Genomic DNA, 115,343 nt, shown 5'->3' with positions numbered 1-115,343 from the left:
TTGGTGCAAGAACTGCATTAGCACAGTTACAAATAGCACAGCAGCCAACAACAACACAGCCAGATGCCACCCGTGCAGAAGCTGAGAAGTTAATGAAAGAAGGAATGCAATTATATCAGCAAGGAACCGCAGAATCACTGGTAGAAGCCAGAGAGAAATGGGAACAAGCACTGATTTTATGGCGGAAATTGGGGGATAAATCAGGGCAAGCTGCAACCCTGAATAATATCGGTTTAGTCTACTCTAGTTTAGGAGACAAACAGCAAGCACTCAAGTTTTATAACCAACTCCTGCCTTTAACGATCGAATTGGGGGATAAATCAGGGCAAGCTACAACCCTGAATAATATCGGTCGTGTCTACTCAGATTTAGGAGACAAACAGCAAGCGCTCAAGTTTTATAACCAATCCTTGCCTTTATCGATACAAGTGGGGGATAAATCACAGCAAGCTAGAACCCTGAATAATATCGGTTTAGTCTACTCAGATTTAGGAGACAAACAGCAAGCACTCAAGTTTTATAATCAATCCCTGCCTTTAAGGATAGAAGTGGGGGATAAATCTGGGGAAGCTAGAACCCTGAATAATATCGGTGGTGTCTACTCAGATTTAGGAGACAAACAGCAAGCACTCAAATTTTATAACCAATCCCTGCCTTTATCGATACAAGTGGGGGATAAATCTGGGCAAGCTTCAACCCTCAATAATATCGGTGGTGTCTACGATAGTTTAGGAGACAAACAGCAAGCCCTCAAGTTTTATAACCAATCTCTGCCTTTATCAATTGAAGTGGGGGATAAATCACAGCAAGCTGCAACCCTGAATAATATCGGTTTAGTCTACGATAGTTTAGGAGACAAACAGCAAGCACTCAAGTTTTATAACCAATCTCTGCCTTTATCGATTGAAGTGGGGTATAAAACTGGGCAAGCTAGAACCCTGCATAATATAGGTTTTGTCTACGATGATTTAGGAGACAAACAGCAAGCACTCAAGTTTTATAACCAATCCCTGCCTTTAAGGATAGAAGTGGGGGATAAATCTGGGCAAGCTGCAACCCTGAATAATATCGGTCTTGTCTACAATGATTTAGGAGACAAACAGCAAGCACTCAAGTTTTATAACCAATCCCTGCCTTTATCGATTGAAGTGGGGTATAAAACTGGGCAAGCTAGAACCCTGAATAATATCGGTTTAGTCTACGATAGTTTAGGAGACAAACAGCAAGCACTCAAGTTTTATAACCAATCCCTGCCTTTATCGATTGAAGTGGGGGATAAATCACAGCAAGCTACAACTGTGGCGAATTTAGCTGATTTAGAACGCAAACAAGGCAATTTGTCAGCATCCCGGAAACAGATCGAAAGCGCTATTAATATCATCGAAAAGTTACGGGGAACCTACACAGATAAAGACCTAAAAACTCAATACTTCGCCACAGTCCAAGGTTATTACAAATTCTACATCGACCTATTGATGGAACTGGACAAGAAAAATCCAGGCAAAAACTACGACGCATTAGCCTTAAACATCAGCGAAAAGTCTCGCGCTAGGGTGCTTTTAGAATTACTCACAGAAGCTAATGCCAAAATCCGTAAAGGTGCAAAACCGGAATTATTACAAAAAGAAAGCGATTTATTACAGCAACTTGATGCAAAGGAAGCACTATTACAAAAACAGAAATCGGGAAATCAAAAAGACGCAATTGTTGCCGAATCCATCAAAAAACTCGAAACCGAACTGGAAAATCTTCGCAACCAATACAAACAACTGCAAATCTCCATCCGTGAAAGCAGTCCCAAATACGCGAATTTAAAATATCCCCAACCCCTAAATCTCCAGCAAATTCAACAACAACTGGACAAAGATACAGTGTTGCTGCAATATTCCATCGGAGATGAACGCAGTTACCTCTGGGCAGTTACACCCAATTCTTTAAATACTTACCAACTTCCAGGACGCAAAGAAATAGAGATCGAAGCAGAAAATTTCCGTACAGCTTTGGGGAAAGCAACTACACAAGATTTTGCTGTGGAATCAGCCGAAAAACTCAGTAAAATGCTCCTTACACCCGTTGCCAACAAATTAGCTGGAAAGCGGTTGCTAATTGTGGCTGATGGTGCATTGCAAACTATTCCTTTTGCAGCATTGAATAATCCAAATAACCAGAAAGGTTCTTACCAACCGTTAATGGTAAATCATGAAATCGTCAACTTACCCTCTGCATCAACTATCGCAATTCAACGTCAGGAACTAGCAAAACGCACCCCAGCACCGAAAACCATAGCGATTCTTGCTGATCCTGTCTACAGTAATGATGACTGTCGCTTAACTAATCCAGATCCAAATTGCGAAGATAAACTCGCACCAGAACTTCAAGGTGTTAGACAAAATTCTGCATCAAGGGGAAAATCTCAACTAACTCCCGAACTGGAAATCGAACGTTCTACCTTGGAACGTTCTGCCAAAAACCTGAACCGCAATGGCTGGGCTAGACTTCGCAATACTGGAATTGAGGCAAAGACAATTTTAGATATCGTCAAATCCTTAAACAAGTCTCCAAGCAGCTTAGAAGCGCTCAACTTTGAGGCAAATTACACCTGGGCAACTAATCCTGCACTCAATCAATTCAAAATTCTCCACTTTGCTACCCACGGTTTTGCTAACGAGGAACAGCCAGAAAATTCGGGTATTGTCCTCTCCCTAGTTGATAAACAAGGTAAAGAAATACCTGGTTTACTGCGTTTAATAGACTTATTCAACCAAGATTATCCAGCCGAATTAATTGTTTTGAGTGCTTGTCAAACTGGACTTGGTAAAAATGTCAGTGGTGAAGGTTTAGTGGGATTGACAAGGGGATTAATGTATGCTGGTGCAGAGCGGGTTGCAGTCTCCCTGTGGAATGTTAACGATGAGGGGACATCAATATTGATGCAGGAGTTTTACAAACAGATGTTGCAGGAAAAGAAAACCCCGGCTGCGGCAATGCGTGCCGCCCAAATCAAGTTATCCCAAGATCCCAAATGGCAAAATCCCCATTATTGGGCAGCTTTCACCGTCTCTGGTGAATGGCGATAGTATCAACAACGTGACATACTCCAGAAACGCGATTTCTCCAGATTCAATATCACGATTTGCCACTGCGACTAATGAAACCGGGTTTCTCGACGCACCATCACTGTCATGAACAGGAGATCCCCGACTCCTTCAAGGAGTCGGGGATCTAATCTAAATCTATCTTATGGTTATAAAACTTCTACTTTGTAGAGACGTACATTGGATAGTAACTATGTATTTTCCATAGACTTTACTTACGTCTCTACAAATTGGTAATTTCTAATTAATTAAAGCAATAGTGTTTTCTCACCGCTTCTCTAATTTCCCAGGTGCAAGACATCCCCGCTGGGAAGGTGACTAAATCTCCTTTCCCCATCTGCACTGGTACCCCCTCATCTGGGGTGACAATTACATCCCCTTCTAAAAAGTAACAGGTTTCTTGTTCATCATAAGTCCAAGAGAACTTAGATATTTCTTTTTGCCAGATATCCCACTCTGACATGCCTAATTTTTCTAAATCTTCTGAACTTGGTTGATGCTGAATTTTAATTTCCATATTCAGTTTTTGAACATTTTAACAATAAGACTGGATGTCTTCACCACATTTATCGACTAAGAAGCACAAAGCGCGGAAACGCAAACCAACAAATTGATCGTACAGTGGATTCAATTTGCAAAGGGGTGGAATGTGAGCGATTTTGTGACCAAAAACTGTGATGTCACGCTCAAATGGACATTGTGCAGGAATATATTTAGCAATCAGTCTAGCAGTTTTAGGATTCTGAATTTCTAATGCGTCTAACCACTGACGTAATGGTTCTAAAAAAGCAAATCTAGGCTGGTGAATTAGGGGTTTACTAATTGGTTGATTTGTTTCCACTACTGGCTTAACAAATCCCGAAAAAACTATTTCTTTGCGGTTGGTTTTGATCATAGTAGCAAGCCTCTCCTGGTCTTGACTAACGCTGACGATTGTATGATTGAAACTGTTCCATTCAAGCTGTCTCAGTTTTCTAGTTGTGTGGTTCAGTTATTTTGATTTACACAACGCTGAGTCGCTTTTCCTGAAATCTGAACTGTGAATTCAAGATTAATTGTTATTTAAACCCACCGAATGAACTATAACTGTCCCGTCCAATACAAAATAGCAAAAAAACTTTACAATTGTCATCGCTTTAGTTTTGTAATTACTGATATATCGAATAGCGATCGCATATCTAAAAATCAAGATCGCTATATCTGGCAATTTCCTGGGAACAGAGTCATTATTTCCCTTCAAAACACAGGTTGTACACGGCTTTAGAAAGGTTTAATAATTCTGAATTTTGCCCTTTTTGGTCATTGATTTTCAGCAAAAATGTATCCTTAGCTACTAAATATTACACTTAAGTTTTACTAATACTTTGTGGGATAGAACACAAAATATTTGTTCATAGCCAACAAGTAAATAATATAGCTTTTAAAGTCAAATAATACTGTGTCCAGTTATTAAACTGGCATAAATACTTCAATTTATACTTACGAGTATAAAGCTCTATATTTAACAGGAGTTTATTTGCTGTTTAATAGTTATAACTTAATTTATATTTCTAAGTTCATCAGTAAAAATACCTGTTATACGATTAATTTTAGCTAATATGATTTAGATTTTGTTTTAGTGAAAACCGAATCATTTTGTGGTGATTTTTCAGGGAAGATGTGCGGTTAAAACAAGAGGTTCTACTGAAATGTTTTTACTGAGGGTCTACTGTGTCGGCAACCACACCTTGCATTTTAGCGAAGGCATCAATTAGGGTTTTGAGTTGTTGATCGGCTTTGAGGACGGCTAAACCCCTAACTATGACTTTACCAGGGCTGTAGACGAAGCGCGATCGCATGTTGTCAGTAAGGTTTGCTGCTAGGAGGTTCCATGCTGGTTCTTCCATTGGGGTTTCTAGGGCAACATGCTGTTTTGCTTCGGGTTTGATGCGGCTAAAGCCGATTTTTTTGGCGAGTTGCTTAAGTTCCATTACCCGCAGAAGTTGATTAGCTGGTGTGGGAATTTTACCGTATCTATCGTTCCATTCCAGACTAATTAGCATCAGTTCATCTACTGATTTTGCGGCGGCTACAGCGCGGTAGGCGCTCATTTTCTGATCGGCATCGGGGATGTAGTTGCTGGGGATAAATGCTGTCAGTTTCAGGTCAATTTGGGTGTCATCAACCTTGGGTATTTCCTGTCCACGAATCTCGCGGATGGCTTCCTCTAACATTTCCATGTATAAATCGAAACCTATGACATCCAGTTGTCCTGATTGTTCGGCACCTAGGAGATTACCAACACCGCGAATTTCGGCATCCCGCATCGCTAGTTGATATCCGGAACCCAGTTGAGTGAATTCCTGAATTGCGCGTAACCTTTGACGTGCGGCTTCCGAGAGGGTGCGTTGTTGGGGGTAAAATAACCAGGCATGTGCTTGGATTCCTGCACGTCCCACCCGTCCCCGCAGTTGGTAAAGTTGCGCCAAACCGAAGCGGTGAGCATCTTCAATTAAGATGGTGTTAACGCGGGGAATATCCAAACCTGATTCGATGATGGTGGTACAAACTAAGATATCAGCATCCCCATTACTGAAGGTGAGCATGGTGGATTCCAGTTGACTTTCGTCCATTTGCCCGTGCGCGATCGCTATTCTCGCTCCGCCTACGATTTCTCGTAGTTTGATGGCTGTCTCTTCGATGCCTTCCACCCGTGGAACTACATAGAAAACCTGACCACCTCTGTCTAATTCTTGGCGCAGTGCTGCCCGGATAGTTTCCGGGTTTCGGGGAGCAAGGTGGGTTTTGATGGGGCGACGGGATGGGGGTGGGGTGGTAATTAAACTCATCTCCCGAATTCCCGAAAGCGACATGTAGAGGGTGCGGGGGATGGGTGTGGCTGAAAGGGTGAGAACGTCAACTTGGGTTTTTAGGCTTTTGATTTTTTCCTTTTGGTTCACCCCAAAGCGTTGTTCCTCATCTACTACTAAAAGTCCCAATTCTTTGATGCTGATTTCTTTACTCAGTAATTGGTGAGTGCCGACAACTATATCTAAATCCCCACTTGCCAAGCGTTTCAAAATTTCTCGACGTTCGGCAGGACTGCGGAAGCGGTTGAGTAAACCGACGTTGACGGGGTAGGGGGAAAAGCGCTCTTTGATAGTGTGGTAATGCTGTTGGGTGAGGATGGTGGTGGGTGCTAATAGTGCCACCTGTTTCCCGGCTGTGACGGCTTTGAAAATTGCCCGAATTGCCACCTCAGTTTTACCAAAACCCACATCCCCACATACCAACCTATCCATTGGGCGATCGCTTTCCATATCCCGCTTCACATCTTGCGTGGCTTTAAGTTGATCTGGGGTGGCTTGGTAAGGGAATGAATCCTCTAATTCCTGTTGCCACGGCATATCTTCGGGGAAAGCAAAACCCTCTTGTTTGGCTCTGGCAGCATAGAGTTTCAACAAATCTACTGCCAGCTTTTTAATTGCTTTGCGGACGCGATTTTTGGTATTTTCCCACACCTTCCCGGTCATTTTGTTGAGTTCGGGGTTTTTATTGGCAGAGGTGCGGAACCGAGAAAGCGCCCCCACTTGATCTGCTGCTACCCGAAGTAACCCATCGGCATATTGAACTACCAAATAATCGCGGGTTTCATCACTGATAGTTAAGCTTTCTAATTTGACGAACTTTCCTAAACCATGGTTTCGGTGAACTACGTAATCTCCCGGACGTAACTTATTGAGATCAACTTGCTTGGAAGTGGCTTGGCGACGCTTGCGGATGTAGCTGGGACTGGCGAGGGAATGTTGTCCATAGAACTCCCGATCTGTAATCACAGCTATGCGGTAGGTAGGCATAACAAAGCCTTCCAACTCTGCTAAACCCGAGTATTTCAGGGCGACGGGAGTGTGATTAATTTGCAGTTTATCAATGGCGTTGTAATCATTAGGATTAGGTATAAATTGTGCCTGACAATCGTGTTCTTGCAGTAAGGAAACCGAACGACTGGGTTGAGCAGAAATCAGCCACACAGAGAAATTGCGATCGCGTTCTTGCCGCAGCGTCTCCGCTATCTTGGCAAACTGGTGCGGGGTAACGGGTAAAGGACGACTGACTAAATTTAGTCCCGATTCATTATTTCCCGATTCCGTAATGATGGTTTCGGCAATTTCCGCCAAATAAAGTAGCTTAAATTGGGAAGCAGCTAATAGACATTGATTAAATTCTCGGTGAATCAGTGGCAAGGTGACACCAGGATGTTCCTCATCCCCATCTTTGAGTAACTCCCACTGTTCCTGGGCATTTTCCACCCAGCGATCGCTATGGGCGTGACATTGCTCTGGTTCGTCAAAGGCGATAATTGTATTCTTGGGTAAATAATCTAATAATGAAGCGGGTTTTTCGTAAGCTAATCCCAAAAACCGCCGACTGCCGGGAAAAATTCCCGTGTCTTCCATATCCAAATCGGATTTGGTGGGTAATTTGCTGCTAAGGCTTTTAAATTCTCGATTATCTGCTAATGCCGCCCCAATAATCACCCCGTAGTTGGTGGGGGTCAAAACTAACTCAGCAACTTTGTCAAGGGCAGAACGTTGTGTAGCTGGATCAAACTCTCGAATTTGGTCAATATCATCACCAAACCACTCCAACCGTACTGGTAATTCCGAAGATACTGGAAACACATCCACAATATCCCCCCGGCGGCTCCATTGCCCCTCCGACTCCACCAAAGCCACTCTTTCATAGCCTAGTTTAGTTATGCGATCGCCAAATTCATCTAAGTCAAACTCCATCCCGTTTTTCATCGTCAAACAAAAGGGCTGTAACGCTTCCGGAGGTGGTAAATGGGTTTGTAGCGCTCCCACAGTTGCCACCACAGCAATTTGACGGCTGTCTGTTGATTCTTCAACCTTCACTAAATCAGCCAAAACCTGCATTTGTCCCCAAGTCATCTCTGTTTCGGGATCAAAAGCTTCATAGGGGGAAGATTCGGAAGTCGGGTAAAAACTCACACTCCTCCAACCCATCGCTTCCAATTGAGCAGTCCACCGTCCAGCCTCCTCCAAAGTGGCACAAATTACACATAAGTTATTTCCCTCAGCCTTCGCCAACGCCGAAGCTACCAAACCTTTCGGCAAACGGGGAAATCCATTTAAGGACAACTCACGTTGTCGATTTAACTTTGTAATCAATTCGGTAGTCAGTGGTGAGCGCCCTAAAGCACGCACAATCGAGGAAAAAGCCATATATTTTTGACGTGTGGAGGTAGCATCGCGGCAAAGGCTGACTTTTCATCATACCTTCCTCAATTATTTTAGAATCCTTATGGCAATTTGGAAGCTTTAGATCGTGACAATAGCTCAGGGAAAAACATTTGTCTCATTCTTGGTACCTTTCTGTCAAGGTTATTCAAGAGGAAAAGAGCCAGACTTCGAGAAAGCATTGTAGCGACTGTCTTAGTTGTCAAGTGCGATCGCTTAGATTATTAAATCGTTAAATCGATGCTGAGTACCATTTACTTTACTTTAGTTCCATCAGAACCCCTACCGGGAACGCAATAACTGCACAAAGGTATCACTGACGGTATGATCTTTAGTATCTGCGGCGTATTGGATCAATTTTTCCCGTAATTCCTTCGCATCATCCAAAGCTAATAAATTCGCCAATAAAAAATATACACCCCGAAACCGCGAATCACCCATGTAGTCAACTAAACGGGTTTCGATTTCGTCACCATCACCAATAAAATTTTGCACTAGGAAAAATTCCATGATTTTATCGTGACGAAAATACCACTCTTTCATATTCTTATTTAGTTCATGTCCGATTTTATCTTCATCATCCTGCATCCACTGCCGACTCACTACCATTTTGTATTTTTCATCCTCCATGCTTTCCAATTCTTTGAAAAATTCATCGGCAGGTAAGGCGCTTTCGTCGTTGAGCCGCATTTGGTACACTGCTTGGGAGAATTTTTTCAACGGAAACTCATATCCCCGTTCCCTCTTGTATTCAGCGGACATTAAATTATATTGCTGTTGTTGGAGCTTGAATAAATTTGGTTCTTCGTTTTGTGATAACATAAGCGAAACTAAAGATAAATCCATCGGATTAGAAAGAATCCGAATGGTGGCAATTATCTCTTCATTGGATTGCGAGTTTTTAGGTAAAGTGTTTGGTTGAGTATTAGGTTGATTATTAGTTTGATTACTGGCTTTTGGGTCATCTAAAACAGTTTTTAAAAACTTTTTACAAGCCTCCTCGTAGTCTTTTCCTTGAATTGGCGAGTCTTTCGGCAACCGGGAAACGCGGGAAAGCAGAAATTTTTCGATTTGGTTGGGTGTGAGCGGTTGAATGTAATAGGTTTTTGCCGTCGCTGGGGCTATCCATTCCAAGGGTTGGGTAGTCATGATGATATTACCCTGGAAATTGGTTTCAACGAACTGGCAAATTTTAGCGCGGGTTTCGGCGTTGACTTCATTGATACCATCGATGCAAATGTCAATTGCACCGCTATAAATCAAGCTGCGGAGGAAGTCGGTATCCTGTGCTTGTCCGTGAAGTTTAGCTTGGATGGCTTCGATGACACCTTTTTGGCACTTTTGCGCGGGTAGGTAAACGACGGTGCGCGTTGAGTTGTTGAGGAGGTGACGCAGAAACATGGTTTTACCCAAACCAGATGCACCTTCGATGACGATTTGTCCTTTGATTTGGGGAATGATTTGGGTGATTGGTTGTATGTCCACATTTTGACCTAACCCCCAACCCCTTCCCTGAGAGGGAAGGGGAGCAAGATTTAAAGCCTCTCTCCCTGTGGGGGAGAGGTTTGGAGAGGGGTCTGTATTTATGTTTGATTCGGGGAAATAACCATCAGGATTGAAATAATCCAACCCCGCATCCGCGAGGAGGGGAAATTTAAACGGTTCCAGTAACTTGCGGCGGAAATAGGGAACCCAGGTGAGGAGAAAACCCACATAACCCATCCCCAAGATGCGACGAACCCAGGGATTCCAGAAGAAGATAGCTTGGATGTGCGGAGATTTGGGGTAGAAAAGGATGAGGGTAAGCCAAAATGCAATGTGGAGGAGGATGAGATTCCGAGCGCTGTAGATTTTGCCCCAAATTTGCAAGTTATTAATTACCGATTCAATCGCTGAGGCTTTATTCCCGTAACCAGCTTGATTCAGGTTATTTCGCAGATTTTCCAGCAGGAATATATCCTGGGGTTGCCAAGTCACCTGTTTTTGGGAAACCACAATGGAAATTTGCTCGGCTAAATCTTCCCGTAATCCAGGTAAATCTTTGCTTGGTTCCCAGATTTTGAGGAAAGTATTCAAGGTTTTAATAGCTTTATCCCGCGTTAGTTCCTTGGGAATATATTTTCTCTCCGGTTTACCTAACCATGTCAGCAGGGTTTTGACTTCCTCTGTACCACCACCCAAGAAATAGGTGTGAAACCGCCATTGTTCGAGTTGGGATTGATTGCGATCGTAGATAGGATTGAGAATAATCGCAATTTCTTTTAACTCCAGTTGTCTGATTTTTCCCAACGCACTCGCTGCACTACTGCGAACGCTTGCATCAACCTTTTCATCCTTGAGAATGTTGGCAGCTTTCTGACCAATATCTTCTGGTTTCTTGAGTACAGCTTTTAAATCTTTCGCTTCATATTCAGCCAGCTTTGCAAACCCAAGTCTCTTTACCTCGTCGTAACCATCATCCAGCGCGGCAATAATTCCATTTATCTGCCAATCTTGCGGCTTTGGCTTGGGTGGTTCCTTCCCAGTTACCCAGGGCGAAGCGAGAAAAAACACCAATAATAGGGTTAGGGGAAACAGAAAGTATGGCGAGGGTTGGCGGCGAAGTTTGAGCATAATCGCGGAGATGGGGATGCAAGAATGATACTAAATCTCTGCATCTTAGATACATGAAGAGAATATAAAATTCCAGATAAATACTTAATTTTTGTTTTGTTTGGGGGGGAAGGAGTGCTTACATCGGAATTAATAAGCGATCGCGTTTCATCCTTGTGTAAGTTCTGAAGGAGTCTAAGGCAAATAGGACTATCCGTTACATAAATCCTACTCAAGTGTGCTTAATGCTTATCAAAGCTATGGAACCAAGCCTGAGTTTCGTTGATTTCCTACTTCATTCTGGCAGCGTCCGCGTTAAGCAGACCATAGGCTAAATTCTTGCTTAAATGTCACTTCTTCATTAGTATTAATGATGATGACTACTTCAGTTTCAAACTCTGCACACATTCTTTAATCGATAAGTATAAATGGAGCTAACCGGTCTCGAACCGGTGACCTCTACAATGCCATTGTAGCGCTCTACCAACTGAGCTATAACCCCTCAAATTCGCCCCTCATCATCTCTCAATAATGAGTTGCTTGTCAATATAAAATACAAAAAATTACAAAAATATGAATATTTTTAAAAGTCCTCTGAGCTTGAGGCTCAAGGGGCAAAAATTAGTAAACTTAGTAAACATGTAAAAGATAGCTCATACAATGACCCATCAAAAAATACACAACTAACATTGCTGCTGCTGCCAATGCCACAAGAGTTCCTGCTAACATTAGAGAGAATTCCTTATGCTCTACAGCCCTTTCCATCAGGTGTAGTGACCAAGCAACCAGTGCTACATCAAATACTAAAATAGGGATTAACATAGTTTTGTTATAATCATTTACTCTTCTTAATTTATCTTAACATTATTCTTGCTAGCTGTGTCTAACCACCATATAGTGGTTAGAATCAGCATTGAAAATCAAGAAGCCGAAAATTGAGAAGGTATCCGAACTTGGACACCGCGATCGCATAAATGGTTTTTGATTTGTGCCACACTGAGTTGTCCGTAGTGTAATAGTGATGCGAGTAATGCGGCTTCGGCTTTTCCTTCTGTCAGGGCTGCGTGGATGTGATCGCAAGTTCCGGCACCACCAGATGCAATTACCGGGATTTGCACAGAATCAGCAATAGTGCGGGTTAGTTCCAAGTCATATCCGGCTTGAGTACCGTCAGCGTCCATGCTTGTAATAAGTAACTCCCCTGCACCTCGTTCTTCAACTTCTTTCGCCCATTTAAGAGCATCTAAACCAGTATTTTCTCGACCACCTCTGACATAAACATCCCAACCTGGGTTATCGGGATCTTTGCGTCTACGGGCATCAATCGCAACTACAATGCATTGATTACCGAAGCGATCGCTTGCTCGGTTGAGCAAGTCCGGGTCGCGCACTGCTGCCGAGTTAATACTAACCTTATCTGCCCCTGCTCGTAACAGATTTTTAACATTTTCTAAGGATTGCACTCCACCACCCACAGTTAGGGGAATGAATACCTGCTCGGCAGTTCGGTAAACTACATCAAGAATAGTTCCCCGATCTTCATGAGTAGCCGTAATATCTAGAAACACTAACTCATCTGCCCCTGCCTCATTGTAAACTTTTGCCAATTCAACTGGATCGCCCGCATCTTTAAGGTCTACAAAGTTAATACCTTTGACAACCCTTCCCGCCTTGACATCCAGGCACGGTAAAATCCTTTTAGCTAGCATGAGAATTGTTACACTCCTTCGTAATTGCCTGGAATTTAAATTCTAAATGGGAGAGCGCGATCTCGGAAAAAAATTTTAGCTATTAGCTGTTACTCATTAGCTATAACACCTATAAGCAAATGCGAAGAGCCGTTTGAGAAGTTCATTTTCTATAAAAACAGTTGAAGAAGGCAGTAGGGGTGTTTTGAGATGGGGATACCCTATGGGTAGATACAGAGTGGCTTCTGCAAGTAGCAAGCTATTAGACCCCCTAATCTTGATAACCCAAAAAACAGGATGTCAAATTCAGCAGCTAACGAGGGATAATAGATCTAAGCGTAAGTATATTCCTAGTTGACTCCCAATCTGGGAATAACATTTTTTTTACTAGTGGTGGAAATATGGCGATAATCTCCTCAAAACGACAGTCCCCAGATCCCAATGAAGAGCCAAAGCGACAGCGAATATCTTCCAAAAAGCCCCCACAGGAAAATTTAGCCCCAGCGGATTCCAGTAATGGGGAAAACTTAGAGGAGTTGGCAGAATCTCCAAAAGATTCACCCCAGGAAAAGCTGCTGAAACCCCAAGCTGCAATTGATGAGCATGAAAAGCAAGAAGATAAGATTCGTCCCCATCGTTTTGCTGATTATATTGGTCAAAAGGATTTGAAAGATGTTTTGGAAATAGCAATTCAAGCTGCTAAATTACGGGGGGAAGTGTTAGACCATTTGTTATTGTATGGTCCTCCTGGGTTGGGTAAAACCACCATGGCGATGATTTTAGCGGCAGAAATGGGTGTAAGCTACAAGATTACTAGTGCGCCTGCCTTGGAACGTCCCCGTGATATTGCGGGGTTATTGGTGGGATTGAAACCCGGTGATGTTTTATTTATTGATGAAATCCATCGTTTATCTCGGATGGCTGAGGAAATTTTATACCCGGCGATGGAAGACTATCGTTTAGATCTAACTGTAGGGAAGGGGACGACAGCAAAAACACGGAGTTTATCCCTAGCAAAGTTTACATTGGTGGGAGCCACAACTAGAGTGGGAGCCTTAACATCTCCATTACGCGATCGCTTCGGCTTGGTACAGAAGTTACGGTTCTATGAAATCCACGAACTTAGTCAAATAGTACTACGTAGCGCTCAACTATTCAAAACACCCATTAACCAAGATGGTGCAACCGAGATTGCCAGACGTTCTAGGGGAACACCAAGAATTGCCAATCGCTTACTCAGACGTGTCCGCGACTATGCAGAGGTAAAGTTGACTGGAGAAATTAACCAAGAGATTGCTGCGGAAGCTTTAGAACTATTTCAAGTTGATCCCTGCGGTTTAGATTGGACTGACCGCAAAATGTTAAGCATGATTATTGAACAGTTTAATGGTGGTCCTGTTGGCTTAGAAACAATTGCAGCTGCTACAGGTGAAGATACGCAAACGATTGAGGAAGTCTACGAACCTTACTTAATGCAAATTGGTTATCTTAATCGTACACCCAGGGGTAGGGTGGCAACTAAAGCTGCATACCAACATTTGGGATTCAAACCGCCAAATCAACAGATGTCGCTACTTTAGTTTAATAAGGGGTAGGGGGAAAAGGGGAAAAGGGGAAAAGGGGAAAGGGGAAAGGGGAAAGGGGAAAGGGGCAGGGGGAAATGGGCAGGGAGCAGGGAGCAGGGAGCAGGGGGAAATGACTAGGTTGTTGACTTTGATGTAATTTTCAGGCTTTTGATTCATACAATTTTTGTGTCATCAACTGGTTCTCCAGGCTCTGCCTGGGAACCCTGACTTTGAGGCTCCGCCTCTTATTTTGACCTACGGTTGTAAGATGACTGAATATTTTTGGTTTTTAGTCCATTTCAATGGACTTGCGCTGTGAGACTGGGATTTTCAATCCGAGGCGGAGTGAAGGATTTACTTATTTTGACTGGAGGCGGAGCCTCCAGATATGCATTCCTTGCCGGAGACAAGGAACGAGTTAGGAGGTGGTACAGTTACTATCTTTTTTTAGATTGAATCTGATCAAATACTGCCCCATCATCAAAGAATTTTTTCTGCACTTCACTCCATCCCCCAAAGTCTTTAACTGTAGCCAGGGTTTTGACTGCGGGGTATTTGTCTTTGACTTCTTTGGTTTGGGCTACTGTTTCATTTGTAGGACGGAAGCCAACTTTGGCGAATTCCTGTTGTGCTTCGGGGGTAAATAGGAATTTGGTAAACGCTTCGGCAACTTCCCGATTACCATGTTTGTCTACGTTTTTATCTACCACTGCAATGGGGTTATCGATGGATATATTCACATCAGGTATGATGTATTCCAGCTTTTCGCCTTTTTGTTGTGCCAGGATCACCTCATTTTCGTAGTTAATGAGGGCATCTCCTTGTCCCTGTTTGAAGAAAGCATCACTCGCTTCACGGGCATCTTTGGTTAAAAGAGGAACGTTTTTGGTGTATACAGTTGTTATAAAGTCTAATGCCTTGGCTTCACCACCATTTTTGATGCCTGCATTCCATAATGCTAAGAAATTCCAGCGAGCAACACCTGATGTTTTCGGATCTGCGGTAATTACTTTAATGCCGTCTTTGCCCAAATCTTCCCAGGTTTTAATTCCTTTGGGATTACCTGGACGGGTAACTAATGCGGCGACAGATTTGGAAACTGTACCATTATTGGGTACTTCCTTTTCCCAACCGGGCTGAATTAATCCAGCTTTCTCAATTTTTTGGGTATCTAATGCTAAAGCCAAGTGGACAATATCAGCCTCTAATCCATCAATTACAGCCCTGGTTTGGGAACCTGAACCACCGTAACTGGTTTTGAAGGTGACATTTTGATTGTGTTCTTGCTTCCACTTCTGGACAAATTTGGGAATTATGGCTGCGTGTGCTGGTTTTGTCACGGCAAAGGAAACTAAAGTGACTTCCACATCTTTACTTTTGGCAGATACGTTACTGGCACCTGGGTTTGATGTGGAGGATTCATTGTTATTTCCTCCAGAACAAGCGGCAACAGCCAAGCTGAGAAATGTCCCCATCAAAAATAAAGATACAAAACCTCGCAAAGACTTAAATCTCAGGCTGAAAGTTAATTGTTTCCAGCTATTTTTCCAGCTAGATATTTGGCGTTGCCACAAGTTCATCTCACATTCTCCTTGAATCTACTGCTAATCGATTGGATTTTAGTAGTTTATCCTATGGTCATAGATTACACATAACTTGTGAAAAGTGCAATACAAAAATTTAGAATGGTAGATGTGAGGTAAGTTTGCTGTCTGTAGTATGGTCAAAGAGATCCTGCCGTGAAACGACGAGGCTCACTTTGACTTCGTGATGATTCCTGATATATGTTGACCGATGACTAGTGACATTGTGATTATTGGCGGTGGCGTGATGGGTTTAGCGATCGCTATCGAGTTGAAACTAAGGGGTGCTGATGTCTGTATAATCAGTCGGGATGTTGGTGCGGCGGCAACTCAAGCGGCTGCGGGGATGCTGGCACCGGATGCAGAGCAAATTCCTGTTGGAAGTATGCGGGAACTGTGTACGCGATCGCGTAATCTATATCCTGAATGGACTAGTAAGTTGGAACAGATGACTGGCATGAATTCCGGCTATTGGGCATCGGGAATTATCACGCCAGTATATCAACAAGGGAAACCAGTAGAGGGATACACCTGGTTAGATAAAGAAACCATTCACCAATACCAATCAGGATTGGGTGCAGAGGTGGTTGGTGGGTGGTGGTACCCGGAAGATGCTCAAGTTGATAATCGACTGCTTTTACAGGCTTTGTTGAGTGCCGCTGATATTCTCGGTGTAGATATCAAAGAGGGTGTGAAGGTGGAAGGAATCCAGCAACACCAAGGGCAGGTTTTGGGAGTTCAAACCAACGCGGGAATGATTCAGGGGGGACATTATGTCCTGGCATCTGGTGCTTGGGGGAATGAAATTTTCCCGATTCCTGTAAAACCCCGCAAAGGACAAATGTTGAGCGTGATTGTCCCGGAATCTTTACCAGCATTACCCTTGAACAGAGTTTTATTTGGCGAAGAAGTGTACATTGTACCGCGACGCGAACGCCGAATCATTATTGGTGCCACCAGTGAAGATGTTGGCTTCACTCCCCACAACACCCCGAAGGGAATCCAATCTTTGCTGCAACGTGCCATCAGGTTATATCCAGATTTAGAAAATTACCCCATCTCGGAATTTTGGTGGGGATTTCGTCCTACGACACCGGATGAATTACCCATCCTTGGTACCAGCCCCTGTGTAAATCTGAGTTTTGCTACTGGACATCATCGAAATGGGATTCTTTTGGCACCCATTACTTCAGTTTTAATTGCTGATTTAATTTGTCACAAAATTGATCCTCTCTTAGAAGCTTTCCATTATTCCCGCTTCCATAATCCATCTACCTCCACACCCATGTTTGCAAATTCTGTCAATTTCACTAATGGTAACGGCAAAGCTGCTTCCCCACAGCAAAATTTAACACCTAGTCAGCCCCAACCAACAGCTAAAAATCTCGATTCCAACTTAGTCATCGCCGGGAAAAGCTTCAAATCCCGCTTGATGACGGGAACCGGGAAGTATCGCAGCATCGAAGAAATGCAGGAAAGTGTCGCCGCTAGTGATTGCCAAATTGTGACTGTGGCAGTAAGAAGGGTGCAAACCAACGCACCTGGACATGAAGGTTTAGCTGAGGCTCTAGATTGGTCTAAAATTTGGATGTTACCCAATACCGCAGGCTGTCAAACGGCTGAGGAAGCGGTACGGGTTGCCAGATTAGGGCGGGAAATGGCGAAGTTATTGGGGCAGGAAGATAACAATTTTGTGAAGTTAGAAGTAATACCTGATGCTAGGTATTTACTCCCAGATCCCATTGGTACCCTCCAAGCTGCTGAACAACTAGTTAAAGAAGGCTTTGCTGTACTTCCCTACATCAACGCTGACCCCATATTGGCAAAGCATTTAGAAGATTGTGGCTGTGCAACTGTGATGCCCTTGGCGGCTCCCATTGGCTCCGGACAAGGCTTAAAAACCACAGCAAATATCCAAATTATTATTGAAAATGCCAAAATACCTGTAGTTGTTGATGCTGGTATTGGTGCGCCATCCGAAGCCGCTGAAGCGATGGAAATGGGTGCGGATGCCCTTTTGATCAATAGCGCGATCGCATTGTCTCAAAACCCCCCAGCCATGGCATATGCAATGCACCTGGCAGCCATCGCCGGACGTACTGCTTACCTAGCTGGGAGAATGCCTCGGAAGGATTATGCGATCGCGTCTTCACCTTTAACGGGAATCATCAAATGAGTAACAAGTCTGTTTTCTGACGGATATTTAGACCCCAACCCAAAACGGGCTGCCACCCCCAAACATGATTAAAAAGTGCAATAATACTTAATATATATAAGTAAGTAGCGAAAGCGCGTTGAATTTAGATGGCTACTCCCAGCTTAAACGAAATATCCACTCAACTAGAAAGTTCGAGTTTACGCGATCGCATGGTTGCTTTAGCTAACTTGCGCGATGTCCCAGCAGAAGACGCAGTTCCTTTAATTAAGAAGGTTCTAGATGATGAATCGCTCCAAATCCGAGCGATGGCAGTGTTCGCACTAGGCATCAAACAAACCTCGGAATCATACCCAATTTTGGTAAATATCCTCACGAATGATTCTGACTACAGTATTCGTGCGGATGCAGCGGGCGCTTTAGGATACCTCGGAGACATTCGAGCATTTGAGACTTTGGTGCGAGCATTTTATGAAGATACCAGTTGGTTAGTTAGGTTTAGCTCGGCTGTGGCATTAGGAAACCTCAAGGATCCTCGCGCCCATGAAGTATTAATTAGTGCTTTGGATGCGTCAGAAGTGGTTGTACAGCAGGCAGCGATCGCTGCTCTTGGTGAAATTAAAGATATCACAGCCGTAGACCAAATTTTACGCTTTGCCCAAGCAGAAGATTGGTTGGTACGTCAGCGACTCGCGGAAGCGTTAGGGAATTTACCCACACCAAAGAGTATATCAGCACTGAAGTATCTGGAAAAAGATGCTCATGAGCATGTTGCCGAATCTGCCAGACTTTCCCTCAAACAACTAGCCGACTCTGGCTATACAGGATGATAAATAATCGGTAATATTCAATAGGCGATCAGATTTAATGTTAGCAAACCCAAGGCTGTGGTCGATAACTATTAAGTGTTAACCAATTTAGGCATTATTTCTATCTCCTAGGGAAATTATCGAAAATATCGAAGATGAATATTGAAGAATTTTTTCAGATGAGTTCGGGTAAATGGTTTGCACATCGTACCAGTAATGACTTGCCAAATAACAAGTCTCAGGAGGCTAAATCAGAGATTATAATTGAGCAGCTATCAAAAGATAATCCAGAAGTTGTTAAATTAAATCACAATTTAGAAACCTCTACTAGTTCTGATTTGTTTGCCATCAAGGTCAACTGGAATGATACAACTAAACTGAATCAAAAGAATGTTGGTTCTAGTATTTTAGTGTTGGTTCCTAATCATGACAATCCCAATGAAGGTAAGCTGTTACGTCAACTGAGTAACGATGACAAAATATCCTTAGGAAATTATAAGTTAGGTGCTGATGAATCCCTAACTTTGGATATAGAAGCTGGAAATATAACTTCAGAAGAACGTATTTGGTTTGCAAGCGAAAATCTGAGAATGCGTGTTAGTACGGTTAAACAAGCAAATGGTTTAAGTACAACTGCTTTTACTACAGAAATTCGGATGGGTGTAGCAGCTAAAGCTAATTCTTAGGAATATTCAATTCAATGAACAATTTTGTTTCTCGGATGCAAGCTGTACAGTCACCAATAATTCCTGTAGTTGGAGAACTCATTCGTCAGCATCCAGGAACAATTTCTTTAGGGCAGGGTGTTGTTTCCTATCCACCACCCAAATCTGCAACTGAATTTTTATCTAACTTTTTGGCAGATTCTGGGAATAACTTATATCAAGCAGTGGAGGGAATTCCGACTTTAATCAAAGCTATTTCCCAAAAACTTGAAATATTTAATCACATCAAGATTAATGATCGTAATTGTGTAGTTGTGACAGCTGGTAGCAATATGGCATTTATGAATGCTGTATTGGCAATTACTTCGATTGGCGATGAAATTATTTTAAATACTCCTTACTATTTTAATCACGAAATGGCGATTGAAATGCTAGGTTGCCGCGCTGTCTTGGTGAATACAGATGAAAACTACCAACTGCGTATAGATGCAATTTTAGCGGCAATTACCCCCAAAACTCGCGCTATTGTCACAATTTCACCCAATAACCCCACTGGTGTAATTTATCCAGAAGCGGTTTTGCGAGAAGTTAATCAAATTTGTCGGGAAAGAGGTATTTACCATATTAGCGATGAAGCTTATGAATATTTTACCTACGACGGAGTTCAGCATGTTTCCCCAGGTTCCTTTCCTGATGCTGAAGAACATACAATTTCCCTCTATAGTCTTTCTAAAGCTTATGGCTTTGCAAGTTGGCGAATCGGGTATATGGTCATACCTCAACATTTACTCACAGCCGTGAAAAAAGTTCAAGATACTAACTTGATTTGTCCTCCAGTTATTTCTCAGTATGCAGCCTTTGGTGCCTTACAAGCTGAAACTACTGAACCTAAATATATAGTGAATCATGTTAACGCGATCGCACAAGTTCGCAAATCGGTAATTAACTTTTTAAATCAATTGCAAGAAGTATGTACAATTACACCTGCTAATGGTGCTTTTTACTTCTTCTTAAAAGTTCATACTCAGATGGATTCTTTGACATTAGTCGAAAGATTAATTCGTGATTACAGAATTGCCGTTATTCCTGGTACAACTTTCGGAATGAAAGATGGTTGTTACCTACGTGTTGCCTATGGTGCTTTGCAGCAAAATACTGTAGAACAGGGTATGCAAAGACTAGTTAAGGGTTTACAAGAAATAATGATTAATCATTAAGCAATATTACGAAAGGTTCAAAAATATTTAGAAAACGTCTAAATTCCCAACCTAGAATTAATGTAGGAGTAAGGAAATATTTGATGTATATCTTATGAATAATATTCAAAAATATCGATTCGTCTGTACCCTGACTTTTGGGGATATTTACGGTCAAATTATTGTATGGTTAATTACTGTTACTATTAGTTTAGCTGCTGCATTGGCGCTCATGGGTGCCCGTAGACCTGTTTATGCATTAGCTACCGTGGGACTTGTTGTTGTCCTTTCGCTGCCATTTTTACTATTTGCTTTTGTCACCACCCTAATTAATCATATTGAAGTGTCACCAATGGTTCCCGGTGGCAAAATGGAACCAATACCCGGTAATGTTTCTCAGCAGCAACCTGTTGTTCCATCAACAAATTAGTTTAAGCTCAAATCCTTGTAGAGAAGTAGTATTGCTACCTCTCTACTTATTTTCGTCAGATATAGGACTTATATTTGATGTATGAAACATACCTAGGGAAGCCAGCACTGTTGGTTCCCCTACATAAGGTGACTGGCGTTGTGTGATCACCAAGTGTAACGCAGCGTCTTCTAAATTTGGGTGCGTTAGACTAAAGCCATAACACACCCTACATATACTTAAATTTGTAAATGCAAAGCACAGGCTACGCCAACAATAATCAAATCGGATTCCTATAGTACAGCACGACGTAAATAAGCAAACCATTATTTAACCCTGAAAAGCCCAGTAATAAAAGGCTTTCCCCCACTGCCTACTGCCTACTCACTACTGCCTTCTTGTACTAATTAAACAATTTGGATTTCCTCAAGCTGATTAATCACCACATCCGCACCCCGAACATGATCAGGTTTTCCCACCCAGGTGATACCAATACACCCAGCAGCTTGGGCATTTTTTGCCATTTGCATATCCCCAATTGAATCACCCACCATTAAAGTTGAGTTGGGTGCAACTCCCAATTGTTCACAAGCTTGGATAAATAACTTGGGATTGGGTTTACCAATATTCCCATCAACTCCCATTTCCAAACTGATGTAATCCTGTAATTGATGGGTTTGGACAAAATGATTGACTTCTGATGTTGTTGCTGCTGAAAGAATGCCTAATTTTAAATCTGTTGATGAGAGGTTTTTTAATATTTCTAAAGCACCAGGAAACAAACTAGAAGCTGTAGTTTGAAAATATTTTTCTGCTTCATCTAACCCTTGACGGGCAATTTGCAACGATTCAAACCAACTTTTACCAGTTTCGGCTATGTATGCTGCTGCTGCAACTTCGGTTTCCTGACGACTGGCTACGGCAATTAATCCGGTAGGATCTAGGTAAGCACCATTAATGCCAAATGCCATCAATAGGGGTTCACCCACACCGGGAATTTGAGCATCGATAATTCGGGCACTTTTTTGAGCAAGCGATCGCAAAAAGATTTCTGAGTCTTCTAAAGTACCATTTTTATCAAATAAAATCCCTTGAATATTTGTAAAAGTCTTATTTCCGCATTTAATCGTCACCATATTGCAACTCAATCTTTAGTGATAACTGATAACTGATAACTGATTTAATCGGGAAGAAATTATTCTCAATAAACCATTAATTTCCATAAAAAAAGGGGTTTCCCCCTAATATATATTTATGTTATTAATTATCTATTCTTCTAATGCTGGGGGAACTTCTTCCTCAATTGCAGCAGGAATTTCTTCCTCAACTGCGGCAGGAATTTCTATATCTTCCTCAACTGCGGAAGGAATATCTTCATCAATTACTGCTGGCAATTCCTCTGTAGGGATTTCCATCGATGCTGGTGGTAAACCCTGTGCTTTGGCTAACAACTGCTCACGATACTTGGCTGCCATTTCTTCAGCTTTATCATAAACCAAATCTCGGTTTTTGATCATGTCACCGGGTTCTGGTTCAAGTTGCTTAGTGGAGAGGGAGATTCTACCACGTTCGGCATCCAAGTCAATAATCATGACTTTGACTTCATCATTGACATTAAACACACTATGTGGTGTGTCAATGTGTTCGTGGGAAATTTCCGAGATGTGTAGCAAACCACTCACACCACCGATATCAATAAAGGCACCGTATGGTTTGATCCCACGTACTGTACCAATAACGACTTCACCAACTTCCAGTCGGTTCATCTTCCGTTCAACCAACGCACGACGATGTGAAAGCACCAAGCGGTTACGTTCTTCGTCTACTTCTAGGAATTTGAGTGGTAAGTCTTCACCAACTAATTCTTCTTTAGGTTTACGGGTACTGATGTGAGAACCGGGGATAAATCCACGTAATCCTTCAATCCGCACTAGCGCACCACCACGGTTGGTTGCGAATACTCCAGAACGAACGGTAGCATCTTCTGCTTGCAATTGACGTACCCGTTCCCAAGCACGCATATATTCAATTCTCCGGATGGAAAGTGTTAGCTGTCCATCTTCGTTTTCATCGGTGAGGATGAAAAATTCTCGTGTTTCGTTTGATTGTAAGACTTCTTCCGGGGCATCAACCCGGTTGATAGACATTTCTTGAATAGGTATATATGCTGCTGTTTTAGCACCTATGTCAATCAGAGCGCCGCGTGGCTCAATACTGAAAACTGTTCCGGGTACAATGTCCCCAGGACTAAAATGGTAATCGTATTTGTCTAATAATGCGGCAAAATCTTCGTGAGTAAATCCAATTTCAGCTGTTGCGGTTGATTTCTGATTGACCATGCTAATTGTTTCCCGGTTTTCGTCTCCGTAATGTTAATACCTCCTAGCGATGTACATGCAAGTTCTGCCCATTTGGCTGTCTCCACCTGCATCTTTGTTCATCCTAGCCTGGAAAATATGATTCTAACTTGAATCAACTTCCAAATACTTAATCATATCAGATTTTTAGTTTTGGTAGTGAGATTAAATTTTAATACCAATGTGGTACCAAAAAACAACCGTTGCTCTGTTCTGTCAAGATTTAGAGCAACGGGTTGTTTGGAGTGTGATATCACTATTTCTATTGGGAAGTAGGGAGTGATCTATTTTTCTTCTTTCTTAGTTTGAATCCGGGGTGGTTCGCGGAATGCGATCGCAAAAAAGATTGTTCCCAGAGCCAGAGTGAAAACTAGAATATAAGCAATGCTTTCCATACTTAAAAGTTTCCTGCTGTTTTTGCTAATAAAACTACGAAAGAATGGTCTTGTGACCATTCTTTAAATAAATTCGTCACGAAAGGTGCTATACAGCTTCCTTCCGACGAGTGGATCTGTCTCCCACTTTTTGGAAGCGTCCCCATTCTACTTGTTCTTCCATATCGGCTTCTACACCAGCAAATACATCTCGGTAAATTGTCCGAGCGCCGTGCCAAATGTGACCAAAGAAGAATAAAAGTGCAAAGACTGCATGTCCGAAGGTAAACCAACCACGAGGACTGGTGCGGAATACACCGTCAGAATTCAAGGTTTCCCGGTCGAATTCAAAGATTTCGCCACCTTGAGCTTTACGAGCGTATTTCTTCACGTCTGCGGGGTCTGTGAAGGTTTTACCATTCAAGTTTCCACCGTAGAAACTAACACTGATACCAGCTTGTTCAAAGCTGCTTCTGGATTCCGCACGACGGAAAGGAATGTCAGCACGAACAACTCCATCAGCATCTGTTAATAATACTGGGAATGTTTCAAAGAAGTTAGGTAGACGACGTACTGTCAATTCTCTACCATCTGCATCCTTAAATACTCCGTGTCCTTGCCAAGATTGGGCAATACCATCACCTTTGACCATTGGACCAACGCGGAACAAACCACCTTTTGCAGGGCTGTTACCAACGTAGTCGTAGAAGGCTAGTTTCTCAGGTATTTGTGACCAAGCTTGTTCTGGGCTAGCACCATAGGCAATTCCAGCTTGAACACGGCGCTCGATTTCTTGCTTAAAGTATCCTTGATCCCACTGATAGCGGGTTGGTCCAAACAATTCAATCGGGGTAGTTGCGCTACCGTACCACATGGTACCAGCGACGATGAAAGCGGCAAAGAATACTGCGGCGATACTACTAGAGAGTACGGTTTCGATGTTACCCATCCGGAGGGCTTTGTAAAGCCGTTCGGGGGGTCGTACTGTCAAGTGGAATAAACCAGCGATAATCCCAACTACACCAGCAGCAATGTGGTGAGCAACCACACCACCGGGGTTAAATGGGTTAAATCCAGAAGGTCCCCATTCCGGTGCGACTCCCTGAATATGTCCTGTTATACCGTAAGCATCGGAGATCCACATCCCTGGTCCAAATAATCCGGTGAGGTGGAATGCACCAAAACCGAAGCAAAGTAAGCCAGAAAGGAACAGGTGAATGCCAAACATTTTTGGTAAATCTAGGGCTGCTTCTCCTGTACGTGGATCTTGGAAAAGTTCCAAATCCCAGTAAACCCAGTGCCAAACTGCTGCTAAAAATAGCAATCCAGAAAGGACAATTTGGGCAGCTGCAACGCCTTCAAATGACCAGAAGCCGGGGGTGTAGGTGGGGTCGCCAACTACATTCCAACCGCCCCATGAGCCAACAACGCCCAACCGTGCCATAAAGGGTAATACGAACATCCCTTGTCGCCACATGGGGTTTAAAACCACATCGCTAGGGTCAAAAATAGCCAGTTCGTATAAAGCCATCGAACCAGCCCAGCCAGAAACTAGGGCTGTATGCATTAAGTGTACGGAAATCAACCGTCCTGGGTCGTTCAGAACGACTGTGTGTACTCGGTACCAGGGTAGTCCCATTGACTACGCGCCTCCTAGATGAGCTTGTTTACAAAGAAATTTTCAGTTATTTGTTTATGACGAGAGCTACTGCTCTTCCACAGTGTTGTCTTAAAAATAGAGCGGACATTGTGGTTAACTGGCAGTGTTTACAACCTCTGAGGAGATGTACTCCCAAGAGATGAAATTTGCCAGTACAAAAATGAGAATGTTTTAAAAAGTGTAACTATTGCTGGCTCCGTTTGCAAGCATCTCTGGAGCCTGAAACCTGGTAATTTGGCAGTGGATGGTGGCTGAATCTGGCTTGGGATCTTACCCTACCAAATCCCTGAAATGCCCGTTTTTCATCGTTCTTACGAATATGCGATCGCCTAATTCATCCAGCCAATTACCAAGCACTCGGAATCTGATTTTTTGTGTTAAGAATTGTTACTGAATTACAGCTTGGAAGTTTTCCATAGCACAACTGGTTGCGCCATTTGCTAGTCTTTCTAAAACTTGTTCAGCACTAATTAGTCGCTTGAGAGTAACCTGCCCAATTGTTTGATTCGCTACGGGGGTACTGGGCTTGACTTCGATGGTGATAATGGCATCTTCGACACAATAAAGCCATAAAACTTCACTTTCTTCAATCAGGCATAAGTCCATGCGCTCAATTTTAGGTTCCCGCCGCCATGCCATCACCTGCCATAATCCATCAAATGACCAGACTCTACCAACAGTCCATCCTTCAGACAAAAAGAAATATTTCACAGCTTTGCTCTCACTATTGCTGTTCACAATAACGCTACAGGTGATGGTGAATCAGGTACAAACGGCGATTGAAGCTGTATTTTCATCGAAAGAAATAGGATACCAAGGAACATGTTCTGATGGAATGTCTCTACATACATTTGGGTTTTCGTAATATACATACATAATCTTTTAATTATTTATACTGCATATTTACCCTGATACTTTTATTATACACTTATCACTTTTCTTTCATAACCAACCGCTACGTTTATTAAAAAAAATCAATGATGTTAACGCTTTTATAGTATGATCTCTCACCATTGACTTTAAAATAGTAGATTCTATGTATTGGTTGCCATTTGCTGGAAAACCTTTTGCCCGAACTAAACAAATTATTAGTTTATTTTGTCTATGTTTATTACTCTTGGTTGCTTGTGCTAAAAGTCCACAACCTGGTGATTTATCTGGGACTAAAGACAATCGGATTATTATCGGGACGACGAATAAACCACGAACTTTAGATCCGGCTGATGCCTATGAAACTGGATCCCTCGGTTTGATTTACAATATGAGCGATAGACTTTATACTTACGAAGTTGGTAGCACCAATATCAAACCTCAACTAGCTACAGCTTTCCCTACAATCAGTGCTGATGGCTTAACTTACACCATTCCTTTACGTCAGGGTGTTGTTTTCCATGATGGGGAAGTGTTCAATGCCAAAGCGATGAAATTGAGTTTGGAAAGGTTTTCCCAAAATGGTGGCAAACCAGCGTTTTTACTGGGAGATATTGTTAAATCAGTAGAAGATACGGGCGATTACGAAATTACAATTCAATTAAAACAACAATTTGCTGCTTTTCCTTCATTATTAGCGTTTGCAGGAGTTTGTGCGGTATCACCCAAAAGTTATACAGTTGGTGAAGGTAAGTTTAATCCAAATATATTTGTTGGTACGGGACCCTATAAATTAACAAAGTTTGCCAGTGATAAAATTCAGCTAGACATTTTTGATAAATATTGGGGTGAGAAACCAATTAATCAAGGTGTAACAATTCAAGTTTTGAGTAGTGGTGTAAATTTATATAACGCTTTTCGCAAAAAATCCCTTGATGTGGCAGGTTCATCAATGGATGCAGATCAAATTCAGAGTTTGGAAAAAATCGCTCAACAAGGAGACTGGCAAGCTTTAAAAAATAAAGGTAGTGTAGTGTCCTTGATGGCTGTAAATCGGAATCAAAAGCCTTTAGATAACCCTTTGGTTCGGCAAGCATTAGCGGCAATGATCAACCGTCCCCTCACCTTGGAAAGGGTTTTATATGGTCAAGCACAGCCACTATATAGCATAATTCCTAACACATTTGATGTGTATAAACCAGTATTTAAAGAACAATATGGTGATGGCAATCCGGAAAAAGCCAAACAGCTATTAAAGCAAGCTGGTTTCTCTGAAAAAAATCCAGCAACCATTGAACTTGTATATCGTTCAAATGTCCCAAAAACAGCTTTGACAGCGCTAGTAATTAAAGCCATTGCCCAAAAAACAATGGATGGAATGTTAGTAATTGAAACCAATGGTGTGGACTCCACCACAGTTTATAAAAATATCTCCCAAGGAATTTATCCTGCTGCTTTAATTGAGTGGTATCCAGACTTTTTAGACGCTGATAATTATGTTCAGCCATTTTTGCAGTGTGAAAAGGGTACAGATGCAAAAGGATGTGAAAAAGGAGGCAGCGTTTCCCAAGGATCATTTTACTATAGCGATCGCATGAACAAACTAATCGAGGCACAGCGCAAAGAACAAGATTCCACCAAGCGCAAACAAATCTTTGCCGAAATCCAAGACATCCTTGCTAAAGATGTAGCATATATTCCCCTATGGCAGGGTCAAGATTTCCTCTTTGCCCAAAACGGCATCAAAGGTGTTGCCCAAGATGCTAGTCAACTTTTGATTTATAGTGACATTAAAAAAGGTTAAAAATTTCTACAAACCCTGTAGAGACGTGATATGTCACGTCTCTCTATATTTATCGCCAAATTAGCCCCAGCATAACTTATGTCTCGTTCCAAAGCTCTTACATACTACATAACCACTAGGTTATTTTTAGCACCACTGCAACTATTAACAATTGTCACTATGGTTTTCCTTCTACTGAGGGCAACACCAGGTGATCCTGTAGATGCAATTTTGGGTGGACGCGCACCAGAAGCTGCCAAAGAAACAATGAGAAAACAACTAGGATTAGACTTACCTATATGGTTGCAATATCTCAACTATTTAACTAATTTATTCCTCAAATTTGATATGGGAAAATCCATAACTAGTCGCGGAAAATCAGTTTGGGATATTATTGGAGAATACTTTCCAGCAACTGCCGAATTAGCTGTATTTAGTATCATTGTCGCTTTGGTTGTTGGTGTAACAGTGGGGACTATTTCTGCCTCTCGTCCCGGTACAGCTTTAGATGTCGGTGGGCGATTATTTGGGATTATTACCTATGCTTTGCCGATGTTTTGGGCAGGAATGATTTTACAATTAATCTTTGCTGTTGGCTTAGATTTACTACCTTTAGGAACTCGTTTTCCCGCAACTTTAGAGGCACCAGTTAGAATTACTGGTTTATATACAATTGATAGTTTGTTGGGTGGGAAATTCGCTGAGTTTTTTACAGCAGTTCAATATTTAATCTTACCAAGCTGTACTTTAGGTGTTCTGTTAAGTGGTATTTTTGAGCGAATTGTGCGGGTGAATTTAAAACAAACACTACAAGCTGACTACGTGGAAGCAGCTAGGGCTAGAGGTATCTCTGAAAACAAAATTCTTATTTCCCACGCTTTAAAAAATGCCCTCATTCCAGTAATTACAGTATTAGGATTAACTTTCGCATCACTACTGGGTGGTGCAATTTTAACAGAAGTCACATTCTCATGGCCCGGTTTAGCAAACCGATTATATGAAGCAATCAATGAGCGGGATTATCCTATGGTACAGGGAATTATGGTATTTTTTGGAGCGATTGTTGTGACAGCAAGTATTGCCATTGATATCCTCAATGCTTACATTGATCCAAGAATTAGGTATTAATTAGATCAGCTGATGTGCAGCTAAATTGTATAAATGGAAAACATAGAGTTATTGTAGTGCGGACAGCGTTCGATGGTTCCTGAGCCTGTCGGAACGAAGTGTACCGGAGGTAAGGACTGAGCGCTCACGTCGAAGTCTTGCCCGCGTCTAAATATACAAATTAAATGCGCCACAGCTTATTAACCATTTTTGGGGGTTTAATTACCCCATACTTTACTAGTACGTGAAGGCAGAATTAAGTAGACGCGGAGAGGAACCTAAGGAATAAAGCGAATAAAACAAGCTTTTTGTCTGTTTGTAATGGTTGGCTTATTTACGCCGAACTTTACAGGAGTATATCACCAACTGAATAATCGCCCTTACACAAAAAGAAAAACATACAATTTCGTTTTCATTGTATATTTTGTTTCAATTAAAGCTGATATGCTAATTATGTAAATTATTATAAGGATTGCTGAAATTATGCAGCCTATTTTAGTAGAAGAACTAGTTAGCATGGGAGCAGTAAAATCAAATCTAGATAACTTTGTTTTGAGAGGTATATCTTACTCTCGCAGCATCTCATTTTCTCAGCGTGTTCAAATTGCAGCTGAACGAATGTGTCAAGAATACCAAAAGCAAGGGATTAAATGTTTATTGGTGCAAGATGGGATTGTCCTGACGCTGTGGTTATCACAACCATTTAAGGCAGTTATGGATGCAATTCAAACAGCATCAACCCCCACTGAAGTACAATTTCAGCAACCGTCTGCTACATCTGAAAATGAAACTAGCTTTGAAGCAAACTCTGCTTCTAAAATAAAGTCCCCATCAGTCACTAGAGAAAAAATTATGACTTATCGAGGAAACATGTATAAGGTTAGTACGAATGAGAATAACTCACTCCACATAGCTTTAGAGAGAAAAACAGAAGGGTTGAAAAAACGTATTTATCGAGGTTTGAAATACTAGAAAAATCGCGGGATAACAAAGTTGTAAACTTAACTTTTCCCAGATGCACAAAATTAACTTGTTCAGTATAAGAATTTACCTATTCTCATTCCCTTTTAAAGAAGTCGGCTACCGTTTTGTTTCCTAATATCCATAGATTCAGCTAACGATTCATTACTACCCACAACCTGGTTTTGCATTGCTGGTAAAATTGTCACCATTTGCTTATTTTTCTTGATTAATCTTGGTTGTGGTGTAGGTTCCTTGACTTGAGGTGGTGGTACCATTAGAAGTGTATTCTTAGAAACACTGGTTTCTATATCCCGTTGACGACGCTGTGCCAAACGCGCTTGATAACGGTTTACATGTTTATGGGTGGTTTGAATATGAACAGGGCGATTTAGCCACCTCAAAATTACCACACAACCACTTGCACAACTTAATGCGATCGCACCCACCATCCAAAGGGGTATTGGGTTAGTATTTTCAGATGGTGCAACAATGGGATTAACAACTTCTGCTATTTCAGCTTCAGATGTCTGCTTTGGTTGTGTATCTTCTACAGTAATCAAACTATTTAACGATACAACACTGCCGCCAATAAACAATCCTAGCAGAATTACCACCAAAAGCCATGGACAATAAATAACTAAACGTTGCAGAAAATCCAACGTCCCATTTGGTTTGGATTTTACCGTTGCTATATCAGGTTCAGGAGCAGATGCTTCTGACGAATGCTCTTGTACTGTCTCGTTTTTTTCCATGATGATGTTGCGGATTTATGCCCCTCCGATAACTAATTGTACCGGAGGTGTTACATCTTAAATATCCGTAGTATTTTTGGGATATTAGTAGCATTATCCCAAGCATCATCACCTAAATCAATAGGTTTACTGAACAAATATAGAATACTTGGTTTTAAAAAACTTAAGTATTTTTATTGCCATCTATAGGAGTCAGCGCATGTCTTTCCAAAGCAAATTTAATTAATTGATCAACTAATTCTGGGAAAGGGACACCTGTGTTTGCCCAAAGTTGGGGATACATACTTGTGGCAGTAAAACCTGGTAAAGTATTGATTTCATTGATAAAAATTTCTCCAGTTGACTCCACATAGAAAAAGTCAACCCGCGATAAACCAGCCGCATCGATAGCAATAAATGCCTGAATTGCCATCTCCTGAATTTTCCGACTTACATCTTCAGGAAGTGGTGCAGGGATATGCAAATCAGCTTTCCCTTCAGTATACTTTGTTTCATAATCATAAAAATCACTACTGAAAGTAATTTCACCGATAACAGAAGCCTTAGGCTGATCATTTCCCAACACAGCGCATTCAACTTCCCTGGCAATTACTCCAGCTTCCACAATAATTCTTCTGTCATAACTAGCAGCACTATCCAAAGCTGCTTCCAATTCTTGACGATTACGTACCTTCGCAATACCCACCGAAGATCCTAGATTTGCAGGTTTGACAAAACAAGGATAGTCTAATTCTGCTTCAATCCGTTCGCACAACTTAGGAAACACACAGGGATTAGAATAAACTTCAGCCCTTGTGACAACTTGATACTTCACTTGGGATAAACCAGCTTGCGCGAAAACAGACTTCATCGCAATTTTATCCATTCCCGCAGCAGAACCCAACACCCCAGAACCCACGTAGGGAACCTGCATCAAAGTTAACAACCCTTGAATCGTTCCATCCTCCCCATTCGGACCATGGAGAATCGGAAACCAGACATCAATATTTGCACTTTCGGCTGGCAATTCCCACAAATTAGCAGATGCAGACAGATTTTGGATAGAAGTACCGGAAGTTAAAACCTGTAGCGCAGTATCTCCAGCTTGCCATTTACCATCTTTTTGGATGTAAAAAGGGATAACTTCATACTTTTGGGCATTTGCACCAGCACTTAAAGCCCCAGAAATCGCCTTTGCAGACTTGAGTGACACCTCATGTTCACCCGAACGACCACCAAATAGCAAACCTACCCGCAGCTTAGTCATTTTCCCTGCCTTTGCAACACTCAAATTCCGAATAGATTACCACAAGATGGTTTAACTTAGTAATTTATCCGTAAAATGCTGTTTGAGGAAGAGTGCGATCGCTTATTCGTCTAAATCACCTTTTTAGCATCACATATACAACTATTATCATTATCAAAATTCATAACTATAAAAATTAGGCTGTTGTTTTCTCCCAACTAGTTTCCATCTGTGAATTCCAAGATTGAGCATACAACCCATCCAAAGCCAGTAACTCCTCATGATTACCAGACTCAACGATTTTCCCACTACGCATAACATGAATAATATCAGCCCGCATCGCTAACGTGAAACGATGAGTAATCACAATCGCCGTTCTCCCATTAGCTAAAGCCCTAAATCTATCTAACCAATCATTTTCAGCCCAAGGATCCATCGCACTAGTTGGTTCATCTAGAATAATAACCTGAGCGCGACGAAAGAAAGCCCTAGCTAATGCTAAACGTTGCCATTGTCCACCACTTAAATCATGCCCATCTGGGAATAATTTACCCAGCATTGAATTATAACCAAGACTTAAACGAGTTATCTTATCGTGAATCCCCGAAGATTTTGCAGCTACTTCAATATCCTTTTGATTCGACACAGCATTAATATCACCCAAAGCAATATTTTCACCAGCCGTAGTGTAATAGGGAATATAAGATTGAAACAAAACAGTAATTAACTTCCGAAAAGCTTTCACTGAAAACTGACGGATATCAATTCCATCTAATTCAATACTTCCAGAATCCGGATCGTAGAAGCGACATAGTAACTTGATAAGTGTACTTTTTCCAGCCCCATTATCACCAACAATCGCCACTATTTTTCCAGATGGTAATGTTAAGCTAAAATCCTCTAACACAGATTCTTCATTACCAGGATAACGGAAAGTCACCTGACAAAACTTGATTCCTTGCTGAACTTTTGACGGTACAGCAAGAGGTTGAAGTGGATCTACAATTTTTGGTTCTATTTGTAAAAACTCAAATAAATTACCAATAAATAAACTGTTGCGATATATCTGTCCTAAACTACTCATTAGTTCTTTAACAATACCCTGCCCCTGATTGAATGCTTGGAAAAATAACGCCAAATCACCCAAAGTAAGAATACCTAATAATACTTGTCTTCCCATCCAACCTAGGGCTACACCAGTCATTGATAAAGCAAAGATTGCTGCGATAATGCGACCAATAGTTTGTAGCTTTAATAATTTAAATTGTTCTTTTCGTAATCGTTTGCGTAGATTATGATAAGAATTTTGAAAGTAATCAGCAAAATCAAATAATCGTAATTCTGCCGCTGTTGCACTATTGGTAAGTAGATAGTCATAATACATCAACCAGCGACGATCAGTGGTAGTTTTTTGAGACCACTTATATTGAACCTTGCTTAAATACAACAATACATAAAAAGCAGGGAAAGAACTAATGATTAAAATAGTCGGCAACCAAAGACCATAGGGAAGCAAAATAGCAGCCATCACTATTAATGTGACAGTATTTTGCACTAAATTTCCCATATTTTCCAACAAACCTAGCGACCGTCCAGTTGCCCCTTCCCTGGCTCGGTTCAGCTTATCATTATATTCTGAATGTTCGTAAAACCCATAATCCACAGCCAGAGATTTTTCATGAATCAACTTCGTAATTTTGTCGCTGACTAATTCCGATTGTGCCGTGCGAATCCATTCACCCGACGTGTTAAAAAATTCCCCCACCAGCATCACACCCGCCATCAATCCTATGGGTATAATCAGCTTTTGAACTGTATCGCTAGAAACACCATTTCCACTGACTGAAACTAAATTATCTACTACTTCTCGAATTAGTGTGATTGATATAGCTGGTAATATACCTTGCACTAACAGCATCACCATCCAGGCTATAGTCCAAAATCCAGATGCAGCAAAAACTAACTGAAAAGTTTTGACTAAATGAGAGATTATATTCTTGACACTATCAATTTTACTTTTCAAAATACCAAAACCTTATACACTCATAACTTAACAATTCAATAACTTTTAGGAAGATACATAATTATTAATTCCCACAACATCATTCTCAATCATCTTCACTAATTCAGGCAAATCTTCTAAACAAGGTTTGCGAGTAAAGCGACGAAAACTAACTTGCTGAATAAGCTCTGTAGAAAGTTTGAAATGTTCAGCTACAAATTTTTGATGCGTCACCAAACTAGTAGCGCGAGAATGGCGTAATATCTCAACAAAAGCCTCTTGAACTGCAACTGAACTAATTTTGTGTTCTTCACCCTTATCTAAAATATAAATTCGGTGTAAAGGAAGAGGAGTTTCTTGGAAACCATGAGAAAATTTATAAGATAATTTGGGCGCATTTTTAAAAATAGGTGAAAAGTTTTCTACATTATGTCCCAAAGAAGTTGCAGCCTCACGCCAAATTTTAAATTGTGGATAAGCTGGAAATACCAAAGGTTCTCCCAAACCAACTTTAATTGGCATCACATCATCAGTCAAAACATCATAACCATGAGTGTGAAATGCCGTCGCTAAAGTAGACTTACCCCAGCCTGGACCCCCTATAAATGCGATAGCTTTACCTCTTATATTCACAGCACTAGCATGAAGAACCAAAAATCCTCTTTGCCGTAACAATACACACAATACTGGTCCTAAAATCATTGCCCGAAGAAGACCTTCATCTACTCCTGGGAAAGGGTCGATAATAATTTCAGATCCGTTTTTAATACAAAAATCAGCTATTTCTGGCATTTTTCCGACAAAAAAATTGCCGCGATCGTCTTCCATAACAGATGCATTATCAACATGATCAAATCGCACAATTACATCAGGTTCGCCTTCACTTTCTATTAGTTCTGGCATCTGTAGTTCAGAAACGATCCGTAAATTATAGGCTTGATATATTTTCATATGCTATTTTTTTAGGCAATAAAGATGAATTTGATCCAAGTTGCATCTCATTTATAGTATTTTTTCATTGCGACGTAAGGTAGACGCGTAGCATAGCATGTCGTCTTACGACATAGTGGCTTGTCGCAGACTAGCAATATCCTCAACTTTTGGGAAGTTAGTAGTAAGCACTTAAGTGCTTACTACTGAACACAGCGTCAGAAGAAAGAAAAAACTTTCTGACTGTGGAGAGACACAAATTGTTGTATCCCTATTAGATTTTCTCAGACTTTAGACTGACTACATGATGTGTCTATCGCCTAGCTGATTTCTCCAAGACAAAATCAACCTGGAGATGTTGATAAATCTCCCTCGATATACACTTTTGATGGAAATACCAAAATTTGTGTACTAAATTGGTTGAGAACCATTCGGACATTGCTTGGTCGGCAATTGTCCTATACACCCGTCTATAGAGCCAGTATTAAATCCATTGGTGAATTCATTAGGAAGCTGATTCGCTTGGATTGAAGTACCTGCCGCAGGAAAGAAAAGAAAATCGTTCCTGGTTTTACTGTTACCAAACATTTGGGTAATCGCTTCAACACTGCCGTGAACTGTTAATACAGGTGCATTGTAATTCTTTTTCATGACTGAATCTCCTTATTTTGAGTCGATAATTGAGGTTTAGTTTGTTCTTTGGTAGTGCCCTTGGAAGTTGGACTTACGGTGTAGTTTGGTGTTGAGAAAAATTGCATCATCCAAATCCACAACCTGCCAAGATTTAAGATTAACTGCACTCAATAGTGATTGCTGAGTTGCCAGATCAAGGTGAATTCCTGTTAAAATTTAAAATCTTATGGTGTTACCCTTTTATATTCCATCCATGAAGTAAGGATAACTGCTTGCCAAACTGCAAAAATATCTTCATTACTGGCTTGCTTTTCTGATGACACTATCCGCTGATAAGCTGCTTGTAAAAAATTAACATTGACATACTTTTCTAAACATTGAATTTTATTAGACATCACATCATCTAAAATCTGCCTGTTACGATTGAGTAACCCATCATCAAAATTTGTACTCATATCAGTTTTACCTCCCCGCCACTGCACTTGTTCTGGTAATATTCCCTGTAAGGCTCGACGCATTACCATGCGTCCATATCCGTTGAATAATTTCTGTTCAGATGGTAAAGCAATGCAAAATTCAATCAATCGCTTATCCATAAATGGATGACGAGCTTCTAATGAAAACATAGCTGCATATTGATCCATTTGTTCTAAGGTGTAAGACATAATACCTTGGCTAAAACTATGCCAATGTTCTTCCCTAAGCGTCAATGGTTGTTCTTTAGGAATATCCATCATTTGGATACGTTCATGTAAATGAATTTTCTCAGCAAAGCTACGGCGAATAATAGATACTTCTGAACTACTATTTTGAATATTTTGATTCTGTTTAGGACGACCTTTTATAAGTTTTTTGATAAACTGTTTTAATTCTGATATAAGAGGTTTAAATCCGTAATAAATAATCAACTTCTTCCGTGAAGTACCAAAGTTTTCATGGATTTGTTGCACAGCTTTTAAAAACTTAAACCATTGAAAATGTAGTGCCTGTTTTCGGAAATTGAGTAACCCATAACCTCGAAATAAATCCTGTATTGGAATATCACAGTTGTGTGAAACAGCTTTGATTTCGTGGAAAAAAGTTTTCCATTTCCCTTGATGTGCAAGTTCGGTAAGTCTAGTCATCCCATGACTAACTGTTGTATCACCATCAAAGCCATCAAGGGAGATTCGCATTCCCAATTTTTGTGACTCGCAATTTACCAACCAAGGATAGAAATGACTTGGACCTAATAAACCTTCATCTTCATACTTAAAAATCATTTCTAAATTCGACAGCGGACCAAATTTGTCTCCATAGACATAATGAGGAGTTAGTCCACCTTGTTCAACTACAAGGTTAATGTATTCACGTTCATCACATTCTTTGATGTCATCATAAATAGTAGAGATAGTATGTAATGGAGTTTTGTTTTCTTGACTAAGTATATCCCGTGCGACGCAGGTTACTGCCGAAGAATCTAAGCCACCACTCAAATGAGTGATAATAGGAAAAGCGCTACGTAATCGACAGCGTACTGCTTCGGTAAAAATTTTCCTAAATTCTTCAGCATAAGCTTCATTAGAAGGTAATTTAATTTCTGGTTTAGGTTCAAGTAACCAGTAACACCGAGACTGCAATCCCGACTGGTTAATTATTATGGTATGTGCAGGTGGCAATCGCAGAATCTCTACATATGATGTGATAACCTGATCTTCCATCATTAATGATAGATAGTCACCCATCCTCACCTCATTGAGATGCCGAGGTATCTGCTTTAATTCAAACAGTGCCTTAATTTCGGAAGCAAATGCAAATATTTTGCCTGGTTTGTAATAGTAGTAGAAAGGTTTAACTCCAAAGTGATCTCTAGCACAAAACAAAGATTGTTTGCGTTTATCCCAAATTACAAAAGCAAAATCTCCTAAAAGATTCTCAGGACAAGACTCGCCCCACTTTTCATAAGCTGCTAATATCAGTTGACTATCTGAGATGTTTTCCGGTGGACAGTTATTCAACTGCAACTTACTAATGATCTCATCACGGTTATCTATGCGTGCATCGGCAGTAATTACCAAATCCCCTGTTTGGTTACTTCCTGGGAGCTTTTCACTCAATGATTCCGGTGTTGTCAACAACATCCTATGTGCCAAACCAACATTCCCATCAACCCAGATATCTGCACCATCTGGTCCCCGATGGACAAGGATATCCACCATCTTTTGTAAATGCTTTTGGTTTACAGGACGACTATCTAAATAGTGTATTCCCATAATGCCGCTCATATTTTTACTCCTTCCATTAGTGGCATAAAACGGGAAAACTCATTCTTGAGTACTCATCTTTTCTAAATCTTGTCACAACAAAAAATCACTTAATTTCACCTCCCATAAATACTTCAGGCAAAGATTTGATGTAGAACATCTCTCTATCGAGAAGCCGGGTAATATTTACTGATTGTCAAAAAAAATACTCTTGCAAGAGATAAGTAATATATTTAATAATTTTGCACGAAAATAAAAATCAACCACTGGATGAATGATTTTATTAGGTATACAGAGGAAAAACATGCTGTTACTTTACCCTGATATGAAGTGTTTTTCCAACTATTGACCTTAAATTTTCTTTTTACACTTAAAACAAAAGTGTAGTGCAAAATACTTAATTTACGTAGATGTTTGCGTACAACTTAATATAGCTATACAACACTTAGATTCTACACCGTAAGTAGATAAAGTTTATGAAAAAAATATAATTTGTCCGAGTATAGTTAATTTTTGGTAAAGTTATACTAAGTTGGGTTCTGTCGCAGTGGTTTCAGGATGATGAGTAGGGGCGTTTGCCTTTGTTATGGGCGCAGCCTTAGCTAGTCCTTGGGGCTTAGTCGGATTACTTATATTTAATAATTTTGCGTAACGACTTAGCGAGTAATTGTTGATTTGATCGGTTTGCGGAATCCCTGCGCTGAGTTGAGCAATTTTAATCGCAACTGGTGAGGGAAATTTTGAGAGGTAAAAAATAGGGAAAACTCATTCGTAAGTTCGAGGTTCTGGAAATTACTCTAAGTAGCCATCATAAACTGACGTACACCAGGACGGATGAAAATAAAAGGTGAATCTCTGACTGCCTGACAGAACTCTAAAAAAGCTAGTAAAATCAAGGATTTTAGTAAAAAAGGTCGAGAGACATGAGATGGTAAAGTTACTAGACTTCTACCAAAAAATACCATGTCAAACTCAACCCAACTTTATAGTCAGGTATTAGGATACTTACGTCAATACAGTACCTACCGTGATTTGCGTCATTTAAAAACTCTTGCTTGGATGATTAATGGGCTGATATGTAGTGTTTAATTTTGTCGAGTTACTTAGTACAGATCGGCGCAAATGAGGCTACCATTATAACTTGATAAAAATCCCTATTTATATCTTTTGGTAGATTTACAAAAGATCATGATTAATAAAATTATATTTTCTCTTTTTACTAAGTTAAGTGAAAAGACAAAACTATTGCAGTTATGTCTGCAAAACTATCTATAAAACGTTGATACTTATAATATAATGCTTCCTATAGAATAAGCCCTAAGTCTATCTATTTAAACATTTTAAGCAAAATTTTATATCCAAAAGTTTTAGATAAATACAGAGACATAAAATTCTTGGTTGTGTCTATAAATAGTAATTAAAAAGCTTGATTTTTGAGTTTTATTCATCAACAATGTAATCAAGAGTTAAACACAAAGGTTTAATTCCTACAAACAATTCCTGAAATCATTTCTGTTTAAGGAGAAAAACGATGGCTTCTATCAAAATTTCTGAACTTCGTCCCTCTGGTTCCGAACTGTTTCAAGATTCTGAAAGTTTCTTAAATGAGTTAAATACTCAAGAAATGGAAATTGTTGGAGGAAGAGCTTACTTTTTCTCTAAAGCTGGTGGCTTTGGTTCAATTGCCGTTAGCATCAGTGCATTATCTGCTAATGGTAATACCGTTAATGCCAATACTTTGGGTAATGCTAATACAGTAATATTGTAGTTCCCAAAAGTGATTGATACTTTTTTTTAAAATGAATGATAGTGAAGTGAGAAATATTAAATATTATTCACTTCACTTATCTATTCTATCTGTATTATTCACTTAATTATCAAATATTTACTATTTCGATTTTTAGCTTTATTCACCTACACTGAGTAAGCTAAATTTGTAGCGTAAATGTGGATTTAATCCATCCGAATAGACAAACTGAAAAGAGGAATCGAAATGTCTAATATCAAAATAGCTGAATTAGTACCTGTTGGTTCAGATTTATTTACAGATTCTGAAAGTTTTCTCAATGAGTTAACGAGTGATCAAATAATGGATACAAATGGAGGAGGTTATTTAGCCTCCCTTGTTAATAGCTTTATAAGTATCAATAGTCAGATTAACAGTCTTTTTAGTGCTAATAGCAACTCAATTAATGCCAACACGGTAGGTAATGTTAATACGAGAGTACGCTAGCACAATTTTCTTAGTACACCTTGAAAGTAGTTAAAGAGCTTATATGATCAGCTATATTATTTTTACCCTCTGTTATTCTACAGTTTCAGGGTAATAGCTTTTCAACTCATCTCTACTGGACTGGTGCTCTAGCAACGCATAAATATTTTATTTTTAGACATAACTCAAGGAATTATGTCTAAAAATCTATTTCCAGTTATTTGCTTATTGTGCGTATAATTAGAACGGAAGATCGGAAAATCAAAAAAGTTAGATTTAATTAGATTTGGTTAGATTTAAATGAATCAAGCTGATGCCGAAAAACATATTGATAAATACCATGTTTGTATTTACTCATATTGACATAGTTTTACCATGTTAAAAGGAGATAATAGTGGCAATGCTAAAACTTTACGATTTATTAGTTCCTGGTTTTGATCTACTACAGGATTCTGAAACATTTCTCACTGATCTTACAGATAATGAGCTAAATTCTATACAAGCAGGTTTTTTAGAAACCTTATTTTTCGATTGTGGGCAATTAGTAATTTTGGGCGATGAAAATTTAATAAATGCTAATATTAATGGTCAAACTGTCAACGCTTTGACGCAGAATAACGTTAATACATCTATCTAGTTGTGACATACATATCTATAAGCCATATAAACCTCGTTTATCTTGAGAACTGTAGTTTTTGATAAAGATCTTGAGTGGGTGTTGAAAGGGCTGCCCTTTAGACTTATGCTGGTAGTCTGCGTAGCTTTCCATAGGAGTGAAGCCACTACTTTTCTCCTGAGGGAGATGCTTCCCTAACATGTCTAGGCAATGACGCATTTGAATCGTAAAAAAAAACTGCGAGTTTCATCATGGACAAGGTTTAACATCATTTTGTAGCAATAAAGAGAAAGTTATAGCCTATGCTACTAAACGGTCTTGTTTTATCATCCTTGTGGGTAGGCTACAACTATAACAAAAGCTTGCACTGTTCATTACCTGAAGATTAGTTGTTATAAAACAATACCAGTCATTCTTTCGGTGTTGAAAATAAAAGATTAATTTTTGCAAAAAGATCAAAATTATCGTGACTTGATTAATTATTTTTCGCTTGCCTGAAATGTAAATCATATCAAATTTATTAAATATGGCATTTTCTTTGAGTTACCATAACATTTTTGATTATCTAGTTAAACAAGGTTTTTGTACGTCACAAGAGCGGGATAAGTGCAAAGTTGAATTAAAATATGCCAAGAATTTTAACTTATTAATTAGCTTTTCAAATAATCATCAACTCTTAGTCAAACAAGAGCCTCTTAATCAAGAAGGAAAAGCGGTAGGTGAATTTTCTAGAGAATGGCTAATTCAGAAGTTTGTCCAAAGATTTCCTGAATTAAATCAGATGCGTTATTGGATATCAGAGGGGGTTCACTATAATCCAGATGATTGCATTATTATTTTTAACTATCTGGACAATTACTGTGATGTGATGGCTTTTTATGGAAAGGAAAACATTTTTGCTCCAGAGATAGCCTCGACAATCGGTAAGATTTTAGGTAATATCCATAATTTGACTTTTAATCATTTAGATTATCAAAATTTTCTCACCCAGGATCAGGAGAGTGAATATTCTCAAAAACGACCCCGCTTAGTTGAAAGCCTGGGACGAGTTACCCCAGAAATCTTTGGTTCAGTTCCTGCTGAGGGTCTGAAGTTTTTTGCTCTGTATCAACGATATGATAGTTTAGGTCAAGCTATCGCTGAACTGGGAAATTCTTTAAAGTCCAGTTGTTTAACGCACAATGACTTGAAATTAAATAATGTTCTTTTGGCTGATGATTGGCAACAAGGCGTTGGCAATAGCACAATTAGATTTATTGATTGGGAAAGGTGTAGTTGGGGAGATCCGGCTTTTGATTTAGGTACACTCATCGGCAGCTATCTACATTTGTGGTTGAGTAGTATGATTACCAGTAAATCGATGAGTATCGATGAATCTTTACGGATGGCGACGACTCCTTTAGAAGTCATACAACCTTCAATTATTGCGTTAGCGATCGCATATCTCCATCAGTTCCCACAAATCCTACAATATCGTCCTGACTTTTTACCGCGAGTTGTCCAATTCGCTGGTTGGAATTTGATTATCGCTATTCAATCAAACCTGCAATATCAAAAATCTTTTGGTAATACAGGTATCTGTATGCTGCAAGTCGCTAAATCTTTGTTATGTCGTCCAGAAGCGTCAATTTCCACAATTTTTGGTATGCAAGCATCGGAACTTACATCAAGTTTATCTCCCTTTAGTTAAAGGCAAGAACTATGCAACTACTAGATTCGCTGCCAATACAGCTAGCAACTATTCCAGAACCTTTACATAATTCATTAACAGATATCGTTAATAAAATTCAGATAGAATCCAGATTTTGTATTAGCCATCCTGACTATAAACCTATAGAGGTAAAAGCAGAGACACTTCCGCGCTTTCAGCAGTTATCGTTGGATGTACAAAATAAGTATTTAAACGCGCAATTATCTCATTTTCTCTACGGGATTTATTACAACGGTTCCCTGCAAAGTGTTTTAGCACTTGATGGAGAGACAAAAGATTTGGCGGTTAACCAAAATTTAGAAAATAATACCTTTTTAGGTGTTGATTTGGCTTTTTACGATCGCTTACATCAAAGTAACCAAGGTAAGGGCTATTTTAGCCAGGATTGGCAGATAGTCAAAGAGGAATCTGATGGTACTTTGGCTGTATGCAAAGGTGGTCTGACGTTGCATATTGACCCTAAAATCCATTTACAAACGCAAGTATTACCAATAATTGCAGATTTGGTAGCAATTAAATTACCAAAAAACCTCGTGCAAAATGGCTTTTATATGGCTGTTGGTGATGCAGGTTCCTACCATGGGCAACAGATTGTCCGGGTATACTTTAACCTGACTCCAGATGGTGCTGTGGCAGTCATGGAAAGCTTGACAAGAGAACTTAATGCTGCCCTCATTGAATTCAATTTTAAAGCCCTTTACAATCCTTCAGACTACAATCGCTATGATTCGGCAGTGCTGTATTTTGGCAAGCACAACTATGAAATGGTTCACCAAATCCTCGAAAGGTTGTATAAAAAGCATCGAAATTATTTTCAGCATCAAGTGCCATTATTTACTAAGATGATTGCACCAGGACTTGCGATCGCAGAAGAGCCAGATCAGAAATTTGCCGAAAAGGAAAGCTTTGGAATGAATCGCTGTCAAATTGTTGCTGATGCTTTATTTGATGCTTGGCAGCAAGGAAATAATTCTCCAGATGCGCGAATGGTGTCTATTGTGCAAAAATTTGCTTCTTTAAAAATTGGGTTGCAGCACCCCTATCTGAATGCAAATTCTGAGGATATTTACGGAGTAATTAAGTTATGAAAATTACGAATATTGCCCCTATTCAACAGCCACCAATAATTACCCCAGCAGAAGAACTTGCCCTAGCAAATAGTCGATTTCCCAATTCAGATTTACCTTTTTACCGCAAACTCGGACGAACCAATTTAACAGTTAGTTGTTTGGGGTTAGGCGGTGGTGGTCACATTTCGAGCGATGATACTCTGTATGCTTTTGATCAAGGAATTAACTACTTTTTCTACTCCAGCGATTTACATCAATACCTCTACAGTTCAATGCGTCCAGCATTGCGTCAATTGTGTGGACGTGGTTCTTTATTACGTGAGCAGGTGGTGCTTGCAACTGTCACTTACATGATTAGAACTCCAGATACAGTTTTTACTTATTTATTTGACCAATTTATTGATTTGGGCATTGATTATATTGATGTTTTCTTTTGGGGCTGGATTGACGAGCATAATGCTAGTTCATTCGAGAAATGTATTGGTGCTTCTGATGATATTCGGGGAGCAAATAGCATTTGTCAGCGACAAATTGAAAGGATGTTTGGTGTGTCGGAAAAACTAAAAAAAATGGGTGCTGTACGTTATATTGGAGCATCTTTTCACGACCATGATTTAGCTCGACAATGGATGGACAGTCCTTTATTAGATGTGGTGATGGTGCGGCATAATGTAGCCCATCGTACGGCACAAAGGAAGGTTTTTCCGTACTTAGATGCTAACGATCCAAAGCGTCCTGGTATAGTCACCTTTAAATCTGCGGGGATGTCGAATGCACTGTGGGAACCTCCTCCAAGTTTACCATCTGGTTGCTGGCAACCTACAGTCCCAGATTTATATAGGTATTCATTAAGTCAAAATTCAGTAGATGTAGCCTTAGCAGGTTGGCAAAATAGTAAACATGTAGATGCGGCAATTCAAGCTGTGCAAAAGGGCAAACTTAGTCAGGAAGAAATTGATTATCTTAATCTTTATGGGGATTTGCATCGTAGTAAGGTGAATATTCATGAAGTTTCCCCAGAACGGTTTTTGGTGGGGAATTATTGAATAAATCAAATAAATAAAGACGTTCCACAAACAAATAAAGACGTTCCACCGGAACGTCTCTACGGTATCAATTAAATTAATCTAAATTATGACAGAACAATTAAAACAAACTCTTCCACAAACGGCTTTGTCTGAGGAAATTGTACAAATTTACCCCGCAACCGATGCAGAAATCTTGGCATATCTGCGCCATTCTGCTAAATTCGCTGAAATAGCTCATGCTGCGGAAAGGGAAGCATTAATCTTGGCAAGTTGCGATCGCATGGGGATTAAAGTGTCTGATGATGAATGGCAAGCTGCTGGAGATGCCTTTCGAATGGAACGCAAACTTTGGGGAAATCCGGAAACTATAGCTTGGTTGGATCAGCAGCGCATTGATGTGGAAGAATGGTCTGCGGGAGTTAAAATTGAGCTATTGGAAAATAAGCTCAAAGAACACCTTTTCGGTGCTCTTGTTGATGCTTCCTACATTAGCGATCGCAATAACTACCGAAGGGTAGCACTATCGCAAATTTTGGTTCCAGAACTGCCAACTGCTCAAAAAATTGTGCAAATGCTACGGGAAGAAAATGTATCTTTTGCGGCTTTGGCTTTGGAATACTCTAAGGGTAAGCAGTCTCAAAAAAATGCTGGCTTTGTGGGTATTCGTTATTTAGTGGAACTACTGCCGGAAGTTACTGAAGCTATCGAAAATATTAAAGAAGGCGAAATTATTGATCCAGTTCAAACTAAATTGGGGTATCACATTCTCAGAGTTGAAAAGTGGTTTCCTACAGAATTAAATCAAGCTGTAAGAGAGCAAATTATGGATTCTTTATTCGAGTCTTGGCTACAAAAACTGGAGAACGGGGAAGTATCTTGATAAGTAATAACTAATGAGTAATAAGTACGTTTTGTAACGGGGATTTTACCCCGATGGTTCCTGAGCGTACTTGTACTGAGCGCTATTCTACTTCGCTTAGAAGTTATAGCCGAAGTAGTTGAAGTAACAAGCTGTCTGTAGAGACAGGGGAATTAAACCCCCAGACTTTGTTAATCAAAGATCATTAATTGGTTATCTGATTTTACAAAATCAGAACATGCTGCAGGGGCGAACTGTTGTTCGCCCCGATTAATTTACTAAATAATTTAATTTGTTGTCACAACCTGAGGTGATTTCATCTGATTAGTTCCTTGATGGGAATTACCATTCAAATCTGCCTGCATTACAATTTCGAACTGCTCTATTTGTTGCTTTAACCAACTTGCAAATAAATCACCCAAAATCTGAATACGTAGTTGTTCATTTAACTCAGGTTTGATAATTTCCTCCACCCAAATTAAATGCGCTCCTTTTTGCGTGATTATTGGTTTGATAACTTGGGGTGGATTAGCAGCAAATACCGCAGCAGCTATTTCTGGTCGAAAATCTTCTCGGTGTTTAATCCCCTGATACCCTCCAGCACGACGAATTTCTGGATTTTGAATGTATTGACGAGCAATTTCTGAAAAAGTGATTTCCCCTTCTTGCAGAGAGTAAAATAATTCCAGTGCCAAATCTTCATCATCCAAAATAATTTCATAGGTGACAACTCCGGCATATTGGAGTTGATTTTGATAAAAAGTTGGCTCGACTTGATCAGCAAACAAGTGGTCTGCCAACTTCGTCGAGAGGAGATTTGTTTGAGCCAATTCTTCAAATTCATCAAGGGAAAGATGGTGTTTTTCCAACCATTGCCAAGTGTCTTCAGCTTTGAGGAGTTTGTTTGATAATCTTAAGGAATCTGCTGCTTCTTGAATCTCATTCGCTTCTAGTTTAATACCTGCTTTTACAGCCTCATTAAGGAGGATTTTTCTGGTTGCGATCGCATCTAAGACTCCTGGCATTTGGCAAGACAATTTGATGTAATACAAAATGTCTTTCTCTGATACGGTTAAAATATTTTCCATAATCTTGAACCTCAGATTATTTTGCTATTTTTTGTTGCTATATTTCTTCATGACTAATGAGTAAAATGCGACTATTATATATCGCTATCTGCGCTTTTCTCAGCACCAAAAAAGTGGCATTTCACCCTCCTAAATAATATTATAAAATCCTGATAAATAATGAAGTGTTATTAAAATTTCATGAATGAATTCAATAAAATATTCTTATTGATTTTCTTTTAAAAGATATAAAATTGTATGATTTAGATGATTGATTTCAAAAATCTGACGTATCATATTTTCGATTTAGATTAGTATGTAATACCAATTTAGTATGAAGACGCATAGAAAGAACCCCACCCTATAGACGCGTAGCGGCTTCTCTTTGAGTAACCTCCCCGAATTATGTGTAGCTTTACATTAGATTAGTATAAGTCCTCATCTATTACCATAAAAATTTCTATCTAACTAAATACCCCTGACCTGTTTCAATAAATCTGGGATATCCATTTTTAATTAATTAAATTTTAATTATTTGAATTTAAACTATTTGAATTTGTGATTACAAATCCAAACCACCTTTTTGCAACTTCTTAAAGGGGTCTAACATAAAATCAATAATTCGACGCTGACGAATGATTACTTCCGCTGTTGCTGTTTGACCTGCTGTTAGTTCTATGAGTTTATTTTCTGTTTTAATATAAGGGCGTTCTAAGGTAACTTCCAAATCATAAAACTCTGTTTTTACTTGATTATTTTCTTGAATTTTTGAGTCTGGAGAAATCCAATCTACATGTCCTTTCAATACTCCATAATCCTGAAAAGGATAGGCATCAAACTTAATTTTCACAGGCATTCCCTTCCTCAAAAAGCCACTTTGTTCGCTTGACATTTGGGCTTTGAGGATAAAAGCTGTATTTTTAGGGGCAATTTGTGCTATCGTCTCACCTGCTTCGACTACCGAACCGGGTTTTGTCACAGGCAATGTAAAAATTGTCCCATCAACAGGCGATCGCAATATTCTTTGTCCGAGTTGGATCTCCACAGATGTAACCTGACTACTGCTTTGGGCAATTTGCGATCGCATTGCTGTAATTTGGCTTTGTAAGTCTCGTAATTGTTCTTGACTTTTGAGTAATGTTAATTTCCCGGTTTTTTGTAAGCTTTGATAGCTACTTTGTTCTTCTTGAAGTCTAAGATTTGCTTGCTTGATATCCGACTCTAGCTGATTAATTGTTGTTTGATACCGACTAGTTTCTTGTACTAAATTTAATTCAGCTTGTTTGATATCAGATTGAGCTTTTTCGTAAAGCCTTTTACTCTCTTCCTCTTCTTTTTTGAGATTATCAACTTGAGTCGTTGAAACTGCACCACTATCAATAAGTTTACTAAACCTTTCTACTTGTTTAGTATCTATATTTAAGCGTTTTTGAACAGATTTTTCATCATTTTGAGCGCTAATAATTTGCTGTTGTGCTTGATTGACTAACGATTTTTTTTCTAATTTTTGTAAGTTATAAGTACTTTGTTTCGCATCCAAAACTTGCTTTGCTTGATTCAGTTGAGCCGTCTTTTCTCGCTGTTGAGATTGGTTTTGTTGTTCTTGCACCCGAATCGAAAGGAGTAATTGATTTTCCAGTAAATCCAATTGTGCTAATCGATTTTTTTCACCTTCTAATTTGGTTTGTACTTCCTTTAATTGGGTTTTAAGAACATCAGATTCTAATTCTAGTAAAATTTGACCTGCTCTGACGGTTTCACCTTCTTTTACCCTAACTGCTATGACGCTCCCACTGACGGAACTATCTAATTTTTGGGTTGCTCCTTTGGGTTCTATTCTTCCTCTAGCATTACCAGTTTCATCTACTTTTGAAAGCATTGACCAAGGTAATGCAGTCACTGTAAAACCGATTAATAGATATAGTAAAGAGCGTGTCCAGCGTCGAGGCAAAGCATCTAGTAATTCTTCGGTTCCATAAAACCAATCATTACTATGATTTATCATTTCTTGAGGATGAGGGTAACTAATTTTTTTTAATTCTTCTTGATTCTGCTCGGTGAATTCTCTAGAAGAATTCCAAGATGTATTTGGCATAGTTTTGGCTCATTTTAATTATGAAAGAGATATGATATATCACGTCCCTATATTGTTAATTTTGTGATTAATATTTTCAAAGGATAAAATTAAGAATCAACAGTTAATTGTTGCTGATTCAGATAAAAATAATGACCTTTTTTAGTGATTAATTGCTCGTGATTACCACTTTCCACTAAAATACCCTGGTCTAAGACTAAAATTACATCGGCATTCCGCACAGTGGAAAGACGGTGAGCAATAATCACACTGGTACGTCCTTTGAGGATTGTTTTCAGGTTCTTTTGAATGATGCGCTCAGATTCCGAGTCGAGGTGACTGGTAGCTTCATCTAAAAGCAATAGACGGGGATTACCTAACAAAGCGCGTGCGATCGCAAGTCTCTGTCTTTGTCCACCAGACAACAAACCTCCCCCTTCACCAATTTGGGTTTCATAACCCATTGGTAATCGTTTAATAAATTCATCTGCACCTGCTGAATCTGCTGCTTCTATGATTTCTGCTTGACTAGCTTCTGGATGGGCAATACTGATGTTTTCCCGAATCGTACCCCCAAACAAAAAGGAATCTTGGTCTACAACACCGATTTGGGAACGTAGCGATCGCAAGGAAAGACTAGTGATATCTTGACCGTCAATCAGTATCTTGCCATCTGTCGGCAGATATAAACCTAAAATCAATTTGGATAGGGTTGTTTTTCCCGAACCACTTCTCCCCACGATTGCCACTGTTTGCTCTGGTTGAATTTCAAAGCTGAGGTTTTCTAATACATTGATATCGCTTTCGGGATGGTAGCGAAATGTGACGTTATCAAAGCGAATATTTCCTTTCAAGGTTCCCAAATGCTGACGGGGTTGATTCTGTAAGTCTTCCTCTGGTTCCGCTTCCAATACATCATTAATCCGTTCTACAGAGACAATTACTTCTTGGAGTTGATTCCACAACACAATCAACCTCTGGAAAGGCATAATAATGTTACTCAACAGCATGTTAAAAGCGACTAATTGCCCGATGGTTAACTGGTTTTGAATCACTAACGATGCTCCATACCAAAGTAACCCTGTCGTCACCAAGGTTTCGATCACCGCACTAAAAATTTGCAGTTGATTGCTAATAACTTCAGCTTTAAACATTTTTTTGACTAAGTTATTCAGCAATTCTTCCCAATGCCAACGTACTGTCTGTTCGATTGCCATTGAACGAATGGAACTAACTCCAGTGAGACTTTGAATTAGATAGCTGTTTTCACTGGCAACTGCACTAAATACCTCCTTGGAAATGCGACGTAAAAAGGGTGTGGCAACCACTGCAAGTAAAAAATATGGTGGCACGATTGCTAAACTCAATAGTGCCATTTGCCAACTGTACCAAAACATCAAACCGACATAGATAAATACCGTCAGTAAATCCAAACCAATTGATAAAGCTTCCCCCGTGAGAAAACGTTGAATTTTTTGGTTCTCTTGAACACGGGATATAATATCTCCCACATAACGAGATTCAAAGAAAGATAAAGGTAAGCGCAGAGTATGTTTAATAAAACCTACCATCAAAGCAACTCCCACCCGGTTTGCTGTATGGTCGAGTAAGTATTGCCGTAACCCATTGATGACAACACGAAATAGACCAAAAATCAGCAAACCAAAACCCACAGCATTCAAAGTCAAAGTGCTACCCTGAACAATTACCCGATCCAAAAGTAACTGAGTAAATAAGGGTGTCACCAATCCAAATATTTGAATCAATACCGAAGCCGCAAAGACCTCTATTAATACGCCGAAATGGGGTTTAATTAATTCAAAAAACTGCCAAAATGGAGTACTTGTTTCTTCAGCTTCTTGAAGTTGACTTGTAGGTTGGAGTAATAATGCGTACCCATTCCAACCAGCTTTAAATTCAGAAATACTGAGATTACGCTGACCGATGGCAGGATCGCCCACAATTACTCGCTTTTTGCTAACCTCGTAAACAACGATATAATGCTTCCCTTCCCAATGCGCGATCGCAGGTAACGGTTGTTGTGCCAATTTATCCAGACTGGCTTTAACTGGACGAGTTGTAAAACCAATGGTTTCGGCAGCGAAAGTAACAGCACCGAGGGAAGCACCACTACGACTAACATTAGTTAACTCCCGCAGTCGATTCACACTCAAGCGTTTACCCCAATAACGACCAATCATCACCAAACAAGCTGCTCCACAATCGGAAGCACTTTGCTGTTCAATCAAGGGATAGCGCTTCACCAAGCGTCCCCACCAATGCCCTATTGTTAGGGTTGGACTAGGAAAATAAGCTTGTCTTTTCTTAGAGTTTGGTGTTGCTGAAGAAGGAAAGGGAATGATGTTTTTGTGATTCGCAATAGGCAGGAAATCCTTCTCAAAACCAGATTCTGGAAATGCTGAGGGATTAATCAACCCTCCTAGTTGCTGGGCATTTTTCAACAGGCGATCGCGGATTTTTGAATTATTCCTCATCAAACCCCGTAATACATCTGCCTCAATATAGCCAAGTTTTAAATTTGTCGATGCACGAACCGAGTAAAAAGTAAACCCCAGTTCGGGAAAAAGAGTTTGTTCGCCAAATGATGCTCCGGTTGTCAGGGTAGTAATTAAATTCCCCGTAGATTCGAGCAGTCGAACTTTACCGGAAAGCACAATATAAACACCACCATTAGCATCTGTAGTTTGCCAAAACTGCTTTGCTGGTGGTGGTTGGACAATTTCCAACACTGTTAAGCACTCTTTGAGTTCCCTATTACTAAGAGATTCACCAAAAATAGCAGCAATTTGTTGACTCAATTGTTCTTGTGAAATCACGATTTACCCCTAAGTAGAAAGAGGGAAAAGAAAGAGAAAAGGAACGAAAGAGGGAATTATACCCAATTCCCAATCCCCAAAACTAAATTAAATTCAACGACAAATGCATTCTATTCTCAGTATTTGATTGGAGGTCGCAAATCGTGATACCAGACTTTTGATTTTGATTAGTTATTTTCTCGCTTGCATTTTTGGACTTTGTAGAAAGTCCCATATTTTTAAGCAACCGATTGATATGGCGATCGCTGATTTCAATTCCAAATTCATTTGCCAAATGCTTACTCAACCATTGAGCAGTCCAATTTTGAAAGCTATAACCGTAGTCTCGCGGATTTTTGCTAACCAATTCCTTTAATCTCTGGATATATTGGTCATTAATGGTCTTTGGTCTCCCAAGCGATCGCTCTTGCCATTTGTGGGCTAAACCAGCTTCTGCTCGACTAATCCAGTACCGTGCCATCTCTTGCGAACAACCCAGAGTTTGGCAGATTTGAGTTTGAGATTTGCCTATATCTGCTAACAGCATTATTTCTAATCTGCGTCTATATTCTGGTTGCAAATTTGTTTGTAAATGCTTCAGTAAGGTTTTTCTTTGAAATGGTGTTAAAAACCTGCTAATAGAATGTTCAAGGCTTTGAAAAACTTGTTCAGAGGTTAAAAATTGTGACATAATTATTACCAGTTGCTGTGAATATTCATGCGGATATAACTCCGCAGTTGCTGCTGTTTTTCAGTGCCTGCTAGCTCAGATTCAACAGCAGCAAGATTTGATAGCTGTTTATACAGCTAATTAGTCAAAACATGTGCAACTAACCTTGGAAGTGTCCCCCTCAGAAAAGCAAGTCTAGGGGGTCTTTCCCAGGTTTGTCAAAGTTAGTGTTCTCTAGGATTCAGTCTTAATTAATTTGAATTGACTTGTGTCGAAATGGGATTACAAATTTGAAAAGGCAGCACTGAAAAATTGATGAAATCTGTGTTCTTGCTTCAAAATAACTGCACAGAGGTTCTTTCCACAAGCGATAATAAGTATTTTGGATCGGACATGGTGTTAAATGCATAACAGATGTACCCTGATAGTTATAACTTTTTTTGCGAAATTACATCGAACATGAAAAATAGCGATAAGCAGATCTCTATGTCTCCGGCATATAACTGTTTTTTCCAACTTCAAAAGTAACAGAAATTAATGACACTTTTAGACACAAGACACAGCTTTAATGTAAGATCGAAATTTTAATATCGACTAGAAAATCAGCAACTTTTGTTTGAAGACTTTGATTAGTTCAAAACTAGAGATAGACTTAATTGCCTACCAATTGCCCAAGCTTTCTAATCCTGACTGCTTGTAACATTTTTAACAAAATATCGCTGTTTTGATCCTGTTGTCGAATTAAGAATTTACAATTGGAATGTCAGCCATTGTTTACTAATCGATTAGCTATAGGACTACTATTTGATTTTCGCACCCCTGGAGGCACGGCAATTGATTCATACCGAAGGCTATACATAGCCTACAGTTCAAAAATAAAACCGGATTTCTATGTTTGCTAATCAAATAAGTAACTTAAGCCCAATGCTATTTTGGAGATACTATCAACTATGAAGCAATTAATCTTCACGATGTTGAACTATAGAAATGTCCTCCCACGATAATTTTCCTACTTTTTGTCAAATTTAGTTGGAATAAAATAGTACTTCATCTGAAATTTACAATAGCTTTACACAGTCTTGAAACTTAATTTGATCCCAAGTTGTACATGTGCATCACAAAAGCTTTGCAAATTCTTGCTCCAAATCTGCAACCTGTGTTATTCATTGTAAAACACAGCTTTTACTGGAATATATCAACAGAAATATTGATAGGTGCGGTTGACTAGATTTTTAGCATCTTAAAAATTTGCTAAAGAATAATATGGATTATGTAGCCTAACAACAAAAATACAGTAAAAACAACTGATAAGTATCCACCTTTAGATGCATTTACATTAAAATTACAACTATATTTAAGTGGATTTTGTGCAGGCGTGAAGCTTATTTAGTCAAAAGTGCTGCTCATGCGGGGTTGAGGCTACTAGAGCAATACAAATGATTTGAAATGATCTACTCGCAAAACAGATCACCCGGCAAAAAAATATGTAAATATACAGTATGCAATTTAGACGCGTTTTCCCTACTAACTCTCTGCCATGAATTCTCCCAACAATCAAGTTTATCCCGTAATTTGGCATAACAATGCCGTATCCCTGATTGACCAAACACGTTTACCAAACGAGTATACTTTTGTCGAAATTCACCGTAGTGAAGATATGGCAAGGGCAATCAAAACCATGATTGTTCGAGGTGCCCCTGCTATTGGTATAGCTGCTGCATACGGTATGTATCTTGGTGCAAGGGAAATCGAAACTGATAAACGTGACCAATTTTTACAACAATTAGAAACAGTTGCGACGATGCTACGGTCAACTCGTCCAACGGCTGTGAATTTGTTCTGGGCAATTTCACGAGCTACACAAGTAGCTTACGAAACTCTAGGAACTGTCGAAGATATCAGAAAGGCTCTTTTAGAAACTGCCCAAGCATTGCAATTGGAAGATTTACAAACTTGCCAAGCAATTGGAGATCATGGTTTAAAGGTATTACCAAATAAGCCGGAAAAGTTGACTTTGCTTACACATTGTAACGCAGGTGCTTTAGCAACTGGTGGCTATGGTACAGCTTTAGGTGTGGTGCGTTCAGCATGGCGGGAAGGAAGACTTAATAGACTGTTTGCAGATGAGACACGTCCCCGCTTACAGGGTGCTAAGTTAACTACCTGGGAATGTGTTCAAGAAGGGATTCCTGTAACGTTAATTACTGATAGTATGGCGGCGCACTGCATGAAGCAGGGTTTAATTGATGCTGTTGTTGTGGGTGCTGATAGAATTGCTGCAAACGGCGATGCGGCGAATAAGATTGGTACTTATAGTTTGGCGTTAGTCTCAAAAGCGCATGATGTACCATTTTATGTTGCGGCACCACTTTCGACCATTGACTTTGATTTAGCCGATGGTGGTGGAATACCGATTGAAGAACGAGAAGCTACAGAAATCTGCCATGTTGGGGATACAATTTTGACCCCTACTAGTGGATTGGATTTTTATAATCCAGCTTTTGATGTGACTCCTGCTGAATTGATTACAGCGATTATGACTGAGAATGGGGTGTTTGCACCTGCTGATTTGCTGAAGGCGCGCAAATCGGTGATCAGTTAACAGTTATGGGTAGACTCTTGTTTGCCCTAATTCCTATGCTTTCTTACTAATGAGGGCGAACATTTGTTCGCCCCTATGATATGTCGCATTCTTTTTTCCAATTGGTGTTACTTTTGAAATTGCAGTAACTCTTGAAGTGCTGCTAAAAGCTTAACTTTTACAGAGATAATCTGAGATTGAGAAATCACAAAATACCAAGATACGTTAACAGTAAATAGAGGTGTTTGTACTTTACCAGTTACTTGATAATGTGTTGATTCTATTGTTGATTCTTGTATAGTAACTGAATCAGGAAGTAACTTCATGCCCTTAGCTTCTTTTTGTAGGTAAAGTAAAATAGCATCTCTACCTAATAATACAGAGTCGAAGGGAGGATACATTTTACCTTCATTTGCAAACAAATTGGCGGTTTCCTGAAAATCTTCATCGTTTATGGTTGCGAAGTAATGATTAATTAGTGGGAAATAAACAATTTGATTTTGCAGATATTCCAAAGTTGAACTATTAACAACGCTAGTATTATTTTCCATGGGAAATAAAATTTAATTACACTCAAGTCCTACCTATTATTTTTGTGATGCGAATCATCCGTAGGGTGTAAATGTTGGGTAAAAATCACATTTAATTTCATCTTAGGTATTTTTATCACTTCCGGATGATAGAGTATTTATCTCTTTAGTCTGGTTCTTAGATACTTGATTCTTGTTAGGTTTGAATCACTACAAATCAGACGAATATCATGGCTAACATATCTTCTAACTTCAACACATCAGTTTTAAATTCTTTTCAACAATTAGATGTAGATCAACAATTAGCGCTATTTTGGTTTATTTATACAGAAATGGGAGAGTCTATCACTCCCGCAGCACCCAATGCTAGCACTGTTTCCCCTGCGATCGCTGAAGGCTTGTTTAATCAAGTTAAAGAAATGTCCTACGACGAACAACTGCAAGTTCAACGGGATTTAATTCAACGCAAGAATTCTTTAATTAGCCGTGAGTATGGCGCATTAAGTGACACTACAAAACTTCTTTTTTGGTACCTTTTAGCTCAAGGTATGGATAAAGCAGAAATTATCCCAATGCCTGAAGATTATAAGCTATCTTCCCAAGCTGACGAGGCATTCCAACAAATTAAAGGTCTGGAATTCAATGAACAAATTACTTTATTCCGAGATATTGTAGCACCTATGGGTGTTGACCCGGCTCAGGCTCCGAAAGATGAGTCAACTAGTTTATAGTTGATAGTTCAAAAATAATAGGTTTTTTTGTCACATATTCATCCAAAATTGGTATAGGCTACTATTTCCCGATTTATAACCTTTGCCAAATCATGCAAATTCGTCGTCGTCAACCTAGTCCCATCATTGCTGTATCAATGATCCGTTACCAAGCAGCATTGCCGGATGCAAAGCCAAACAATATCCTAGAGGAGATTGTTTGGCAAAAAGAAACCGAAGTTGAGCAAATGCGGGAAAAAGTTCCATTACAGAAATTGCAAAAGCAAGCACTGGAGGCACCTCCCACTCGTGATTTTTTGGCAGCTTTGCGTCAAGGGAGAACCACACCTGCCTTAATTGCGGAAGTTAAGAAAGCATCTCCCAGTAAAGGTGTAATTCGTGAGGATTTCGATCCTAGCGCGATCGCGTTACAGTACGAACGGGGTGGTGCTAGCTGCTTATCTGTATTAACAGATGAGAAATTTTTTCAAGGTAGCTTTGATAACCTCGCCAAGATACGTGATACTGTAGAGCTACCACTTTTATGTAAAGAATTTATTATACATCCGTATCAAATGTGTTTAGCGCGGGTTCGCGGCGCTGACGCTGTTTTATTGATTGCGGCAATTCTCACTGATCAAGATTTGCAGTACTTCCTAAGAATCGCCAAAAAACTTAGCATGACCGTACTGATTGAAGTTCATACTCTAGAAGAACTAGATCGGGTACTGACTTTAGATGGTGTTTCTTTAATAGGTATAAATAATCGCAATTTGGAAGATTTTACCGTTGATCTACAAACAACATCCCAAATACTAGCAGCAAGAGGTGAGGAATTACAGAAGCGTAATATCTTAGTTGTGAGTGAATCAGGATTATATACCCCTGAAGATTTGGATATAGTTGCCCAAGCTGGAGCATCTGCTGTATTAATAGGGGAATCACTAGTAAAACAACCTGATCCGGAATTAGCTGTCAAAAACCTCTTTGCTAAATCTCGATCTGAAATTAAGTAAGTAGATACTGAAACACTAAATTACCTAACAAAACGTAAATTTACTTAAAAAACTCTGTCTCCTACCTTTTCTCAACGATAAACAACGATAAATATTTATACCCACCCACTTACCACTGAAGTCTGAGCAAAAGCATAGTTAACCATCTGACAATTTTTCGATAGATAATAGAAGTTAGTTTTATTACTTGGAGCATAGCGAATCAACTTCATGGAGCAAATCCCTCTGCCTTCACCAATCCACTACGAACTGTTGCTGCAATTGCTAGAAAGGCAAACATTGCACGCAGCTAATAATAATCCGGAACTGCGGCAGCAGGTTAACCAGTTGATTATTACTCTTCGCAAGGCTGCATCACAACAAAAGCATCTTGAAGAAATTTGTCAGTTTGCCGCAGTTTCAGTAGATCATCGTTGGTCACTCAATCACCCTCCGGGAAAAGTGGGTAGTCCCGATTAGTTTTTAGAGGAGAGTTAGAAATTAACAGCAAAAAAGTCTTTGGATCTAACTTTCAGAACATGGTATCGTAGTTAATCTACTTGCAAGCTGCTGTATCAGGGACTTTCACATCAAGAATCATTATGGAAGATCAACTCAAACTGATGATACCTGGTCCAACACAGGTACCGCAAACAGCACTGCAAGCACTAGCTAGACAGCCTATTAGCCATCGTTCTTCTGAATTTAGCGCTGTGATGGCGGAGGTGACAGAAAATTTACAATGGTTGCATCAAACCCAAAATGATGTATTACTCCTAGCTGGTAGCGGCACGGCAGCGATGGAAGCGGGTATAATTAACTTTCTCAGTCCAGGCGATCGCGTCATCGTTGGAACCAATGGAAAATTTGGCGATCGGTGGGCTGAACTATGTAAAATATTTGGTTTGGAGGTGGAAACTATCGCGGCAGAATGGGGGAAACCGCTGATTGCCGCAGAGTTTGCAACCAAATTAGAAGCCGATACCCAGAAACAAATTAAAGCTGTAATTATTACCCACAGCGAAACCTCGACTGGTGTAATTAATGACTTAGAAACCATCAGTCATCACATCAAAAATCATGGAAAAGCCCTAAGTATTATCGATGCTGTCACCAGCCTCGGCTCTGTAAATGTCCCCGTTGATAGCTGGGGATTAGATGTGGTGGTATCAGGTTCCCAAAAAGGCTATATGGTGCCGCCAGGTTTGGGTATTGTTGCCGTCAGTGCGAAAGCTTGGGAAGCATATAAAACAGCTAAGTTTCCGAAATATTACTTAGATTTAGAAAAATATCGCCTTGCCACCATTAATAATACTTCTCCCTTCACACCACCAGTTAACCTAATTGTGGCTTTGCAAACCACCCTGAGAATGATGCAGCAAGAGGGATTAGAAGCCATATTTGCCCGTCATCTGCGAGTGATGAAAGCTACCAGGGCAGCGATACGTAGCTTAAATTTAAGCTTATTTGCCCAAGATGATTATGCCAGTCCTGCCGTAACAGCAGTAAGCACATCTGAGTTAGAAGCAGATAAAATCCGTGAAGTGGTTAAAAAACGCTTTGATATGGAAATTGCTGGAGGACAGGATCATCTCAAAAACAAAATCTTCCGTATCGGACATTTAGGTTTTATTTGCGATCGTGATATCCTCACCTGTATCTCAGCCCTTGAAGCGGCACTTTTAGAACTTGCTTATCAAGATTTTAGTCTAGGAGCAGGTATAGCAGCCGCAATCAAAGTTTTTCAGACTCAAATCTAAAATAAACCTATGGAAGCACCAATTGAGCGTGTCAAACTCTCACAAACGGCAAAAGAACAGCTAATTAAACTCAAACGCATCACCAAAATTGAGCAATGGAATATATTATGTCGTTGGGCTTTATGTCGTTCTTTATCTGAAAAAACTCCACCTTCCCCCACTCCCATTAGATTAGATAGTAATGTGGAAATGACGTGGCGAGTATTCGGAGGTGAAATTTCCGATATGTTATTAATTGTGCTGAAGCAACGTTGCTACAACGATGGTTTGGGTACTGAGAAAGAAACCCTTGCGGAGCAATTACACTTACATTTACATCGAGGAATTGGATACTTAGCAGGTGATTCAAACATCAAGAAAGTTGAAGATTTGATCGAACTGGTCACTAAAAGTTGAAAAATATTATTACATCATAGGTGAGTAGAAAATAAACGTACTGTTACAGCAGTTTTCACATATTTGAACCACATCAACCGTAAGGGTAAAGCGCATTGCTAAACCCCTACAGCGCGGTCTATTTAACTGAAAATGGGTGTAACAGTTAACAGTTATCTGTTAACTGGGGTTGTACAGCAGATGTCTGAAAGCTTTTTTGACATAGAACGTCATCGTGCAGCTATTTCCAGGATTGATTTATCTCGTCCTGTAAAGCTAGCAATAGAATGGGAAATTCTCACTACCAATCTGACATTTTTTGACTATGGTTGTGGTTATGGTGGTGATGTAGAAAGAACTAAAAAACTAGGTTATGAAAGCGCGGGTTGGGATCCTTATTATTTTCCCCAAGTAGAACGTATTCCCGCAGATGTAGTGAACTTGGGATACGTTTTGAATGTAATTGAGGATATTGAGCAGCGAAAAGAATCACTTTGTCAAGCGTGGAAATTAACAAAAAAAGTATTAATTGTGTCCGCGCAGGTATTAGTTAGCGCACCCAGTAAAAGTTTGATTCCCTATGGAGATGGAGTCGTCACCCGCTTAAACACATTTCAAAAATATTATCAGCAGGAAGAACTCAAAGAATATATAGATACAACCTTAAATGTCCAAGCAGTTCCCGTTGCTTTGGGAGTTTACTTTGTATTTCGCAACGAAGAAGAAAGGGAGAACTATCGAGCATTAAGATATTCTTCAGTGATATATACACCCAGCGTGGTGATTACAACCAAGAGATTTGCAGACTACGAAGAGATATTGCGATCGCTTATGGCATTCTACACCCATAGGGGGCGGTTGCCAGTGAAAGGAGAGCTACCAAACCAAGGTGAAATCCTCAAAGAATTTGGTAGTTTTCGCCGTGCATTTGGAGTAATATTACAAGTTACCAAGGAAGAAGAGTGGGATGCGATCGCGTATCGCCGCTCCTTAGATATTCAAGTATACTTAGCCTTATGTCACTCCGAAGGAGAACGCAGTTATTATCAACTATCTTCAGCAATGCGTCACGACATCAAAGCATTTTTCGGTGACTTTGAAGATGCTTGCCAAGTTGCAGATGCAAAATTACTGAGTTTGGGACAACCAGGAGTAGTCAAAACTGCCTGTGAGAAAAGTAAAATTGGCAAACATACCCGTGGTGCGCTATACGTTCACACCTCTGCATTACAGGAACTAGATCCACTTCTTCGCATCTATGAAGGTTGTGCAAGTCGCTTTTTAGGCAGTATAGAAGGAGCAACCCTAATTAAATTTTATACCAATGAGCCCCGCATTTCTTACCTTTCATACCCCAACTTTGATGACGAACCTCACCCAGTCTTAGAAGCAAGCATTAACATCAATCTCAAAACCCTTTGGGTAGTTCACACTAATTATAAAGAACGGGAAAACCCCCCAATTCTTCATCGCAAAGAGACATTTGTCACAGAAAAATATCCCCGTTATCAAGAATTTGCCCAACTCACCCAACAAGAACAAAAACTCGGATTATTGAAGCAAAAAAGTGAAATAGGAACCCGCAACGGTTGGTTAAAATGTTTAGCAACCCATGGTGTAGAAATTAGAAAACACCAAGTTCACCCTACTCAAAATTTATAAACACCTATTTTTCCCAACCAATCAATAGCAAAAAACTCTCTGCGTACCTCTGCGCTTACCTACCCTGCGGGAAGCCGCAAAAGCGTCTAATGCGTACCTTTGCGTTAAAAAACATTCCCTCTATTCTTCACTCTCTGCAAAATTTACCTTCTCATACAACTCGCTAAAATCAATTTTAAACTCTATTGTTTGCAGATCTAAAACAGCAGACTTACCTTCAATTTCCGTCAAAATCCATTTTCCTTCGGCAGTCTTCACATACTGCATCACTCGATATTCATACTGATCGATTAAAATATATTCCTTTAATTCAGGAATTGAACGATAATATAAAAACTTATCTCCTTGATCATAATTTTGAGTAGATTTAGATAAAACTTCCACAATTAAGCAAGGATTCATTACAGTTGTGCTACTAGTTCCCGTATACTCAGCTTCCCCCTGGATCACCATGACATCGGGATAAGTATACTGGCGATATTTAGATATCCACAAACGCACATCACCAATGTAAATATCATAATTACTACCTTTCAAAGCAAACTTTAAAAAGGCATAAAAATTTCCAGCTATTTTGTTATGATTTGTCGTTCCACCAGTCATCGGAATAATTTTTCCATTGCGATATTCGCTTTTAAAGTCAGCCTTTTCTTCTAGTTCTAAATATTCTTCTGGCGTGTAATTAGTGTAATTAGATTTTTTTGTTTGTACTTGCATAAATATCAAACCTATTTTAGTTAAGATCCGTTTTTCAGAGGTAACTATAATAATACTAACTTGGGACTAAATTGGATAAAGCCTAAACAAATCATATATCCCTGGGAAATGAAACGACCCATAGCCTGAATCCAGAGAGTGGAATCGGGAGAAAGTTATATTTTGGTAACTTTTCCAGGAAATTTGTGTATAGAATGTGAAATTTAAACAAATCTATGTCAACATAGCTGAGATTTACGACTAACACTTAGCCAAGAAATAGAATAGCTGACTTAGGTAGCAAACTATAAAAATGATAGCGTAAATTGAAAACTTAGAGGAAACTGATACAGTGAAAGAAATTCAAGCCTTACAAAGAGCATTTAAAAGTCGCAAAATGGGGGCTTTGCTACTACTAGGATTTGCATCTGGACTACCCCTATTTTTAACCTCCCGAACCTTACAAGCATGGTTGGAAGATGCTAAAATCGATATTGCTCAAATCACATTATTTAGTTTACTTGGCTTACCATACTCCCTCAAGTTTTTGTGGTCGCCATTATTAGATCGTTTTACACCCCCACTTTTAGGACTGCGAAGAGGTTGGTTGGTAATTACACAAATCGCTTTAGTAATTGCCATTACTTCACTAGGTTTCCAACAACCATCGCAAAATGATCAAGTTCTGCAAATTTTAGCAGTTAGCTGTTTAGCAATTACATTTTTTAGCGCTACACAAGATATTGTCGGTGACGCTTACCGTACTGATATTCTCGAACCTGAAGAAGCTAAACCCGGTGCATCTGTGTGGGTTTTGGGCTATCGTCTATCTTTATTCGCAGCACTGCCTTTAGCTTTATTCCTTACCGATAGAGGTGTTGAGTGGAACATAATTTATTTCCTGATGGCAGGATTAATGGCAGTAAGTGTATTCGTAACAATTTGGGCACCTAGGGAACCTCAACTGCCTCAACCATTGTCCAAACCAGCACCACTATCAAGCACAGATGTGATTTTTCTGATATCTATCACTGGATTAGTCACAGGTGCGCTGTGGAGTTTATTTGCTAAAAAAATTGAATTACCAGTTTTCAACCTGCTTTTAGCAGCGCTACTTATCGCTTGGATTGTCACATCATTGTTAATGCCAGCAGAAGGATTAGAAAACCTTGCTAACCGTCCCCCCCAAAACCTCAAAGAAGCCATATTCTTACCTTTTAAAGAATTTTTTCTGCGTGTCGGATTCCCATTGGGTTGCGCTATCCTGGCATTTATTTTTCTTTATCGACTGGGTGATTCGCTTGTGGGGATTACTAGCACTCCATTTTTACTTCAAACTGGGTTCACAAAGACTGATCTTGCGGGAATGTTTCTGGTGGGATTAGTACCTACTACTGTTGGTGTGCTGACTGGTGGGATATTAATGACACGAATTGGGGTGAATCGCTGTCTTTGGATATTTGGACTGCTGCAACTCATTAGCAACCTAGGGTATTATGCTGTGGCACAGGCAGGAAAAGACATTTCCGTTCTATTTATTGCCGTTAACGTTGAAAACTTCTGTGCTGGACTCGTAACGGTGGTAATGGTGGCGTTTTTGATGAGCTTGTGTAATCATCGCTTTACAACCACTCAGTTTGCTTTGTTTTCCAGCTTAATGGCAATTAGCCGTGATGTTCTTTCTGCACCTGCCGGAGTCTGGGCAAAACAAACAGGTTGGTCAGGTTTCTTTTTACTTACAGTTGCCGCAGCGATTCCAGGATTATTACTCTTACCAATTGTTGCCCCTTGGAAGCAACAGATTACAACAATTCCACGACCTGGACTTAATGAAGAGGAAGTATAACTATGGGTCAAAAATTAATTATCACAACTTCTACAACTATTCTTTTGTTCACAGGTGTTTTACTGGGCTATATACTTTCGCAGTTGGTTTTGGGCAACCTGCCGTTGAACCTGGTTACATTCTTGGGAACATTTAGTTTGATTGTGATTTTTGGCACAATTTACTATGTATTATTTTGGGAATTTCGCCGCCATCAACCAGCCCCACGGAAACGTCGAATTCCTCGGCGAGAATATCGTCCAGAGGAATTTGCGGCTGGAGTTGACTTAAAAAATCGGTTGGTTGCTATGCTGGATGGGGATACTGAAGCTGCGGAAAAACTTGTAGCTAAGATTCGCCAAGAAGAACCAGGTATGGATGATAATTGGTATTGGGAGAGAGCGATCGCTGATTTTGAACAGGGCAGAAGATGAAAATTACTGAAGAGTTAAAATTTTGTTCTATTTCTAGCGTTTAATAAGGTTAGAATAAGTCAAGTAACGTTAACAAAACTTCAAATTTAAACTCGCCCAAAGCATTAGTGATAGATATATGGCTATATTTCGTCAATACATTGCCCCTTTAATAGTAGTTCTGATATTTTTTGTCGCCCTTGTTGCAGTTAGTGCGCGGATTTTCTTACCTGCTGATATGGCTGCACCTGCACCAATTACAGAATCAGTTAATATTTATCAGTTGACAGTTATCAGTTGATAGTAAAAGTTTATACCAAGTTGCTGTCAGATGTAGTAGTGTCTATCTGCCATTGCAACCGAAGGGAAGTAATCTCACGATTTTGAAATTACCACGAAAGAAGGCAACTTGGTATTATTGGTATTATGTTACGTGAGGCTAATTACCTCCGCCATACCAAGCAAAAATTATTACAATATTCATAAATAAGCCTAAGTAATACTGCGGAGCCTAGTTAACGCATTACGGATGCGATCGCGTGGTTGAGTATTGAACCGAGCATTGGGAGCTTCCATGATTTGCAATACTTTGTTAAACTGAGCGATCGCTTGTTTGCGTTGTTTGGGGGAAAGATTTCCAGTTTGCCCAGCCACAGCCGTATCTAACGCAATTTGACCCAAAATTGTCGCCGCATAACCGGATGAATTTTTCTGCTTACCCACTAATATCACCCGCAGCTTGGGGACTAAATCTAAAGCCCTCACGCCAAGCTGTCCAATTTCAATAATGGCGTTATTGCGCTTATTTTCATCCCTGGAGTCTAATTGCGCTCCATAGTAAGGCAAAAGATAGGTTGCTCCCTGTGAACCGTAGCCTTTAATCTGGGATAATGCCTCCCTTTGAATTGATGAATTTGGGTGCTGCACCAATCGCCCAACAACAGGCAAACCTTGGTTTTGTCCCAACTTCAATAATGCCCATGCAGTAGACAGTTGCATCCAAGGATTATTATCTTTGAGGGCATTTGTTAGGGCAGAAATAGCCTTGCGATCGCCAACTTTCCCCAAAGCAATTGCAGCATTTATTCTTACCAATTTATCGGGGTTATCGGGGGCAGGGGGATATTGCCTTCTGCCTGGAGTATACGGTATTGCCAGAGGAGGGAGTGAGGATAAAAACAAACCGTTTCTGTTGGTGTTTGGTGGCACATAACGTCCAGAATCTCCCAGTAGTACCACCAGGTTCGGAACTGCCGACTGTGCTGTCACTCCCAGATTACCCAACAGTTTCGCAGCTTCCAAGCGCACAATTGGTTCTGGTGCTTTTAATCCTTGGATTAATCCTGGTATTGCCTTTGTTCCTAACAACTCTAATCCTTTACCAGCAACATCACGAACTGTAACATCTTCATCTTTAAGCGCTACAAGTAACGGGATAGCAGTATTGGCATCAGCCTCCGAGCCAAAGACTTTACGGAGGAGTGATCTGGAATCTTGAAAAATTTCGGCTGCACTATTACGCAGCTTCGGGTCTGAGCTTTGTAAAGCTTCTAACCAGTAAGCTAGTAGGGGTGTGGAGGCTCCAATTTCCGAAAGCGCCCATGTAGCATTTAGCTTCACCCAAGGATCTGGGTCTTGCAAGGCTTGGATCAGGGGAGGAGTAGCTGATATTCTAGCTGGTAAACCTATTTTGCCCAGAGACGCGATCGCTGTAATCCGCAAAAGGTTTTCAGGGTTTTCGGGAGGGGTAGATGGAATACGTCGCTCTTCAGTATTTCCGGAAGCGGGAAGGCTAGCAATAACTGGGTATCCATAAGGTGAAATTAGATAGGACGACGGCACGATGGCTCTTTGCCCACTCTTCATCATCTCAATCAACGCTGGGATAGCTGGTACTGCTGCATCCGTAAGATTTCCCAACACCTCTGCCACAGCACTTTTCACTAGAGGATCAGGGTCTTCCATTGCCTGAACTAAAGCTGGCACAATATTTTCTTGAGTACCGCTCAGTTGCTCAATAATTTTTCGACGTTCTTCAACGTCGGCAGTACGCAGTTTTTCTACTAACTGAGTAACGTTTATTACTTTAGTATTCACCTGATTATCTGCGATCGCTGGTATGCCTGGAGGCAAGTTAATTTTGACCTTCTCAGCTGCTACAGGTCTATTGTCAGGAACAAAAGTTATGACTGTTAGGAGGCTCACAATAAAGTAGATTCGGGAATTCATCGGATTCTATAACTTGAAGTTTTTGTGAAATTAACTTAGATTTCGTACAGTGTCTATAGATATACACCAGTATTTTACTGATTTACGCAAGGAGGTTTATACTGAACTTAAAATTTACCTTTGGGGAACAGAAACCGTTGATTAGACTCATTGGACTAACTATGCCCAACAATCGGTGCGTTAGACATGGATCTAAGCACCCTACAAATCAAGGTTTCAATAACGGTTGAAAAAATATTTTTCTTTTCTGCTTGCTGAATTCGGAATCTGTTTAGTGGATGTGTAGCTATAAATATCTACTTGATTCACCTATATTCTGAAGAGAAAATGTTAAATCTTAAAAAATCTATTATTAGCTTTCTATTATTACCAGTTGCTAGCGTTGCTTTCTTTTCCAGTGTCGCTAATGCAGAAACTTTAAAAACCAAAAACTTTAGCATTCAAATTACCAGAAACTGTGCAGAAGGAAATGTCACCTGTAATAAAGTTACGTATTTTGGCAAAGATTTAAGAACTGGCAAATCAATTCGCCTCACTGGTAAAACAATCCACGCAGTTGGTGCAGATGGTGTGACACCAAGCCGATTCCTCGGTTACGAATTTCGCAATAATAAATATCTGTATCGGGTGACATCAGATAATAAATTGCTGGTTTTTAATGGTAAAAAGCTCATCCTTCAAGAACAAGGCACTGTCTCATATTAAAAATAGCTTGCTTTGAGCTTCATGCTTGAAAAAGCCACTTTATCAAAAATAACCAAGATCATTACCACTTTTTAGGGTAACGGGTAATAGAAAACAGGGAATCAGTTATTTCCCCATATTTTCTATTTCTTGTTCCCTTTTTTTTAGTTAGAAACGTGGATTAAATAAAATACAATAATTTCATGCGACAGATACTTGAATCTGAACCTTTGCAAATTGGAGATTCTTTGTAACAATAAACGAAGTTAACAAAAGGATGTTCAAAATGCACGTTACTTACTTGGATAGTAATTCGTGGTTAATCGAAATGGGAGGACAGCGGATTCTGCTAGATCCTTGGTTGGTGGGAGATTTGGTTTTTGGAAATGCTGCTTGGTTGTTTCGGGGATATCGTTCCCAGTCCCGTTCTATCCCCGAAAATATTGACTTGATTTTATTATCTCAAGGTTTGGAAGACCACGCGCATCCTCCCACACTCAAAGAACTTAACCATGATATCCCTGTGGTTGCATCACCGAATGCAGCTAAGGTAGTAGATAAATTAGGTTATTCCCAAATTAATTCTATTTCCCACGGTGAATCCTGCACAATTGCCAACAAAATCAAAATTACCGCTTTTCCCGGTTCCCCAATTGGTCCAACATTGATAGAAAATGGTTATCTGATTCAAGATTTAAGCAACGGTATAAGCCTCTACTATGAACCTCATGGATACCATTCCCCAACTTTAAAAGAGGTTGCCCCTATTGATGTGATCATTACCCCTATTATTGACTTACAACTGCCCCTATTAGGCTCCATAATTAAAGGTCAAAGCACGGCATTACAAGCAGTTGAATGGTTAAAGCCCCAAATAATTATGCCAACGGCGGCTGGGGGAGATATTAGTTTTGAAGGGTTATTAGTATCTATTTTGAGTTCAAAAGGTGGAATAGAAGAATTCGGCACCTTACTCAAGGAAAATAATCTGAATACAAAGGTATTTGAACCAAAACCATGGGAACGTTGTGAACTAGATTTAGCTGTATCAACTGCACGGTGATTTAGCCGAACAAAATTACCTGTCTGAGTGAAAACCCTTAATTTCTATTTAGCTTGATGTGTAAATATTGCTAAATCTCTATGCATAAATAAAGACGTTCCACCGGAACGTCTCTACTGCTGTATTATCGACCTCAATAAGATCTATATCGGGGATTTTGATTTCTGACTAATGGCTATTGAAAAACTTGTTTACATTATTTTAGGTACCCGTCCGGAAGCGATAAAATTAGCTCCGGTAATCAAAGTATTTCAAGATGCACCTGGTTTTATTTTAAGGGTGATTTTAACAGGACAGCACCGAGAAATGGTTGAGCAGGTGATGCAGTTGTTTAACCTTAAAGCTGATAGTGACTTGGAGATTATGCAACCTCAGCAATCTTTGAGTGATATTACTAATCGGAGTTTGCAAGGTTTAGAAGCATTATTTGCGAAGGAAAAACCAGATTTAGTTATTGTCCAGGGAGATACAACAACTGCATTTGCGGCAGCTTTAGCAGCTTTTTATCATCAAATTCCCATTGGACATGTGGAAGCAGGTTTAAGAACAGATAATTTATTTAATCCCTTCCCGGAAGAAGCAAACCGACGTTTAGTTTCTCAAATCACCCAATTGCATTTTGCCCCAACTAAGTTAGCGGTGGAAAATCTGCGAAATTCTGGGGTTTTGGGTGAAATCCATTTGACTGGAAACACGGTAATTGATGCTTTATTAGATGTTGCCAGTAGTCAACCCAATTGTGATATTCCTGGTTTAGAGTGGGAAAAACATCGAGTTTTATTAGCAACAGTCCACCGTCGAGAAAATTGGGGTGAACCATTACAGGGAATTGCTGAAGGATTTTTAGAAATCTTAGAAAAATTTCCCGATACAGCATTATTATTACCATTACATCGGAACCCAACGGTGAGGGAACCCCTCCAAGCAAGTTTAGGTAAACACCCGCGAGTATTTTTAACCGAACCATTAGATTATAGTGAACTAGTTGGAGCCATCATGCGATCGCATCTTCTCCTCACCGACTCTGGTGGTTTACAAGAAGAAGCACCAAGCCTAGGGAAACCAGTTTTAGTTCTGCGAGAAACTACCGAACGTCCGGAAGCTGTCACTGCTGGAACTGCAAAGTTGATAGGTACCGATAGTCATCAAATAGTTGCTAATGCTTCTGAGTTACTTGCTAATTCTGCCGCTTATGATGCGATGGCAAATGCAATTAACCCTTTTGGTGATGGTAAAGCTGCTCAACGTATTTTAGAGATAGTTACCAATTACATCAAGGTTTAAATTAGATATTTTGGTGGTGAAATTGTACACCACCGAAAATTCCCCAAGGTAAGTCTAGTGATTCAAAAAAGTTAGAATTAACAGGATGAATTGACACAAAGCAAAAGCACTGAGGAGTTACAGTGACAACCTACAACAATTTACAAAGTGAAAAGTGTGATACCAACGTAGAATTAGCACCAGAAGAAGAACTATTTCAATGGAAAAAGCAGTGGTATCCAGTTGCTGTTGTGGATTTTTTAGACTCGTCTCGTCCCCATGGAATGCAATTATTAGGAAAAGATATTGTTTTGTGGCGAGATGGTTCAGGAAAATGGTGCTGTTTTGAAGATGCTTGTCCCCATCGATTAGTACCTCTTTCGGAAGGGAGAGTTGAAGCCGATGGTACGCTTTTATGTGCTTACCATGCTTGGCGTTTTGATAGTCAGGGAAATTGCGTCAACATTCCCCAAACTAAAGATAAACAAACTGAAGCCAAACATTGTTCAAATCCCAAATCTTGTGCTGTTGTTTATCCAACCCAAGAAAAACAGGGATTGTTGTGGGTGTGGGCAGAATCTGGTTCCCAAGCTTTAGTTGAGAGTCAATTAAAAGCACCTAGAATCTTACCGGAACTTGAAAATCAGTCAGATAAGGTTATAAAACTATTTTGGAATTTCCGTGATCTTCCCTATGGATGGGATTTTTTCATGGAAAATGTTGCTGATCCTGCACATGTACCCGTTTCCCATCATGGCATCGTAGGCAACCGATACAAAGATCCAAGATACTATGACATGATTGGGTTGCGGCAAATGTCAACTCAAGAAGGGTTTTCCTATGAAGTCACACCCACTGCTGCGAATATCAAACAATCAATTGCTGATTTTCAACCGCCTTGTCACATGCGGATTGTTTCAACTTTTGAAGATGGTGGTCAAATGATTCTGGCTTTATATGCTACACCAACTCGTCCCGGATGGTGTCGGCATATTGGATGTCAGGTATTAGTGAAAAATCACGAAAATAAAACACCTCCAGGTTTAGGATTTTTCGCATTACCAATGCCAATTTGGTTAGGTCATATCTTAGCTTCGATATTTTTGCATCAAGATATGGTATTTCTACACTACCAGGAAAAAGCACTAGCCCAAAAACAAAATGATAGATGGTTAGATGCAGTTTATACACCCAATCCCCAAGATAAAATGGTGATTGCGTTTCGTAACTGGTTAGAAAAACGAGCAGGAGGTAATATTGATTGGGCATCAGAATATAATGTACAACTCCCTGCACCAGAGACAGATAAGCAGAAGCTATTTGATGTTTGGGGAACACACACCCAACACTGTAGTGTTTGTCAAGATGCTTTAAAAAATATTAATCGTTTGACAATATTATCTTTTGTAGCAGCCGTAATTTGTGGCTTTTTAGGTGTAATTATTGATGCACGCGCTGTGGCAACCCAAGTTGCTGTTGCATCTTTGGAACAAACATCCGCATCAGCGCTAATTATCCCACCGCTTGCTTTTTGGTGCTTGCTAATAGGAGCAATTTTATTTACCGCCACAGGATACCTGTTGAAAAAATTGAGTCGGCTATTTTATGTATATGAATTTGAACACGCACGTAATGATTAAATAAGCTGACCTTTTTATGTACCTTTGGTTGTGAATGCGATCGCATTAAATAACTAATGGTTTGTACATCACGCCTGTTTCCTAACCTTAACTTCTTATAACTTTACCTTTGATCTTCATCTAATCACGGTACTATTACGGGTATAGCTAGCTATATTTCTTAGTCAAAACTTTAAATTACCGAGAAGTTTATGAAGTTTTCTTTAAGTGTATCCCAAATTAGTGGTGCAGTCTTTGCTCTGGGAACGGTAATCGGTGTTTTTGGAGCGGAAACAGCGGATGCGATTATTTTAGTAGAACCAATTGTGACTACAGCTAATCAAGATATTCTCAAAACTAGAAATCCTAGAACTTTAGTACCAGAAATAGAACCGGGGCAAGTAATTAGATATGGAGTTCCCGATTCTGCGAATAATTTGCTGAATGGAACCAAGCGAGATATCGGAAGTTTGGTATTCGATTTGGAGACTCTTGCTTACACTAATTCCGATTCAACCCCTCCATTCAATCAGGAAGAGGTTCAATGGGGAGATGTTAACGGAGATGGGAAAATTGGGTTTTCTACCATACCAGGTTTGGAAGATATTTTTGACGACATTTCCGTAACTGGAAATAGAATTATCTTTGCTGGTGGAAAAATACCCAAAGGGAAAATATTCTATAACAGATTTTTCAGCACACCAAATTTAGCACCTGGTGGTGGAATTATACCACCTGCACCACCTGCACCAGCAGATCAAGATGGACCTATCCGGGTTGCGAGTTTCTATACAAAAGCAATCCCGGAAGCGAACTCTATATTTGCTTTATTCGCAACTATGGCAGCGATGTTTGTCATCAAGGGGAAAAGCAAGAATATGAATAAATCTAAACTGCAAAAGTGAAAATCAGTTATCAATGAACAGTGAACAGTTATCAGTTAATGTTTTATCCCCTAGTTATTCATTAACTTTTGAGAAATATCCGCAACTTCAGTATCAACACCAGTGACATTTCGGTAATTTGAGCGGATACTTAGATTATTAGACACTTGGGCATAACAATGGTTCCAGGCTAATCATCTGGGCAATATGGGGGTAAGTTGCATCGTTAGCGCGATCGCATTTACCCCCTTTAACTGTTTCTGCCGTTCTAACGGTAATTGGTGAATTGTAGGGCAACTGGAAAGTCTTCTTGCTTCATTCTTTGAATGACGACTTGTAAGTCATCTTTATTTTTGGCTGATACTCTGACTGCATCACCTTGAATCGAAGCTTGAACTTTTTTAAACTCGTCACGAATCAATTTAGAAATTTGTTTGGCAATTTCTTGACTGATGCCTTTTTGCAATTTGATTTCTTGACGAACTCGATTACCGCTAGCGGATTCAACTTTGCCAAAATCAAAGATTTTTTGGGAAAGACTACGTTTAGCTGCTTTTTCCCGGAGAATAGTGTGTACTGATTCAAGGGTAAATTCGCTATCCGTGTTGACGGTAATTACTTCATCACCCAGTTCAACTGTTGTTTTTGTGTCTTTGAGATCATAGCGACTAATGACATCACGGCTGACTTGATCTATGGTATTAACCAATTCTTGGCGATCAAAATCGCTAACTATGTCGAAGGAATATGTTGAAGCCATAGGAAGTATGTTTTAGGTTGGGTGAGGAGTTAGGGGGTAATGGAAAGAGGGAATTACGCTCTTACTCTACCAATTTTCGGGAAAGAAGGATTTTCCCTGCTTCTTGTTCATATAGATTCTTCTATATTCCCTACGAATTTTATACACCTGAACTATTTACTTTAAGAATGCTCAAAACAAAAAGAGTTAAAGTTGCAAGTCCACCGCTGGCGAACATCAGCGATCGCATGATGGGAATATTTAGGATATAGAAAACCGAGTAAAATAGGCGGGCGATGACAAATGCGATCGCTGCATAAGTTGCGTAAAATGATTCTACACCCGTTACATATGCCATTAATGCTGCTGCGGCAAATAGCATAAAGGTTTCAAAGGAGTTTTGATGTGCCCATGTTGCCCGTTGAGCGTATGCTGGTAATCTATCAAACATTGCACGGGGGGCGGAAACATCGTAACCTAAGCTTGCACGAGCATACCCAACTACCAGAAATGGTACATAAATTAGTGCCGATGCAGCAATGATTGAGTATAAGAGAATAGGATTATTCGGCATTTAATTTGTATCTAAAATATTTATTCAGACAGTTAAGTAATTGCGATCAAAATATAGCTAATTAAAATAGCCCATACCAGATACAACAATATGACAGATGGGTTGGCGGGAGTAAAGCACAGTGCTAAATCTCTACCTACAGATTATCTGTTGCAATGATTTTTTGAATAGTATTAGGAGCATCGTCTCAAAAGCATTAGAAAATTTCATAGAAATGTTATCTGGTTTTGCGAGTACATCGCAAACACCAGAGAAACTATTTCTATATAGTTCGGTGAAGCAGATTCAAATTTATCTATTGACAAATGCAACTCTTTGTGAGTGAAAGAGGTAAATTAATTAAATAACTAACTATCCACTTTCACCCTTTTACTGCCTAACAAATGATTGCTTGGAAGTAAACGAATCGGTAAAACCAGCTTCTATTGTTCATTTAATCAAAATAAAATAGCGTCACCACCTTACGTTGTTCTTCAGCATCCCTACATGTTTCTAGTAGAGTGCGGCTATCATGAAATGCGAAGCAAATTAGTTGCTGACAACGGGAAACAATTTCCTGATTGCACAGGGAACTTGCCTCTGCTAACGACAAGTTATCGTTACTGGAATTTTCCACCAGATGCATTACTTGTTCGAGTTGCTGGCGTGATTCTAGTGGCTGACGTTCCAAGCTTTGCGGTAAGATTACCGTCAAGAAGTTGGGATCGGCGCGCATTGCCCCGCGAATAGCAGCTGAGTTGGTGCCTGTAGCACCGGAGGTAATGACTCGGTTGCCTGATAGTACCAGGGCATAAGTCATCATCTCAATCAAACTCTGATGCGTAATCGGGACATGGCGAGAACCCAGCAGCGCGATTCGCTTAGAACCAGTTTGCTGGATTGTCGCCAGTTCTTGCGCTAATGTATCGATGTTGTTGACAAGGTCTATTGACTGGCTCAAAGACGGACAAATTTCAGATTAAACAACCAAGCTATTTTAGCAGACATACAGTGTTTGTCGTTCGACTTCTTGCAGAACTTAAAGATTAGAATTATTAGGTTCATTTTCTATGTCTTGGAGTAATGCGATCGCTTCACAGCACCAAGCTAACCATTCTGTTTCGTAGCGGATACCATTTCGCAGTGTCAAATACTGATATTTGGCTGTTATATCTAGTTTATCGGGGTTAGTGAAACCTTTTTTTTGGATATCTTGGTACTCTTCTAGACGCTGTTGATGTATTTGCCGATGATTTTCGATTTCTGCCAATATTATTGCAGGTGAGGCTACATATCCTGCGAATATCTTCACGAGTAAATCATCTTTAAATGCCATTGGTTCACTGGGTTGGGCTATCCATTCCTGTAATTTTGCTTTACCTAGTTCAGTGATCTGATAATTTTTTTTGTCTGGGCGATTTTCTTGGTAAATTATTTCGGCATTAATCCATGCTTGTGCTTCTAGTTTGGATAATTCTCGGTAAATTTGCTGATAGCTGGCTGACCAGAAAAAGCCAACAGAACCGTTAAACCGTTTTGCTAAGTCATATCCGCTACAGGGACTATCGATTAATGCTGCTAAAAGTGCGTGCGCTAAAGCCATTGTTGTTAAGTTTCTTTAATTTATTATTCAACTATTTGAGTATTATATTAAATTAATAGTCATAAAGTTGAATAAATTTGATTCAGGATTTATCTGATGATTTTAGTTTCAGTAACACGTCTACATCTTAAATCTAATCGTTATTTGCCTAATTTTTTATGGCATACAGCCACCAGTGCTTGGCAAATTATCAATATTCATGGATTTGTGGGTGGTAGGTTAATTCAGGATGACTGTGGTGGATATTGGACGGTGACGATGTGGGAGAATCGGCAGGCAATGCAAGATTACCGCAATTCTGGGGCACATCGTCGGGCGATGCCACTGCTACAAAAATGGTGTGATGAAGCTGTATTAGTTCACTGGGAACAGCCAGATAGGAATTTGCCAAGTATGGAAGAAGCTTATCTGCACATCCTTGAAGATGGACATTTTACCCGTCTAACTAGTCCTTCGACATCTCATTTAGAGAAAAAAGTTAGTCAGCCCAGATTTGCTGCGATAACCGGACAACCACTACCACTGATACCAAGGAAAAAGTCTTTAGTTAATGTCCTAAAGCAAATATAGCTTGATTATTTAGCAGCAGTAGCTGGGGTTAACCCTAAAATTGAGATGAGACGATTAACATCAAAATGTTCGGTCATTAATTGGCTGATACAGTGAACTTTGATGGGTTCATGGAGACGAACTTGCCCAAAAGCTTTATCCACAATTTCCACAGTAGTTAACGTATCTAAATCAACTGACAAAATGGGAATCTCCAATTCTTCAGCACGATTGAGGATAAAATCTGGAGGTGGTAACTGTCCGGTGAGAATTAAACACTGAGTAGAAGTTTCTAAAGCAGCCTGTTGAATCTCAACGCGATCGCCTCCGGTTACAACTGCCATATTATGACGTTTACGGAAGTATTTGACGGCAGAGTTGACATTCATTGCCCCAATTGCCAAACTTTCCACCATTAAGTCTAAGCGATCGCTACGACAAAGAACTTCGGCATTGAGTTGTTTAACTAATTCACCAACTCTGACACTGCGGAGTAAATCGCTTTCGGGTAGCATTCCCAAAACTCGAATTCCTTGTGCTTCCAAGAAAGGACGTAGTGTGGTGTTGACGGCTGGTAGTTGAACTGGGGGAATGCCATTAACCACTACACCAATTAAGCGATCGCCGATACGGCGCTTTGCCGATATAATGGCTTCGGTGGAAAGTAGCGATTCATAGCGTACAACTAGTAACACTGATGCATCTACAGTATCAGCTATCTGTAGCAACGATAAATCAAATAGGGAGCCTTCTTCGAGATTAGCAGCCCCTTCCAGCAGTACCAAATCACCCCAAGTTTTTTGAAGATATTGTTTTGCTAAAGTATCTTGGTAATCAACTTGATCTTCACCAACTAAACGTTTTTGGATAGCTAACTCGCTGAGAACAAATAAAGTTGGAACTAGTCGAGAATTGGGTAAATTCAGGCTTTTGGTAATAAAGTGGACATCATCCTCCACTAAGTTACCTTCAGACTCGCTCAAAAAACTACCTAGAGGTTTCCCATAAGCGATATCTAGTCCCTGTTGCTGCAACTGGTAAGATAAGCCCAAAACCGTAGCAGATTTGCCACTGTAAGCTTCAGTCGATCCTATCAGCAAAAATTTAGCGGATTTTGACACACGCGCACTCCTAAATATTCAATAAACTTAATTCACTTCGAGCGTCCAGTGGTTAATAGTCAGCTTTTAGCCTTGGTGGTTAAAAGGTTAATTATGCTGATAACTTAATCGAATCTAGCTACGTGTTTAATAATTTTAGCTAAAACGGGCATTACTCCGACGCGATCCTCGACATCTTCAAGCTAGCAGTAATTAGAAGACAAAAAATAAATCAGGAATTAGTAGAGAAATTATCCCTCCAAATCCTGATTTTTGGTATTTTATGCCGATTAAGTTACTTATTCTTCTATTTTAAGCAACTTACGGTAGAATCCTTGGGAAAAATCGCTAGAACGATGGCGTTTGTAGTTATCCAAAAGTTCGATCAAATAATTGACAAATTCAAAACTTGCCGTCATCACCTCATAACTCAGTTCTGCATCATCGTCAAATTGGATGCGACAGCGGGTTAAATCTGAGGGTAAAGTGGCGATATTCCAACTAGCCACAAAAGGAACATTCTCGCTACTTTCGATTTTGCGCTGCCCTTCCAAGGCACCTTTTTGGTAAAGTGCGATCGCGTATGGCAGAAAATTACGCTTGCTTCCCTGAACATAGGGCAGGTAAACGCTAGCCTGTTGCTGGGTTGCAGGTTGAAGTTGCTCAAAAGCCATATTCCTAAATGTCCCTCAAGTTTTGTTAAAGATCAAAAATATAAGCACTTGTCTATATTGTTCCCAGAAACTTTTGGGGACTTTCAAAACCAGTATTTACGCCCAAAAACTACCCACTTTTTACTCGTTTATAGGAAACTATTAGTTATAAGATGGCAAAAATCATTTAATTACTTATGATAATGTTGCCTCTTTATCAGCTAAGTTAAAAGATGTCTGAAGGAACACAAAGACTATAAATTCAAAAATATGGCTCCACTGGTTGCAAACTACTATTTAACTTACCGTTGTAATGCCCGTTGTCATTTTTGTAACATTTGGACATTAGAACCAGGGAAAGAAGCTACATTTGAGACAATTAAGCATAATTTGAGCGATTTGCGCCGTTTGGGCGTGAAGTATGTAGATTTTACAGGTGGCGAACCCTTACTCCGTGAGGATGTGGGAGAGATTTATACAGAAGCAAAACGCCAAGGATTTTATACCAGTATCACAACCAACACGATTCTCTACCCCCGAAAAGCCAAAGAAATTCAAGGTTTAGTTGATTTCCTCAACTTCTCCTTAGATGGTGGAGATGCAGAAACCCACGATCAATCACGGGGTGTGAAAATTTTTGATACCTTGGTGGAATCTGTCAAACTTGCCAAATCCCTGGGAGAGTTTCCCGTACTCAATCACACTGTCACGGCACAAAATTTTCGCCGCATCGATGAAGTTGGCGAATTAGGCAAAGAATTGGGAGTCAGAGTCTGGCTGAATCCAGCTTTTACAGCTTATGACAACTACAACTCCAACAAAAATCCCACACCAGAAATGGTAGAGGCAATTGAAGCCGCTGCGAAGAAATACAAGAATGTCGGTTACAATAGGGCTGCATTGGCTTTTATTGAAGCTGGTGGTAATGATACGGAAAATCCCCGTTGCAAAGCGGTGGATGCTGTAATTGCAATTTCTCCTAATGATGAGTTGTTGCTGCCTTGCTACCATTTCGCCCAAACTGGGGTTCCCATTGATGGGCGATTATATGAGCTTTATCGTGAATCGGAGATAGTTGAAGAATATCGCCAATCTCAAGGTAAACTCAAGGTTTGTGAAGGTTGCACCGTTTGGTGTTATCTGATCCCCAGCTTCTTTATGGGTGTTGACAAATATTGGTGGTTAAATCAAGTAACCTATGCCAGCGAATTCCTGGCCCGAAAACGATTCTTACAACGAGTTTGAGCCGCTAGACTCGTTACTGTCGGAATTGGTGGCAGATGATGAGTTTTTGGAGGAGACATCTCCGTCTGTGTCTCTTCCCTCCCGATTTAAAAATCGCAGACCAAAAGCGGCTTTACTCTTGGCGATGGTGTGGATTTGTACTATTACACTACATCTGGTTTCCTGGGGTAGTTTGTTAGTGATAGCAATGGCATTGGTGATTGGCTTTCAGGCTATGAGTCTAGTTTTTGCTGAATCCAAACAAGTTCCGCAAATAAGTCAAGATTATTTTCCTTTAGTGTCGATTTTAGTAGCAGCAAAAAATGAAGAAATTGTAATCAGTAATTTAGTAAAAAATCTTTGTAATTTAGATTACCCAAGAGGACGTTATGAAGTTTGGATTGTTGATGATAACAGTACAGACAGAACGCCCGAAATATTGGCTGGATTAAGTAAAGAATATTGTCAATTGAGAGTGTTTCAACGATCGCCTGATGCAACGGGGGGTAAATCTGGCGCGTTAAATCAGGTATTATCCCTTTCTAAGGGTGAAATTATCGCCGTATTTGATGCCGATGCCCAAGTTCCCCACGATTTACTAACACAGGTAGTACCTTTGTTCGCTAAAGAACGAGTGGGAGCGGTACAGGTGCGGAAAGCGATCGCTAACACAGAAACAAACTTCTGGACAAAGGGTCAAGCAGCAGAAATGGCGTTAGATACCTATTTGCAATGTCAACGAGGTGCTATTGCCGGAACACCAGAACTGCGGGGAAATGGTCAATTTGTCCGCCGTAAAGCCCTTAGAAGCTGCGGTGGTTGGAATGAAGAAACCATTACCGACGATCTGGATTTATCCTTTCGCTTACATATTGACAAATGGGACATTGAATGCGTGTTCCAGCCAGCGGTAGAAGAAGAAGGAGTCACAAGTGCGATCGCACTATGGCACCAACGTAACCGCTGGGTTGAAGGAGGATATCAACGTTATATAGATTACTGGGATTTATTACTCAGGAATCGTATGGGTACCCGCAAAAGTTGGGACATGTTGATATTTTTGCTGATTCAATACTTGGTTCCTACCGCTGCACTACCAGACTTTTTGATGGCATTAATTCGCCATCGTCCACCTATTTTGGCACCATTAACCAGCGTCGCTATTAGTGTTTCCATGACAGGCATGTTCATCGGTTTGAAGCGAGCGCGGCAAGATAAAGATTCCACTTTATCCTCATATTTAGAAATCCTTCTCCAAACTCTGCGCGGCACAATCTACATGGCACATTGGTTAGTTGTGATTGCTAGCGTCACCATTAGGATGTCAGTACGTCCGAAACGTTTTCGCTGGATAAAGACTGTGCATAAAGGTTTGGAAGCAGGAAATTGATTAGTTAATTCAAATTTTTTGAGTCAGACTAATAATAAAAACCCTTGTAGAGACGTTCCACCGGAACGTCTCTCTTAATTAATTGGTATTCATTGGTATTCAATCAATCACCAACATCATTAAGTTAGAAATTAAACCCAACCCCTAACATCAATCCCACATCAGTTGAACCCAGGAACGCCGCATTTACTGCACCATTAATTGTAAACCGATTACCTAAAGGTACATCAACACCACCTGTTAGCAGTAAACCGATATCGGAATCATTGCTAGTTTCGATTGCCACACCTGCACCTATATAAGGGGATATAGAAAACACGCGATCGCCTGTAGGATTCGCAGCCTGTGGTACAAAGTCAAAAGTTAGGGGAACTAAGACAACAGTATCATCATTAATTACTACTGATGGTCTGGCTGAAAAATTATTTGTTAAGCCAATTTTACTAATTACAGCAAAGCTACCCTCAGCAAGTCCAGTATCACCACCTAAGCCAATATTACCCGCAACACCAAGATAACTTCTACCACCACGGGTTGCTCTACCAGGAGTCACAGCAGGGTCAGTTGGGCTTTGTCCATCTAAACTAACATCGGGTGGAATCAAAACTTGGTTAATTGCGTGAATTACACCATTATTAGCTTGAATATCTGCTTGGATGACTTGAGCGTTATTAACCGTAATTTGATTATTACTGACTTGAACATTTACTGCTTTTTTCTCTACTGTTTGCAGTTCTCCTGTTGTTAACTGACTAGCTGTTAACTGTCCTGGCACAACGTGGTACTGTAAAATTCGAGCTAAAGTTGCTTTATTTTCAGGTTGCTGTAACCGTTGTAAAGTTTCTGGAGGTAACGCAGCAAAAGCAGCATCAGTGGGAGCAAAGATAGTGTATTGTCCCTGTTGTAGGGTTGATTCTAAACCTGCTGCCTGGATTAAAGAAGTTAAAGTATTGAAGGAATTACTGGGTGTTGGAGTTGAACCAGTGTCTTGGGGAGGTGTTCCAGCCACAATATAGCTAGCTGCGGGAACATTGCTTGCAAGGGGTTGTACTTGCCCAAGTCTTACCAAAGCTTGATACAAATGTGCTGCCGCTTCTGCCCTTGTTAGAGGTGTTGTTGGATTCAGAACTTTCACATCCGGATAGTTAACAATTACATTGGCAGTGGTTGCTGCTGCTACTCTATCTGTTGCATAGCTAGGAATCCCACTAGCATCGGTAAAGTAAGTACTCAAAGAATTAATATCACCACCAGTTAAGCCTAAGCCGCTACCTAGTGAGACAATTGCATCAACTTTAATAATTCTTTGATTTGGCTGAAATCTATTTTGGGGATATCCAGACATGAATCCAGTTTCGTAAGCTTCCTGAATTGCAGCAGCTGCCCAGTAATTAGCAGGTACGTCGCTAAATCCACCTTGGGGTAGTTGTCTAACTGAATTTTGGTTGAAAGCTTTTTGAATCATTGCCGCAAATTCAGCCCTAGTTACAGCTTGCTCTGGTTTGAATGTGCGATCGCCAAAGCCTGCAATAATATTCCTTTGGGCTAATGCTTGAATGAATGGATTTGCCCAGTAATCTGCTGAAACATCAGTAAAGCTAGTTGCTGTTGGTGATGTAGTTGGTGATGGAGTTGTAACGGGAGGTGTTTCTTGAGCGGAAACAGAAACAGTAAGTGCTAAGGGACTGATTGCAGCAAATGTTAATCCCAAAGAAAATAGAGCAGCTTTTTTTGATAAGCGACGAAGGAAACTAAACATAAAGAATTCTCCTAAAAACAATTGTTTTGATATAACTTGGCTTCGTTAGCCAATTCTTAAGCATCGAAAAACTCCTATATTTATTTTTATTGAATTAAACACCATTAGGCACAAAAGTCAATCTTGATTTTTCGAGTTAAATTTGGAAAAAAAATTCAGTTACAGCTAATTTTTAGCGTTTTTTCGCAGCAAAAACCTCTATCTATACAAATATATTTCGTATACATGTCATCTCCATCTAAAGATATATTTACAAATAACTAGATGACTATTAGACGAATAGTATGGGAATACATAATTCATTGAATAAAGATTAATCTGAGCATCCCAGAGGATAATTGATTTCTTAGTTTTCTCTAAAACCCTGCAATTACGTTTAAGAAGTATAATTAAAAACTTATTATTAGAGTGTCTTCAAACCAAAGATATACCAGAGGTGAATAATGTTTATCGATTACATCACACTGATGTTGATTAATATGGTAGCTGGCTTACTGTTATTGGCATACTACGTATATGAAGGAATTGATAGTCCTCGTCAACAAAAGTGGATTCCAGGCTTTGGAGTTGTCGGTGCCATCGCATTAACGACCGGATTACATATGATTTTCACATGGCCCGTAATCGGTAGCTTTAATATAGCCTTCGGGGAAACTTCCGTTTTATTTGGAGTGCTGTTTGTTGGGAGTGCGATCGCATTAGCGCAGGGTTGGGAGTTGACAACATTAGCAATTTATGCATTCTTTGCAGGAATTGTTTCTGTCGTTATTGGTGTTCGTATTCTCAATTTAGGATTAACAAAACAACCTGTATTATCAGGAATTGGTTTTATTTTGACAGGATTAGCTGGTATTTGTGCCGCACCAACACTCTATTTGAAAGCAAATCGTGCTTGGCGTTTAATTGGTGTTGGTGTATTGGTAGTAGCAGCTTTAATTTGGGCAATTACTGGTTATCTAGCTTACTGGGGTCATTTAGAAAGTTTTGGAAAATGGGTTCCCCTACCAATGCGGTAAATTCAGTTATCAGTTACCAGATGTAGTTTAGGTTGCCTGCCACTAATACAGTACGGCGGAAATGAACCAACCATTCTAAAGTGACAAAAAGCTTATAAAATAAGCTTTTTTCCTTCTGTCTTCTTACTTCTGCCTTCACGTACTAATCATTATCCACTTCAAAATCATCTGTATATTCTGAAGATACAGAAGAGTCAATTGATTCTTCCATATTTTCAGAGTATTTAACAACTTCCCCATAGAAAAACTCAGCTAAACGTTTAGCAGCATCGATGACTCTATCGGCTTCTGGATGTTTTTCTGTTGGAGTGGAAGGAATTAATATTTCGGATGATTTAGCTACTACTGAAGGTTCAGATTTCGGGATATTTGTGGGTTTGCTAAAATCTGCTGGAGTTTGGGTTTTTCCATTGCCATTTGTGTACCCATTTCCATAGCCGTTACTACTGCTACTACTATTATTTGATGCTGGTGGAATTTGGCTAATACCATTTCCATTGCCATTTGTGTAACCATTCCCATTATTGCCATTGGTTGAGGCTGATGAAATTGAGTTTGTGCCATTGCCGTTACTTGGTGGTGAAGTTTGGCTAGTACCATTCCCATTCCCATTAATATACTCGTAGCCGTTGCTACCGTTGGCAGATGTTGGTGGGTTTTGAGTTGCCCCATTACCGTTGGTAGATGGTGGTGGGTTTTGAATTTCCCCATTATCGCTGGTAGATGGTGGTGGGTTTTGAGTTGTCCCATTACCGTTGGTAGATGCTGGTGGGTTTTGGCTTGGTGGGTTTGCTGGGCGAGTAGAAGCACTTTTGGGATTGTTTCTACTCGCCTTGGAAGGGTTTTGGGAACCTACAAGTTCTAACTCGATTGTAATTTCTCGATTAAATGCGGCTTTAAAAGCAGCGTTGAGAATTGGTAATTCCCCTTGAACTCGCTTCATCCAAGTTTGAATTACTCCTAAGCGTACAGATGTGTCGTTAATTTGGATGATGTGACACATCTGGCGCAATAATGAACGGCTGGGTATCTGTTCAACAAAGTTAAGTACCTGTTGCCAAGTTTGGTTTAAGTCTTGCTGTTCATCATCTGTGACTGGTTGGGATGCGACAGGGACATTACTGGGAGGAGACGCGACAGGGACATTACTGGGAGGAGATGCGACAGGGACATTACTGGGAGGGGATGCAGCAGGGATATTACTAGGAGGGGATGCGACAGGGATATTACTGGGAGGAGATGCAGCAGGGGCATTACTAGGAGGGGAAAACCCGGTAGGTGCTGATACTGTAGTTAATGGTTGTTGGGCTGATGGAAGTAAACCAAGTAAAGTGACTTCTAACCAGAGACGTGGTTGAGTTGTGTTTTTGAGTTGGACTTCAGCACTTCTCAGGATTTGTTGTCCTGCCAAAATTGTTGATATATGTAGACTTTTGGCAAAATATACTAAATCATCCCAGGTTTCTTGGGTACAAGCTACCAAATCGTGACGTTTGGGGGCAGTTTTGGCAATAAGTAAGTCGCGGTAGAAACCTGCGAGGTTTTGGAGAACTATTAAAGGTTCTCGTCCCCTGTCTAAAATTTTGCGGGTACAGTCGATTAAAGTCTCCGCGTTGTCGGATGCGATCGCATCCAGTAAAATAAATAGATCTCGTTCGCTAACTAAACCTACTAAATCCCATACACGTTCAGGTGTCACCATGGTAGGTAACAAACTTAATTGATCTAATAAACTCTCGGCATCCCTTAATCCACCTTGGGATAATTGTGCCACTAAAGTTAGGGCTTCATCGGTAATTTCGATACCTTCTTTATCCGAAATATCACCCAAATGGTCAATCATCGCATCTAAAGGAATCCGACGAAAATCAAACCTTTGACAACGGGAAATAATTGTTGGTAATACCCTTTGTGGATCAGTTGTCGCTAAAACGAAAACAACATGTTTCGGTGGTTCCTCCAGTGTTTTTAGTAACGCATTAAACGCCTGGGTACTTAACATGTGACAGTTATGAACTAAAAGCCCATTTGCCACAAAATTATGATTGTCTTCAACTTCTATATCATAAACTCGTTCAACCCCAGCGAGGTGGACAGATTCGACCTTCTCCAAATTTGTATTCCATTGAGGAAATAGAGAACTGTTTGAGTTCTGAGATCCATTTTCGGGTAGTATTAGCTCCCATGTGGATGTAGTAGTAAGTTTTGCCTTTTTGCTGCAAAAATTTTGGGATATTAAGCTTTTCTTCGCATCCGCAAGCACAAAGGGGACGAAGTTGTTCAGCTTGTTCCAGAATTTCTTCGAGGTTGTATGTTTTTTGTCCGTAGGTATTACGTTTGAACTGGTGTCCTCTGACAAATTTCCGGATGCGCCCATCGACACCATATTTGTAAATGAGGGTTCCGCAACCGCATTCGCAGGGGATAGTATCCTCATTCCTTCTTTTACGTCTTTTGCTTGTATCCACCCTGCATCAGTCCTAATTAAGTGGTTGCCAGTGCAGCGAATTTCCCCATTGGTTGTTTTAATCGCCAAAGTTTGCCGATGACCTTGATTAAACCAGCGAACAACTTTTTTATATTCCCAGTCTCCTGTGAAATCGTTGTAACTTAGGGCTTTTTTGCCGACAATTTTAGCATCGTCAATCCTCACAAATCCTTCACTTGTCAAAACTAGTGAGTCTCCAGTTAGGCATTCATCAATCACATACACCTTATAGCGGCATTGGATGGGGGCAAATTGCGCCCGATCAATGATTTCTCGAATATTATCGACACCCGTATTACTCGCTGCATCGATTTCGATGATGTCAACTGCATAACCTTTTGAAATACCTTGACAAACGTCACATACTCCGCATGGTGAAGCTGTAGGGATAGGACTTTTGAGGCAATTTAAGGATTTAGCCAGGATACGAGCGCTAGATGTCTTACCTGTACCTCTTGGTCCTGTAAACAGGTAAGCTGGGGCAATTTTGGCGGTGTTGATGGCATTTGTGAGAGTTGTTGCGATCGCTTCTTGCCCCACCAACTCGGCAAAACTTTTCGGGCGATACTTGTGGTGTAGGGGTTCGTAGGACATTGCGACAACAGTTGAATACTGAGTTTAAAGAAGTAAATAATATAAGTGTTAAATCGAAGCAGGGGTCATCAGAAAGAATTTGCCCTGTCAAGGGTAGGTTTCCTCTGACTTCGTGAATGTTGCCACTACAGGTAGATGCCAAATCATCTGAAGAAAATATTTTCCTACGAAAGATGCTTCAATATTTTATAGATCAATGTGCCTTTAGTTTTCACATTGTTGGGAAGTCAAGACGCAGCAAGAAATGATGATTTTTGGGTAGAATGCTGAAAATATCACTTCTGAAGCTTCTAAAACCCTGATTTCCAATGGATCTGCGGAAAGTCAAATATCCCTGGGATTTTTCAATTGGTTATAGATCCCCAACTTCTTTAAGAAGCCGGGGATGTGAAGACTGAATTTTATTTACTTAATTTTTTTGCTCGGATTTTAATACTAATGTACTAAATAATAAATTAAAAAGCCACTATTTGCACGAATAATCATCAAATCTTAATTTGACAATAGATTTTCCTGGGCTAATTAATCTCATAAGTACAGCACATAGCTACAATTTTATGGTAAACACCAACTTGTGAGGGTGCGGGTAGATGTTCAAGCGGATAGTTCAATGGGTTAAGGATTTTTTTCAAAGTTTGTTTGGGGGCAAATCTAAGTCAGTCAAACCCACAGCGAACATCGAACGGAAAGCACCTCCACCTTTAGATGATAGTGATTTGGAGTCTTTATTTATTGAGTTATTGGCAGGTGTTCATCAATCGCGGGGGCAAGCTTGGGCGTTAAAATGGTTACAAAATATTGAACACCGAGTTTCGACTGAGCGTTGGGTAAAATGGTTGAAGCAGTTTGGGAATAAGCTATTAGCTTCACCTGCACCTAATAATGAAATGTCTTCCCGCTTATTGGAGTTGGGAGAATTACAAATTGGTGAAGTGGGTGATCTTGCCCATGATATTGGGATGCAACTTTTAGCACGTAATCAACCTGATCCAATCATTGAGTATCAAGGACCAGATGTAGAGCCAAATAATGAAATTCCGGTGACTACAGAAGAAGTTGAAGCTTCTCCAGATGGTGAATTTCAAACTATTACCCTCGATCAATTGTTGACATTGATGCAGCAGGATGATAACTTACGGCAACTTGTTGCCCAGCAGGTGGGAATTGAAACTGATGATCCAGACGTAATTATTCAAGCTTTAATTGCTCAACATGAAGCTGCTAGCGAAGTGACTGATACTTCTATAGTGGAGGAATAGAAAAGTTGTTTGACAGTTGCTATGTCACCAGTTTTGAGTTGGGGCAGCAGTTTTGGGAGTCGGATGATCCCAAAAGCTGCCTTGTCTGTAGCTTGCTACTTGCAGAATTCACTCTTCTTCTTTTTTCCTTCTCCAATTGTACTGAATTGACTTGTAGTTTTTAGTGTTGTACGCAAGAATATAGCGCGAAGGACAATATGAGTGTTATGGTATCTTTTGCTTCTCAAAAATTATCCGGGTGTTGATTGACATACTGAAAATTTTAGAGTATCAAATGATTTGCTAATCAAGCAAAAATCTCTGGTTTGCTAATGCGATATTCGTAGTTCTGGCAGGCTCAACTACCAGCGGCACGCTGTGTGACCGCTACAATCAATGAGAAACGTTATCCGAGTGTGTTGCAAATGCTCAGTCGGCTAGTCAAGTGGCTTAAACATTGCTTTCAACGCCTATTTGGGAGCAAAAATGTTCGGTTTAATCAGTCAGCGGCAGCGAAAACGGCGATACCATCGCCCCCTGCGCTGACAAATGCTGATCTGGAATTTTTGTTTACCCAACTTTTGGAGGGTGTGCAGCAAGCACGAGGGCAACAGTGGGCACTTAGTTACCTGCAACGAATCGAACATCGGGTTAATAATCAGCGTTGGTTAGAATGGTTACAGTTTTTTGGCGATCGCTTATTGGGGTCACCTGTACCTAATGATGAGTTGGCGTTTCGGATGGTGCAGTTGGGTGAGTTAGAAATTGGCGTGGTTGGTGATTCGGCTTTAGAAATTGGTATGCGTTTGCTGACGCGGAATTCGGAAGCTGCCTATTGGCAGGATGTCACCACAACTGATGTAGATTCTAGTGCCGCTATGTTGCCATTTCCAGAGGATGATAGGGCAGAAGATGTCTACACGAATCACGACAGTGAATCTAATGATTCCTCAGTTGAGGAAATACCCGCAACGGTTGAAAATTCCCCTGGGCAAGAATTGTTAAGGGAGTATGGGGAAGCTTTATGGGGAAGCGAAGTCAGGGAAGCATCAGTAGATGATGGGTTCCAAAGTGGTGTTGATTATATTGAATTTGTTAATCCAGAAATCGCTGCAACTGATTTAGATTATGCTTTGGAGACTCCAGGACACAATTTAATTCGGGAATATGGAGAGGAATTGTGGGTAGCAGGGGATGTAATTGAAGATGATGAACTGCAAGAAGTTGGAGAATTCCAGCCTGCAATTACAGAAATATCAGCCGCACCAAAATTAGAAGAACTTGGCAGCGATGTTGAAGTAATCAATGATTTGGGTGAGTTGGCATGGCAAGACCAGGTAGAAATTGCTACACCACCTCCAACCCCGGCGGCGGTGAATTGGGATAAATTGCTACAAAGGTCAGGTGAAGCTGCCACTTTAGTCAGCTTAGATGAGTTGTGGATTAGGTTACAGCATAGTGGGAGTTTGGTAGAAAGACTCACATCAATTCCTGTTAATAATACTGCACAGGTTTTTATTGATGCACCTCCCCACCCCAGTGCCATTGGTAGGGCGCAAGCTTGGTTTTATCAGGCTTTGAAGCAGGCAAAATTTGGTGATTTAAATGGGGCGATCGCATCTTATGATACGGCAATTAGTATCACTCCTGATGCCTACGAATATTGGTTTAATCGTGGTTTGGCGTTGTTCCATCTAGGTTACATCAAAGAAGCGATCGCCTCTTACGAAAAATCCATTGTTGTCAAACCAGATTATTACAAAGCTTGGTTAAATCGCGCTGTGATTCTGGCTGAACAGGGACGCTATGATGATGCGATCGCTTCTTTTGATAAAGTGATTGAAATTCATCCAGAAGCAAATGAAGCTTGGTCGGGTCGCAGTTTAGCATTATTAAAGCTGGGTAAAATTCCCGAAGCGATTTATAGTTACGATCAAACCACCCGATTACAACCCTACGACCCAGAAAACTGGTACCATCGCGGTGTTGCCTTGGCAGAAAATCAACAATATGCCGAAGCAGTGACTTCCTTTGATGAAGCAATTGAAATTCAACCAGAGCAAAGTATAATTTGGCATCAACGGGGCTTATCACAGTTACATCTCCAGCGTTGGGAAGATGCGGTAATTTCCTTCCAAAAAGCCCTCAAATCCCAACCAGGTAATCATGAACTTTGGTATTTACGCGGAAATGCCCTCGAAAAATCAGGACAATACCAACAAGCGATCGCTTCCTATGATAATGCCTTGGAACTCAATCCTAGCCTCCATGCAGTTTGGATTGATAGAGGTGTAATTCAAGCACATCTCCAACAGTGGTACGAAGCAATCGTTTCTTGGAATAAAGCCTTAGAAATTGAACCAAATCTTTATTTAGCGTGGTTTAATCAGGCGATAGCTTGGGAAAAACTAGGAGAAACTCAAGAAGCGATCGCATCCTACGATTGCGCCCTCAATATCGAGCCTAATTTCCACACAGCTTGGTATAATCGAGGCGTATTACTCGCCTCACAGGGAGAACTGGAAGCTGCTATCCTCTCCTATGATTATGCGCTGCAAATTCAATCTGATTACTGGGAAGCTTGGCTGGCAAGGGCTAATACTGCCGCCAAATCAACCACTTTCGACTCCTACTTAGCTTCCTACAGTGCCATTGTTGCCGAAAATCCCTACCTCAATAGTCGTGGTTTAGATGGGAAACTGGCTACCTATGCCGAATCAGTTTATTACGTCAATTCCAATACATACCCTGAAGGAATTGGGCGTTTATACTTAGGATTAGGTGATAGTTATTACCAAAGAGGTCGCCGCTACTCATTTATTCACGATGATTGGTCAAAAGCGATAGAATCCTACAATAAAGCGCTGGAAACCCTAACTCCAGAAAGTTTTCCCGAACTGAATTTGGAAGTATTACAAAGCATAATTGTTGTACTTTTAGGCTTTGGTGATGTTAAACAAGCACAACAATTCCATATCTGTGCAAATAATCTTCTGCAAACATTAATTAATCAACCCCACCGCAGCGATAGGGAAAAAAGAGATTTACACCTGAGATTTATTGGTTTAGGACAACTGGCAGTTGATGTTGCTGCACAGTCTGGGGATTTGGTAGAAGCTTTAGAATTTGCTGAATACAGCCGGAATCAATGCTGGGAATTAATGCTGTGGGATAGCAATCAACCAATCTCCACACCTCAATACCATAGCATCCAAAAACTATTAAATCCCAAAACAGCGATCGCTTATTGGTTTATAACCCCCTGCGGACTTCGGAGTTTTGTAATCAAGTTCAGCCATCCAGAACCAATACTCGTGTTTACACCTGTATTTAATGTTGAAGGTGCTAACGAATATCCAGTTCCTGAAGTAGTTGAGCGATTAGTTTCATTGGAAGACTGGATTACAGAATGGGATTTTCACCACCAACAGCTTACTGATACCCCCAATTATCAAGAAAGCTTCAATCAGCATTCTTGGTATGCAGGAATGGAACAAAGATTAGTAAATCTGCGAGAAATTCTGAATATCTCCGCAATTGAGCATGAATTAGAAGGAATTGAGCAATTAATCTTGATTCCTCACCGGGATTTATGTCGTTTTCCTATTCATGCTTTATTTCAAATTCAATCTCCCCAGGAAACAGAAAACTCTGAATTTCAGGTAACTTGCCCAATTAGTTATTTACCTAATGTTGATATTGGTTTATCACTACTAAATCAATCCTCGTTAATTACCAATAAACAAAGTTTAGTTAGTATTGAACCTGCTGCAATACCTGCTAATTTAGAACTAGAAATCATCCCCAAAATATTTAATAATTGCCAAAGAATTCCAGGAAATCAAGCAGTAAAATACACCTGCAAATCCGCTTTAGCAAATAACCTGAATATCTACCATTTTACTGGAGAAACAATAAATTATTTAAACCACCCCCAAGCATCCCAACTGATTTTAGGTGAAGAGAATCTGAATCTAGCAGAAATTTGCCAAAATTCTCTGGCAAACTGTCAACTTTTTATTCTCTCAGGTAGTCAAAATCTAATTAATGAAAATAAATTTATCCCCACAGAATATATTGATGTTGCCAATGTCCTATTGACAATAGGAGTCAGCCATGTTCTTTGCTACCAATGGCATCCAGAACCCAACGCTACAGCCCTAATCATCATTGAATTTTATCGCCGACTCCAAGCTGGCAAAACCCCCAGCATTGCCCTAGATGAAGCCACAAAATGGTTAAAAGAACTTACCATCAGCGAATTAAAACAATGGTATCAACTCTTACTTGATCCAATATCTTCCAGAGAAACTAAAACTAAGTATTCCTATGCCCACGTTACCAGCCAACTAGATAAAAATCACAATCTTCCTCCAGATAGCAAACTCTACAGTCATCCCTACTATTGGGCTACATTCAAGATCTCTGGAAGTTGGAATTAGGATAAGGCAGTGGGCAGTAGGCAGTAGTAGTCTATCAAGATAAAAATGACGGTTGTAGAGACGTAGCATTGCTACGTCTCTACGGAATTATGGATCTGTACACAACCGTCAAAATAAAAATAAACTACTCACTAGCACCAAATGTCTTCAGGATTTCGATAATCTTTTGATGGTGATTAAACTCTGCTAACATCAAGGCTGTGTAACCTCCTTTATTTTTTGTGTTTGTGTTGGCTCCAGCTGTTAGTAATGTTTGTAAAGATTTACTATCATCCCGTGATGCTGCCCACATCAAAGGTGTTGCCCCCATGGCATCTTGGAAGTTAACATCAGCACCTTTAGCAACTAGCATTTCTATAATTTGGCTGAAACCACGTTCAGCGGCTTTAAGTAGGACGGTTTTACCATCTTGGGTTTGGCTATTGGGATTAGCGCCAAATTCCAGTAAAGATTTGATGGTATCTGAGTCTGGTTGATTAATGGCTAAGGTGAGGGGATTTTCTCCGGCATTGCTGATATTGACATTAGCACCATGAAGCAGTAAGGCTGTAACGATTTGGCTGTGTCCTTGGAGAGAAGCGACTAATAGGGGAGTATCACCAAGACGATTTTTGATTTCGACATTGGCACCTCGCTTGAGTAGGACTTCAACAACATCAACAAAACCTTCCACGGTAGCGATATGTAAAGCTGTTTCTCCGTCTTTATCTTGGTGATTAACGTCGGCACCAGAGGCAATAATTAAAGATGCGATCGCTTCACCTACCAAACCTGTGCCACTATGTTCAGAAGCTGCTGCTGCTAAAAGTGCTGTATCACCATGAATATTTTGTAGTGTTACATCTGCCCCTGCTGCCAATAAAATTTCGATGATTTCGACTTTACCTAAATCAGCAGCTAACATGAGAACTGTTTCTCCTGATTCATCTTGACTATTTATATCGGCACCAGCGTTGATAATTGCCTCAACTATGGGAATATATTCCTGTTTGATGGCAATTTTTAAGGCTGTGTCGTCATCATGATCTCGAATATCCACATCGGCACCCGCAGCCAGTAGGGTATTTACAAGATCAATATTACCCTTTGTGACAGCCGCCATCAGGGCTGTACTACCATCTTCATTTTTGATATTGACATTTGCACCTTTTTCAATTATCAATTTGACAACATCCAATTGTTTGGCTGCTGTTGCCAACATCAAAGCCGTTAAACCGAAACGTTGACGACGATAGTTAATATCAGCTTTGGCATCAATTAGCGATCGCACAATTTCTACATAGCCATAATTAGCAGCATACATCAGTGCTGATGTTCCAGTGCGATCGCATACGCTAGCATCGGCATCAATGGCTAAAAGCGATCGCACTTTTTTGATATCGCCACTTTGCGCCGCCAAAAGTAGCAATGTATCTTGATTTGAAGTCATTTAGGTTCGATGGGCTGTGCAATGTTCACTAAGTCAGATGAGGTATTTCTGACCCAACTAGGTAGGGTTTTCCAAAACTCTCGTATCCTTATTTTCACAGGATTTGGAACTAAATCATCTGCGAAAGTTGTAAAAAAAGTTATGCTAATTTTTATGAAGATTTAAGATTGAGGGGAAACACGATGAATTTGGAATTATCTCCATCGGTAAAATACGCACTAAATTTCTTTCACCCAGTGATGATGTGGGGTTTATTGCTGCTTTCGCTTTACGCAGCTTACTTGGGTTTACAAGTTCAACGTACTCGTAGTGCTACAGGTGATGAAAAAAAGGAATTAATTAAGGGTAAGTTCAATAACCGTCATTTCCAGATGGGTTCAATTCTCCTGGGTTTAATGGTGGCAGGTTCTATCGGAGGGATGGCTGTCACATACATTAATAACGGTAAATTGTTTTTTGGACCTCATCTCATAGTTGGATTAGCAATGACAAGCTTAATTGCCCTCTCGGCAGCGCTATCTCCCTACATGCAGAAAGGGGCAAATTGGGCAAGAACAACCCACATTTTAATTAATTTCACTTTGCTGGGATTTTTTACATGGCAAGCTTTTACTGGTGTGCAAATTGTGCAGCGCATCTTGAGTAAAGCTTAAATCAGTTATCAGTAATCAGTGAACAGTGATCAGTGAACAGTGAACAGTTATCAGTGATTTGATTGATGTGGGTAAATGTAGCCTGTGGTTATCCGCTACGCATCTATTACTGATAACTGATTTTTTTGCATACTACTTGACATTTTTACGTTTACATGAAAAAGGCACACCTATGGAACTGTGAAAATCTTCTTGGACTTTGCGAGTCAGACGACGGGAAACCTGACGCACGATTTGATTGAGTAAGCGATCGCCTGTAGACTGAATCAGAGATTTTGGTAAACGTTGAATAAACTTCGGAAAATGAATATGCACTGTTAAATCTAATTCCCATTCCACATGCGTTAGCATTTGAGAATTAAAATCATCAGCAGTAGTCTCCACCAAATGTAGGGAAGCACGATAATCAACATCGTAGCCGGGAGGAGTATAGTCGGGAGTGGGGATTGTACGAATGCGATAGACTCCAGCATCCGAAGGTAAGAGTTCTAAGCCGATTTGGGGTTCAACCTCATAGTTAAAAGCACCAAATCTGCCAATTACCAAAGCATAACCATTTTCCCCTAAAGGTTGCACCTTCATTGGTTCAGCACAACGGGAAAACCAAGTTTTATGACTATTGAGATAGTCAGCGACAACATTTGCAGGGGCTTCCATAGCCATGCGATCGCTATGATGAGTATAAAATTTGTTTATCGCTGCCGAATTAGTATCTAAAATCATTTCTTCAGCATCAATCAGACTAGAAGTCACAGATAAGACCCCTTCCCTTGTCATTTCTACTGCTTGATAATCTTGATCTTTTGAAATCATAAGCTGCGTTCCTATATTTTTATCTACTTAAATAAATAGTTCCCATTCCTGGATACAAGGTTTCATACTCAAATTCCATTTTTACCAAAACCTTAAGCGGATGTTCCTAAATTCATAGAATCTATACAATAGAGAATGGAAAAAAACATGTTTAGTTTCTTAGGATAGCGTTAATTATGAAAGCTTTTGTCGCCGGTGCAACAGGAGAAACAGGTCGTCGCATCGTCCAAGAACTGATGATACGGCAAATTCCCGTGCGCGCATTTGTTAGAGATATCACCAAAGCTAGAGAAATATTACCCGCTGGAGTGGAGTTAATAGAAGGTGACGTTTTATCACCCGAAACCTTAATATCTGCCCTTGGTGATAGTACCGTAGTTATCTGTGCCGCAGGTGCAAAACCCAGTTTAGACCCAACAGGACCCTACAAAGTCGATTTAGAAGGTACCAAAAATTTGGTTAATGCAGCCAAAGCTAAAGGAATTGAACACTTTATTTTAGTTTCCTCCCTGTGTGTTTCACAGCTATTTCACCCCCTGAATCTATTTTGGTTAATTCTGGTTTGGAAAAAACAAGCTGAGGAATATATCCAGAATAGCGGTTTAACATATACCATTGTCAGACCAGGAGGGCTAAAAAATGAAGACAACGACGATGTAATTATCATGGAAAATGCCGACACCCTATTTGATGGTAGTATACCTCGACAAAAGGTTGCTAAAGTTTGCGTCGAAGCGTTATTTGAAACTTCAGCACGGAACAAAGTCGTGGAAATAATCGCTAAACCAGAAGTTGCACCCCAAAATTTTGCAGAATTATTCGCTGGAGTCAAGGGTTAACCTGCGACGCATCTAATTTTGATATAAGACGCGGGCAAGATGCCCGCAACACTAAGATATTGACATGGGTATAAATTTACTCATTCTACGTCTTCCATGAGTCCTTCACGGGCTGCTTTTGTCAGCTATCGGAAACTAATGCAATAAAAATAGACTGTCAAAAAGCATTTATCAGCTTGATGATTGAATATTGATATTGATTCAATCCTGCTGAAAATAGCACTGGAAAGTAGAAGTTTGAATTTTGGAAACGTCACTATGTAGATAGTATTAAATTCACTTTAACCTTAAATATTCTTCACAAAGCACTGTCTTTGTCCGTGATTATATCCTTGTCAATTGTTCAAATATTAAGCAGAGTCGGCTTATTTGGTAGATATCCTCAGATAAATGCATAGAGGATAGTGGTGGCATCTCTAAGTCTTTACAATAGAGGTCTTCACTAATTCGTTATGAGTTAGCAAAGACCTTTGTTTTATAGATCGAAATGATACTAGAAATTAAATCTACGAAGAATTTTCCTTCTTAAACAGGTCTAAATACATGTACAATTACTGATATCTAGGTGAAACCTTATAAAGTTTTGATATTAAACAAACATAATTCAGTATATACTTGTAGGCTCAGGATACTTTACATAGACTTTAACAAGCTGTGAAGCATTTCAAAAATTATGTGAAGAAGCTATGTTTTTGTAGCAGTGATTTAAACTACATGTTATTTATTAACAGTACGAGTTAACAAAATCAGTATATACACGAGGGTTTTAATTTGTATACAATGTTGCACAATAATTCGTATCTAGCGATAACCGAATGATTAAACAACCTAAATACCGATTCTAATCTGCATGTACTGAGGATATAGTGATCCATTTGTTTAACATGAATGTATACTGCCACTGACAGAGTCATTTGTCTTAATAATTACGAAATATATTAAGCAAGTTACTGACAGCAAAATTCAAAACAAAATTAGTGAGAGTAGCTTCTCACATCAACGATTCATTAAAACTTTAATCAGGTATTTGGGGCTTCTACCGCACTGAATCACAGAGCGGAGGATAAAATGTTACTAGATCGTCATTTATTGGATAATTCCACAGTCGTAGCCAGTCAAAATCAAATTTCATCTGATTTAGTGGATGAAACAGTAATTCTCAACCTTAAGTCAGGTGTGTATCACGGGTTAAATCAAGTTGGAACAACCGTGTGGAAACTGATTCAGCAACCTCGAAATTTTGAAGAGATTCGGGATGCTGTGTTAACGGAATATGAGGTGTCGGTTGAAGAATGCGATCGCGATCTGCGTCAACTACTAGAAGATTTGGCAGCGCAGGACTTAGTTGAAGTCAAAACAACTGCAAGCGTTTAAAATTTTTCAGCCTCATCTCTCCGTTGATGTGGGAGATAGATTATAGATGCGCTTTAGATTCATCTCTAATTGAATCATGCGCTCAGATTTGCAGACTCTTAGCTAAACCCAAGTAATCGACTATGAGCGGAATTATCGGAATTTACTATCCCAATGGTCAAATTGTTGACCCTGAAAATATTCAGCAGATGGTTGATAAACTTGCCCATCGCGGACCTGATGGTGCAGATATTTGGTGTTCGGAGTCTGTAGGTTTGGGACACCGGATGCTGTGGACTACACCAGAGTCACTACTGGAGAAACTACCTATGGTCAGTGAGGATGGGAATTTGGTTATTACATCTGATTGTCGCATAGATAATCGTGAGGAACTGCTGTCAAGATTGCAGTTGAATAACTGTCCACCAGAGAAGGTTACTGATACTGATTTGATTTTGGCTGCATATCAGGAATGGGGTGAAGATTGCCCACAGCATCTACTTGGGGACTTTGCTTTTGCGATTTGGGATGCAAGGGAACAGAAGCTATTTTGTGTCCGCGATCACATGGGTGTGAAACCATTTTATTACTATGCATCAGATAACGTTTTTGTTTTTGGTAGCGAGATTAAAGCAATTTTGTGTTTGCCGGAAGTTCCCCGAAAACTCAACGAAACCAAAGTTGGTGATTATTTAGCTTCGTTACTGCAAGATAAAGTCAACACTTTTTATCAGGGTATTTTTCGGCTTCCACCTGCTAGTTATTTAACTGTCAGTGGTAAAGGCTTGAAAATTGGTTGTTACTGGAAACTCGATCCCAACTATGAACTACAACTAAATTCTGATGAGGAATATGCTGATAAGTTACGAGAAATATTTACCGAAGCAGTACGCTGTCGTCTCCGTAGTGCTTTCCCAATAGGTTCTCATCTGAGTGGTGGTTTAGATTCTTCTTCAGTTACTTGCGTAGCACGACAGTTACTTGTAGGAGAGAAGAAACCTTTATTGCATACATTCTCGAATATTTTCAATGCTGTTCCTGAATGTGACGAGCGCCCTTTTATTGAAGCTGTTCTTGAACAGGGAGATATAATTCCTCACTATGTGGATGGTGATCGTATAGGTCCTCTATCAGATATTGAGCAAATATTTCAATACAATGATGAAGCTGTTTCTGGTCCTACGCATTTTTTGGCATGGGAACTGAATGAAGCTACAAAACAGGAAGGAGTTCGGATTATACTGGATGGCTTTGATGGTGATAATACAATATCCCACGGTCATGGCTATTTCAGTGAATTAATGCTTCGGGAAGAATGGTCAACTCTTAGAGAAGAAATTACTGCGTTGCATCAACTTAGTGGTGCTTCGTTCAGAAATATTCTGCGATATTATGGTCTACCATACTTGGAAGACTTAGTGAGACGCTGGCGATGGATTAGGGCGATTGCGCTCATCCATCAAGTTTCCCTGATCTTTCAGATTTCAAGGCGATCGCTTTTCTTTCAGTACGGCATCAAACCTCTGCTACCTGAGTCCATACTCAAGGCTTGGCGAAAATTACGCGGACATAGTCAACCAAAAAGGGATGACAGTTCGATTGTTAACCGTCGCTTCGCCCAACTTATAGGTCTCAAAAAGCGTATTCAGAGTTCTATCACTCTATCTGGAAGTCAACTACTCAAAACAAGGGAAAGTCACTGGCAAGGTCTAAACGCAGGTATATTAACCCAAGGATTAGAAATTCTGGATCGATATGCAGCAGCATTCTCCCTTGAAGCTCGTCACCCATTTATGGATAAACGACTGATTGAGTTCTGTTTATCTCTTCCTCCAGAGCAGAAATTGCAGCAGGGATGGTCTCGCTATGTCATGCGGCGTGCCATGGAAAATATTCTTCCCCAGCCAGTGCAGTGGCGTTACGGAAAATCCAGTATGAGTGCTAGTTTTGTGCATGGATTACTAGAGCACGATCGCCAACTTCTAGAGGAAGTGATGGAAAATAAGTTAAATAGCATGGCTGAATATATTGATGTCAAAGTTCTCCATGAGGATTATAGAGAATTGCTAGCTTCTAACAAAACTCAGATCCTCGAAGGTGGGTTAGATGTATCTATTTGGCAGGTAGCTATGCTAACTCTTTGGCTGCGTCATTCTCTGAAAATAGTGTGAATCACCAAAAACTATATTGATCTACTATATGTCTTGATATTAAAAAAGGTGCATCTACCAAAAAACACCTTACAAAACAAAGGACTCCAACAATGAAAACAGCATACAGCTCACCAAGACTAATCAATCACGGTAATGTAAGTCAAGTTACCCAAGCCAACCTTGCCAACAAAACAAGTGACTTACTTTTTGGAACAGTACAAGGTACTGTTCCTGGTAATGGTGGCTCCCTAGATGCTTGCATCTTTCCTAAAAACGATTCAAGATGCAAAGGTGCAAATCTGAACTAGAGTTTCAGAATGCTGTAGGGACAGCTACCTACAGCATTGTGAGTAAACATTACTCAAGACACTCTCGACTGTAATGTTATAGAACTTTATGGAGGTAGGCTTTCGTAAGCCAATGGCTGTGAATATCCGCAGCCCCTTCCTTGAGTTTTTGAGATCTCGGTAATCTCATTCAGTAGTATTTCCACAGCTAAATCATAACTTACCGAAAGGTCAATATACAGTGTTTATTTATACTGCTTATAATCTTTGTGTTCACTCTCAGATACCTTTCCCTGAACTTATTTCTTCTGAAGCAATACCAGAGACGATTGAGAAACTAAAGTTACCAGATGTGGTGATTTCCCTCCGCCAAATCAGCGATTTGGAAGCTGAATCTGCCAACGGAGAAAACTGCTTTTTAGGAATAATCGAAGATGGTACGGCTCAAGTATGTAGGTTCTTGGTAGAGTTTGGGCAGCAGATTGTTGTTGAACCCACTCCAGGAATTGAAGAAGACATTCTGCACCCTCTTATTTTAGGACCAATTTTTGCAATCCTCCTTCGGCAGCGAGGGTTATTAGCTCTACATGCTAGTTGCGTTGTTATTGACAATGGGGCTGTTGCATTCTTGGGTTATTCAGGATGGGGTAAGTCAACCTTGGCGAATGCTTTCTACAACCAAGGATATAGTTTGCTCACCGATGATGTGATGGCAATTCAGGTTGGAGCCAAAGATGTAATTACCTTTCCAGGCTACCCCTATGTAAGACTTTTGCCTGATTCTGCGGCATCTTTGGGCTATGAGTTTGAAAAATTAGATTTTATTCATACCGGAGCACTGAAGCGAAATAATATCCTCACCCAAGGCTTTCCCGAAAAGCCTTTGCCACTGAAGCGAGTTTACGTGCTGGAGAATATTGGGCGATCGCATAATCAAATTGAGCCTATCCAACCTCAAGAGGCTTTTGTTGAAATGCTGCGTCATTCACGAGTTACAAATGTATTGACAAATGAGGATTTCGTTAGTTCTCATTTAAGACAATGTACCGAACTAATTAAAAAAGTGCCTATTTCTCGCTTAAAGAGACAACATTCACTCGCTGCACTTCCTGATTTGGTGAAACTCATAGAAGAAGATTTACTCCAAAACAAAAATATTGAAACAAATGCTTTAAAAGTTTAGGCTGTGAGGTGATAAAGCCTTGTTTGTTAAATTAAATCGTAATCTAAAAAGAATATCTTATTTATCCCGGACTTTAAATTTAGTTTGGAATGCATCGCGCAATTGGACTTTAGCCTGGATAACTTTACTACTCATCCAAGGTTTACTCCCTGCTGCCTCAGTCTATCTAACAGGTTGGCTGGTAAATAGTTTAGTTAAATCGGTTGGTACGGGAATCGCTTGGGATAACATCCAAGCTGTGATTATTCCAGCGGGACTGATGGCGCTTGTTTTACTAATAACCCAAATTCTCGGAAGTATGACAGAATGGGTGCGGACGGCTCAATCTGAGTTGGTACAAGACCATATTAGTAGTTTAGTTCATGCCCAATCGATGGCGATTGATTTGGGTTGCTACGAGTCTTCTGAATACCACGATAACTTGAATCGGGCGCGTAGTGGTGCTGGTGGACGTTCTCTGGCTTTGCTGGAAAATATGGGTAGTTTGGCGCAAAATAGCATCACGCTGCTGACGATGGCGGCTGTGTTGTTGACCTATGGGATTTGGCTGCCGTTGTTTTTATTGTTTAGTTCTTTACCAGCCTTATATGTAGTTTTACAGTTAAATCAGCGCTACCATCGCTGGTGGCGAAAAACCACGATTGACCGTAGATGGCTGGAATACTACGAAGTTTTGCTAACTGAAAGCAGCTTTGCGCCAGAAATGCGGCTATTTAAGTTAGGAGAAAATTTTCAGTCTGCGTATCAAAGTTTGCGACGACGGTTACGTGGTGAAAATATTAAGTTAGTGCGAGATCAAGCTTTTGGCAAGCTGTTAGCTGGGTTGGTGACACTGGCAATAACCGCTGTCGCGCTTGGTGTGATGGGGAGACAAGTGTTACTGGGTTTGGTGACACTGGGTGACTTGGCTCTATTTTACCAGGCATTTAACCAGGGACAAGGTTTGATGCAGGCTGTGTTGAGTAACTTGGGACAAATTTATAAAAATGCTCTATTTATTGAAGATTTATTCAAATTCTTGCAGATACAACCCCAAGTAATCGATCCGATTCAAGCGATTCCCGTACCTGCCAAATTTACTAAAGAGATTCGATTTAACGATATTACGTTCTTTTATCCCGGATGCGATCGCGCTATTCTCCAAGACTTTAATTTGACGATTCCCGCAGGGAAAATTATTGCCATCGTGGGGGATAATGGGGCTGGTAAAAGTACCCTAATTAAGTTGTTGTGTCGTTTTTACGATCCGGCTTCTGGTAGCATCGAAATTGATGGTGTTGATATTCGTAACTTTGCAATTGATGAACTTCGCCGTCAAATCACCGTTTTATTCCAATCTCCCGTACCATTTTTCGTGACTGCTGCCGAAAACATCGCTATGGGTAACTTGTCAGCAGTATCAGATATAGATGAAATTACATTAGCAGCAAAGAATGCCGGAGCGCATGATTCAATCACCCGATTACCCCAAGGTTATGATTCGATGCTGGGGAAATGGTTTCCTGGTGGGAATGATTTAAGTGGTGGTGAATGGCAAAGATTAGCACTTGCCCGCTCATTTTTCCGTCGCGCTCAAATGATTATACTTGATGAACCAACCAGCGCTATGGATCCTTGGGCTGAACATGATTGGTTAGAAAGATTCCGCGCTTTAGCTAAAAACCGCACCGCAATCGTGATTACTCACCGTTTTACTTTAGCCATGCGGGCAGATATTATTCATGTTATGCGCTCAGGTCAAATTGTAGAATCAGGTACTCACAATCAACTTTTAGCTAAAGATGGGTTGTATGCTCAATCTTGGCAATCACAAATGCAAGCTGATAGTAGCGTTGTTGTTTGACTTTCATCATTCATCGGGATTAATACCCATCTCCCTCAATTTTTGAGCTAAAATTTCTGCTTTTTGCTCTGCTAACTGCCGTTGTTTGCGTTCTTCCTGAAGCAAAGTTTCTGTTGTATCCGCTCGTTCTTTTTCTTGTTCGGCTCGTGCTTCACCTGTTAATAGTAAATTACCTTCACTATCCCACCAACGCAACCAGGGTAAGGTAAGATTTTGATATTGACCTTGCCAAATCCCCAATTCTATACCAAGGGGAGGTATGGGAAAATGTCCCCTTTGGTTTGGTGGAAGTAATTCGTAACGGTTTTCGATGAGATGATAAACTTCCACTTGGCTTTTACTCACCTCATAAATGCCATAGAAAGCTGGTCGGATGACTTGCTCATAAACCCAAAATTTACCCGTCCAAGGGGTTTTATCTCGCTCTTGAGAACCATCTCCTGAAACAAACTCTAAAACAATGAGCGGGGGAATAATTTCTTGCCACAAAACATAGGATCGGCGAATTTCATTGTTGATTAGTGGTGCAACATTAGGCACATAAAACCAATCTGGTGCTTCTGCACCTTTTTCTGGTGGATCGGTCATTCTCCAGTAAATACCACAATCTTGACCAATGGCGTAGTCACCGTTTGGGTGTAATCTTTGGAGTGTGGGAGTAATGGAATCTGTAAGTAAGATGCTTTGGGGATGTTCTTGAAAGTTTTTCACGAAAGTTCCATCTGACTCTGGTAGTTGCGTATGGTCAGGAAAAGTTGTAGGTATTATGGGAGAGAATGTTTCTGGAGTAGAAGTCATAGGGGTTTTGGTTGACTTAGCTTGAGATTATTATCGCGTTTAAAAGTCGTCTTCAGTCTCAGCTTGGGTAATTTTGGCTTTTAAATCTACCCAGTCAACTTGGTTTGCTGGCTGATTAGATATCAACCGACCATTAGCTAAATATAATAAGCAATCGCATGACTGCTGAAATAGTTCAAATTGGTGAGTTGCTGTAATGATGGTTGTTTGTGTTTGTTGACTTAATATTTCTATTATTTGTTTTGAGGTGCCAACATCTAAGGCTGAAGTTGGCTCATCTAGAAGTAAAATTAGTGGTTGGGTGATAATTGCCCGTGCGATCGCTACTAGCTGTTTCTGCCCTAAAGATAGTTGGACTTCGTTTCTTTCTAACCAACCATCAGGTATTTGCAGTTGTTCAACCCAGAAAGCAATTCGCTGTTGAATCTCTGCTTTTGCTAAACCCCGAAGTTTTAACGGGTAAGCTAATGCATCTTTTACAGTCATTCCCAATAATCTAACTTCCTGATTCACCATCACAATCTGTTGACGTAGTTGAATCACAGGAATTTGGGTATAATCCTGGTTTTGGAAAAAAATCTTACCACTAGTGGGTTCGCTGAGGCGATTGAGTAAACGTAGCAAAAAAGTTTTTCCTGCACCAGTGGCACCTGTAACGATTATGCGATCGCCTGCTGCAACTTCAAAGGAAATATCTTCTAAAATCCGATAACCAGGTAGGCTAATTCCCCGTTTTTGAGTTTTTTGCTGTAATTGCGTCGATAAACTGACATTTTCTAGCTTTAGTAGAGCCACGGAAGCTGTATTATTCAACTTTCACTACTGTATTTTAATTAATGATTTAGCAATTTAGATTCCTAATTCTGCCCGAATGCCACTGCAATAGTCCAGACATCGACTAACAATAGCAAAAATGTGAAAAATAGTAAAATTCCATACATCCAAGGCTGTGATAATGGATAAACATCACTAGTATTGATGCCAGTTTTTTCCTGTACCAACTTCACCAAACGGGAAAAGCCAGCTACCCGCATCGGTAACAAATAAGCTTTACCATCATTGCTCAAGAAATAATAAACTAAACCACCTTGACCTGTACTACGTGGCTTCAATTCTTTCACATTTGCCCAAGGTAATAACCAACCCTTGCGAAAAAATTGGGGAATCCACTTTGGATATGTAACTTGAATTCCTTCCTCATCAACCAATACACGTTCGCATAACACAGCATATAGTGCTACCAAACCAATCACAATACCTACCCAAAGTAAAGCGGGGGGTGTTGGTGCATTGGTGAAATCTGCTAAAAAAGGTAATGGCAAAGTTAGGGCAACATACAAAGACAACAGAGTGATTCGGATCAAAGGTGAAAGCCGAAAAACCGATGGAGAGTTAATAACTAAGTTGTCTGTCATAGCTAATTAGGTTTGATTATCTTCATTTACCATTTTAACGGGTTCACTGCTTTCAACAGAGGTTGTGAATCTCCTTCTCATAAGCTTCTTAGGGTACTTAGAGAACTCCACAAAAAAGATGATCCAATATTGTGGAATAGGCAGCGTTCGATGGTTCCTGAGTCTGTCGGAACGAAGTGTACCGGAGGTAAGGACTGACTTGTACTGAGCCTAGTCGGAACGAAGTGTACCGCAGGTAAAGGAGCGCTCACGCCGAAGTCTTGTCTGTTCTTGTATTAGTAGCAGGCAAGATGCCTGCACCACAATAAATTTTGGGATATTTTTTTATTTGGAAGTCTCTTACAGCTTTCAAAATAAGTAAGGCTTAGTACTATTTTTGCATGAATGCAGCACAAAAACAGTAAATATACATAACATCTAAATATGCATACTGATTGATATATTTATTGAAAACTTTATAATCGCCAATTCTAAAAACTTGATTTTTAGTTGTTCTGATTAAGCCTGACAATTAATAATTAAATTTATGCAGACTATTTGGAACATGCAATATTACGTAAAATAGTTATATGCGTTCAGAGCAAAATCTAAGTATTACAGGATGTTCTACTTATCAATCATCTAAATTAATCCTAGTTTCCACATAAATAGTGATTCCATAAAAATCAGAGTTATTGCTCAGGCTAATCATGGAGATGCAAATTTATATTTGAGAAGACCAAACAGTTAAAAATTTACATGTTGTTCCGATTCATCCTGATGTCTTTGAGTTGTGTGGCTATTGCAAGTTGCAGTGCCAATGCACAACTCAAGTCACCGCAAGTATTAGATAACCAACAATCAGCAAAAAGTACCGAAAAATCTCCTGATAAAATCGCATCTTCTACTACAGATAATTTGAGTAATAACAATACTAATTTGTCTGTAAATCAAGAAGATAAAAATGATTTTACTTCACCTGTGGGCAATTTATCAGATGTCTCAAATTCTGTAGAAGCTGAAAAATCTACCAAGGGTAATTCAAAATCCCAAAAGTATTCAGCCACAACAGGTAATTACATGAAGCTTCTGCCTACAGGTCAAACTAATGCACTGGGAAATCCAATGTATAAGTTAAGTCTTTTTGCTAATGGGCAAGAAGTTAATTCGTACATGATTGTCGCTGGACGAGCAAACACTCAAAACAGAGACAGACATCGCTCTGGTACAGAAGCACCACTACCAGATGGTAGATATCGGGTCGCCAAATCAACGACTCCCGGTACGATTGTCGAAGCAGGCGATCGCTTCTTGCCAATACAGCCACTATTTCGTACTGGTCGCTCCGCACTGGGTATCCATTATGACCCGTCTTTTAACAAAAACAACGGTGAAGATGGCACATCAGGGTGCATCGGATTACAAACTAGAGATGAATTCAGCGAAGTATTGAAATACGTCCGTACTTATAAACCTCAGTTCCTTGATGTCGCAATCAAGTAGATATTTCACTTTTTTTGGTTTCACTTCATAAAAATGCAATTAGGGAGCATCTTTTCATGTTTAAGTATATCGTCGCTGCCTCATTAATTCTTTCTTCCGCAGCAGCATTACCCGCATCAGCCGAAGAAATGGGTCCAGGAATTGGTCGCATATCTCGCTCTAGCAACGGCTACACAGCTTACGTATGCACCAACAATACAAGCAGTAGTTTAACCTTACGTACTGGCGCTGGCAAAGACTATAACCAAATACGCCAAATTCCTCATGGCAGAAATATTCAGGTATTAGATAGTACCGGTAGTAGAGATGGTTTCCGCTGGTTCAATGTTTCCTACAGAGGAAATTCTGGATGGGTTCGTTCTGATTACGTTTGCACTCGCTAGATTTTCCGCAAATATGTCATCAGATACGCAGATGATGACAGCCATTTTCAGCTAAATAAACAACACCGTAGGGGTTTGGCAATACGCTATATCCCTACGGTTGATGTGCTTCAATAACCAGTTATTGGTAATCAGTCACCAGTTATAGCAGTGGGCATCTCGCTTAGGACATAAATATTTGTGTAAAAGGGAACAGGGAACAGGGAACAGATAAATGTCCTAATAAAAATGTCAATGGAGAATTTGTTACTTGCTGACAAAACAGGGTTGCTGAATTCAGCAACCCTTTATATTAATTTTGGTAAATTATTTTTAAGTCAGCCTATACTAAACCAGCAATTTTAAAATTTTTTGGTGTATCCCCAGTACTGTTATCAATTGATGGTGCAATTGTATTTTTACAGGTATTTTCATCTTCCGTTGTTGAATTCGTTTCTGGCTCAGGATCACTTGGTTCACTAATAACTAAGCGATCGCATGGAATATTATCTGACAAAATCGCACTTGCCATCATTCCAGTGTGAATTTCTAAATGAGCCGCACGAGGTGCTTCAAATGCCAACCTCTGTCCGGGAAATACTACCCGTTCAAAGTACCAATTTGGAATGTTGGTGATGCGTGCCACCTGGATTTTACTCGTGGCATTGACGTAGCAGCAGAGAATCTTTCCAGATTGCTCAGGTGGTAGAGAGTCTAAAATTTGAGCCATAACTGCTGAGGAGCTTTACGCCACAATTTTACATTACACCTGCAAAACTAGCACTCACTGATCCCCAATGACTGTAACTGCGACTACCATCTGTTATATTTTGTGCAAAAAATCTACCTAAAGGAGTGGAAAACTTTTCAATACATCTTTAGATATATAATTAAATATGAAGTTTTGGTAAAGGAATGTGCTTTTTGCTTATTTACACATTATATGGAGATAAATTCTAAGGCTTTCTACCAGAACTTGGCAAGCAAAAAAGCATAAAATTTAATTAACAAAATTTGGGGGTCAATTCCCCTGCCTAACTACGGCAGACCCTTTGGGTAAGTCCTATTTTCCATAAATCATCTGTGGATATCAACAATAAACTTAGATGTCAAGTAAAATTAGATTAACGACATAAATCAAAACAATCTTAAACTTCATAGTTTAAGAGCCTATTTCACTTACCCCAGCACAACGGCAAGATGGAAGCTCAAACAGCCACTTTGGAAAACCGAATTCTTTATGTTCGCCTTCCTTGCAACCCCATCTTCCCGATAGGAGTTGTCTACCTAAGCGATCATGTTCATAAGTTGTTTCCCAATATCGAACAGCGGATTTTTGATTTGGGAACTGTGCCACCTTTAGATTATGCTTCAGCTTTAGAGCAATGCGTAGATGAATTTAAACCGACGCTATTAGTATTTTCGTGGCGGGATATTCAAATTTATGCACCGGTGGGTGGAAGAGGCGGAAACCCACTGCAAAATGCCTTTGAATTTTATTATGCTAAGAACCCCTTAATCAAATTACGGGGTGCATTGGGCGGTTTACGGATTTTTACCGCTTACTATGTGGAATTGTGGCGTAACTTAGGTTTAATTAAAAGAGGGCTAAAACGTGCCCAAAGTTACCATCAGGAAGCCCGTGTGATTGTTGGCGGTGGTGCAGTTAGTGTATTTTATGAGCAATTGGGTAAAAGTTTGCCAACAGGGACAGTAGTTTCGGTGGGTGAAGGTGAAACCTTGCTCACAAAAATACTTGGTGGGCAAGAATTCCGGGATGAAAGATGCTACGTTGTAGGGGAAGATCGTCCACGCGATCGCTTAATCCATGAACAGCCTACACCACTGGAAAAAAGCGCTTGTAACTACGACTATATCGAAACTATTTGGTCGGAATTTAGCTACTATCTCCAAGAGAAAGATTTTTATATAGGTGTTCAAACCAAGCGAGGTTGCCCCCATAACTGCTGTTATTGTGTCTACACAGTTGTTGAAGGAAAACAAGTCCGGATTAATCCCAGCGATGAAGTAGTCAACGAAATTCGCCAACTCTACAACCGTGGTGTTCGTAACTTCTGGTTTACCGATGCCCAATTTATTCCAGCCAAAAAGTTTATCGATGATGCCATAGAATTACTCAAAAAAATAGTTGATTCTGGCATGACAGATATCAAATGGGCTGCATATATTCGGGCTGATAATTTAAACCCAGAATTATGCGATTTAATGGTAAAAACTGGGATGAACTACTTTGAAATAGGTATTACCAGTGGTTCCCAAGAGTTGGTCAGAAAAATGCGGATGGGTTACAATCTCCGCGTAGTTTTGCAAAACTGCCGCGATTTAAAAGCAGCAGGATTTAACGATTTAGTTTCTGTCAATTACTCCTTTAATGTGATTGATGAACGTCCCGAAACCATCCGGCAAACCATAGCATACCACCGCGAACTCGAACGGATATTTGGCGCAGATAAAGTTGAACCTGCTATTTTCTTTATTGGTTTACAACCTCACACACACCTGGAAGAATATGCCTTTAAGGAAAATATTCTCAAACCAGGTTACGATCCAATGAGTTTGATGCCGTGGACAGCCAAAAAACTGCTATGGAATCCTGAACCTCTCGGTTCTTTATTTGGTGAAGTTTGCTTACAAGCTTGGCGACAAAATCCCAACGACTTTGGACGAGAAGTAATGAATATTCTGGAGACTAGATTTGGTTGTGCGCCTTTAGAAGAGGCACTCACAGCACCAATTGAGCCAAAAACAAAACAATTAGTTAGCGTTTAGAAAAACTATGTGAGACTTCCAAATAAAAAATATCTCAAAATTTCTTGTAGGCATCTTGCCTGCTACTAATACAAGAACAGGCAAGACTTCGGCGTGAGCGCTCAGTCCTTTGACAGGCTCAGGAAGCATCGAACGCTGCCTATCCCACAATATTGGATCATCTTTTTTGTGGAGTTCTCTATAGATAATTTTGTTTGAGTATAGGTGCGTGGTTTTCTAAACCATGCGCCTTTAGCATTTTATTTAAGTATTAACAAATTAACAGATAAGGAGTGATTTCCCCGATAAAACAGCATTTTAAGTTTATCAAATATTTATATTTAAAATAGCACTACATAGGAACTATAAATTTAAGTTTAAATTTATCTAAATTTCAAAGCAATCAGGAAAATACCCACCATAGTCTTTATATATTTCTGTTCTTATCACCGATGTTTTTTTTGATTAACTACAGAGATGATGGACAGATAAATAATTCTCTCTGGTATAAGATCATGAGACTACAAAAACATAAAATACAAAATATTTCAGCGACGCTTGCTCTAACAATTGGTACTTTCTTAAGTATTAGTAACAGTTCTCAAGCGGCTATTTTTACTACTAACTTTACTCAAATAGGTGGTTCAAAAGGAGATATAGAGCTTAACTCCATTACTCAAAATGGTGAAACATTTGACAGCTTCATCAGTATTAAAAATGTAGAGATTGATTGGACTAAAACCACCAAAGTAGATCAAACTAAAGGTACAAGAAGCAATGGAGAAACAGGAAGTGGCTCAATAAATAATACAGGTTCTCTCAGTACTGAGAAAACTGACAATAGCACCTCTAGTATACTAGTTTCTGGCACTAAAGATGTAACAAATGATCAGGTAAAAGAAGTATTCAATGACAAGTATCTCAGTACTTTTCTTGATGGGGAAGATGATGGCTTCTTTTCGATGAAAATGTTCTTCGATCAAAAAATTACTCAAGATAATACAGGATTGGATAGTCTATTCTTCTGGGAAAGAGGAATGAATAGCGATCTTACCGTTTCAGCGGTTGATGAAAAAGGTAAAGTTATTGGACAATCAGTTAAACTTGTACGCACAGGAGGACTAAGTACAGAAAAAAATAATTTGTCTAACTTACAAACAACATTGACAAAACTCTCATCTATCGATATTCCGACATCTCAAACTCAAATAGCTACTACCAGACAAGAAATAAATACTCTAAATAATACAATCGTTACCTTAACATCTCAAATTCCAAATCTGGAAGGTAATGTTCAAACATCTCAGTCAAAAGTTGATAGTTTAAATGCTCAGTTAGCTGTAAGAGGCTTATCGAATAGAGATAGAAGAAATCTAAATTCTCAGCTATCAACCGCAAATACAGAACTGAATAACGCCAAAAAAGCATTAACCAGTACTAACAATAGCTTAACATCAACCCAAAATACATTAACGACAAAAAATACCGCATTAGAAACACAAACCAAAAATCTGCAACTGCTTGAAAGTCAAGTCAGCACTACTCAATCTAAAATTGAAACATCAAAAACTGACATAGCCAACCGCGAAAGTAATTATGCAGGTTTTGATATCAACTCTCTCGAAATTAATAACACTCAAAAAGTCGGTTCTTGGGGTGTTAATCTCAAGCAATTTGGGGTCAAGAGTATATATGGGATTCTTCTTCAGGGTAATGGGGTAGCAGATAGCGGTGCTGATATTGTTGGCGTTGTCGCACGCAGAAAAGTCCCCGAATCTTCCAACTTATTCGGCTTGGCAGTAGTTGGTGGGATTGCCTACTTCTACCGTCGTAATCAGAAATCTAGAAAAATGTCTCTTCTTTAAAAGCTGCTGATTCTGCTAGAAAATATTTAGATCTACATTGTTACGATTGAGCCTTGGTGCACTACTAAAAACCCTAATTTAGACTACATAATTACTCAAAGCTTCACAAACACTACCCTTATTAATCTGCTAGTTGAGTAAGTTCCATAAAACTGTAGAGAGATCATCTAAAATAATATCTTTACAGTTTTATTGTTTTGTGAGATTGTTTTTTCTACTCTGACGCATCCACAAAGCCAATAGGAACAAAAATATAATTCCCATTACTCCTGCTAGTGGATTATCATTAACACCCGTCACCCATTGCGGTACTGTACCTGAATATTTAATTAATTTACCGACATTAATTACATACCATCCCCAAATTAAACCTGCATGGATACCGATTGATAAACCCAAACGTCGCCGATGATTTTGTTTTGCCCAAGCTAAAGTCAACGCTAATAGCAACAAGCCGAAAAATTGTGGTGAAGTGCGAATAATTTCTGGAAGAGGTTTGAGGAAATGGGACACAGCAAAAATTAGCGAACTTGCCCAAATAACTATATTTGGTTTGTAGTCTCGTTCTAATTCATCGTATATCCAACCACGAAAAAGTAATTCTTCAGCTAAAGCTGTTCCCAAAGCGGTGGGAATTGCTTCCAAAATAAATCTAAATATCGAAGAATTGGGTTGTTGCCATTGTAACCAACCAAGCAAACCTTGAAGCACAAATAAGATTTGAATACTAATTAAGCCAATGGCTAAACCCCGTAGAAGTTCAACACCGTTTTGGCGACTAACTTCTAATCCATAGTGTTGAAATTGGTCTGGTTGTTGGTGAATATATTTATTCCACCAGGGTAGAAGAATAATTAATCCCAAGGCAAAACATAACATTGCCCAATTAGTATCAATTTTTGCTTTTTCTAGGAGTAAATATACAGATATTACTAAAGGTAGAGCAGAAATCCCCAGTATAGATAAAAATATAAAAATTCTAACTGGTGCTGATCGCTGGGATAAAAGTTGCAGATTCATATCAATAAAATATAAATAAATACTTATTGCTCAAGTTTTGAAGTATATCGTGACCGTTTGAACAAAATATCGTTCAAATCACACGGAACCTTACCTTTTGGTGCCACAAAAACATAACTCGTCGCCCCTTCAGCTTTTCCAGATAAATGTCACACTTCTTTATGGGTTGTTTTCTTTACAGACGCTTTGCTTAAGAGAAGCATTTTTACTTCAGCGGGGCAGCCGAGCTACTGGCACTGTCAGCAAAAGAGTACCTGTGAGTCAACCCTGCACATTTACTTGAAGCCAGAATTAATTACGTAGGTTGCTGAAGCATCGAATCTCAATAGCGATCGCATAGATCTTGTGAACTGCTTCTCGAAATCTGATTGCTCATGACATTGATGCGTTCGTGAACTGCTTTGCTAATGACTTTGTGGGTGAACAGCCACTACACCCGAAGCAAAACGTCACTGGCGCAGAACAGGTGCGAAAGAACTGGACTGGCATCTTTGCTCAAGTTCCTGACCTCCAAGCAAAATTGATTGCCCATACGATCGCTGGTGACATGGGTTGGTCGGAGTGGCATTGGCAAGGAAAACATATAAACAGCACAGAATTCAATATGCGAGGCGTTGTCATTGTTGGACTAAGAGAAAACACGATTGCATGGGCGCGGCTGTACATGGAGCCAGTTGAAAGCCTACCAGAGTAGCACTGGTGAGCATCCTACTTCCAATTTCCGACTTAACACATTACCAACAACCAAACTATGAAGGTAAAACCTCACATCATGTTTCGTATCAAGTCGTGACCGCCTGTTCTAAATGAACCATAATGAGTTCTAAAGTTCTAAAAACCCGATTGGAGGAAATAAATACGAAATAATCCTCTTTTAAGTATATAAATAGTTAACTTTAGAGTGAACTACCTACACTGACTTTTTGTGAACTAAATCGTAAGCCTATGGAGTACATCAAAAGTCTTTAAAATATATTCGTTTTAAGAGGGTGTTTATTAAATAAATATTAAGTAGGGTGTGTTACGACTACGTAAGGATTTGGGGGTTTGAGTTAGTGAGAGTTTGTCGTAACGCACCAGCTAGTTGGTGCGTTACGACGGATTTAGATTGTTGATCAAAATGAGTACAGTCGTGCGTCTTACACACCCTACATTTGTATTTTATTTAATCCACATTCCTAAAAGTTTTGTAGGGGAAATTGCCAAAAATCTATTACCTTGCACCAGCTTTAACACCCGTACCATTTTTAGATGATGTATCTTCCGCAACTTCTACGCCGAAGGTGCGCCCGAAGACTTTCTCCACCTTGGAACCAGAATCAATTGATTCAAGGGGATCTTTCCGTAAACGGTGGCGTAGACACAGTGTAATTACGCGATGGATATCATCAATTGTTACCTCTGTGCGACCTTCAAAAGCAGTGAGAGCTTTGGCGGCTCTGTTGGTGACGATATCACCGCGTAACCCATCTACATCTAGCTCAGAACAAACTTCGGAGATTTTTACCCGCAGTTCATAGTCCATGTTGACTGAGGGTAGTAAATTCTGAGCATTAATGATGCTTTGCTGTAAAGCATCTTGTTCTGGTTGACATTTTTCTAAAAATGGGAGGGGATTTTGGTCAAATTCTGAACGCTGTTCTACGATTTGTACTCGGAGTGCAGGTGCTTTCACTGTTCTAATTTCGGCGTGCATTCCGAAACGATCTAATAGTTGGGGACGTAGTTCTCCTTCTTCGGGGTTTCCGGAACCAACTAAAACAAATCTGGCTGGGTGACGGATGGAAATTCCTTCCCGTTCGACTGTGTTCCAACCACTTGCAGCGGAGTCTAGGAGGACATCGACAAGGTGATCGTCGAGTAAGTTGACTTCATCAACGTAGAGAATTCCTCGGTTCGCTTTTGCCAAAAGTCCTGGTTCAAAAGCTTTGACACCTTCTGATAATGCTTTTTCAATATCAATAGTGCCGCAAACTCTGTCTTCGGTGGCTCCTAGGGGTAGGTCAATCATCTGTACCTTTTTTTGCACCACTGGGAGACTTGACCCTTGCTGAAGGGCGTTACGAGCTTCATCACCCATCAATTCTGGGTCACTAGGATGACTATTAAAGGGGTCATTTTCCACTACGGGAATTTCTGGGAGCAAATCAGCTAAAGCTCTGATAGTAGTTGACTTTCCCGTACCACGATCGCCCATAATCATGACACCGCCGATTTTGGGGTCAATTACATTTAACAGCAGTGCCAATTTCATTTCTTCTTGACCGACAATTGCTGTAAATGGAAACACGACACGGCGAGTGTTTGCTGTAGTCTGAGCAGTTGAACTCACTAAATTACCTTTAAATATATTCTCTTATTACGTCTATATTGTGCCATAGCAATGGATTTTGAAATAGGGGGGAAGGAAGAGGGGGAGCGAGGGAGCAGAGGAGCAGGGGGAAGTATTTATATACTGTTGAGAACTATTTTTCTGCCGATCTTTGTATTTTCTAGTTTTTCTGTATTGCCAAAGTTCCTTGATTTGCATCTAGTTTTGCCATGACTCCGACGGGTAATGCTGCGTTATTACCATCATGACCAAAGGGTAAATCTGACACAATAGGTATGTTTAAATCAGATAAGCGATCGCGTAATACTTCCATCACATTAAAACTGGGGATATTTGCCGGTGGTTCACACTGACTAAATCTGCCGATGGCAATACCCCGCACTTTAGCTAAGACTCCACTCATTCGCCATTGTGTCAACATTCTATCAATTCGATAGGGTGCTTCTGATACGTCTTCGATAGCTAAAATCACATCATCAAAGTTGGGTTGGTATTTGGTTCCCAAAAGATGGGTTGCTACTGTCAAATTTCCAGGTAACAATACACCATCAACTATACCTCCACCCCAACCATTACCCTGTAATGGGGGAATTTCTTTTCCTTCTACCCAATCAAATAACCTTTGTTGTGACCATTCGGCTTCTGCTGCTAAGGTTGTTAATACTGCACCATGAACCCCGGAAATTCCAACTTGGTGGAGACTCCACAATAAAGCTGTGATATCAGAAAAACCAATTAACCACTTAGGGGTTAAAGTTGGTGTTGAACTTGGATTTTTTAACCTGTTCCAATCCCAATCTTCCAAAATTCGCGTACAGCCAAATCCACCCCGCGCGCAAAGTATCCCTTTACACTCTGGATCTTCCCATGCTGTTTGCAGATGGAAACGACGCTTGTCATCGGTTCCAGCTAAATAGCCCCACCTGTCATCTATCTGGGGAATTACCTCGATTGTATAACCACGCGATCGCCAAACCTCTACACCCCGCGAAAATGTGTCTAATTCCCGCAAAGCACCACTAGGGGCAATTACGCGTAATAAATCACCAGGTTGTAGTGCTGGGGGAATCATGATTTGAGATTTAATTTGAGGTTCACAATTGGAAATTTTTGCTTGCATTCAGTCTTTTCTACCCGACAAACTCTAAATAACCTTGACTTAATTCCTTCACTGCTGCATCGTAAAACATTTTTCCATGCTCAGGTGTTGCTAAAGCTGGATTAGAACCCATTCTGCCATCAGGGTAGCGCTGGCGAAAGTTTTTGGCACCATAGATATTATGTCCTTTGCCAACTTCTTCACTCAAAGGTGCTTTTTTAATCGCTTCCGGGTAAATATATTGAGTTAATGCAACCTCACTGGGTGTTGCGTGGGAACCTTCTTCATCTCCATATAATTCCTTAGCTAACTTGTAAACAGAACCACACATAAACCAGTTAGCTACTTGACATTCTACTTGAGTTGCATTTGCTATTTGTAAATCTTCTAACTCAGCATAGGTTTCGGAAAATGCCGCTTTTAAAGTCGCAATATTTCCCCCATGTCCATTAATAAAATAAAACTTGTTAAAACCAACTTTTGCCAAACAAGTAATCTGTTCAGAAATTACTTTGATCATGGTACTAGGACGTAGGCTGATTGTACCGGGAAAAGCTATGTGATGTAGTGCCATTCCCACATTAATTGTCGGTGCAACGATTGCGTGGGTTGCTTCTCCAACTCCATAAGCTACTGCTTCTGCACAAATAGCATCAGTACCAATTAATCCCGTAGGTCCATGTTGTTCAGTAGAACCAATAGGAATAATAATTCCTTTTGAAGTTTCTAAGTAAGTTTCGACTTCTTGCCAAGTGCTAAGATGTAATCGCATTTTTATTTTAATGGTGTTCAATATACTAGTTAATTTTTACATATAAATTATAGAACCGGAGTTTTTTGAGCGATTCAAATGCGTCATTGCGACGTAAGGAAGCAATCTCAAGGTTTTGATGGAAAACTACAGTTCTCAAGATAGACGAGGTTTATTTACTATCTAAAATATTATTGATATCTTGCTTTTCTAGCTCTCGAAATTTCTGAATTTCTAAGAT

95 protein-coding genes and 1 tRNA gene (2 of these 96 cut by a window edge) are annotated in these 115,343 nt (G+C 40.0%); 51 read left to right on the top strand and 45 right to left on the bottom strand.

The annotated features are described in order from the left end of the window. A protein-coding gene (locus CAL6303_RS09640; protein WP_015197662.1) for a CHAT domain-containing tetratricopeptide repeat protein crosses the window boundary here: on the top strand, nucleotides 1–3,077 show its 3' portion. Its footprint begins 106 nt before the window's first position; the window shows 3,077 of its 3,183 coding nt (coding positions 107–3,183); its start codon lies off the left edge, out of view; its stop codon occupies nucleotides 3,075–3,077. A gap of 262 nt (nucleotides 3,078–3,339) precedes the next feature. Here the strand turns inward: CAL6303_RS09640 and CAL6303_RS09635 are convergent, their stop codons facing one another. The 7 genes from CAL6303_RS09635 to hisF form a co-directional block, all read right to left on the bottom strand. Continuing rightward, nucleotides 3,340–3,612, bottom strand: coding sequence for a cupin domain-containing protein (locus CAL6303_RS09635; protein WP_015197661.1), 273 nt, complete (start codon nucleotides 3,610–3,612; stop codon nucleotides 3,340–3,342). 18 nt (nucleotides 3,613–3,630) lie between these two features. Beyond that, nucleotides 3,631–3,990: a Mo-dependent nitrogenase C-terminal domain-containing protein gene (locus tag CAL6303_RS09630; RefSeq protein ID WP_015197660.1), complete on the bottom strand. Its 360-nt coding sequence runs from the start codon at nucleotides 3,988–3,990 to the stop codon at nucleotides 3,631–3,633. Between the two features lie 799 nt (nucleotides 3,991–4,789). Then, the gene (gene mfd, locus CAL6303_RS09625; protein ID WP_015197659.1) at nucleotides 4,790–8,320 is read right to left on the bottom strand and encodes a transcription-repair coupling factor; all 3,531 of its coding nucleotides are present in this window, start codon (nucleotides 8,318–8,320) and stop codon (nucleotides 4,790–4,792) included. A gap of 297 nt (nucleotides 8,321–8,617) precedes the next feature. Next, nucleotides 8,618–10,948: an NACHT domain-containing protein gene (locus CAL6303_RS09620; protein WP_015197658.1), complete on the bottom strand. Its 2,331-nt coding sequence runs from the start codon at nucleotides 10,946–10,948 to the stop codon at nucleotides 8,618–8,620. Nucleotides 10,949–11,356: 408 nt separating this feature from the next. Beyond that, nucleotides 11,357–11,429 (bottom strand) — tRNA-Ala (locus CAL6303_RS09615). Between the two features lie 128 nt (nucleotides 11,430–11,557). Next, complete coding sequence (locus CAL6303_RS09610; protein WP_015197657.1) at nucleotides 11,558–11,749, bottom strand: hypothetical protein; 192 nt, start codon at nucleotides 11,747–11,749, stop codon at nucleotides 11,558–11,560. 98 nt (nucleotides 11,750–11,847) lie between these two features. After that, nucleotides 11,848–12,636, bottom strand: coding sequence for an imidazole glycerol phosphate synthase subunit HisF (gene hisF, locus CAL6303_RS09605; protein ID WP_015197656.1), 789 nt, complete (start codon nucleotides 12,634–12,636; stop codon nucleotides 11,848–11,850). Between the two features lie 380 nt (nucleotides 12,637–13,016). On the opposite strand from hisF, the gene ruvB reads away from it, so the two are divergent. Next, nucleotides 13,017–14,195: a Holliday junction branch migration DNA helicase RuvB gene (gene ruvB / locus CAL6303_RS09600; RefSeq protein ID WP_015197655.1), complete on the top strand. Its 1,179-nt coding sequence runs from the start codon at nucleotides 13,017–13,019 to the stop codon at nucleotides 14,193–14,195. A 422-nt stretch (nucleotides 14,196–14,617) separates the two neighbouring features. On the opposite strand, the gene CAL6303_RS09595 is transcribed toward ruvB, so the two are convergent. Further along, on the bottom strand, nucleotides 14,618–15,760 hold the full coding sequence (locus CAL6303_RS09595) for a sulfate ABC transporter substrate-binding protein (RefSeq protein WP_015197654.1): 1,143 nt from the start codon (nucleotides 15,758–15,760) through the stop codon (nucleotides 14,618–14,620). 214 nt (nucleotides 15,761–15,974) lie between these two features. On the opposite strand from CAL6303_RS09595, the gene thiO reads away from it, so the two are divergent. The 5 genes from thiO (at nucleotide 15,975) to CAL6303_RS09570 (ending at nucleotide 21,018) form a co-directional block, all read left to right on the top strand. Next, nucleotides 15,975–17,939 (top strand): glycine oxidase ThiO, encoded by a 1,965-nt coding sequence (thiO, locus tag CAL6303_RS09590; protein WP_015197653.1) that lies wholly within the window; start codon nucleotides 15,975–15,977, stop codon nucleotides 17,937–17,939. Between the two features lie 128 nt (nucleotides 17,940–18,067). Next, nucleotides 18,068–18,748: a HEAT repeat domain-containing protein gene (locus CAL6303_RS09585; RefSeq protein ID WP_015197652.1), complete on the top strand. Its 681-nt coding sequence runs from the start codon at nucleotides 18,068–18,070 to the stop codon at nucleotides 18,746–18,748. A 134-nt stretch (nucleotides 18,749–18,882) separates the two neighbouring features. Further along, a complete protein-coding gene (locus CAL6303_RS09580; protein WP_015197651.1) occupies nucleotides 18,883–19,413 on the top strand; it encodes a phycobiliprotein lyase in 531 nt (176 codons plus the stop codon). Nucleotides 19,414–19,427: 14 nt separating this feature from the next. Further along, on the top strand, nucleotides 19,428–20,609 hold the full coding sequence (locus CAL6303_RS09575) for a pyridoxal phosphate-dependent aminotransferase (protein ID WP_015197650.1): 1,182 nt from the start codon (nucleotides 19,428–19,430) through the stop codon (nucleotides 20,607–20,609). Between the two features lie 94 nt (nucleotides 20,610–20,703). Continuing rightward, nucleotides 20,704–21,018, top strand: coding sequence for a hypothetical protein (locus CAL6303_RS09570; RefSeq protein WP_015197649.1), 315 nt, complete (start codon nucleotides 20,704–20,706; stop codon nucleotides 21,016–21,018). Between the two features lie 386 nt (nucleotides 21,019–21,404). On the opposite strand, the gene CAL6303_RS09565 is transcribed toward CAL6303_RS09570, so the two are convergent. From CAL6303_RS09565 to CAL6303_RS09545, 5 genes are all read right to left on the bottom strand, one after another. After that, entirely contained in the window at nucleotides 21,405–22,133 is a 729-nt protein-coding gene (locus tag CAL6303_RS09565; protein WP_015197648.1) for an HAD family hydrolase, read from the bottom strand. Between the two features lie 132 nt (nucleotides 22,134–22,265). Beyond that, nucleotides 22,266–23,336 (bottom strand): 30S ribosomal protein S1, encoded by a 1,071-nt coding sequence (locus CAL6303_RS09560; RefSeq protein ID WP_015197647.1) that lies wholly within the window; start codon nucleotides 23,334–23,336, stop codon nucleotides 22,266–22,268. A gap of 302 nt (nucleotides 23,337–23,638) precedes the next feature. Further along, complete coding sequence (locus CAL6303_RS09555; protein ID WP_015197646.1) at nucleotides 23,639–23,749, bottom strand: photosystem II reaction center protein T; 111 nt, start codon at nucleotides 23,747–23,749, stop codon at nucleotides 23,639–23,641. Nucleotides 23,750–23,837: 88 nt separating this feature from the next. Beyond that, nucleotides 23,838–25,367, bottom strand: coding sequence for a photosystem II chlorophyll-binding protein CP47 (gene psbB / locus CAL6303_RS09550; protein ID WP_015197645.1), 1,530 nt, complete (start codon nucleotides 25,365–25,367; stop codon nucleotides 23,838–23,840). A 408-nt stretch (nucleotides 25,368–25,775) separates the two neighbouring features. Beyond that, nucleotides 25,776–26,099: a hypothetical protein gene (locus tag CAL6303_RS09545; RefSeq protein ID WP_015197644.1), complete on the bottom strand. Its 324-nt coding sequence runs from the start codon at nucleotides 26,097–26,099 to the stop codon at nucleotides 25,776–25,778. Nucleotides 26,100–26,424: 325 nt separating this feature from the next. On the opposite strand from CAL6303_RS09545, the gene CAL6303_RS09540 reads away from it, so the two are divergent. From CAL6303_RS09540 to CAL6303_RS09530, 3 genes are all read left to right on the top strand, one after another. After that, nucleotides 26,425–28,062, top strand: a complete 1,638-nt coding sequence (locus CAL6303_RS09540) for an ABC transporter substrate-binding protein (protein WP_015197643.1) — start codon at nucleotides 26,425–26,427, stop codon at nucleotides 28,060–28,062. Nucleotides 28,063–28,140: 78 nt separating this feature from the next. Continuing rightward, a complete protein-coding gene (locus CAL6303_RS09535; RefSeq protein WP_015197642.1) occupies nucleotides 28,141–29,169 on the top strand; it encodes an ABC transporter permease in 1,029 nt (342 codons plus the stop codon). Between the two features lie 462 nt (nucleotides 29,170–29,631). After that, nucleotides 29,632–30,120, top strand: coding sequence for a hypothetical protein (locus CAL6303_RS09530; RefSeq protein WP_015197641.1), 489 nt, complete (start codon nucleotides 29,632–29,634; stop codon nucleotides 30,118–30,120). Nucleotides 30,121–30,215: 95 nt separating this feature from the next. Here the strand turns inward: CAL6303_RS09530 and CAL6303_RS28415 are convergent, their stop codons facing one another. The 6 genes from CAL6303_RS28415 to CAL6303_RS09500 form a co-directional block, all read right to left on the bottom strand. Next, a complete protein-coding gene (locus CAL6303_RS28415; protein ID WP_015197640.1) occupies nucleotides 30,216–30,863 on the bottom strand; it encodes a hypothetical protein in 648 nt (215 codons plus the stop codon). Nucleotides 30,864–31,026: 163 nt separating this feature from the next. Beyond that, complete coding sequence (locus CAL6303_RS09520) at nucleotides 31,027–32,109, bottom strand: D-alanine--D-alanine ligase family protein (protein ID WP_015197639.1); 1,083 nt, start codon at nucleotides 32,107–32,109, stop codon at nucleotides 31,027–31,029. 175 nt (nucleotides 32,110–32,284) lie between these two features. Continuing rightward, nucleotides 32,285–34,111 carry an ABC transporter ATP-binding protein gene (locus tag CAL6303_RS09515; protein WP_015197638.1) on the bottom strand — a complete coding sequence of 609 codons (1,827 nt, stop codon included), beginning with the start codon at nucleotides 34,109–34,111 and terminating at the stop codon, nucleotides 32,285–32,287. A 45-nt stretch (nucleotides 34,112–34,156) separates the two neighbouring features. Then, a complete protein-coding gene (locus CAL6303_RS09510) occupies nucleotides 34,157–35,041 on the bottom strand; it encodes a hypothetical protein (protein WP_015197637.1) in 885 nt (294 codons plus the stop codon). 390 nt (nucleotides 35,042–35,431) lie between these two features. Beyond that, a complete protein-coding gene (locus CAL6303_RS09505; RefSeq protein ID WP_015197636.1) occupies nucleotides 35,432–35,671 on the bottom strand; it encodes a lasso peptide in 240 nt (79 codons plus the stop codon). Nucleotides 35,672–35,877: 206 nt separating this feature from the next. Next, entirely contained in the window at nucleotides 35,878–37,917 is a 2,040-nt protein-coding gene (locus CAL6303_RS09500; RefSeq protein WP_015197635.1) for a lasso peptide isopeptide bond-forming cyclase, read from the bottom strand. 942 nt (nucleotides 37,918–38,859) lie between these two features. Here CAL6303_RS09500 and CAL6303_RS31420 point away from each other — a divergent pair. From CAL6303_RS31420 to CAL6303_RS09465, 8 genes are all read left to right on the top strand, one after another. After that, complete coding sequence (locus CAL6303_RS31420) at nucleotides 38,860–38,985, top strand: hypothetical protein (protein WP_255348453.1); 126 nt, start codon at nucleotides 38,860–38,862, stop codon at nucleotides 38,983–38,985. A 442-nt stretch (nucleotides 38,986–39,427) separates the two neighbouring features. After that, nucleotides 39,428–39,664 (top strand): hypothetical protein, encoded by a 237-nt coding sequence (locus CAL6303_RS09495; protein WP_015197633.1) that lies wholly within the window; start codon nucleotides 39,428–39,430, stop codon nucleotides 39,662–39,664. A 225-nt stretch (nucleotides 39,665–39,889) separates the two neighbouring features. After that, nucleotides 39,890–40,129 (top strand): hypothetical protein, encoded by a 240-nt coding sequence (locus tag CAL6303_RS09490; protein WP_015197632.1) that lies wholly within the window; start codon nucleotides 39,890–39,892, stop codon nucleotides 40,127–40,129. 373 nt (nucleotides 40,130–40,502) lie between these two features. Beyond that, the gene (locus CAL6303_RS09485) at nucleotides 40,503–40,745 is read left to right on the top strand and encodes a hypothetical protein (protein WP_158333137.1); all 243 of its coding nucleotides are present in this window, start codon (nucleotides 40,503–40,505) and stop codon (nucleotides 40,743–40,745) included. A gap of 505 nt (nucleotides 40,746–41,250) precedes the next feature. Continuing rightward, a complete protein-coding gene (locus CAL6303_RS09480) occupies nucleotides 41,251–42,414 on the top strand; it encodes a phosphotransferase (RefSeq protein ID WP_015197630.1) in 1,164 nt (387 codons plus the stop codon). Between the two features lie 11 nt (nucleotides 42,415–42,425). Continuing rightward, nucleotides 42,426–43,523, top strand: a complete 1,098-nt coding sequence (locus CAL6303_RS09475; protein WP_015197629.1) for a T3SS effector HopA1 family protein — start codon at nucleotides 42,426–42,428, stop codon at nucleotides 43,521–43,523. Beyond that, nucleotides 43,520–44,551 carry an aldo/keto reductase gene (locus tag CAL6303_RS09470; RefSeq protein WP_015197628.1) on the top strand — a complete coding sequence of 344 codons (1,032 nt, stop codon included), beginning with the start codon at nucleotides 43,520–43,522 and terminating at the stop codon, nucleotides 44,549–44,551. Before CAL6303_RS09475 ends, CAL6303_RS09470 begins: the two co-directional genes overlap by 4 nt. A gap of 88 nt (nucleotides 44,552–44,639) precedes the next feature. Then, nucleotides 44,640–45,413, top strand: coding sequence for a peptidylprolyl isomerase (locus CAL6303_RS09465; RefSeq protein ID WP_015197627.1), 774 nt, complete (start codon nucleotides 44,640–44,642; stop codon nucleotides 45,411–45,413). 266 nt (nucleotides 45,414–45,679) lie between these two features. On the opposite strand, the gene CAL6303_RS09460 is transcribed toward CAL6303_RS09465, so the two are convergent. The 4 genes from CAL6303_RS09460 to CAL6303_RS09445 all read right to left on the bottom strand — a co-directional run bounded on the left by CAL6303_RS09460 (nucleotide 45,680) and on the right by CAL6303_RS09445 (nucleotide 52,040). Continuing rightward, the gene (locus CAL6303_RS09460) at nucleotides 45,680–46,480 is read right to left on the bottom strand and encodes a peptidylprolyl isomerase (protein ID WP_015197626.1); all 801 of its coding nucleotides are present in this window, start codon (nucleotides 46,478–46,480) and stop codon (nucleotides 45,680–45,682) included. A 541-nt stretch (nucleotides 46,481–47,021) separates the two neighbouring features. Continuing rightward, entirely contained in the window at nucleotides 47,022–48,554 is a 1,533-nt protein-coding gene (locus CAL6303_RS09455; protein WP_015197625.1) for an HlyD family efflux transporter periplasmic adaptor subunit, read from the bottom strand. 89 nt (nucleotides 48,555–48,643) lie between these two features. After that, nucleotides 48,644–51,370: an ABC transporter transmembrane domain-containing protein gene (locus tag CAL6303_RS09450; RefSeq protein WP_015197624.1), complete on the bottom strand. Its 2,727-nt coding sequence runs from the start codon at nucleotides 51,368–51,370 to the stop codon at nucleotides 48,644–48,646. An 82-nt stretch (nucleotides 51,371–51,452) separates the two neighbouring features. Then, nucleotides 51,453–52,040, bottom strand: coding sequence for a helix-turn-helix domain-containing protein (locus CAL6303_RS09445; protein ID WP_015197623.1), 588 nt, complete (start codon nucleotides 52,038–52,040; stop codon nucleotides 51,453–51,455). A 1,516-nt stretch (nucleotides 52,041–53,556) separates the two neighbouring features. Between CAL6303_RS09445 and mtnA the strand changes: the two genes are divergently transcribed. Beyond that, entirely contained in the window at nucleotides 53,557–54,621 is a 1,065-nt protein-coding gene (gene mtnA, locus CAL6303_RS09440; RefSeq protein WP_015197622.1) for an S-methyl-5-thioribose-1-phosphate isomerase, read from the top strand. A 107-nt stretch (nucleotides 54,622–54,728) separates the two neighbouring features. On the opposite strand, the gene CAL6303_RS09435 is transcribed toward mtnA, so the two are convergent. Then, nucleotides 54,729–55,151 carry a ketosteroid isomerase family protein gene (locus tag CAL6303_RS09435; RefSeq protein WP_015197621.1) on the bottom strand — a complete coding sequence of 141 codons (423 nt, stop codon included), beginning with the start codon at nucleotides 55,149–55,151 and terminating at the stop codon, nucleotides 54,729–54,731. A 209-nt stretch (nucleotides 55,152–55,360) separates the two neighbouring features. On the opposite strand from CAL6303_RS09435, the gene CAL6303_RS09430 reads away from it, so the two are divergent. The 6 genes from CAL6303_RS09430 to CAL6303_RS09405 all read left to right on the top strand — a co-directional run bounded on the left by CAL6303_RS09430 (nucleotide 55,361) and on the right by CAL6303_RS09405 (nucleotide 60,632). Beyond that, nucleotides 55,361–55,861: an orange carotenoid protein N-terminal domain-containing protein gene (locus tag CAL6303_RS09430; RefSeq protein WP_015197620.1), complete on the top strand. Its 501-nt coding sequence runs from the start codon at nucleotides 55,361–55,363 to the stop codon at nucleotides 55,859–55,861. Nucleotides 55,862–55,953: 92 nt separating this feature from the next. Continuing rightward, nucleotides 55,954–56,856, top strand: coding sequence for an indole-3-glycerol phosphate synthase TrpC (gene trpC / locus CAL6303_RS09425; protein WP_015197619.1), 903 nt, complete (start codon nucleotides 55,954–55,956; stop codon nucleotides 56,854–56,856). A gap of 210 nt (nucleotides 56,857–57,066) precedes the next feature. After that, nucleotides 57,067–57,315: a DUF5340 domain-containing protein gene (locus tag CAL6303_RS09420; protein ID WP_015197618.1), complete on the top strand. Its 249-nt coding sequence runs from the start codon at nucleotides 57,067–57,069 to the stop codon at nucleotides 57,313–57,315. Between the two features lie 122 nt (nucleotides 57,316–57,437). Further along, nucleotides 57,438–58,595, top strand: a complete 1,158-nt coding sequence (locus tag CAL6303_RS09415) for a pyridoxal-phosphate-dependent aminotransferase family protein (protein ID WP_015197617.1) — start codon at nucleotides 57,438–57,440, stop codon at nucleotides 58,593–58,595. 9 nt (nucleotides 58,596–58,604) lie between these two features. Beyond that, a complete protein-coding gene (dndE, locus tag CAL6303_RS09410; RefSeq protein ID WP_015197616.1) occupies nucleotides 58,605–58,991 on the top strand; it encodes a DNA sulfur modification protein DndE in 387 nt (128 codons plus the stop codon). A 180-nt stretch (nucleotides 58,992–59,171) separates the two neighbouring features. After that, on the top strand, nucleotides 59,172–60,632 hold the full coding sequence (locus CAL6303_RS09405; RefSeq protein ID WP_041740371.1) for a DNA phosphorothioation-associated putative methyltransferase: 1,461 nt from the start codon (nucleotides 59,172–59,174) through the stop codon (nucleotides 60,630–60,632). Nucleotides 60,633–60,752: 120 nt separating this feature from the next. Here the strand turns inward: CAL6303_RS09405 and CAL6303_RS09400 are convergent, their stop codons facing one another. Beyond that, a complete protein-coding gene (locus CAL6303_RS09400) occupies nucleotides 60,753–61,349 on the bottom strand; it encodes a Uma2 family endonuclease (protein ID WP_015197614.1) in 597 nt (198 codons plus the stop codon). 331 nt (nucleotides 61,350–61,680) lie between these two features. Here CAL6303_RS09400 and CAL6303_RS09395 point away from each other — a divergent pair, with 331 nt between their 5' ends. The 3 genes from CAL6303_RS09395 (at nucleotide 61,681) to CAL6303_RS30710 (ending at nucleotide 63,867) form a co-directional block, all read left to right on the top strand. Further along, nucleotides 61,681–63,174: an AmpG family muropeptide MFS transporter gene (locus CAL6303_RS09395; RefSeq protein WP_015197613.1), complete on the top strand. Its 1,494-nt coding sequence runs from the start codon at nucleotides 61,681–61,683 to the stop codon at nucleotides 63,172–63,174. A gap of 2 nt (nucleotides 63,175–63,176) precedes the next feature. Then, nucleotides 63,177–63,587 carry a hypothetical protein gene (locus tag CAL6303_RS09390; RefSeq protein ID WP_015197612.1) on the top strand — a complete coding sequence of 137 codons (411 nt, stop codon included), beginning with the start codon at nucleotides 63,177–63,179 and terminating at the stop codon, nucleotides 63,585–63,587. Nucleotides 63,588–63,705: 118 nt separating this feature from the next. Continuing rightward, a complete protein-coding gene (locus CAL6303_RS30710; protein ID WP_015197611.1) occupies nucleotides 63,706–63,867 on the top strand; it encodes a hypothetical protein in 162 nt (53 codons plus the stop codon). Nucleotides 63,868–64,058: 191 nt separating this feature from the next. On the opposite strand, the gene CAL6303_RS09385 is transcribed toward CAL6303_RS30710, so the two are convergent. Beyond that, nucleotides 64,059–65,795, bottom strand: a complete 1,737-nt coding sequence (locus tag CAL6303_RS09385) for a HEAT repeat domain-containing protein (RefSeq protein WP_015197610.1) — start codon at nucleotides 65,793–65,795, stop codon at nucleotides 64,059–64,061. Nucleotides 65,796–66,122: 327 nt separating this feature from the next. Between CAL6303_RS09385 and CAL6303_RS09380 the strand changes: the two genes are divergently transcribed. From CAL6303_RS09380 to CAL6303_RS09360, 5 genes are all read left to right on the top strand, one after another. Next, nucleotides 66,123–66,500: a hypothetical protein gene (locus CAL6303_RS09380; RefSeq protein WP_015197609.1), complete on the top strand. Its 378-nt coding sequence runs from the start codon at nucleotides 66,123–66,125 to the stop codon at nucleotides 66,498–66,500. Between the two features lie 265 nt (nucleotides 66,501–66,765). After that, the gene (locus CAL6303_RS09375) at nucleotides 66,766–67,542 is read left to right on the top strand and encodes an MBL fold metallo-hydrolase (RefSeq protein WP_015197608.1); all 777 of its coding nucleotides are present in this window, start codon (nucleotides 66,766–66,768) and stop codon (nucleotides 67,540–67,542) included. Between the two features lie 171 nt (nucleotides 67,543–67,713). Beyond that, nucleotides 67,714–68,826, top strand: coding sequence for a non-hydrolyzing UDP-N-acetylglucosamine 2-epimerase (wecB, locus tag CAL6303_RS09370; RefSeq protein ID WP_015197607.1), 1,113 nt, complete (start codon nucleotides 67,714–67,716; stop codon nucleotides 68,824–68,826). Between the two features lie 122 nt (nucleotides 68,827–68,948). Further along, on the top strand, nucleotides 68,949–70,445 hold the full coding sequence (locus CAL6303_RS09365) for a Rieske 2Fe-2S domain-containing protein (RefSeq protein WP_015197606.1): 1,497 nt from the start codon (nucleotides 68,949–68,951) through the stop codon (nucleotides 70,443–70,445). Nucleotides 70,446–70,636: 191 nt separating this feature from the next. Next, complete coding sequence (locus CAL6303_RS09360; RefSeq protein ID WP_015197605.1) at nucleotides 70,637–71,329, top strand: hypothetical protein; 693 nt, start codon at nucleotides 70,637–70,639, stop codon at nucleotides 71,327–71,329. A gap of 247 nt (nucleotides 71,330–71,576) precedes the next feature. Here CAL6303_RS09360 and CAL6303_RS09355 read toward each other — a convergent pair whose 3' ends face one another. The 4 genes from CAL6303_RS09355 to CAL6303_RS09340 form a co-directional block, all read right to left on the bottom strand. Further along, nucleotides 71,577–72,068, bottom strand: a complete 492-nt coding sequence (locus CAL6303_RS09355; protein WP_015197604.1) for a YajQ family cyclic di-GMP-binding protein — start codon at nucleotides 72,066–72,068, stop codon at nucleotides 71,577–71,579. 139 nt (nucleotides 72,069–72,207) lie between these two features. Beyond that, on the bottom strand, nucleotides 72,208–72,621 hold the full coding sequence (locus CAL6303_RS09350) for an MAPEG family protein (RefSeq protein ID WP_015197603.1): 414 nt from the start codon (nucleotides 72,619–72,621) through the stop codon (nucleotides 72,208–72,210). A gap of 433 nt (nucleotides 72,622–73,054) precedes the next feature. Next, nucleotides 73,055–73,561, bottom strand: a complete 507-nt coding sequence (locus tag CAL6303_RS09345; RefSeq protein ID WP_015197602.1) for a hypothetical protein — start codon at nucleotides 73,559–73,561, stop codon at nucleotides 73,055–73,057. A 78-nt stretch (nucleotides 73,562–73,639) separates the two neighbouring features. Then, complete coding sequence (locus tag CAL6303_RS09340) at nucleotides 73,640–74,203, bottom strand: PadR family transcriptional regulator (RefSeq protein ID WP_015197601.1); 564 nt, start codon at nucleotides 74,201–74,203, stop codon at nucleotides 73,640–73,642. Between the two features lie 96 nt (nucleotides 74,204–74,299). Between CAL6303_RS09340 and CAL6303_RS09335 the strand changes: the two genes are divergently transcribed. Next, complete coding sequence (locus CAL6303_RS09335) at nucleotides 74,300–74,773, top strand: antibiotic biosynthesis monooxygenase family protein (RefSeq protein ID WP_015197600.1); 474 nt, start codon at nucleotides 74,300–74,302, stop codon at nucleotides 74,771–74,773. A gap of 5 nt (nucleotides 74,774–74,778) precedes the next feature. Here CAL6303_RS09335 and CAL6303_RS09330 read toward each other — a convergent pair whose 3' ends face one another. Both CAL6303_RS09330 and ebsA read right to left on the bottom strand, forming a co-directional pair. Then, a complete protein-coding gene (locus CAL6303_RS09330) occupies nucleotides 74,779–75,873 on the bottom strand; it encodes a phosphotransacetylase family protein (RefSeq protein ID WP_015197599.1) in 1,095 nt (364 codons plus the stop codon). 278 nt (nucleotides 75,874–76,151) lie between these two features. After that, nucleotides 76,152–76,526, bottom strand: coding sequence for a type IV pilus biogenesis protein EbsA (ebsA, locus tag CAL6303_RS09325; RefSeq protein WP_015197598.1), 375 nt, complete (start codon nucleotides 76,524–76,526; stop codon nucleotides 76,152–76,154). Between the two features lie 249 nt (nucleotides 76,527–76,775). On the opposite strand from ebsA, the gene CAL6303_RS09320 reads away from it, so the two are divergent. After that, nucleotides 76,776–77,750, top strand: coding sequence for a radical SAM protein (locus tag CAL6303_RS09320; RefSeq protein ID WP_015197597.1), 975 nt, complete (start codon nucleotides 76,776–76,778; stop codon nucleotides 77,748–77,750). Then, entirely contained in the window at nucleotides 77,704–79,119 is a 1,416-nt protein-coding gene (locus CAL6303_RS09315) for a glycosyltransferase (RefSeq protein ID WP_015197596.1), read from the top strand. Before CAL6303_RS09320 ends, CAL6303_RS09315 begins: the two co-directional genes overlap by 47 nt. Before the next feature lie 124 nt (nucleotides 79,120–79,243). On the opposite strand, the gene CAL6303_RS09310 is transcribed toward CAL6303_RS09315, so the two are convergent. After that, nucleotides 79,244–80,878, bottom strand: coding sequence for a fasciclin domain-containing protein (locus CAL6303_RS09310; RefSeq protein ID WP_015197595.1), 1,635 nt, complete (start codon nucleotides 80,876–80,878; stop codon nucleotides 79,244–79,246). Nucleotides 80,879–81,321: 443 nt separating this feature from the next. Between CAL6303_RS09310 and CAL6303_RS09305 the strand changes: the two genes are divergently transcribed. Beyond that, complete coding sequence (locus CAL6303_RS09305) at nucleotides 81,322–81,894, top strand: DUF981 family protein (protein WP_015197594.1); 573 nt, start codon at nucleotides 81,322–81,324, stop codon at nucleotides 81,892–81,894. Nucleotides 81,895–82,036: 142 nt separating this feature from the next. Here CAL6303_RS09305 and dnaX read toward each other — a convergent pair whose 3' ends face one another. After that, nucleotides 82,037–84,976, bottom strand: a complete 2,940-nt coding sequence (dnaX, locus tag CAL6303_RS09300; RefSeq protein WP_015197593.1) for a DNA polymerase III subunit gamma/tau — start codon at nucleotides 84,974–84,976, stop codon at nucleotides 82,037–82,039. A gap of 590 nt (nucleotides 84,977–85,566) precedes the next feature. Here dnaX and CAL6303_RS09295 point away from each other — a divergent pair. Continuing rightward, nucleotides 85,567–86,235: a hypothetical protein gene (locus CAL6303_RS09295; protein ID WP_015197592.1), complete on the top strand. Its 669-nt coding sequence runs from the start codon at nucleotides 85,567–85,569 to the stop codon at nucleotides 86,233–86,235. Nucleotides 86,236–86,594: 359 nt separating this feature from the next. Continuing rightward, entirely contained in the window at nucleotides 86,595–90,656 is a 4,062-nt protein-coding gene (locus CAL6303_RS09290) for a tetratricopeptide repeat protein (RefSeq protein WP_144051022.1), read from the top strand. Nucleotides 90,657–90,780: 124 nt separating this feature from the next. Here CAL6303_RS09290 and CAL6303_RS09285 read toward each other — a convergent pair whose 3' ends face one another. Then, nucleotides 90,781–92,085, bottom strand: coding sequence for an ankyrin repeat domain-containing protein (locus tag CAL6303_RS09285; protein ID WP_015197590.1), 1,305 nt, complete (start codon nucleotides 92,083–92,085; stop codon nucleotides 90,781–90,783). A 182-nt stretch (nucleotides 92,086–92,267) separates the two neighbouring features. Between CAL6303_RS09285 and CAL6303_RS09280 the strand changes: the two genes are divergently transcribed. Next, complete coding sequence (locus CAL6303_RS09280) at nucleotides 92,268–92,738, top strand: DUF4079 domain-containing protein (RefSeq protein ID WP_015197589.1); 471 nt, start codon at nucleotides 92,268–92,270, stop codon at nucleotides 92,736–92,738. Between the two features lie 132 nt (nucleotides 92,739–92,870). Here the strand turns inward: CAL6303_RS09280 and CAL6303_RS09275 are convergent, their stop codons facing one another. Further along, nucleotides 92,871–93,551 (bottom strand): DUF1997 domain-containing protein, encoded by a 681-nt coding sequence (locus CAL6303_RS09275; protein WP_015197588.1) that lies wholly within the window; start codon nucleotides 93,549–93,551, stop codon nucleotides 92,871–92,873. Between the two features lie 176 nt (nucleotides 93,552–93,727). Between CAL6303_RS09275 and CAL6303_RS09270 the strand changes: the two genes are divergently transcribed. The 6 genes from CAL6303_RS09270 to CAL6303_RS09245 all read left to right on the top strand — a co-directional run bounded on the left by CAL6303_RS09270 (nucleotide 93,728) and on the right by CAL6303_RS09245 (nucleotide 101,209). Further along, entirely contained in the window at nucleotides 93,728–94,390 is a 663-nt protein-coding gene (locus tag CAL6303_RS09270; protein WP_015197587.1) for an SDR family oxidoreductase, read from the top strand. A 1,068-nt stretch (nucleotides 94,391–95,458) separates the two neighbouring features. Next, nucleotides 95,459–95,764 (top strand): PqqD family protein, encoded by a 306-nt coding sequence (locus tag CAL6303_RS09265; protein ID WP_015197586.1) that lies wholly within the window; start codon nucleotides 95,459–95,461, stop codon nucleotides 95,762–95,764. 122 nt (nucleotides 95,765–95,886) lie between these two features. Further along, entirely contained in the window at nucleotides 95,887–97,914 is a 2,028-nt protein-coding gene (locus CAL6303_RS09260; protein ID WP_015197585.1) for a lasso peptide isopeptide bond-forming cyclase, read from the top strand. 92 nt (nucleotides 97,915–98,006) lie between these two features. After that, a complete protein-coding gene (locus CAL6303_RS09255) occupies nucleotides 98,007–98,204 on the top strand; it encodes a lasso peptide (RefSeq protein ID WP_015197584.1) in 198 nt (65 codons plus the stop codon). Between the two features lie 220 nt (nucleotides 98,205–98,424). Continuing rightward, nucleotides 98,425–99,366, top strand: coding sequence for an Hpr(Ser) kinase/phosphatase (locus CAL6303_RS09250; RefSeq protein ID WP_015197583.1), 942 nt, complete (start codon nucleotides 98,425–98,427; stop codon nucleotides 99,364–99,366). Between the two features lie 19 nt (nucleotides 99,367–99,385). Continuing rightward, nucleotides 99,386–101,209, top strand: a complete 1,824-nt coding sequence (locus tag CAL6303_RS09245) for an ABC transporter ATP-binding protein (protein WP_015197582.1) — start codon at nucleotides 99,386–99,388, stop codon at nucleotides 101,207–101,209. Between the two features lie 6 nt (nucleotides 101,210–101,215). On the opposite strand, the gene CAL6303_RS09240 is transcribed toward CAL6303_RS09245, so the two are convergent. The 3 genes from CAL6303_RS09240 to CAL6303_RS09230 form a co-directional block, all read right to left on the bottom strand. After that, on the bottom strand, nucleotides 101,216–102,007 hold the full coding sequence (locus CAL6303_RS09240; protein ID WP_015197581.1) for a Uma2 family endonuclease: 792 nt from the start codon (nucleotides 102,005–102,007) through the stop codon (nucleotides 101,216–101,218). A 39-nt stretch (nucleotides 102,008–102,046) separates the two neighbouring features. Continuing rightward, on the bottom strand, nucleotides 102,047–102,802 hold the full coding sequence (locus CAL6303_RS09235; protein WP_015197580.1) for an ATP-binding cassette domain-containing protein: 756 nt from the start codon (nucleotides 102,800–102,802) through the stop codon (nucleotides 102,047–102,049). A gap of 62 nt (nucleotides 102,803–102,864) precedes the next feature. After that, nucleotides 102,865–103,422: a hypothetical protein gene (locus CAL6303_RS09230; protein WP_015197579.1), complete on the bottom strand. Its 558-nt coding sequence runs from the start codon at nucleotides 103,420–103,422 to the stop codon at nucleotides 102,865–102,867. A 738-nt stretch (nucleotides 103,423–104,160) separates the two neighbouring features. Between CAL6303_RS09230 and CAL6303_RS09225 the strand changes: the two genes are divergently transcribed. Both CAL6303_RS09225 and CAL6303_RS09220 read left to right on the top strand, forming a co-directional pair. After that, nucleotides 104,161–104,904: a L,D-transpeptidase gene (locus CAL6303_RS09225; protein WP_144051020.1), complete on the top strand. Its 744-nt coding sequence runs from the start codon at nucleotides 104,161–104,163 to the stop codon at nucleotides 104,902–104,904. Nucleotides 104,905–104,960: 56 nt separating this feature from the next. Then, nucleotides 104,961–105,287, top strand: a complete 327-nt coding sequence (locus CAL6303_RS09220; protein WP_015197577.1) for an SH3 domain-containing protein — start codon at nucleotides 104,961–104,963, stop codon at nucleotides 105,285–105,287. A 322-nt stretch (nucleotides 105,288–105,609) separates the two neighbouring features. On the opposite strand, the gene CAL6303_RS09215 is transcribed toward CAL6303_RS09220, so the two are convergent. Then, the gene (locus CAL6303_RS09215; protein ID WP_015197576.1) at nucleotides 105,610–105,996 is read right to left on the bottom strand and encodes a DUF1830 domain-containing protein; all 387 of its coding nucleotides are present in this window, start codon (nucleotides 105,994–105,996) and stop codon (nucleotides 105,610–105,612) included. A 470-nt stretch (nucleotides 105,997–106,466) separates the two neighbouring features. On the opposite strand from CAL6303_RS09215, the gene CAL6303_RS09210 reads away from it, so the two are divergent. Continuing rightward, entirely contained in the window at nucleotides 106,467–108,056 is a 1,590-nt protein-coding gene (locus CAL6303_RS09210) for a photosystem II high light acclimation radical SAM protein (protein ID WP_015197575.1), read from the top strand. Between the two features lie 431 nt (nucleotides 108,057–108,487). Further along, nucleotides 108,488–109,900, top strand: coding sequence for an exosortase-dependent surface protein XDP2 (locus CAL6303_RS09205; protein ID WP_015197574.1), 1,413 nt, complete (start codon nucleotides 108,488–108,490; stop codon nucleotides 109,898–109,900). A gap of 189 nt (nucleotides 109,901–110,089) precedes the next feature. On the opposite strand, the gene CAL6303_RS09200 is transcribed toward CAL6303_RS09205, so the two are convergent. Next, on the bottom strand, nucleotides 110,090–110,920 hold the full coding sequence (locus CAL6303_RS09200) for a CPBP family intramembrane glutamic endopeptidase (RefSeq protein WP_015197573.1): 831 nt from the start codon (nucleotides 110,918–110,920) through the stop codon (nucleotides 110,090–110,092). Between the two features lie 364 nt (nucleotides 110,921–111,284). On the opposite strand from CAL6303_RS09200, the gene CAL6303_RS09195 reads away from it, so the two are divergent. Further along, entirely contained in the window at nucleotides 111,285–111,614 is a 330-nt protein-coding gene (locus tag CAL6303_RS09195) for a nuclear transport factor 2 family protein (RefSeq protein WP_144051018.1), read from the top strand. A 519-nt stretch (nucleotides 111,615–112,133) separates the two neighbouring features. On the opposite strand, the gene bchI is transcribed toward CAL6303_RS09195, so the two are convergent. From bchI to CAL6303_RS30265, 4 genes are all read right to left on the bottom strand, one after another. Continuing rightward, nucleotides 112,134–113,252: a magnesium chelatase ATPase subunit I gene (gene bchI / locus CAL6303_RS09190; RefSeq protein ID WP_015197571.1), complete on the bottom strand. Its 1,119-nt coding sequence runs from the start codon at nucleotides 113,250–113,252 to the stop codon at nucleotides 112,134–112,136. Between the two features lie 160 nt (nucleotides 113,253–113,412). Continuing rightward, a complete protein-coding gene (locus tag CAL6303_RS09185; RefSeq protein ID WP_015197570.1) occupies nucleotides 113,413–114,372 on the bottom strand; it encodes a S66 peptidase family protein in 960 nt (319 codons plus the stop codon). 10 nt (nucleotides 114,373–114,382) lie between these two features. Continuing rightward, the gene (locus CAL6303_RS09180; RefSeq protein ID WP_015197569.1) at nucleotides 114,383–115,123 is read right to left on the bottom strand and encodes a creatininase family protein; all 741 of its coding nucleotides are present in this window, start codon (nucleotides 115,121–115,123) and stop codon (nucleotides 114,383–114,385) included. A gap of 151 nt (nucleotides 115,124–115,274) precedes the next feature. After that, nucleotides 115,275–115,343, bottom strand: the 3' end of a protein-coding gene (locus CAL6303_RS30265) for a hypothetical protein (protein ID WP_015197568.1). Its footprint extends 108 nt past the window's final position; the window shows 69 of its 177 coding nt (coding positions 109–177); its start codon lies off the right edge, out of view; it ends in the stop codon at nucleotides 115,275–115,277.

The sequence above is a fragment of the Calothrix sp. PCC 6303 genome (genome assembly GCF_000317435.1).
Classification (GTDB): Bacteria; Cyanobacteriota; Cyanobacteriia; order Cyanobacteriales; family Nostocaceae; genus PCC-6303.
The sequence above is the reverse complement of the archived record's forward strand: the minus strand, read 5'-3'. Positions and strand labels throughout refer to the sequence as shown.

Bases quoted from the DNA above. Each gene is read 5' to 3' on its own strand.
- CAL6303_RS09405 (WP_041740371.1), top strand. From the start codon at position 59,172: ATGTCTGAAAGCTTTTTTGACATAGAACGTCATCGTGCAGCTATTTCC.
- CAL6303_RS09285 (WP_015197590.1), bottom strand. From the start codon at position 92,085: ATGACTTCAAATCAAGATACATTGCTACTTTTGGCGGCGCAAAGTGGC.
- CAL6303_RS09295 (WP_015197592.1), top strand. From the start codon at position 85,567: ATGTTCAAGCGGATAGTTCAATGGGTTAAGGATTTTTTTCAAAGTTTG.
- CAL6303_RS09460 (WP_015197626.1), bottom strand. From the start codon at position 46,480: ATGGAAAATATTTTAACCGTATCAGAGAAAGACATTTTGTATTACATC.
- CAL6303_RS09335 (WP_015197600.1), top strand. From the start codon at position 74,300: ATGATTTTAGTTTCAGTAACACGTCTACATCTTAAATCTAATCGTTAT.
- wecB (WP_015197607.1), top strand. From the start codon at position 67,714: ATGGCTATTGAAAAACTTGTTTACATTATTTTAGGTACCCGTCCGGAA.
- CAL6303_RS28415 (WP_015197640.1), bottom strand. From the start codon at position 30,863: ATGGAAAAAAACGAGACAGTACAAGAGCATTCGTCAGAAGCATCTGCT.
- thiO (WP_015197653.1), top strand. From the start codon at position 15,975: ATGACTAGTGACATTGTGATTATTGGCGGTGGCGTGATGGGTTTAGCG.
- CAL6303_RS09580 (WP_015197651.1), top strand. From the start codon at position 18,883: ATGAATATTGAAGAATTTTTTCAGATGAGTTCGGGTAAATGGTTTGCA.
- CAL6303_RS09490 (WP_015197632.1), top strand. From the start codon at position 39,890: ATGTCTAATATCAAAATAGCTGAATTAGTACCTGTTGGTTCAGATTTA.
- CAL6303_RS09210 (WP_015197575.1), top strand. From the start codon at position 106,467: ATGGAAGCTCAAACAGCCACTTTGGAAAACCGAATTCTTTATGTTCGC.
- CAL6303_RS09305 (WP_015197594.1), top strand. From the start codon at position 81,322: ATGTTTATCGATTACATCACACTGATGTTGATTAATATGGTAGCTGGC.
- CAL6303_RS09350 (WP_015197603.1), bottom strand. From the start codon at position 72,621: ATGCCGAATAATCCTATTCTCTTATACTCAATCATTGCTGCATCGGCA.
- CAL6303_RS09555 (WP_015197646.1), bottom strand. From the start codon at position 23,749: ATGGAAAGCATTGCTTATATTCTAGTTTTCACTCTGGCTCTGGGAACA.
- CAL6303_RS09560 (WP_015197647.1), bottom strand. From the start codon at position 23,336: ATGGTCAATCAGAAATCAACCGCAACAGCTGAAATTGGATTTACTCAC.
- CAL6303_RS09355 (WP_015197604.1), bottom strand. From the start codon at position 72,068: ATGGCTTCAACATATTCCTTCGACATAGTTAGCGATTTTGATCGCCAA.
- CAL6303_RS09230 (WP_015197579.1), bottom strand. From the start codon at position 103,422: ATGACAGACAACTTAGTTATTAACTCTCCATCGGTTTTTCGGCTTTCA.
- CAL6303_RS09430 (WP_015197620.1), top strand. From the start codon at position 55,361: ATGGCTAACATATCTTCTAACTTCAACACATCAGTTTTAAATTCTTTT.
- CAL6303_RS09495 (WP_015197633.1), top strand. From the start codon at position 39,428: ATGGCTTCTATCAAAATTTCTGAACTTCGTCCCTCTGGTTCCGAACTG.
- ebsA (WP_015197598.1), bottom strand. From the start codon at position 76,526: ATGGCTTTTGAGCAACTTCAACCTGCAACCCAGCAACAGGCTAGCGTT.
- CAL6303_RS09340 (WP_015197601.1), bottom strand. From the start codon at position 74,203: ATGGCTTTAGCGCACGCACTTTTAGCAGCATTAATCGATAGTCCCTGT.
- trpC (WP_015197619.1), top strand. From the start codon at position 55,954: ATGCAAATTCGTCGTCGTCAACCTAGTCCCATCATTGCTGTATCAATG.
- CAL6303_RS09595 (WP_015197654.1), bottom strand. From the start codon at position 15,760: ATGAACTTGTGGCAACGCCAAATATCTAGCTGGAAAAATAGCTGGAAA.
- CAL6303_RS09465 (WP_015197627.1), top strand. From the start codon at position 44,640: ATGACAGAACAATTAAAACAAACTCTTCCACAAACGGCTTTGTCTGAG.
- mtnA (WP_015197622.1), top strand. From the start codon at position 53,557: ATGAATTCTCCCAACAATCAAGTTTATCCCGTAATTTGGCATAACAAT.
- CAL6303_RS09585 (WP_015197652.1), top strand. From the start codon at position 18,068: ATGGCTACTCCCAGCTTAAACGAAATATCCACTCAACTAGAAAGTTCG.
- CAL6303_RS09445 (WP_015197623.1), bottom strand. From the start codon at position 52,040: ATGTCACAATTTTTAACCTCTGAACAAGTTTTTCAAAGCCTTGAACAT.
- CAL6303_RS09205 (WP_015197574.1), top strand. From the start codon at position 108,488: ATGTTTTTTTTGATTAACTACAGAGATGATGGACAGATAAATAATTCT.
- CAL6303_RS09385 (WP_015197610.1), bottom strand. From the start codon at position 65,795: ATGAATTCCCGAATCTACTTTATTGTGAGCCTCCTAACAGTCATAACT.
- CAL6303_RS09630 (WP_015197660.1), bottom strand. From the start codon at position 3,990: ATGATCAAAACCAACCGCAAAGAAATAGTTTTTTCGGGATTTGTTAAG.
- psbB (WP_015197645.1), bottom strand. From the start codon at position 25,367: ATGGGACTACCCTGGTACCGAGTACACACAGTCGTTCTGAACGACCCA.
- CAL6303_RS09180 (WP_015197569.1), bottom strand. From the start codon at position 115,123: ATGCGATTACATCTTAGCACTTGGCAAGAAGTCGAAACTTACTTAGAA.
- CAL6303_RS09375 (WP_015197608.1), top strand. From the start codon at position 66,766: ATGCACGTTACTTACTTGGATAGTAATTCGTGGTTAATCGAAATGGGA.
- CAL6303_RS09200 (WP_015197573.1), bottom strand. From the start codon at position 110,920: ATGAATCTGCAACTTTTATCCCAGCGATCAGCACCAGTTAGAATTTTT.
- CAL6303_RS09540 (WP_015197643.1), top strand. From the start codon at position 26,425: ATGTATTGGTTGCCATTTGCTGGAAAACCTTTTGCCCGAACTAAACAA.
- CAL6303_RS09360 (WP_015197605.1), top strand. From the start codon at position 70,637: ATGAAGTTTTCTTTAAGTGTATCCCAAATTAGTGGTGCAGTCTTTGCT.
- CAL6303_RS09530 (WP_015197641.1), top strand. From the start codon at position 29,632: ATGCAGCCTATTTTAGTAGAAGAACTAGTTAGCATGGGAGCAGTAAAA.
- CAL6303_RS09565 (WP_015197648.1), bottom strand. From the start codon at position 22,133: ATGGTGACGATTAAATGCGGAAATAAGACTTTTACAAATATTCAAGGG.
- CAL6303_RS09215 (WP_015197576.1), bottom strand. From the start codon at position 105,996: ATGGCTCAAATTTTAGACTCTCTACCACCTGAGCAATCTGGAAAGATT.
- CAL6303_RS09535 (WP_015197642.1), top strand. From the start codon at position 28,141: ATGTCTCGTTCCAAAGCTCTTACATACTACATAACCACTAGGTTATTT.
- ruvB (WP_015197655.1), top strand. From the start codon at position 13,017: ATGGCGATAATCTCCTCAAAACGACAGTCCCCAGATCCCAATGAAGAG.
- CAL6303_RS09315 (WP_015197596.1), top strand. From the start codon at position 77,704: ATGCCAGCGAATTCCTGGCCCGAAAACGATTCTTACAACGAGTTTGAG.
- CAL6303_RS09510 (WP_015197637.1), bottom strand. From the start codon at position 35,041: ATGAAAATATATCAAGCCTATAATTTACGGATCGTTTCTGAACTACAG.
- CAL6303_RS09455 (WP_015197625.1), bottom strand. From the start codon at position 48,554: ATGCCAAATACATCTTGGAATTCTTCTAGAGAATTCACCGAGCAGAAT.
- CAL6303_RS09220 (WP_015197577.1), top strand. From the start codon at position 104,961: ATGTTTAAGTATATCGTCGCTGCCTCATTAATTCTTTCTTCCGCAGCA.
- CAL6303_RS09310 (WP_015197595.1), bottom strand. From the start codon at position 80,878: ATGTTTAGTTTCCTTCGTCGCTTATCAAAAAAAGCTGCTCTATTTTCT.
- CAL6303_RS30710 (WP_015197611.1), top strand. From the start codon at position 63,706: ATGGCTATATTTCGTCAATACATTGCCCCTTTAATAGTAGTTCTGATA.
- CAL6303_RS09320 (WP_015197597.1), top strand. From the start codon at position 76,776: ATGGCTCCACTGGTTGCAAACTACTATTTAACTTACCGTTGTAATGCC.
- CAL6303_RS09270 (WP_015197587.1), top strand. From the start codon at position 93,728: ATGAAAGCTTTTGTCGCCGGTGCAACAGGAGAAACAGGTCGTCGCATC.
- CAL6303_RS09610 (WP_015197657.1), bottom strand. From the start codon at position 11,749: ATGTTAATCCCTATTTTAGTATTTGATGTAGCACTGGTTGCTTGGTCA.
- CAL6303_RS09400 (WP_015197614.1), bottom strand. From the start codon at position 61,349: ATGCAAGTACAAACAAAAAAATCTAATTACACTAATTACACGCCAGAA.
- CAL6303_RS31420 (WP_255348453.1), top strand. From the start codon at position 38,860: ATGTCAAACTCAACCCAACTTTATAGTCAGGTATTAGGATACTTACGT.
- CAL6303_RS09255 (WP_015197584.1), top strand. From the start codon at position 98,007: ATGAAAACAGCATACAGCTCACCAAGACTAATCAATCACGGTAATGTA.
- CAL6303_RS09475 (WP_015197629.1), top strand. From the start codon at position 42,426: ATGCAACTACTAGATTCGCTGCCAATACAGCTAGCAACTATTCCAGAA.
- CAL6303_RS09280 (WP_015197589.1), top strand. From the start codon at position 92,268: ATGAATTTGGAATTATCTCCATCGGTAAAATACGCACTAAATTTCTTT.
- CAL6303_RS09620 (WP_015197658.1), bottom strand. From the start codon at position 10,948: ATGCTCAAACTTCGCCGCCAACCCTCGCCATACTTTCTGTTTCCCCTA.
- CAL6303_RS09265 (WP_015197586.1), top strand. From the start codon at position 95,459: ATGTTACTAGATCGTCATTTATTGGATAATTCCACAGTCGTAGCCAGT.
- CAL6303_RS09435 (WP_015197621.1), bottom strand. From the start codon at position 55,151: ATGGAAAATAATACTAGCGTTGTTAATAGTTCAACTTTGGAATATCTG.
- CAL6303_RS09500 (WP_015197635.1), bottom strand. From the start codon at position 37,917: ATGAGCGGCATTATGGGAATACACTATTTAGATAGTCGTCCTGTAAAC.
- CAL6303_RS09260 (WP_015197585.1), top strand. From the start codon at position 95,887: ATGAGCGGAATTATCGGAATTTACTATCCCAATGGTCAAATTGTTGAC.
- dnaX (WP_015197593.1), bottom strand. From the start codon at position 84,976: ATGTCCTACGAACCCCTACACCACAAGTATCGCCCGAAAAGTTTTGCC.
- CAL6303_RS09240 (WP_015197581.1), bottom strand. From the start codon at position 102,007: ATGACTTCTACTCCAGAAACATTCTCTCCCATAATACCTACAACTTTT.
- mfd (WP_015197659.1), bottom strand. From the start codon at position 8,320: ATGGCTTTTTCCTCGATTGTGCGTGCTTTAGGGCGCTCACCACTGACT.
- CAL6303_RS09470 (WP_015197628.1), top strand. From the start codon at position 43,520: ATGAAAATTACGAATATTGCCCCTATTCAACAGCCACCAATAATTACC.
- CAL6303_RS09420 (WP_015197618.1), top strand. From the start codon at position 57,067: ATGGAGCAAATCCCTCTGCCTTCACCAATCCACTACGAACTGTTGCTG.
- CAL6303_RS09390 (WP_015197612.1), top strand. From the start codon at position 63,177: ATGGGTCAAAAATTAATTATCACAACTTCTACAACTATTCTTTTGTTC.
- CAL6303_RS09380 (WP_015197609.1), top strand. From the start codon at position 66,123: ATGTTAAATCTTAAAAAATCTATTATTAGCTTTCTATTATTACCAGTT.
- CAL6303_RS09415 (WP_015197617.1), top strand. From the start codon at position 57,438: ATGGAAGATCAACTCAAACTGATGATACCTGGTCCAACACAGGTACCG.
- CAL6303_RS09505 (WP_015197636.1), bottom strand. From the start codon at position 35,671: ATGAAAAAGAATTACAATGCACCTGTATTAACAGTTCACGGCAGTGTT.
- CAL6303_RS09480 (WP_015197630.1), top strand. From the start codon at position 41,251: ATGGCATTTTCTTTGAGTTACCATAACATTTTTGATTATCTAGTTAAA.
- CAL6303_RS09575 (WP_015197650.1), top strand. From the start codon at position 19,428: ATGAACAATTTTGTTTCTCGGATGCAAGCTGTACAGTCACCAATAATT.
- hisF (WP_015197656.1), bottom strand. From the start codon at position 12,636: ATGCTAGCTAAAAGGATTTTACCGTGCCTGGATGTCAAGGCGGGAAGG.
- CAL6303_RS09520 (WP_015197639.1), bottom strand. From the start codon at position 32,109: ATGACTAAGCTGCGGGTAGGTTTGCTATTTGGTGGTCGTTCGGGTGAA.
- dndE (WP_015197616.1), top strand. From the start codon at position 58,605: ATGGAAGCACCAATTGAGCGTGTCAAACTCTCACAAACGGCAAAAGAA.
- CAL6303_RS09570 (WP_015197649.1), top strand. From the start codon at position 20,704: ATGAATAATATTCAAAAATATCGATTCGTCTGTACCCTGACTTTTGGG.
- CAL6303_RS09275 (WP_015197588.1), bottom strand. From the start codon at position 93,551: ATGATTTCAAAAGATCAAGATTATCAAGCAGTAGAAATGACAAGGGAA.
- CAL6303_RS09225 (WP_144051020.1), top strand. From the start codon at position 104,161: ATGTTGTTCCGATTCATCCTGATGTCTTTGAGTTGTGTGGCTATTGCA.
- CAL6303_RS09635 (WP_015197661.1), bottom strand. From the start codon at position 3,612: ATGGAAATTAAAATTCAGCATCAACCAAGTTCAGAAGATTTAGAAAAA.
- CAL6303_RS09185 (WP_015197570.1), bottom strand. From the start codon at position 114,372: ATGCAAGCAAAAATTTCCAATTGTGAACCTCAAATTAAATCTCAAATC.